The organism is Pseudomonas sp. B424, assembly GCF_055408345.1.
This window is the reverse complement of record NZ_JBUZTL010000002.1, coordinates 399,999-510,809: the sequence shown is the minus strand read 5'-3', so window position 1 is coordinate 510,809 and position 110,811 is coordinate 399,999. Positions and strand designations below refer to the sequence as shown.

103 protein-coding genes, 5 tRNA genes and 1 pseudogene are annotated in these 110,811 nt (G+C 59.7%); 56 read left to right on the top strand and 53 right to left on the bottom strand.

What is annotated here, in order from left to right:
* Positions 1-456: 456 nt before the first annotated feature.
* On the bottom strand, positions 457-1,377 hold the full coding sequence (locus ACZRMS_RS04650; protein WP_463994333.1) for a LysR family transcriptional regulator: 921 nt from the start codon (positions 1,375-1,377) through the stop codon (positions 457-459).
* A gap of 302 nt (positions 1,378-1,679) precedes the next feature.
* Here ACZRMS_RS04650 and ACZRMS_RS04645 point away from each other — a divergent pair, with 302 nt between their 5' ends.
* From ACZRMS_RS04645 to pcp, 3 genes are read left to right on the top strand one after another with little or no spacing between them, the layout of a single operon-like run.
* Positions 1,680-2,417 carry a DUF969 domain-containing protein gene (locus tag ACZRMS_RS04645; protein WP_463994332.1) on the top strand — a complete coding sequence of 246 codons (738 nt, stop codon included), beginning with the start codon at positions 1,680-1,682 and terminating at the stop codon, positions 2,415-2,417.
* Positions 2,414-3,364, top strand: coding sequence for a DUF979 domain-containing protein (locus tag ACZRMS_RS04640; RefSeq protein ID WP_463994331.1), 951 nt, complete (start codon positions 2,414-2,416; stop codon positions 3,362-3,364). The genes ACZRMS_RS04645 and ACZRMS_RS04640 overlap by 4 nt, the downstream gene beginning before the upstream one ends.
* 7 nt (positions 3,365-3,371) lie before the next feature.
* Positions 3,372-4,010: a pyroglutamyl-peptidase I gene (gene pcp / locus ACZRMS_RS04635; RefSeq protein WP_463994330.1), complete on the top strand. Its 639-nt coding sequence runs from the start codon at positions 3,372-3,374 to the stop codon at positions 4,008-4,010.
* 24 nt (positions 4,011-4,034) lie between these two features.
* Here the strand turns inward: pcp and ACZRMS_RS04630 are convergent, their stop codons facing one another.
* A complete protein-coding gene (locus ACZRMS_RS04630) occupies positions 4,035-5,240 on the bottom strand; it encodes an MFS transporter (protein WP_463994329.1) in 1,206 nt (401 codons plus the stop codon).
* Positions 5,241-5,360: 120 nt separating this feature from the next.
* Between ACZRMS_RS04630 and ACZRMS_RS04625 the strand changes: the two genes are divergently transcribed.
* Positions 5,361-6,029: a TetR/AcrR family transcriptional regulator gene (locus ACZRMS_RS04625; RefSeq protein ID WP_463994328.1), complete on the top strand. Its 669-nt coding sequence runs from the start codon at positions 5,361-5,363 to the stop codon at positions 6,027-6,029.
* A 109-nt stretch (positions 6,030-6,138) separates the two neighbouring features.
* Positions 6,139-7,722 (top strand): aldehyde dehydrogenase (NADP(+)), encoded by a 1,584-nt coding sequence (locus ACZRMS_RS04620; protein ID WP_463994327.1) that lies wholly within the window; start codon positions 6,139-6,141, stop codon positions 7,720-7,722.
* Positions 7,723-7,728: 6 nt separating this feature from the next.
* Here the strand turns inward: ACZRMS_RS04620 and ACZRMS_RS04615 are convergent, their stop codons facing one another.
* From ACZRMS_RS04615 to ACZRMS_RS04605, 3 genes are all read right to left on the bottom strand, one after another.
* Positions 7,729-8,178: a hypothetical protein gene (locus ACZRMS_RS04615; RefSeq protein ID WP_463994326.1), complete on the bottom strand. Its 450-nt coding sequence runs from the start codon at positions 8,176-8,178 to the stop codon at positions 7,729-7,731.
* A gap of 105 nt (positions 8,179-8,283) precedes the next feature.
* Complete coding sequence (locus tag ACZRMS_RS04610; RefSeq protein WP_463994325.1) at positions 8,284-9,546, bottom strand: sensor histidine kinase; 1,263 nt, start codon at positions 9,544-9,546, stop codon at positions 8,284-8,286.
* Entirely contained in the window at positions 9,543-10,226 is a 684-nt protein-coding gene (locus tag ACZRMS_RS04605) for a response regulator (RefSeq protein WP_463994324.1), read from the bottom strand. The genes ACZRMS_RS04610 and ACZRMS_RS04605 overlap by 4 nt, the downstream gene beginning before the upstream one ends.
* Positions 10,227-10,454: 228 nt before the next feature.
* On the opposite strand from ACZRMS_RS04605, the gene bamA reads away from it, so the two are divergent.
* On the top strand, positions 10,455-12,821 hold the full coding sequence (bamA, locus tag ACZRMS_RS04600) for an outer membrane protein assembly factor BamA (protein ID WP_463994323.1): 2,367 nt from the start codon (positions 10,455-10,457) through the stop codon (positions 12,819-12,821).
* Between the two features lie 58 nt (positions 12,822-12,879).
* Here the strand turns inward: bamA and ACZRMS_RS04595 are convergent, their stop codons facing one another.
* From ACZRMS_RS04595 to ACZRMS_RS04580, 4 genes are all read right to left on the bottom strand, one after another.
* Positions 12,880-13,938, bottom strand: coding sequence for a linear amide C-N hydrolase (locus ACZRMS_RS04595; RefSeq protein ID WP_463994322.1), 1,059 nt, complete (start codon positions 13,936-13,938; stop codon positions 12,880-12,882).
* A gap of 22 nt (positions 13,939-13,960) precedes the next feature.
* Entirely contained in the window at positions 13,961-14,722 is a 762-nt protein-coding gene (locus ACZRMS_RS04590; RefSeq protein ID WP_463994342.1) for a hypothetical protein, read from the bottom strand.
* 111 nt (positions 14,723-14,833) lie between these two features.
* Positions 14,834-16,240, bottom strand: coding sequence for a purine-cytosine permease family protein (locus tag ACZRMS_RS04585; RefSeq protein ID WP_463994321.1), 1,407 nt, complete (start codon positions 16,238-16,240; stop codon positions 14,834-14,836).
* Positions 16,241-16,472: 232 nt separating this feature from the next.
* Entirely contained in the window at positions 16,473-17,495 is a 1,023-nt protein-coding gene (locus ACZRMS_RS04580; protein WP_463994320.1) for a helix-turn-helix transcriptional regulator, read from the bottom strand.
* A 168-nt stretch (positions 17,496-17,663) separates the two neighbouring features.
* Here ACZRMS_RS04580 and ACZRMS_RS04575 point away from each other — a divergent pair, with 168 nt between their 5' ends.
* Complete coding sequence (locus ACZRMS_RS04575; protein WP_463994319.1) at positions 17,664-18,251, top strand: LysE family translocator; 588 nt, start codon at positions 17,664-17,666, stop codon at positions 18,249-18,251.
* Here the strand turns inward: ACZRMS_RS04575 and ACZRMS_RS04570 are convergent.
* The 3 genes from ACZRMS_RS04570 to ACZRMS_RS04560 all read right to left on the bottom strand — a co-directional run bounded on the left by ACZRMS_RS04570 (position 18,248) and on the right by ACZRMS_RS04560 (position 21,034).
* Positions 18,248-19,093, bottom strand: a complete 846-nt coding sequence (locus ACZRMS_RS04570) for a helix-turn-helix transcriptional regulator (protein ID WP_463994318.1) — start codon at positions 19,091-19,093, stop codon at positions 18,248-18,250. The genes ACZRMS_RS04575 and ACZRMS_RS04570 overlap by 4 nt on opposite strands.
* Before the next feature lie 85 nt (positions 19,094-19,178).
* Positions 19,179-20,186: an NADP-dependent oxidoreductase gene (locus tag ACZRMS_RS04565; RefSeq protein WP_463994317.1), complete on the bottom strand. Its 1,008-nt coding sequence runs from the start codon at positions 20,184-20,186 to the stop codon at positions 19,179-19,181.
* Positions 20,187-20,251: 65 nt separating this feature from the next.
* Entirely contained in the window at positions 20,252-21,034 is a 783-nt protein-coding gene (locus tag ACZRMS_RS04560; protein ID WP_463994316.1) for an SDR family NAD(P)-dependent oxidoreductase, read from the bottom strand.
* 164 nt (positions 21,035-21,198) lie between these two features.
* On the opposite strand from ACZRMS_RS04560, the gene ACZRMS_RS04555 reads away from it, so the two are divergent.
* A complete protein-coding gene (locus ACZRMS_RS04555) occupies positions 21,199-21,777 on the top strand; it encodes a TetR/AcrR family transcriptional regulator (protein WP_463994315.1) in 579 nt (192 codons plus the stop codon).
* Between the two features lie 26 nt (positions 21,778-21,803).
* Here ACZRMS_RS04555 and ACZRMS_RS04550 read toward each other — a convergent pair whose 3' ends face one another.
* The 8 genes and pseudogenes from ACZRMS_RS04550 to bcsQ form a co-directional block, all read right to left on the bottom strand.
* On the bottom strand, positions 21,804-22,943 hold the full coding sequence (locus ACZRMS_RS04550; protein WP_463994314.1) for an alginate O-acetyltransferase AlgX-related protein: 1,140 nt from the start codon (positions 22,941-22,943) through the stop codon (positions 21,804-21,806).
* 11 nt (positions 22,944-22,954) lie between these two features.
* Positions 22,955-24,370 carry an MBOAT family O-acyltransferase gene (locus ACZRMS_RS04545; RefSeq protein WP_463994313.1) on the bottom strand — a complete coding sequence of 472 codons (1,416 nt, stop codon included), beginning with the start codon at positions 24,368-24,370 and terminating at the stop codon, positions 22,955-22,957.
* Positions 24,371-24,388: 18 nt separating this feature from the next.
* Positions 24,389-25,057 carry an alginate O-acetyltransferase AlgF gene (locus ACZRMS_RS04540; RefSeq protein WP_463994312.1) on the bottom strand — a complete coding sequence of 223 codons (669 nt, stop codon included), beginning with the start codon at positions 25,055-25,057 and terminating at the stop codon, positions 24,389-24,391.
* On the bottom strand, positions 25,054-25,677 hold the full coding sequence (locus ACZRMS_RS04535; RefSeq protein ID WP_463994341.1) for an SGNH/GDSL hydrolase family protein: 624 nt from the start codon (positions 25,675-25,677) through the stop codon (positions 25,054-25,056). Before ACZRMS_RS04535 ends, ACZRMS_RS04540 begins: the two co-directional genes overlap by 4 nt.
* A 54-nt stretch (positions 25,678-25,731) precedes the next feature.
* A complete protein-coding gene (locus tag ACZRMS_RS04530) occupies positions 25,732-29,682 on the bottom strand; it encodes a cellulose synthase subunit BcsC-related outer membrane protein (RefSeq protein ID WP_463994311.1) in 3,951 nt (1,316 codons plus the stop codon).
* 109 nt (positions 29,683-29,791) lie between these two features.
* A complete protein-coding gene (bcsB, locus tag ACZRMS_RS04525; RefSeq protein WP_463994310.1) occupies positions 29,792-32,098 on the bottom strand; it encodes a cellulose biosynthesis cyclic di-GMP-binding regulatory protein BcsB in 2,307 nt (768 codons plus the stop codon).
* Positions 32,098-34,292, bottom strand: a pseudogene (gene bcsA, locus ACZRMS_RS04520) (UDP-forming cellulose synthase catalytic subunit). The gene bcsB and the pseudogene bcsA overlap by 1 nt, the downstream one beginning before the upstream one ends.
* Positions 34,293-34,315: 23 nt before the next feature.
* The gene (bcsQ, locus tag ACZRMS_RS04515; RefSeq protein ID WP_463994309.1) at positions 34,316-35,470 is read right to left on the bottom strand and encodes a cellulose biosynthesis protein BcsQ; all 1,155 of its coding nucleotides are present in this window, start codon (positions 35,468-35,470) and stop codon (positions 34,316-34,318) included.
* Positions 35,471-35,943: 473 nt separating this feature from the next.
* On the opposite strand from bcsQ, the gene ACZRMS_RS04510 reads away from it, so the two are divergent.
* Together ACZRMS_RS04510 and ACZRMS_RS04505 are read left to right on the top strand one after the other, a co-directional pair.
* Positions 35,944-36,231: an N-acetyltransferase family protein gene (locus tag ACZRMS_RS04510; RefSeq protein ID WP_463994308.1), complete on the top strand. Its 288-nt coding sequence runs from the start codon at positions 35,944-35,946 to the stop codon at positions 36,229-36,231.
* Between the two features lie 144 nt (positions 36,232-36,375).
* Positions 36,376-36,582: a hypothetical protein gene (locus ACZRMS_RS04505; protein WP_463994307.1), complete on the top strand. Its 207-nt coding sequence runs from the start codon at positions 36,376-36,378 to the stop codon at positions 36,580-36,582.
* Positions 36,583-36,745: 163 nt separating this feature from the next.
* On the opposite strand, the gene ACZRMS_RS04500 is transcribed toward ACZRMS_RS04505, so the two are convergent.
* From ACZRMS_RS04500 to ACZRMS_RS04485, 4 genes are all read right to left on the bottom strand, one after another.
* Positions 36,746-38,239, bottom strand: coding sequence for an FAD/NAD(P)-binding protein (locus ACZRMS_RS04500; RefSeq protein WP_463994306.1), 1,494 nt, complete (start codon positions 38,237-38,239; stop codon positions 36,746-36,748).
* Positions 38,240-38,339: 100 nt separating this feature from the next.
* Complete coding sequence (locus tag ACZRMS_RS04495) at positions 38,340-39,371, bottom strand: methyltransferase (RefSeq protein ID WP_463994305.1); 1,032 nt, start codon at positions 39,369-39,371, stop codon at positions 38,340-38,342.
* An 854-nt stretch (positions 39,372-40,225) separates the two neighbouring features.
* Entirely contained in the window at positions 40,226-40,672 is a 447-nt protein-coding gene (locus tag ACZRMS_RS04490) for an anti-virulence regulator CigR family protein (RefSeq protein WP_463994304.1), read from the bottom strand.
* A gap of 990 nt (positions 40,673-41,662) precedes the next feature.
* Positions 41,663-41,739, bottom strand: a tRNA-Val gene (locus ACZRMS_RS04485).
* Positions 41,740-41,923: 184 nt separating this feature from the next.
* Here ACZRMS_RS04485 and ACZRMS_RS04480 point away from each other — a divergent pair.
* A complete protein-coding gene (locus tag ACZRMS_RS04480; protein WP_463994303.1) occupies positions 41,924-43,207 on the top strand; it encodes an NAD(P)/FAD-dependent oxidoreductase in 1,284 nt (427 codons plus the stop codon).
* 38 nt (positions 43,208-43,245) lie between these two features.
* Here ACZRMS_RS04480 and ACZRMS_RS04475 read toward each other — a convergent pair whose 3' ends face one another.
* On the bottom strand, positions 43,246-43,923 hold the full coding sequence (locus ACZRMS_RS04475; protein ID WP_463994302.1) for a peptidase C39 family protein: 678 nt from the start codon (positions 43,921-43,923) through the stop codon (positions 43,246-43,248).
* A 224-nt stretch (positions 43,924-44,147) separates the two neighbouring features.
* Here ACZRMS_RS04475 and ACZRMS_RS04470 point away from each other — a divergent pair, with 224 nt between their 5' ends.
* Positions 44,148-44,315, top strand: a complete 168-nt coding sequence (locus ACZRMS_RS04470; protein ID WP_463994301.1) for a hypothetical protein — start codon at positions 44,148-44,150, stop codon at positions 44,313-44,315.
* 61 nt (positions 44,316-44,376) lie between these two features.
* Here ACZRMS_RS04470 and ACZRMS_RS04465 read toward each other — a convergent pair whose 3' ends face one another.
* Entirely contained in the window at positions 44,377-45,132 is a 756-nt protein-coding gene (locus ACZRMS_RS04465; protein WP_019826113.1) for a TerC family protein, read from the bottom strand.
* Between the two features lie 30 nt (positions 45,133-45,162).
* Positions 45,163-45,402 (bottom strand): hypothetical protein, encoded by a 240-nt coding sequence (locus tag ACZRMS_RS04460; RefSeq protein ID WP_463994300.1) that lies wholly within the window; start codon positions 45,400-45,402, stop codon positions 45,163-45,165.
* Between the two features lie 134 nt (positions 45,403-45,536).
* Between ACZRMS_RS04460 and nhaR the strand changes: the two genes are divergently transcribed.
* A complete protein-coding gene (gene nhaR / locus ACZRMS_RS04455; protein WP_463994299.1) occupies positions 45,537-46,436 on the top strand; it encodes a transcriptional activator NhaR in 900 nt (299 codons plus the stop codon).
* Here the strand turns inward: nhaR and ACZRMS_RS04450 are convergent.
* Positions 46,423-47,586, bottom strand: a complete 1,164-nt coding sequence (locus ACZRMS_RS04450; RefSeq protein WP_463994298.1) for an MFS transporter — start codon at positions 47,584-47,586, stop codon at positions 46,423-46,425. The two genes, nhaR and ACZRMS_RS04450, sit on opposite strands and share 14 nt — an antisense overlap.
* Before the next feature lie 278 nt (positions 47,587-47,864).
* On the opposite strand from ACZRMS_RS04450, the gene sstT reads away from it, so the two are divergent.
* Positions 47,865-49,097, top strand: a complete 1,233-nt coding sequence (gene sstT / locus ACZRMS_RS04445; RefSeq protein ID WP_463994297.1) for a serine/threonine transporter SstT — start codon at positions 47,865-47,867, stop codon at positions 49,095-49,097.
* Between the two features lie 62 nt (positions 49,098-49,159).
* Here sstT and ACZRMS_RS04440 read toward each other — a convergent pair whose 3' ends face one another.
* Positions 49,160-49,669: a DUF1993 domain-containing protein gene (locus tag ACZRMS_RS04440; RefSeq protein ID WP_463994296.1), complete on the bottom strand. Its 510-nt coding sequence runs from the start codon at positions 49,667-49,669 to the stop codon at positions 49,160-49,162.
* 171 nt (positions 49,670-49,840) lie between these two features.
* On the opposite strand from ACZRMS_RS04440, the gene ACZRMS_RS04435 reads away from it, so the two are divergent.
* Together ACZRMS_RS04435 and ACZRMS_RS04430 are read left to right on the top strand one after the other, a co-directional pair.
* Positions 49,841-51,157, top strand: coding sequence for an MFS transporter (locus tag ACZRMS_RS04435; RefSeq protein ID WP_463994295.1), 1,317 nt, complete (start codon positions 49,841-49,843; stop codon positions 51,155-51,157).
* Positions 51,158-51,287: 130 nt separating this feature from the next.
* A complete protein-coding gene (locus ACZRMS_RS04430) occupies positions 51,288-51,959 on the top strand; it encodes a YceH family protein (protein WP_463994294.1) in 672 nt (223 codons plus the stop codon).
* 38 nt (positions 51,960-51,997) lie between these two features.
* Here the strand turns inward: ACZRMS_RS04430 and ACZRMS_RS04425 are convergent, their stop codons facing one another.
* Positions 51,998-52,816: a shikimate 5-dehydrogenase gene (locus ACZRMS_RS04425; protein WP_463994293.1), complete on the bottom strand. Its 819-nt coding sequence runs from the start codon at positions 52,814-52,816 to the stop codon at positions 51,998-52,000.
* 236 nt (positions 52,817-53,052) lie between these two features.
* Between ACZRMS_RS04425 and ACZRMS_RS04420 the strand changes: the two genes are divergently transcribed.
* From ACZRMS_RS04420 to ACZRMS_RS04410, 3 genes are all read left to right on the top strand, one after another.
* Complete coding sequence (locus tag ACZRMS_RS04420; protein ID WP_463994292.1) at positions 53,053-53,403, top strand: hypothetical protein; 351 nt, start codon at positions 53,053-53,055, stop codon at positions 53,401-53,403.
* A 159-nt stretch (positions 53,404-53,562) separates the two neighbouring features.
* Positions 53,563-53,757 (top strand): hypothetical protein, encoded by a 195-nt coding sequence (locus ACZRMS_RS04415; protein WP_048358432.1) that lies wholly within the window; start codon positions 53,563-53,565, stop codon positions 53,755-53,757.
* A 95-nt stretch (positions 53,758-53,852) separates the two neighbouring features.
* Positions 53,853-54,047: a hypothetical protein gene (locus ACZRMS_RS04410; RefSeq protein WP_463994291.1), complete on the top strand. Its 195-nt coding sequence runs from the start codon at positions 53,853-53,855 to the stop codon at positions 54,045-54,047.
* Here the strand turns inward: ACZRMS_RS04410 and ACZRMS_RS04405 are convergent.
* Positions 53,995-54,306: an AzlD domain-containing protein gene (locus ACZRMS_RS04405; protein ID WP_463994340.1), complete on the bottom strand. Its 312-nt coding sequence runs from the start codon at positions 54,304-54,306 to the stop codon at positions 53,995-53,997. The genes ACZRMS_RS04410 and ACZRMS_RS04405 overlap by 53 nt on opposite strands.
* Before the next feature lie 355 nt (positions 54,307-54,661).
* Here ACZRMS_RS04405 and ACZRMS_RS04400 point away from each other — a divergent pair, with 355 nt between their 5' ends.
* Complete coding sequence (locus ACZRMS_RS04400) at positions 54,662-55,180, top strand: Dps family protein (RefSeq protein WP_463994290.1); 519 nt, start codon at positions 54,662-54,664, stop codon at positions 55,178-55,180.
* Between the two features lie 152 nt (positions 55,181-55,332).
* Here ACZRMS_RS04400 and ACZRMS_RS04395 read toward each other — a convergent pair whose 3' ends face one another.
* Positions 55,333-56,274, bottom strand: coding sequence for a class I SAM-dependent methyltransferase (locus tag ACZRMS_RS04395; protein ID WP_463994289.1), 942 nt, complete (start codon positions 56,272-56,274; stop codon positions 55,333-55,335).
* Positions 56,275-56,504: 230 nt separating this feature from the next.
* Here ACZRMS_RS04395 and ACZRMS_RS04390 point away from each other — a divergent pair, with 230 nt between their 5' ends.
* The 3 genes from ACZRMS_RS04390 (at position 56,505) to pbpG (ending at position 58,547) form a co-directional block, all read left to right on the top strand.
* Positions 56,505-57,056 (top strand): DUF2975 domain-containing protein, encoded by a 552-nt coding sequence (locus tag ACZRMS_RS04390; RefSeq protein WP_463994288.1) that lies wholly within the window; start codon positions 56,505-56,507, stop codon positions 57,054-57,056.
* An 11-nt stretch (positions 57,057-57,067) separates the two neighbouring features.
* A complete protein-coding gene (locus ACZRMS_RS04385; RefSeq protein ID WP_463994287.1) occupies positions 57,068-57,277 on the top strand; it encodes a helix-turn-helix domain-containing protein in 210 nt (69 codons plus the stop codon).
* Between the two features lie 331 nt (positions 57,278-57,608).
* Positions 57,609-58,547 (top strand): D-alanyl-D-alanine endopeptidase, encoded by a 939-nt coding sequence (gene pbpG / locus ACZRMS_RS04380; protein ID WP_463994286.1) that lies wholly within the window; start codon positions 57,609-57,611, stop codon positions 58,545-58,547.
* A 123-nt stretch (positions 58,548-58,670) separates the two neighbouring features.
* Here the strand turns inward: pbpG and ACZRMS_RS04375 are convergent, their stop codons facing one another.
* The 8 genes from ACZRMS_RS04375 to gltX form a co-directional block, all read right to left on the bottom strand.
* Positions 58,671-59,129, bottom strand: coding sequence for an Hsp20 family protein (locus tag ACZRMS_RS04375; protein ID WP_463994285.1), 459 nt, complete (start codon positions 59,127-59,129; stop codon positions 58,671-58,673).
* Positions 59,130-59,253: 124 nt separating this feature from the next.
* Positions 59,254-60,213 (bottom strand): tRNA dihydrouridine synthase, encoded by a 960-nt coding sequence (locus ACZRMS_RS04370; protein WP_463994284.1) that lies wholly within the window; start codon positions 60,211-60,213, stop codon positions 59,254-59,256.
* Positions 60,214-60,286: 73 nt separating this feature from the next.
* Positions 60,287-60,721 (bottom strand): acyl-CoA thioesterase, encoded by a 435-nt coding sequence (locus ACZRMS_RS04365; RefSeq protein WP_463994283.1) that lies wholly within the window; start codon positions 60,719-60,721, stop codon positions 60,287-60,289.
* 173 nt (positions 60,722-60,894) lie between these two features.
* Positions 60,895-60,970 (bottom strand) — tRNA-Glu (locus ACZRMS_RS04360).
* 76 nt (positions 60,971-61,046) lie between these two features.
* Positions 61,047-61,122: transfer RNA gene (locus ACZRMS_RS04355), tRNA-Ala, on the bottom strand.
* Between the two features lie 50 nt (positions 61,123-61,172).
* Positions 61,173-61,248 (bottom strand) — tRNA-Glu (locus ACZRMS_RS04350).
* 75 nt (positions 61,249-61,323) lie between these two features.
* A tRNA-Ala gene (locus ACZRMS_RS04345) sits at positions 61,324-61,399 on the bottom strand.
* 292 nt (positions 61,400-61,691) lie between these two features.
* Positions 61,692-63,173, bottom strand: coding sequence for a glutamate--tRNA ligase (gene gltX, locus ACZRMS_RS04340; RefSeq protein WP_463994282.1), 1,482 nt, complete (start codon positions 63,171-63,173; stop codon positions 61,692-61,694).
* 211 nt (positions 63,174-63,384) lie between these two features.
* On the opposite strand from gltX, the gene ACZRMS_RS04335 reads away from it, so the two are divergent.
* The 10 genes from ACZRMS_RS04335 to ACZRMS_RS04290 all read left to right on the top strand — a co-directional run bounded on the left by ACZRMS_RS04335 (position 63,385) and on the right by ACZRMS_RS04290 (position 71,772).
* On the top strand, positions 63,385-64,335 hold the full coding sequence (locus tag ACZRMS_RS04335) for a 2-hydroxyacid dehydrogenase (protein ID WP_463994281.1): 951 nt from the start codon (positions 63,385-63,387) through the stop codon (positions 64,333-64,335).
* Between the two features lie 69 nt (positions 64,336-64,404).
* Complete coding sequence (locus ACZRMS_RS04330) at positions 64,405-65,355, top strand: siderophore-interacting protein (protein ID WP_463994280.1); 951 nt, start codon at positions 64,405-64,407, stop codon at positions 65,353-65,355.
* A gap of 265 nt (positions 65,356-65,620) precedes the next feature.
* Positions 65,621-66,820, top strand: coding sequence for a PepSY-associated TM helix domain-containing protein (locus ACZRMS_RS04325; RefSeq protein ID WP_463994279.1), 1,200 nt, complete (start codon positions 65,621-65,623; stop codon positions 66,818-66,820).
* Complete coding sequence (locus tag ACZRMS_RS04320) at positions 66,817-67,356, top strand: thiamine pyrophosphate-binding protein (RefSeq protein WP_463994278.1); 540 nt, start codon at positions 66,817-66,819, stop codon at positions 67,354-67,356. The genes ACZRMS_RS04325 and ACZRMS_RS04320 overlap by 4 nt, the downstream gene beginning before the upstream one ends.
* A complete protein-coding gene (locus tag ACZRMS_RS04315; RefSeq protein ID WP_463994277.1) occupies positions 67,356-67,691 on the top strand; it encodes a hypothetical protein in 336 nt (111 codons plus the stop codon). Before ACZRMS_RS04320 ends, ACZRMS_RS04315 begins: the two co-directional genes overlap by 1 nt.
* Positions 67,688-68,242, top strand: a complete 555-nt coding sequence (locus ACZRMS_RS04310; RefSeq protein ID WP_463994276.1) for a DUF6162 family protein — start codon at positions 67,688-67,690, stop codon at positions 68,240-68,242. Before ACZRMS_RS04315 ends, ACZRMS_RS04310 begins: the two co-directional genes overlap by 4 nt.
* Positions 68,243-68,276: 34 nt before the next feature.
* Positions 68,277-69,218, top strand: coding sequence for a metal ABC transporter substrate-binding protein (locus ACZRMS_RS04305; protein ID WP_463994275.1), 942 nt, complete (start codon positions 68,277-68,279; stop codon positions 69,216-69,218).
* Positions 69,215-69,970, top strand: a complete 756-nt coding sequence (locus ACZRMS_RS04300; RefSeq protein ID WP_463994274.1) for a metal ABC transporter ATP-binding protein — start codon at positions 69,215-69,217, stop codon at positions 69,968-69,970. Before ACZRMS_RS04305 ends, ACZRMS_RS04300 begins: the two co-directional genes overlap by 4 nt.
* Entirely contained in the window at positions 69,967-70,866 is a 900-nt protein-coding gene (locus tag ACZRMS_RS04295) for a metal ABC transporter permease (RefSeq protein ID WP_463994273.1), read from the top strand. The genes ACZRMS_RS04300 and ACZRMS_RS04295 overlap by 4 nt, the downstream gene beginning before the upstream one ends.
* Entirely contained in the window at positions 70,867-71,772 is a 906-nt protein-coding gene (locus ACZRMS_RS04290; protein WP_463994272.1) for a metal ABC transporter solute-binding protein, Zn/Mn family, read from the top strand.
* A 181-nt stretch (positions 71,773-71,953) separates the two neighbouring features.
* On the opposite strand, the gene lipA is transcribed toward ACZRMS_RS04290, so the two are convergent.
* From lipA to ACZRMS_RS04255, 7 genes are all read right to left on the bottom strand, one after another.
* Positions 71,954-72,925: a lipoyl synthase gene (gene lipA, locus ACZRMS_RS04285; protein ID WP_463994271.1), complete on the bottom strand. Its 972-nt coding sequence runs from the start codon at positions 72,923-72,925 to the stop codon at positions 71,954-71,956.
* A 33-nt stretch (positions 72,926-72,958) separates the two neighbouring features.
* The gene (glyA, locus tag ACZRMS_RS04280) at positions 72,959-74,212 is read right to left on the bottom strand and encodes a serine hydroxymethyltransferase (RefSeq protein ID WP_463994270.1); all 1,254 of its coding nucleotides are present in this window, start codon (positions 74,210-74,212) and stop codon (positions 72,959-72,961) included.
* Between the two features lie 49 nt (positions 74,213-74,261).
* The gene (gcvH, locus tag ACZRMS_RS04275; protein ID WP_463994269.1) at positions 74,262-74,639 is read right to left on the bottom strand and encodes a glycine cleavage system protein GcvH; all 378 of its coding nucleotides are present in this window, start codon (positions 74,637-74,639) and stop codon (positions 74,262-74,264) included.
* A 1,678-nt stretch (positions 74,640-76,317) separates the two neighbouring features.
* Positions 76,318-77,844, bottom strand: a complete 1,527-nt coding sequence (locus ACZRMS_RS04270; RefSeq protein WP_463994268.1) for a sigma 54-interacting transcriptional regulator — start codon at positions 77,842-77,844, stop codon at positions 76,318-76,320.
* An 89-nt stretch (positions 77,845-77,933) separates the two neighbouring features.
* Positions 77,934-79,343: a D-serine/D-alanine/glycine transporter gene (cycA, locus tag ACZRMS_RS04265; RefSeq protein WP_463994267.1), complete on the bottom strand. Its 1,410-nt coding sequence runs from the start codon at positions 79,341-79,343 to the stop codon at positions 77,934-77,936.
* A gap of 296 nt (positions 79,344-79,639) precedes the next feature.
* Positions 79,640-80,971 carry an ATP-binding protein gene (locus ACZRMS_RS04260; protein WP_463994266.1) on the bottom strand — a complete coding sequence of 444 codons (1,332 nt, stop codon included), beginning with the start codon at positions 80,969-80,971 and terminating at the stop codon, positions 79,640-79,642.
* Positions 80,968-81,648, bottom strand: a complete 681-nt coding sequence (locus ACZRMS_RS04255; RefSeq protein ID WP_463994265.1) for a response regulator — start codon at positions 81,646-81,648, stop codon at positions 80,968-80,970. Before ACZRMS_RS04255 ends, ACZRMS_RS04260 begins: the two co-directional genes overlap by 4 nt.
* A 146-nt stretch (positions 81,649-81,794) precedes the next feature.
* Here ACZRMS_RS04255 and dsbD point away from each other — a divergent pair, with 146 nt between their 5' ends.
* From dsbD to ACZRMS_RS04235, 4 genes are all read left to right on the top strand, one after another.
* Positions 81,795-83,534: a protein-disulfide reductase DsbD gene (dsbD, locus tag ACZRMS_RS04250; protein WP_463994264.1), complete on the top strand. Its 1,740-nt coding sequence runs from the start codon at positions 81,795-81,797 to the stop codon at positions 83,532-83,534.
* Positions 83,535-84,407, top strand: a complete 873-nt coding sequence (locus ACZRMS_RS04245; protein ID WP_463994263.1) for a TlpA family protein disulfide reductase — start codon at positions 83,535-83,537, stop codon at positions 84,405-84,407.
* Positions 84,386-85,159: a thiol:disulfide interchange protein DsbG gene (dsbG, locus tag ACZRMS_RS04240; RefSeq protein ID WP_463994262.1), complete on the top strand. Its 774-nt coding sequence runs from the start codon at positions 84,386-84,388 to the stop codon at positions 85,157-85,159. Before ACZRMS_RS04245 ends, dsbG begins: the two co-directional genes overlap by 22 nt.
* Before the next feature lie 249 nt (positions 85,160-85,408).
* A complete protein-coding gene (locus tag ACZRMS_RS04235) occupies positions 85,409-85,957 on the top strand; it encodes an RNA polymerase factor sigma-70 (protein WP_463994261.1) in 549 nt (182 codons plus the stop codon).
* A 55-nt stretch (positions 85,958-86,012) separates the two neighbouring features.
* Here the strand turns inward: ACZRMS_RS04235 and ACZRMS_RS04230 are convergent, their stop codons facing one another.
* A complete protein-coding gene (locus tag ACZRMS_RS04230; RefSeq protein WP_463994260.1) occupies positions 86,013-86,792 on the bottom strand; it encodes a substrate-binding periplasmic protein in 780 nt (259 codons plus the stop codon).
* 210 nt (positions 86,793-87,002) lie between these two features.
* Between ACZRMS_RS04230 and ACZRMS_RS04225 the strand changes: the two genes are divergently transcribed.
* Positions 87,003-87,545, top strand: a complete 543-nt coding sequence (locus ACZRMS_RS04225; protein WP_463994259.1) for a 3'-5' exonuclease — start codon at positions 87,003-87,005, stop codon at positions 87,543-87,545.
* 78 nt (positions 87,546-87,623) lie between these two features.
* Positions 87,624-87,905: a pyrimidine/purine nucleoside phosphorylase gene (ppnP, locus tag ACZRMS_RS04220; RefSeq protein WP_463994258.1), complete on the top strand. Its 282-nt coding sequence runs from the start codon at positions 87,624-87,626 to the stop codon at positions 87,903-87,905.
* A 146-nt stretch (positions 87,906-88,051) separates the two neighbouring features.
* Here the strand turns inward: ppnP and ACZRMS_RS04215 are convergent, their stop codons facing one another.
* Positions 88,052-89,809, bottom strand: coding sequence for an ABC transporter transmembrane domain-containing protein (locus ACZRMS_RS04215; RefSeq protein WP_463994257.1), 1,758 nt, complete (start codon positions 89,807-89,809; stop codon positions 88,052-88,054).
* Positions 89,810-90,073: 264 nt separating this feature from the next.
* Here ACZRMS_RS04215 and ACZRMS_RS04210 point away from each other — a divergent pair, with 264 nt between their 5' ends.
* Complete coding sequence (locus ACZRMS_RS04210; RefSeq protein ID WP_463994256.1) at positions 90,074-90,250, top strand: PA1571 family protein; 177 nt, start codon at positions 90,074-90,076, stop codon at positions 90,248-90,250.
* Between the two features lie 114 nt (positions 90,251-90,364).
* Here the strand turns inward: ACZRMS_RS04210 and pdxB are convergent, their stop codons facing one another.
* Entirely contained in the window at positions 90,365-91,510 is a 1,146-nt protein-coding gene (gene pdxB, locus ACZRMS_RS04205; RefSeq protein ID WP_463994255.1) for a 4-phosphoerythronate dehydrogenase PdxB, read from the bottom strand.
* Between the two features lie 175 nt (positions 91,511-91,685).
* Between pdxB and ACZRMS_RS04200 the strand changes: the two genes are divergently transcribed.
* Complete coding sequence (locus ACZRMS_RS04200) at positions 91,686-93,086, top strand: MATE family efflux transporter (RefSeq protein WP_463994254.1); 1,401 nt, start codon at positions 91,686-91,688, stop codon at positions 93,084-93,086.
* 114 nt (positions 93,087-93,200) lie between these two features.
* Here the strand turns inward: ACZRMS_RS04200 and tusA are convergent, their stop codons facing one another.
* Together tusA and rlmM are read right to left on the bottom strand one after the other, a co-directional pair.
* Positions 93,201-93,449, bottom strand: a complete 249-nt coding sequence (gene tusA / locus ACZRMS_RS04195; protein WP_048358471.1) for a sulfurtransferase TusA — start codon at positions 93,447-93,449, stop codon at positions 93,201-93,203.
* Positions 93,450-93,463: 14 nt separating this feature from the next.
* Positions 93,464-94,540 carry a 23S rRNA (cytidine(2498)-2'-O)-methyltransferase RlmM gene (rlmM, locus tag ACZRMS_RS04190; protein WP_463994253.1) on the bottom strand — a complete coding sequence of 359 codons (1,077 nt, stop codon included), beginning with the start codon at positions 94,538-94,540 and terminating at the stop codon, positions 93,464-93,466.
* Between the two features lie 215 nt (positions 94,541-94,755).
* On the opposite strand from rlmM, the gene acnA reads away from it, so the two are divergent.
* The 3 genes from acnA to ACZRMS_RS04175 all read left to right on the top strand — a co-directional run bounded on the left by acnA (position 94,756) and on the right by ACZRMS_RS04175 (position 100,075).
* A complete protein-coding gene (gene acnA, locus ACZRMS_RS04185; protein ID WP_463994252.1) occupies positions 94,756-97,500 on the top strand; it encodes an aconitate hydratase AcnA in 2,745 nt (914 codons plus the stop codon).
* Positions 97,501-97,614: 114 nt separating this feature from the next.
* Positions 97,615-98,406 (top strand): lysostaphin resistance A-like protein, encoded by a 792-nt coding sequence (locus tag ACZRMS_RS04180; RefSeq protein ID WP_463994251.1) that lies wholly within the window; start codon positions 97,615-97,617, stop codon positions 98,404-98,406.
* A 103-nt stretch (positions 98,407-98,509) separates the two neighbouring features.
* Positions 98,510-100,075: a methyl-accepting chemotaxis protein gene (locus ACZRMS_RS04175; protein WP_463994250.1), complete on the top strand. Its 1,566-nt coding sequence runs from the start codon at positions 98,510-98,512 to the stop codon at positions 100,073-100,075.
* 97 nt (positions 100,076-100,172) lie between these two features.
* Here ACZRMS_RS04175 and ACZRMS_RS04170 read toward each other — a convergent pair whose 3' ends face one another.
* Positions 100,173-100,856: an alpha/beta family hydrolase gene (locus ACZRMS_RS04170; protein ID WP_463994249.1), complete on the bottom strand. Its 684-nt coding sequence runs from the start codon at positions 100,854-100,856 to the stop codon at positions 100,173-100,175.
* 73 nt (positions 100,857-100,929) lie between these two features.
* Between ACZRMS_RS04170 and ccoN (ACZRMS_RS04165) the strand changes: the two genes are divergently transcribed.
* From ccoN (ACZRMS_RS04165) to ACZRMS_RS04110, 12 genes are all read left to right on the top strand, one after another.
* Entirely contained in the window at positions 100,930-102,354 is a 1,425-nt protein-coding gene (ccoN, locus tag ACZRMS_RS04165) for a cytochrome-c oxidase, cbb3-type subunit I (protein WP_463994248.1), read from the top strand.
* 10 nt (positions 102,355-102,364) lie between these two features.
* Positions 102,365-102,973 carry a cytochrome-c oxidase, cbb3-type subunit II gene (gene ccoO / locus ACZRMS_RS04160; RefSeq protein ID WP_463994247.1) on the top strand — a complete coding sequence of 203 codons (609 nt, stop codon included), beginning with the start codon at positions 102,365-102,367 and terminating at the stop codon, positions 102,971-102,973.
* 15 nt (positions 102,974-102,988) lie between these two features.
* Positions 102,989-103,180 carry a cbb3-type cytochrome oxidase subunit 3 gene (locus tag ACZRMS_RS04155; RefSeq protein WP_019826673.1) on the top strand — a complete coding sequence of 64 codons (192 nt, stop codon included), beginning with the start codon at positions 102,989-102,991 and terminating at the stop codon, positions 103,178-103,180.
* The gene (gene ccoP / locus ACZRMS_RS04150) at positions 103,177-104,115 is read left to right on the top strand and encodes a cytochrome-c oxidase, cbb3-type subunit III (RefSeq protein ID WP_463994246.1); all 939 of its coding nucleotides are present in this window, start codon (positions 103,177-103,179) and stop codon (positions 104,113-104,115) included. The genes ACZRMS_RS04155 and ccoP (ACZRMS_RS04150) overlap by 4 nt, the downstream gene beginning before the upstream one ends.
* 479 nt (positions 104,116-104,594) lie before the next feature.
* On the top strand, positions 104,595-106,037 hold the full coding sequence (ccoN, locus tag ACZRMS_RS04145; protein WP_463994245.1) for a cytochrome-c oxidase, cbb3-type subunit I: 1,443 nt from the start codon (positions 104,595-104,597) through the stop codon (positions 106,035-106,037).
* Positions 106,037-106,645 (top strand): cytochrome-c oxidase, cbb3-type subunit II, encoded by a 609-nt coding sequence (gene ccoO, locus ACZRMS_RS04140; RefSeq protein ID WP_029611341.1) that lies wholly within the window; start codon positions 106,037-106,039, stop codon positions 106,643-106,645. Before ccoN (ACZRMS_RS04145) ends, ccoO (ACZRMS_RS04140) begins: the two co-directional genes overlap by 1 nt.
* Positions 106,646-106,650: 5 nt before the next feature.
* The gene (locus ACZRMS_RS04135; protein ID WP_003447209.1) at positions 106,651-106,842 is read left to right on the top strand and encodes a CcoQ/FixQ family Cbb3-type cytochrome c oxidase assembly chaperone; all 192 of its coding nucleotides are present in this window, start codon (positions 106,651-106,653) and stop codon (positions 106,840-106,842) included.
* Positions 106,839-107,816 (top strand): cytochrome-c oxidase, cbb3-type subunit III, encoded by a 978-nt coding sequence (ccoP, locus tag ACZRMS_RS04130; protein WP_463994244.1) that lies wholly within the window; start codon positions 106,839-106,841, stop codon positions 107,814-107,816. Before ACZRMS_RS04135 ends, ccoP (ACZRMS_RS04130) begins: the two co-directional genes overlap by 4 nt.
* Before the next feature lie 141 nt (positions 107,817-107,957).
* Positions 107,958-108,209: a type II toxin-antitoxin system Phd/YefM family antitoxin gene (locus ACZRMS_RS04125; RefSeq protein WP_463994243.1), complete on the top strand. Its 252-nt coding sequence runs from the start codon at positions 107,958-107,960 to the stop codon at positions 108,207-108,209.
* On the top strand, positions 108,209-108,619 hold the full coding sequence (locus ACZRMS_RS04120) for a PIN domain-containing protein (RefSeq protein WP_463994242.1): 411 nt from the start codon (positions 108,209-108,211) through the stop codon (positions 108,617-108,619). Before ACZRMS_RS04125 ends, ACZRMS_RS04120 begins: the two co-directional genes overlap by 1 nt.
* A 216-nt stretch (positions 108,620-108,835) precedes the next feature.
* Positions 108,836-110,251 (top strand): cytochrome c oxidase accessory protein CcoG, encoded by a 1,416-nt coding sequence (gene ccoG, locus ACZRMS_RS04115; RefSeq protein WP_463994241.1) that lies wholly within the window; start codon positions 108,836-108,838, stop codon positions 110,249-110,251.
* An 11-nt stretch (positions 110,252-110,262) separates the two neighbouring features.
* Positions 110,263-110,805, top strand: coding sequence for a FixH family protein (locus ACZRMS_RS04110; RefSeq protein ID WP_463994240.1), 543 nt, complete (start codon positions 110,263-110,265; stop codon positions 110,803-110,805).
* Positions 110,806-110,811 lie beyond the last annotated feature (6 nt).

Here is a 110,811-nt window from a genome sequence, read left to right as displayed (position 1 = left end):
AGGTAGATCAAGAGCAGATCAAAAACCAAAGCAAAGCAAAGCAAAGCAAAGCAAAGCAAAGCAAAGCAAAGCAAAGCAATAGATTGCGCGATACACAAAACCTGTAGCCGCTGACGAGGAACGACCGCTGCGCGCTCGGACGCAGCCTCGTGCTACTCGTCAGCGGCTACAAGCGAGCAAGATACATTCGAGACCAGCGCGCGCCCATCAACCCGGCGGAATCGTCGCCAGAATGCCGATCCCGATGGTCAGCACCAAAAAGCCGCCTAAAAACCATGCCATCTTGTTCATGAAATTCCCCGTCAAACGTTCGTAATAAAACAGGCGCAGAACATCAGCCGACCACACCCGTGCGTGGCTGTGTACTCACGTCCTCGTCTGTCTCGAAAGGTTGACGGGAATTTTGCGCCGCAAACTGCATACATAACAGTCGCAGATAACGCAAAAAAATACGGATCAGTTGCCCGGCAGGACGAAGTGTTCCGGCACAACGCTGCGTTGATACCCGGCAACGACTGCCTGGCTGAGGCTGACCACTGCTTCATGCAACTCCAGCCCTGCACCGGCGCGCCAACTGGCGTACACCGCAAAGCCCGGCGCGGTTTCGATCGGCAAGGCAATCATCGCGCCGCTTTGCAGTTCGCGGCTGACCAGCACCGGTGGCAAGGCGCCGATGCCGAACCCGTCGGCCACCAGCTTGATAATGGCCGCCACCGAGTTGATGCAACTGATGCGCGGCGTGGCAATGCCCTGCTGGTGCAGAAAATTGAGCATGTCCTGATGTGGCCGCGACAAGCGCGAAAAGGTCAGCAGCCGCTCCTGACATAGATCCGCCAGGCTGTCGTAGCTGCGATTGAGTGCAGCATCCTTGGCAACAATCCAGCTCAGGGGGTAACTGGCCAACTGCACATTGCGCACACCATCGGCGCGTAACAGATCCGTCTGGAAGATCAGATCCAGCTGGCCCTTGAGCAGTTGTTCATTCAGATTAAGCGCCGTATCAGCCGTAAGCTCGACCTCGACCTGGGGGTAATCACGGCTCAACGCGCTGATCAGGTCACCCAGCCAGCTGTGAATGACGGTGTCCATCACTCCGATGCGCAGGCGCCCGGCGAAGCTGTCCGCCTGGCCCAGGGACTGAAGCAGGCGCTGTTGGGTGGCGAGCATCTCTTCGGCATAGCCCAGCACTTGATGGCCCTCACGGGTCAGGTTCACCCCTCGAGAGTCGCGCTGGAACAACTGCACCCCAAGCTCGGTTTCGAGGACTGAAATGCGACTCGATATGGCCGCCTGGGTACTTGAAAGCTTTTCGGCGGTCAGTCGAAAGCTGCCAAGACGCGCCACCCAGACGAATGTCAGAAGAAATCGCATGTTCATACAGGACGCCTCACCCAATCAAAACCAGGCCATCACTGTAAACCCTTGCCGCAACCTCAAGCCAGTCGGCTTAAGTCGGTGATTGGTAAAACTTTTTTGTTCAGCGGTGACAACTTTTATTTACTGGACGCACGACCCAAAGCCACCAAACATGACGGGCAATGACCCTTGGGCGTCAAAAATAAAAAAACACGCTGAGTCCGGCAGCGTACCGATTTTTCGAAAGTGTGCCTGACCGCTTTCGTCTTGCTCTCACCAGCCTGCCCTGGTGCTGCGGCAATCAGCTAAGGGATTCCCCCCTCATGCAAACAGTCGTAAATCTTTGGCCCTTGATTGGCGTGTTCGTCATCATCATTGGCTTTGTGCTGCGCTTTAACCCACTGCTTGTGGTAAGCGCCGCCGCTATCGTCACCGGCCTTGCTGCCAATTTCCCGCTGGAAAAAATCATTACCCTGATGGGTGAGGGCTTTCTGCAAACCCGCGCCCTGCAACTCATCCTGCTCTTGCCCCTGGCCGTGATCGGCCTGCTGGAACGCCATGGCCTGCGCCTGCACGCCCAAAACTGGATCGCCGGCTTTCAGCGCGCAACCGTCGGGCGTTTGCTGATCATGTACCTGTTCGTGCGTGAAACCACCGCGGCCGTGGGCCTGACCAGCCTGGGCGGGCATCCGCAGATGGTGCGACCGCTGCTGGCGCCGATGGCCGAAGGGGCCGCCGAGAACAAGTTCGGCAAGCTGCCTGCTCCGGTCCGCCAAAAAGTGCTGGCCATGTGCGCGGCCACCGACAATATCGGCCTGTTCTTCGGTGAAGACGTGTTTGTGGCCTTTGGTGCGATTGCCCTGATGCACACCTTCCTGCTGGGTTCGGGGCTTGATGTCGAGCCGCTGCACATTGCCTTCTGGGGCATTCCCACCGCTATTTGCGCCTTTATCGTGCATGCGCTGCGCCTGTATCGCTTCGACCTGATGCTGTCACGCAGCATGGCCGAAGTCGCCCAAGAACAAACAGACGCAGACGCTTCCAAGGAACTGGCACGATGATTATTTCAATCGAGTACTTCTACTGGCTGGCCGGCGCTCTGTTGCTGATCACCGCGGGCATGATCGTGAGTGATCGCACCCACCCCAAACGCTGGACCAGCGGCCTGTTCTGGGCGCTGTTTGCCATGGTGTTTTTGATTGGCGATCGTCTGTCGCCGTTTGTGGTCGGTGTGGGCGTGCTGGTGATGGCCGGTATTGCGGGCATCGGCGGTGTTGGCCGTGGCAGCCACGCCGAGCTGCATATCAAGGCCGCCCGGGCCAGCGCTGGCCGCCTGGGCCACAACCTGTTTATCCCGGCGCTGTCGATTCCACTGGTCACCGTCATCGGCTCCATCCTGCTCAAAAACACCCAGATCGGTGGCGTGCCGCTGCTCGACCCCAAGAACACCACCTTTGTGTCCCTGGGTATCGGTTGCATGGTGGCGCTGGTGCTGGCATGCATCCTGACCCGCGACACACCGCTGCAGGGCCTGCGTGAATCGCGCCGCCTGACCGAAGCGCTGGGCTGGACCATGGTGCTGCCGCAAATGCTGGCCATGCTTGGCCTGCTGTTCAATGACGCCGGGGTCGGCGCCGCCGTTGCCCACGTCACCACGGCCTACATCAACATGGACTATCGCCTGGTAGCGGTGATGGTTTATGTCCTGGGCATGGCGCTGTTTACCGTGATCATGGGCAACGGCTTTGCTGCGTTCCCGGTGATGACAGGCGGTGTCGGCGTGCCGGTACTGGTGGGGATCTACGATGCAAACCCCGCGGTCATGGCGGCAATCGGCATGTTCTCCGGCTATTGCGGCACCCTGATGACGCCGATGGCAGCCAACTTCAACATCGTGCCCGTTGCGCTGCTGGAGCTGCCGGACAAATACGCCGTGATCAAGGCTCAAATGCCCACCGCATTGATCATGCTGGTGGTCAATATCGTGCTTCTTTATGTACTGATGTGAGGCCCCGATGCGCACTGTGCTACTGACCGGTTTCGAACCGTTTGACCAAGACACCATCAACCCGTCCTGGGAGGCCGTGCGCCCTCTGGACGGCACCCTGGAGGGCGATGTGCGCATCGTCGCCCGCCAGTTGCCTTGCGCTTTTGCCCAGGCACCCGAGAGGCTGCAACAGCTACTGGACGAATTCGGGCCAGAGCTGGTGATCGCCGTCGGGCTGGGCCCCGGCCGTGCGGACATATGCATCGAGCGGGTGGCGATCAACCTCAACGATGCCCGCATCCCCGACAACCTCGGCTATCAGCCGATCGACACCCCGGTCGTGGCACAGGGCCCTGCGGCGTATTTCAGCACCTTGCCGATCAAGGCAATGGTGCGAGCCATAAGAGCTGCTGGCATTCCTGCGTCGGTGTCGCACACCGCAGGCACCTTTGTGTGCAATCAGGTGTTCTATTACCTGCAGCATGTATTGGCCGCAGCCGCGGTACGCAGTGGCTTTATCCACGTCCCGGCACTGCCGCAGCAAGCGGTGCTGTGCGGCGGGCCGTCCATGGCACAGGCGACCCTCGTTGAAGGGCTGCGCATTGCCGTGATCTCGGCGCTGAATACCACAGACGATGTGCTGGAAAGCGGTGGGCAGATTAGCTGAAACCGCAGCGGCAACTGCGGGCAGTCAATGCCCGACAGCTGCCGTACCTGCTTGTCTCTGGCCATGGGGGAAACCATGGCGGCGGGCGTTGAACACGATCCATAGCCCCGCCAGCGCCAGCGTCAGCAATACCCACGGGAAAACCCCGACCCCGACTTGCTCGAGCAACACGCCACCGGTCAATGCCCCGGCGGCAATGGCGCTGTTCCAGACCACCACGTTCATCGACAGCGCAACATCAGCGCCCTCGCCCGCGGCATCCGCCAATGCGGTTTGCAGCAGGGTGGCGGAGCCGCCAAAAGACAGCCCCCAGATGAAAGTCCCGATGTACACCACGGCCGCCGACTGGGCGGACAACCCGAACAGCAGCGAGATCGCGGCAAAGGTCGCCAGGCTCGCCAGCACCGCTTTGCGCAGGTGCCGATCCACCAGCCGGCCGGTCAACCAGATCCCCAGCAACGCCGCCAGCCCGAAGACCAGCAACACAAGATCCACATCATTGCCCAGGCCCGCAGGGGTCACAAAAGGCGCGATATAGGTATAGAGAATGTTGTGTGCCAGCATCCAGGCCAGCACCACTGCGAGCACGGAGCGCACGCCCGGGGTCAACAGCACCTGGCGCAAGCCGATACGTTGCGATGCCGCCTGCCCCGGATAATCGGGCACCTTGACCACGACCCATACGATCAGCACCAGGGTCAATGCCGATATCAGGCCAAATGCCGTGCGCCAGCCCACCAGCGCCCCCAGCCAGGTACCCAGCGGCACACCCAGCGAAAGCGCAATGGGCGTGCCCACCATCGCTACCGCCATCGCCCGCCCCTGCAAGTGCGGCGCGACCATGCGCCGTGCATAACCTGCCAGCAGGCTCCAGGCCAGCCCGGCGGATGCACCGGCAAAAAAGCGCGCAACCAGAGTCACGCCATAGTCTGTTGAGCTCGCGGTAATCGAGTTGAACAGCAAAAAGCCGACAATCGTCAGCAGCAACACATTGCGCCGGCGCCAGCCCTGGGTCGCGATGGTCAGCGGGATGGCTGCCAACAGAGATCCCAGCGCGTAAACCGTGACCATCTGCCCGGCCAGTGCGGATGACACTTCAAGACCATGGCTGACTTGCGGCAGCAGGCCAGCGGGCAAGGTCTCGGTGACGATGCAGATAAAGCCGGTCATGGCCAGCGCCAGCAGCGCGCCCATGGGTAATCGTTCGCAGGTGTTTTGCTCTGACGCCATCACGTGTTCCAACCTTGTCTAGTTATATATCGATAGGTACAAATGTAGGCTGTCGGGAAAGTGTTGGTCAATGACTTTTGTATCGAATAGTATTTATGTCTCGAAACGAAGGAGATTCCAATGGCGCAAATGGGACGCCCGCGTACGTTTGACCGTGACGCGGCAATCACTCAGGCCATGCACCTGTTCTGGGAGCACGGGTACGATTCAACGTCGCTCAGCCAGCTCAAGGCGAATATTGGCTCCGGCATTTCCGCACCCAGTTTCTATGCGGCTTTCGGCTCCAAGGAAGCCCTGTTCAAGGAGGTGATGGAGCGCTATCTGAACACCCACGGCAAAGTGACCGAAAGCCTGTTCGACCCCCGACTGCCCCCGCGCGATGCCATCGAAAGAACATTGCGCAGTTCCGCCAAAATGCAGTGCGGGACCGATCACCCGCGTGGCTGCCTGGTTGCCCTGGGCCTGATGAGTGCCAGCTCACCACAGACCCTGGAGATTTGCGCGCCGCTGGCCCAGGCCCGTGCCCGCAATCGCGCCGGATTTATTGCCTGTGTTGAACGCGGGATCAATGCCGCAGAGCTGTCGGCACACACCGACCCGGTTGCACTGGCCACGGTGTTCGAAAGCTTTTTGCTGGGGCTGACCACCCTCGCCCGCGATGGCGTGCCCCACGCCGTTCTGGATGCAGCAATCACGCAGGTCCTTGGCGCCTGGGATGCACACGCGAACAACTTGAGGTTATCGCCCAATCAGCATTCGTCATTGGGCAGCGCCCCTGACAAAACCTAGAGTGGGCGCCAGATCAATGCCTGATCCTGTGGACGCCGGGTTGCCGGCGCCCACAGTAAATGTTCGGTGAGCACAAAAATCGCCACCCATTCTTTATAAGGACATGTATATGACACGCATCACCGGCCAAAACTTTATTGGCGGTCAGCGCAGTAGCGCCGGTACCGTTCACCTGCAAAGTGTTGATGCCAGCACCGGTGAAGCGCTGCCCTGCCACTTTGTCCAGGCCACCGAAGCCGAAGTGGATGCCGCAGCCCTCGCGGCCAGCGCTGCGTTCCCGGCCTTTCGCAGTTTGCCGGCGGCCCGGCGTGCCGATTTCCTTGAGGCCATCGCCGACGAACTGGACGCGCTGGCCGACGATTTCGTGACCATCGTCTGCCGGGAAACCGCCTTGCCTGCCGCCCGTATCCTGGGCGAGCGCGCACGCACCAGCGGGCAAATGCGCCTGTTCGCCAACGTGCTGCGGCGCGGCGATTTTTACGGGGCACGCATCGATCAGGCACAGCCGGATCGCCTGCCGCTGCCCCGTGCCGATTTGCGTCAGTGCCGCATTGGCGTGGGGCCGGTAGCCGTGTTCGGGGCCAGTAACTTCCCGTTGGCGTTCTCCACTGCCGGCGGCGATACCGCATCGGCACTCGCGGCCGGTTGCCCGGTGGTGTTCAAGGCCCACAGCGGGCACATGGCAACCGCAGAACAGGTGGCGCTTGCCATTGTGCGCGCGGCTGAACGCACCGACATGCCCGCCGGCGTGTTCAACATGATCTACGGCGCGGGCGTAGGCGCTACGCTGGTCAAGCACCCGGCGATTCAAGCCGTCGGTTTTACCGGGTCTTTGTCGGGGGGCCGCGCCCTGTGCGACATGGCCGCTGCACGGCCGCAGCCGATCCCGGTATTTGCCGAGATGTCGAGCATCAACCCGGTGCTGGTGTTGCCACAGGCGCTGGTCGCTCGCGGGGAGCAGATTGCCCGGGAGCTGGGCAGTTCGGTGATGCTGGGCGCAGGCCAGTTCTGCACCAGCCCGGGTCTGGTGCTGGGCATCCGCTCTCCCGAGTTCAGTGCCTTTATCGCATCACTCAGCCAGTTCTTCAGCGTCCAGCCCGCGCAGACACTGCTCAATGCCGGGGGGCTGGTCAGTTACAGCAAAGGCATCAAGCGCCTGATCGAAGTCGATGGTATTCGTCACCTCGCAGGCGCGCCGCAACAAGGCAACCAGGCCAGCCCGCAACTGTTCCAGGCCAATGCCAGCCTGCTGATCGGTGGCGCAGAGGTGTTGCAGGAAGAGGTATTCGGGCCCGCTACCCTGGTGATCGAAGTCGCGGACAAGGCGCAACTGTTGCAGGCGTTGCAAAGCCTGCACGGCCAACTGACTGCCACGCTGATTGCCGAGCCCGGCGACTTGCAGGCGTTCGCCGATGTAGTGCCGGTGCTTGAGCACAAGGCCGGGCGTCTGCTGCTTAACGGTTACCCGACCGGCGTCGAGGTGTGTGACGCGATGGTGCATGGCGGGCCTTATCCGGCGACATCCGACGCCCGTGGCACCTCGGTCGGCACCCTGGCCATTGACCGCTTCCTGCGCCCGGTGTGCTACCAGAACTACCCCGACAGCCTGTTGCCGGATGCGCTCAAAAACGCCAACCCGCTGGGTATTGAGCGGCTGGTCAACGGTACGCACAGCAGCGGCCCACTGGCCTGATTGCGATCAATGGTCTGCGGCGTAAATCACCGTCCGGGCACTGTTGCCCGCCGCGTGTTTGAGGGTGAAGTAGGTGTCGCCCTCATCGGTGAGAATCTCGTAGCATGCCTTGCTGGCTACGCGATTGCTGACGCTGACGTGCTTGATGATTTTCAGCACCCGCTGGAATTTCACGGTCTGGGTGCCGTTGTGCCCAGGCCCCGTCAACACATTCACGCTTTGGAACCAGCCCCGGTTTTTCTTGTTCGACACCAGGGTGCTGGTCAGTGCTTCAAAGCGTTCCAGCCGGGTAAAGCCCCACAGCGTCGGTTCCTCGACCGGTTTGCCCAACGCGCCGATACCGGTAAATACGAACAGGTTGATGGCAGGAGTGTCTTCGCAGAAAAAATCACAAGGCACCAACCCATCGACCATTTTCTTGCCGGGAACAAAGCCTTTTTTATGCACCAGAAACATGCCCACCTCCACTCAATATTGAGCGAAAAGTCTACTGGACCGTGGCGTACAGGGCCGTCAAGGCAATGTAATTTCGGGTAAAGATCACCCCGGCCGCTGACGAGGTCAGGCATTACACGGCAAGAAGATTTCTACGTTCAGCCCGCCACAGGGCTGGTTACTCGCCCAAATCGTGCCGCCGTGCATCTCCACCGACCTTGAGGCGATGGCCAGGCCCAGGCCGAAACCGGTGCCAGCCTCGTTAACGCCGCGCTCGAACGGATCGAAAATACGCTGCAGCCGCGATTCTTCGACGCCCGGCCCATGATCGGTAATCCGCACCGTCAGGCTGCTCGCGTCGTGATTGAGCCAGGCCACCACCTGCACCGAGGTGTCGGGGCGCGTATAGCGCACGGCATTGCGGATGACGTTATCAAAACACCGATACAACAATTCGCCGCTGGCCCGACTGACAAAGACCGGGCATGCATGCAGGCTGACCCGGCAACCTTTGATCTGCGCTTCAAACTGTGCGTCTTCGATGGTCAGCGCCAGTATGTCGATGATATCGACCGGCTCGCGCTCGATACTCTCCGGCCGCCCCTGCACCCGGGCCAGGGTCAGCAACGCTTCGATCAGGGTATCCATGCGCATCGATTCGCGCTCAATACGCTCGACCATGTCTTCGCGGCCCGGGTTTTGCTGTAGCAACCCGATGGCCACCTGCATGCGGGTCAGTGGTGAACGCAATTCGTGGGAGATGTCGTGTAACAGGTGTTGCTGGGCTTGCACCAGCTGTTTCAGTTGGTTGGCCATACGGTCGCAGTCTTCGGCCAGATCGACGATTTCATCGCGCCGCGCGCCCATGATCGGCTTGACCCGGGTTTCGAAGCGACCTTGGGCCACATCGCTCATCGCCCGCCGCAGATACGCCAGCGGCCATGTCAGATAAAAGGCCATAAAGCCGCTGAACAACGCGCTCATCACCGTGCCGATCAACAACAGCATCAACCCCGAAGCCCTCGCTCCGATGCCATTATCCGGCCCACCCGAGGACCTGAGCGACAAAGTGTGGCCATCTTTGCAGATGATTGCGCGCTCAAAAACCGGGTGCAGGACCGGCATGCCAGCCAGCAGTTGGCCGGCGCTGTCATAGACCGCAATGGATTCGTCGGCGGGGTCGTGCCACACATCCAGCAGTTGCTTGCCCGCCTCGATACCGAACTGGCGCAGCAACTGTTCCTCGCTTTCAAGAAGGGTATCCAGATGAGGAGTGCCAGCCCCTGCCCGGCTCAACGTCACAATGCCGATACCGACAAAAAACGTCAGGCTGGTGGCCAGCCAAAAGGCCAGAAACAGCTTCCAGAACAGCCGGCTGGATTGCATCATTCCGCGATCAACAGGTAGCCGAGCCCACGCACGTTCTGAATCCAGGCCTTGGCGTCAGAGCGCGGGCCGAGCTTATGCCGGATGCTGCTGATGTGCACATCAATACGCCGGTCGTAGCGGGTCAGGGGGCAACCCAGGGCATTGAGCGACAAGTCCTGCTTACTTACCACTTGCCCGGCATTGCGGGCCAATTCTTCGAGCAAGCTGAATTCGGTACTGGTCACACCCAGCTCACGGCCCTGCCAAAGCGCCTGACGCTTGCCGGGCCACAACGCCAGCTGGCCGGTCTTGACCACCTCGGTGCTCGCCTGCCCCATCGGTCGTACCCGACGCATGATTGCCCGTAAACGCGCCACCAGTTCGCCCGGCGTGCTGGGTTTGGGCACGTAGTCATCGGCACCCAGTTCCAGGCCGGTTATCCGGTCAATGTTGTCACCACGGGCGGTGAGCAATACCACCGGCACCTGGCTGCGGGCCCGAATGCGCCTGAGCACCTCGATCCCCGACAGTCGCGGCAGCATCACATCCAGCACCACAATGCCGTACTGCCCGGACAACGCGCGCGCCTCGCCCTCTTCGCCGGTATGTACCGCGGTCACCTCAAAACCTTCACGCTCCAGGTATTCGCTGAGCAAACCGGTCAGTTCCTGGTCATCGTCGACAAGCAATACACGGATCATGGCGATCTCTTGAAGGGGGGGATCGGCGCATTATCAGCATTACCAAACGTAGCGTCATTCCCTGCAGCCAACTTTTACCTAACTTGACACTCGGTTAACCGCACCAAACGGCCCGAACTTTTATGCTTGACCTCCACCAGCCTGCTTGCCCTGCGGTATGTCGTCTTGCTGAGCCATATCCGCGCCCGCTTACGCTGCTTGTCGATGTGTCCTGGATAAAAGGTCTAAATGAACTTTCCGCGCCTGCTCTGCTCGGTTGCACTGCTGCTCAATGTCACACTTGCGCATGCCCAAGGTTTCACGATTACTGATATTCGCATCGACGGCCTGCAGCGGGTTTCTGCAGGCAGCGTGTTCGCCGCCCTGACATTGAACGTCGGCGAACAGGCGGATAAGCAGCAGTTGTTGGCGTCCACCCGTTCACTGTTCAAGACCGGTTTGTTTCAGGACATTCATCTGGGGCGCGACGGCGACGTTCTGGTGATCAAGGTTGTCGAACGGCCGTCTGTGGCCAGCATCAACATTGAGGGCAACAAGGCCATTTCCACCGATGACCTGATGAAGGGCCTCAAGCAGTCCGGGCTGGCCGAGGACGAAATTTTCCAGCCAGCCACCCTGCAAGGAGTACGTAATGAGTTGCAGCGCCAGTATGCAGCCCAGGGCCGCTATTCGGCCTCGGTGGACGCCGAAGTAGACGCACAGCCGCGTAACCGCGTCGGCCTGAAGATCAAGATCGACGAAGGCCAAGTGGCGGCGATCAAACATATCAATGTGTTGGGCAACACCGTCTTCGACCAGAGTGAACTGAACGATCAGTTCACCCTCAAAATCAGTCACTGGCTGTCGTTTTTCAAGAACGATGACAAGTACTCCCGCGAGAAGCTGTCCGGTGATCTCGAGCGTCTGCGCTCGTACTACCTGGACCGCGGCTATATCAACATGGACATCGTGTCGACCCGGGTGTCCATTAGCCCGGACAAGAATCAGGTATTTATCACCGTCAATATCAACGAAGGCGCTAAGTACACGGTGCGTGACGTCACGCTGCAGGGCGACCTGAAAGTGCCGCACGATCAGTTGAGCGCGTTGCTGCTGGTGCATAAAGGCCAGGTGTTTTCACGCAAGCTAATGACCTCGACCTCGGACCTGATCACCCGCCGCCTGGGGAACGAGGGCTATACCTTTACCAACGTCAACGCGATGCCGACCCCGAACAAGGACGACAATACTGTGGATATCGTGTTCGCGGTTGACCCGGGCAAGCGCGTTTACGCCAACCGCATCGACTTTCGCGGCAATACCAAGACCGAAGACCGGGTATTGCGCCGCGAGATGCGGCAAATGGAAGGTGGCTGGGCTTCGACTTACCTGATCGAGCAGTCCAAAACGCGGCTTGAGCGTTTGGGCTACTTCAAAGCAGTGAACGTTGAAACACCGGCAGTGGCGGGTGTCGACGATCAGGTGGATGTGAACTACAGCGTAGAAGAACAAGCTTCCGGTTCGATCACCGCCAGTATGGGTTTCGCCCAGGACGCTGGCTTGATACTCGGCGGTTCGATCGCTCAGAGAAACTTTCTGGGCTCAGGCAATTCCGTCAGTTTTGGCTTGACCCGCTCCAAGCACCAAAGCAGATACAACTTCGGTTTTACCGACCCGTACTTCACCAAGGACGGAGTGAGCCTGGGCTACAACGCGTTCTACAACAAAACCGACTACAGCAAGTACCGCAACAAAATTTTGTCGTACTACTCCCTCAACAGCTACGGCGCTGGGGCCACACTGGGCTATCCGATCAATGAAACCTCGCGACTGAGTTTTGGCCTGACCCTGCAACGCGACAGCATTGAGCCCGGCACCTACAGTGCCGATGAGATCTACGATTTTATCCACCGCGAGGGCAATCAATTCACCAACTTAAAGACCAGCCTGGGCTGGTCGGAGTCGACCCTGAACAGGGGCATCCTGGCAACCCGCGGCTATTCGCAAAACCTGGAACTGATGATGACGCTGCCCGGCAGCGACCTGGGCTTTTACAAGGTCGACTACTCCGGCCAGACCTTCCTCCCCGTCAGCACCGCCACCTCGCTGCGCTTTCATACCAAGCTGGGGTATGGCAACAGCTACGGTTCCACCGACGGCCTGCCCTTCTATGAAAACTACACCGCTGGTGGTGAAGGCAAGGTGCGCGGTTTCCAAAGTGGCACTCTGGGACCGCGCAACACTGCAGCCACCGGCACCTACTCCAACAAGGGCCAGAAGTATTACTCTGACCGCGACTCCCAGGCTCTGGGCGGCAATATCATGATTACCGGCGGGGTCGAATATCTGTTCCCGCTGCCCTTTATCAAAGACAGCAAGTCCCTGCGCACCTCGTTGTTCTGGGATGTGGGCAGCGTGTACTCGAGCAAGTGCTACCTGAGCACCACTACTGGCTGCGACGGTGTGGACTTCGGCCAGATGGCCAGTTCCCTGGGTGTGGGCGTCGTCTGGTACAGCGCGATGGGCCCGCTGAGCTTCAACCTTGCGTTCCCGATCCGCAAACCCAAAGACGCCGAGACCCAGGTATTTCAGTTTTCCCTGGGGCAGACGTTTTAAAAAACAGCACGGGATACCTTGACCGGCAACAGAGAATCTACAAAACAGAGGTGTGCTATTACGCCCCTTCAAACTTGAATGCAGGGGCGACTTCGAAGCGACTGGAGACTTCCCCGGAAAAAATCGTGCTTTGATCCGGCCCCAGGTCCAGCTTTTTGACCGCGCCGGTGGCTTTGGAAAAATCGATCTTGTTCAAGTCCACCCAAAAAGTGTTGGGCGTGACCGCCGACTCAAAGAAGTACAGCCCGCGCTTGTGATCGATCACCGATCGCCAGCGGGTCGAGGAGATGTTTGGCTCGCCGGGGGTACTGATGCCGTAAGGCACCGAGACGTTCCTGATCACGCTGAACACACTGGCCAGGGACATGCGCGGGTCCTCGGATTTGGGAACGGCGTTGACATAAAATGACGCCCGCGCAAAACGGTCGGCCGAGCGATTGGTGCCGGGCAGCATCACCGTCCCGCCCACCGATTGCCAGTACGCATTCATTGCCAGCTGCGCCTCGAACGCCGGAGAGTTGGTCATCACCTGATAGCTTCTGTCGTGGTGAATAACCTGCTTGCCATCTATGTATTCAATAATGGCGCTGTCGCCCGAGGCATCGGACATTGAAAGGTGCAACGTCGCCAGGCGGCTCTCACCGGGCACCTTGGCCGTCACGACGGTAAAGGGCTCGGTTTCAAGGACCGCCACCGCTTCGGCAACGGTACTGAAATTATCCAGCACGTACTGCGCCCAGGCAGCGATGCTCAGCCCGGGCTTGCCCTTGTGCACCGGCGGGTACTCTGACTCCACCAGCCATAGAAGGTTGGCCGACAGCCCGGCTTCGTTGACCCCGTCGGTGGTTGAAATATCGTAGCCGGTGGCAATCACGCTGCCGTATTTGGACGTCCACTTGACGGACCCCGGCCCCACTTCCCCGGTACGTTGCATGCCTTGGGGAAATATCCACAGATTGGTGGCCACATCGGTTTTCCAGTCCATGGACCGTGCCGTAATCACCGTGTCGTTGGCACCCAGGTAAACCAGGCGGGTGCAGGCATCGGCAACCGGCACGGCGAGCGCAAAGCCTGCCAGTGACAGTGCCAGATGCCGGGTGTGTTTGAGTAGCTGCATTCCCTTGATTCCTCGGAGTTGATCAGAAGCGCATGGACAGGCCAAGCACCGGGCCGCGCTGGGTCACGTCGTACTTGAACTTGTTGCCGGTAAAGTCGGTGGTTCGATAATGCTGCGACAGCACCCGATAGCCGACCCGAATGATCGTCGGGTGATCCGCCAGGTACATGCGGTAGCCCAGATAGCCCTGGGCGTTCCAGGTTTTTTTGGAGCCCGTGTCCAGGCCTCCGGTGTCGGACTCACCGGAGAGCGTCCAGCGATCCGTCAGGTCAGCCTGCATGCGCAAGCCCACAAACGGGTCCGTCCACTCGGTTTTTTTCTTGGTGCTGAAGCCGACGGAATTGATGTCCAGCTTCGTCGACAGCTTCGTCCAGCGCACACCGCCCGTGGGTTCAATCCGCCAGGTACGAGGCTCGCCAAAAATCGTGGAGCCCCCCAGCTCATACTCATACACGCGGTAGTACACGCCAGCAGCAAGGGTGGTCTGGGTGATCGCCAGCCCCACCTTGCGCCCGAACACCCTGTGCGACTCGTCGGTCTTGGCGTAGACGCCATCGACATAGAAACCCAGGGTGCGATTGGTCAGCTCCAGGTTGCCCATGAACACCGAACTCAAATTATCGAGAACCTGTGAAAACGGCACATCGACTTTGGTATTGACGCCACCGAGCGCCGCCTGCCCGCTCATTGACGGAGCCCATACAAACGGGCTCGCCAACAGCAGCCACTCAGCACTCTCGTTGTTGAGTGCTACGGCGGGCTCATCCGCACGCACCAGCGGCACATAAACCAGCAGCGCCACTGACACAAATCTGAATGCCTGAGTTTTCATCGTTCTGAATGACCGGTCCCGGAATTCGATTAGGTATAGCAAAGAATCCCGGGGCAGCCAGTGTCAGGGTGTCACGGCTACCGGCACGACACTCACCGACGGTTTGGCCAGCAGGTAATAAAGCACGCCCGGCACCACAAGGCCGACGATCCAGGAAATGTCCACGCCCCCCAGTTGCGCAACCATCGGGCCCGAATAGAAGTGACTATCGACAAAGGGCAACTGGATCAGGACACCGGCGACATACACGCTGATCCCCAGCACGTTCCAGCGGCCGTAGCAGCCCTGCGGGTCGGACAATGCCCTGAGGTCGTAACGGCCCTTGTTGATGAAGTAGTAATCCACCAGGTTGATGGCGCTCCAGGGCGTGAAGAAGGTCAGCAGGAACAGGATGAAGTACTTGAAGGTGTTCAAGAACGAGCCCTGGCCCAGCAGTGCCAGTGCAGTCGATGCGGCCACAATCACCAGTACAAACACCATGCGCTGCGTGGGGGTGACTTCCAGACGGCTGCGCCAGCCACTGATCACCGTGGCGATGCACATAAAACTGCCATAGGCGTTGAGGGTCGACACCGTGACCTTGCCGAACACGATACTCAGGTACAGCAAAGAGGCCATCAGCCCGGTACTGCCCAGCCCGACGATGGTTGCCACTTCATGCCCGCGAAAGTTCGCGCCCGCCAGTGCGGCGGCAAACACCCCCAGCACCATTGAGGCCTGGGCCCCGACTACCGTGCCGAGGCCGACAGCGGCAAAAGTCTTCCAGGACGACGTCTTGCTCGGCAGATAGCGCGAGTAGTCCGCGACATAAGGGCCAAAGGCGATCTGCCAGGACGCCGAAAGCGACACCGCCAGCAAAAAGGAGCCCCAGGCGAAGTGGCGATTTTCAAGCAACGCAGAGACATCGTGCAGCGTTATCAACCGGGTGAACAGGTAGGCAAAGGCCAGGATGCCCAGCACGCTGGCCACCTTGCCCACGATGTGGATGACCCGATAACCGAAGATGGTCAGAAAGGCGATGCAGGCGGAAAAAATCAGGATGCCGGTGCTGTCACTGACATCGATCAGCTGGGCAATGGCCTGCCCCGAGAGCACCGCGCCGGTGGCGCTGAACCCCAGGTACATCAGGCACACCAGCACAATCGGGATGGCCGCGCCGTAAACCCCGAACTGCACGCGGCTGGAGATCATCTGCGGCAACCCCAGTTTGGGCCCTTGTGCCGCGTGAAGGGCAACCACTGCACCGCCCAACAACTGACCGATCAGCAAGCCAATCAATGACCAGAACACATCGCCGCCCAGCACCACGGCCAGGGCGCCGGTGACGATCGCCGTGATCTGCAGGTTGGCACCCAGCCACAGGGTGAACTGGCTGTAGAGGCTGCCATGGCGCTCAGCCTCGGGGATGAAATTGATCGAACGGGTTTCAATCAGCGAACTGCGCTGATGACTGTCGCCAGTCTTGTTCATTGGGGTATTTCCTTGTTTTTGTTGTTGGATAGTCGTGTTGCTGCTGACGGCGAGCGTCACCCTGCACGCCAGGCGATCAGACCCTTTGTGTTGCCGTGTTTTCAAGTGGCGAAAATTACCTGCCGCTCAACCACGCAGATATGCCGGGCTCACGATATAGAACACAGGAAAAGAGCGGACCTCCACAAATGAGGAGGGTTAGCCCACGCGCTGAACCCACGGACTGACGGATTTAATCGCAGCGCGCGGGGCCCGTGAGCGGTGTCGAGGAACGCAGTGCAGAGCCCAGCTCTACCTTGCTTTTAACGCCGAGTTGCAAGTAACTGTTGCGCAGGTATGTGCGCACTGTCGCAGGGCTCAATACAAGGATCCTGGCTATCTCCTTGTAGGAGTGGCCTGCGGCGAACAGCAAGGCCGCCGTGCGTTCTCGCGGGGCAAGCACCGAGCCTCGCGACGGTGCTTCAAGCGACAGGATGACATGCTCTGCGTGGGGGCCAAGAGTCAGTAGCGCACGGCCCAGACGAATCACCGAGGGGGCCTTTTGCAGTTGCGGGACCACCTCGGCGGGCAGCACTGAGCCGCTCCAGCCGGGGAACTCGCGCTCAATGACGGCACACAGCCTCGCCCCGACGTACAGCAAGCTGCCATCCATGCGCGCGACCCCGAAGTCGGCCATTCCGGCGCTCTGGTCAAAGCGAATCATGTCCTGGATCTGAAACCGCCATAGTTGCAACAGATGCTCGCTAAAGGCCGAAAACAGGCTGGCCTGCAGTTCGTTGAAAGCAGGTGCATCGGCACCCCGGTACAGGCAGACAAAAAACATCAGGCCGCATTCGGGTAGCTCAAAGCTGATACACATCAGATGGTAGAGGTCATGTCGTCGCGCAAATGCATCCACCTCCTCATCGGGATCAGTGAAGCCGCTTTCGCGTATGACCTTGCCGGGCTGGCTCAATGTGTCCTGGGAAAAGCTGTCACTGCCTGCCCCTTTGTGCCATTCGCCAGCGAACGATTCAGGCAGGTCGATGCGCCCGTGCATCCAGCTTTGAGGGGGCGCATTGGCCTTTGACGTCGACATCTCGCCCCACCATGCGCAGGCAAACGGCACCAGTTGGCGAAACACCTGCAACCCTTCTTCAATAAAGTGGGAGCCCCCGCGTGTACGCGCCAGACGACCCAGTTCAAGCACGCAGCCATTGAACGCCTGCAGCATTGCCATCGACGCCTTGTCGTCATACTGATTACGCGTATCCATCGCTCACATCCCGAGGGCCAAATGCCTTTTTCGACCATGCCATGGGCAGAACAATCACGTCCAGCTCATTCCGGCCGCGGCTTCGCGCACAGGGCAGTTTTGTTCAATACGCCGGTTGCCCGGCCCCGTTAGCCTCAACCCACACTCACAAAACGGAGCACAGTGACAATGAGCGTGTTGATATCAATGGCGGCGTTCGCCCTGGCAGCCTCCATTTCACCGGGGCCGGTTAACGTCGTGGCCTTGAGCAGCGGCATGCAGTACGGCCTGGGCCCCAGCCTGCGCCATGTAATGGGCGCCACCGTGGGGTTTGTCGTGCTGCTGCTGTTTACCGGTTTCGGGCTGCATGAAGTGCTCAGGCAATGGCCGATCCTGACCGATCTGATCCGCTGGGCCGGCATGGCATTCCTGCTTTATCTGGCCTGGAAGCTGGCGACGGATAACGGCCGCATCGAGTTTGAAGGTGACACACGGCAACCGTCATTTCTCAACGGTGCAGCCATGCAGTGGCTCAACCCCAAGGCCTGGCTGGCTGCTGTCGCGGGGATGGGGGCGTTTGTATCCGGTGGCGAGGCCACACTGATCTGGTCGTTCGCGCTGATTTACTTCGTGGTCTGCTACCTGTCTGTAGCCTGCTGGGCCTATACCGGAGCATTCCTGAGCCGTTATCTGCGCAGCGCCAGGCGCATCCGTCTGTTCAACCGAGGCATGGCCGCCATGCTGGCGGGCTGCGCGGTCTCTTTGCTGTGGTTTTAAGCCTTGTACTGACCGGGCGTGACGGCGAGGTGTTTTTTGAATGCCCGCTGAAAATGGGACTGATCGGCAAAACCGGTCTGCTGCGCGATATCAGCGATTGGCGCCCCTTCGCGCAGTTGCGTCTGCGCATGTTGAATGCGCCGGTTGATCAGGTAGGCGTGGGGCGTCATGTGGTAGTGCTGCTCAAAGGCGCGGATCAGGTAAGCCTCTGACAGGCTGGCCGCAGCGCATATGTCCTGCAACCGGATCGTGCGCAAATAGTGCGTATCAATGTACTCGGCAGCACGCTCCACCCGCTGGCTGGCAACCTTGCGCAGCACGACCGGGCTGCCCAGTGCCTGCTGCATCATCGAAAAGAACACAATCGCCGCTTCGTGCTTGGCCAGAACCTCGAGGTGCGGATCGACCAGTTGCGCGTACAGGCAGGTCAGGCCGTTGAACAGTGCGGGGGAGTGGCTATGGGTGGCCGCGACGGGCCGGAACACCCCGTTGTGATCTTCATCCAGCCCCAGACCCGCCAGCCACTGGGCATCGACATACAGCATCACGTATGACCACAGCTGATCGTCGACCGGGTTACAGGCATGAACATCACCCGGGTTCATCACCACCACCGTTCCGGCGCCGATGCCGTGGGAGGTTTTTTCATGCAGGTAGTTACAGCGCCCGGCGGTGATCGCCCCGATGGAAAATATCTCGTGGGAGTGCCGGGCATAGCAGACCTTGCGCCCGTCGGCGATTGAGCGCGCCTCGATAAAAGGCAGCTGCGCATCACGCCAGAACCTGGGGGTTGTGCAGCCTGTATCGACGGCGAGGGGGCTGAGCTGATTACTTGCAGGCATGGTGTCGGGACCGTGAAGAGCATGGGCCGCAATGGATTTAACGGCCTTTGTCTGGCCGTTAGACTAGCACCTGAAAGCACTTGTTTCAGCTCGCATGCGCCACACGAATGACCACCTTCCCTTGCGCCCGGCCTGCTTCGACATAACTCAATGCCTGGGCAGTCTCATTGAATGCAAAGGTTCGATCTACCACCGGTTTTATTACACCGGACTCAATCAGCGCGCTGATTTCACGTAGTTGTTGCCCGTTTGCCCGCATAAATACAAACGAATAAGCCACATCCTTCTTGCGTGCCTTGCTGCGGATGCCATAACTCAATAGACGCATGACCTGCTGCAACCCCCAGGACAGCCCCTGCTCCCGGGCGAACTGCAGCGTCGGCGGGCCGGAAATCGAAATCAGCTGGCCTCCCCGCTTCAGGACCTTGAGCGACTTCTCGAGCGTGTCGGGGCCGAGGCTGTTAACCACGACATCGTAGTCATGCAGTTCTGTCTCGAAGCTCTGGGTTTTATAGTCGATAACGACATCAGCCCCGAGTGCTTTAACCCAATCAACATTGCGGGTACTGGTGGTCGTGGCAACAAACGCCCCGAGATGCCTGGCAAGCTGAATCGCAATACTGCCAACACCACCCGAACCCGCATGAACAAGCACCTTCTGGCCCTTTTTCAACCGCGCGGTTTCGACCAGTACCTGCCAGGCCGTAAGAGCGACCAAAGGGATGGAGGCGGCTTGCTCCATGCTGAGGTTTGCGGGTTTAAGTGCAAGTGCATCCTGCGATACCGAAACAAGCTCTGCGAAGGTGCCCATGCCTTCCTCCCGAGGGCGAGCGTAAACCTCATCCCCCGGCTTGAATTGCCGGACATCACTGCCAACACGCACCACCACACCTGCCAGATCGCTTCCCAGAACCCGCGGAAACCGAGAGGGCAAGATCAGTTTGAATTCGCCCCTGCGGATTTTAGCGTCCAGCATATTGACGCTCGCAGCATGCACCTTGACCAGCACTTCATCGGCTCGAACTTCAGGGTCGGGCAACTGCCCTATCCGCCCGTTGTTCTTGCCGTAACCCTCGATAAAAAATGCATTCATAACAAGCGTCTCCGGGGGGTGGCACCGGGCGGTCACTGCGCCCGGCGCGGTGCCCCCCATATCAATCAGTTCTGATAACGATCGGCCGCATGGGCCATCCGCAGATCCCCAAGCAGTGCCTGGCGGGCGCCATCCAGGGCATCCCAGCGCGCAGCGTCATGCAGTGGCGGGATGGTTACCAGCTCACGGCGGTCGAAACCGACCAAAGCCGCATCCACCAGCTCACCCACTTCCATCACTTCAGGCAGGCTGTTGATATCGATGCCCGCCCGCTCCCAGATTTCGGTACGGGTTGCGGCAGGCAGGACCGCCTGGACATAAACCCCCTTGGCAGACAACTCATGGCTCAAGCCTTGGGACAACAGCTGCACAAATGCCTTGGTAGCAGCGTAGACCGACTGGCCAAACTCCGGTGCCAGACCAACCACCGAACCAATATTGACGATTGCACCGTCACCGGCCTGCACCAGCCGTGGAGCAATCGCGCTGGCGAGCCGGGTCAACGCCGTGGTGTTGAGCGCAATAAGGGTCGTGAGGCTCTGCGCCGTCTGCTCCAGGAAGCCGCCGGACTGAGCCGCGCCCGCGTTGTTGATCAGGATGCCGATGTTCGCGTCGTCGCGCAGACGCGCTTCCACCACCTCCAGATCGCGGGCCAGGGTCAGGTCGGCAGGCACGACATCGACGGCCACGCGGTACTCCTGGCGCAAGCGTGCCGCCAGACTTTCCAGCCGTGACTTGTCGCGGGCAACCAGCACCAGATCATGGCCTCGGCGGGCGAAGCGCTCGGCATAGGTGGCACCAATACCGCTGGAGGCACCCGTGATAAGGACAGATGAATGAGTAGTCATGGAGGTGTTCTCTCAAGAAAAAACCAAGCCGCGGGATACGGCATATCAATCAATGAGCAATTATGATGATGACCATAATCTTAATCGTCAACCACTTTGATGATGATCGACATCCATGTATATTGAACGCCAGAATGTCAGCAGTTTGAACGAGGCATGGAACGATGAGGGTTACCAAGGCACAGGCACAGGCCAACCGGGCGCATATTGTCGAGACGGCTTCGCGCCTGTTTCGCGAGCGGGGCTATGACGGCGTGGGGGTGGCGGATCTTATGGCCGCTGCCGGGTTTACCCATGGCGGGTTCTACAAGCACTTTGGCTCCAAGGCCGACTTGATGGCAGAGGCTGCCGCCTGCGGGCTGGCGCAATCGCTGGAAAACAGCGCAGAGCTCGATATTGCCGGGTTCTTTGACCAGTACCTGACTCGCCAGCACCGTGATGCCCCAGGTGCGGGTTGCACCATGGCGGCCCTGTGCGGGGATGCCGCGCGGCAGCCAAAAGAGGTCAAGGCAAGCTTTGCCCAAGGGCTTGAAAATATGCTGAGTGCGATTGAACGCGAAGGCACCGCGCTCACAGGTGTGGAACCGCAAGCCATGCGGGCGAAGATAATCGACACCATGGCCCATGCCATTGGCGCAATAGTGCTGTCGCGTGCCTGCCCGGATGACTCTGCGTTGGCGGACGAGATTCTCGACGTTTGCCGCAAGCAGATCCTCCCCCCGCTGCGCCACAACGACGTGTAGTCGCAGCCCCGCGCTACTCGAACGCGCTACAAAAGCTTGATCACTTCACTGTAAGGCGTTTGCAAGTCGCGTTCAGGGATTTCCCAGATCACAAGTTCAGGGGGTGTCTGTGTAAACGCAGGGTTGTTGAAGTAACCATTGCCCCCCCCAGAAAACTCCCCGCCATCCTTGGAGAAGTCACCAATCGGTGCACCCAGCGCTTGTTGCAGAAACCCGGCAAAATTGGAGTTGCGTGAAAACGACGTGCCGATCAGCGCAACGTTGGGCAGGTTGGCGTCACCAAACAGATCATCCAGGTTGTCTGCATCAGCTTGCGCCGCACCGGCTTTCTCGCTGATCCGGGTCACCGCAACAGACTCTGGAGCGGGCTGCCAGGCCACGGGTAGCCATTCAAGGCCGGCCAGACGCACCAGATCCCCCGGACGACGTGCCGGGTCTTGCGCCGTCACCTCAAATGCCTTGTGCGGCGTGGCGCTGACTCCCATCCCCTGTACCCGCAGGGCGATAGCTTTGGCCGCCGCTGCGGCGCCCGTTTCGCTCCAGTGCGTGTCAGTGCGCAGGTAAGCTTCGGCGCCTAAGGGTTGCAGCAGCGGGGCCAAATCCACGGCCTGAACCCCGGCCCGGTTCAACTCTTCGACCCAGGTCACGGCACGGTTTTGCAACTGCGCCGGGCGACGCACATCGCACAGTTGCGCACTGGCAATACGGCTCTTGTCCGGCACCACAGCCACCAGCAAAGTGATGCCCCGCGTGGCCAGTTGCTGCTGGATATAACGCACCACCGCGGCCTTGGTCTCGGTATTGGCCCGTGCATGGCGGTTGATGCGCATTTCATCGGTCAGAAACAGCCAGCCCTCACACCCCGGACGCACCCGCGCACCGGTGTCGCCCAGCAGCAGCCAGCTCGCGCCGCGTTCCAGATCTGCGGCCGCCTGGGGCAATGCGGCCTTGGACAGCTGCTTGGCGATCTTGTGGGTCACCTCGCCCTGCAACACGCCCTCACGGCTCTGGTCAGGCGCCAGCAGCTCGACCTTGCCGCTGACCATCAGCCAGAGCGCCGAAGCAAAGCTTGCCGCCAGAAACACGACAAACACACAACCGCCAAGCTGGCTGACACGGGCAGTGAACTCAGTGGGTACAGCCGGTTTGGGTGACGAGGAAGACATGGGCGCGGCCATCAGAACTGGAAGTACAAGAAAGGCACTGCTTCACGGCTCGCGATCAACGCGAACGAGAGCAGAAAACCCGCCACCGGCCACAGGGCCGCGATCGGAGCAAACCAGAACTGGCCGCCAAAACGCTGCTCATACCGGGCCTTGAACAGCGGCGCAATGATGCACGCCACCCCGAGCACAGCGGCCAGGCCATGGGCCGAGCGCAGGGTCACGGCCAGTGCATCGCCCAGGGCAAAAGCGTGCAGGCCGAACTGGCCGGCGTACATGTTCAGCGCCGAATGGAAGTCCGGCGCCCGGAACAGGGTCCAGGCCAGAAACACAAACAGCAGAGTCAGGGTATGCGCCAGCACCGGCGGGATGCCCGGCAGGCTCGATCGCGACCACAACCGGTCGACGCACAACGCGATGCCATGGGCCGCTCCCCACAGCAGATAATTCCAGCTGTCACCGCCATGCCACAAACCGGCGATGGCCATGGTCAGGAACAGGTTGCGGTAAGTCTTCCAGGCACCGCTGCGATTACCGCCGAGGGCGATGTACAGGTAGTCGCGCAACCAGCTGGACAACGACATGTGCCAGCGCCGCCAGAAATCCTGAATGCTGCTGGCCAGGTACGGCTGATTGAAGTTCTCCGGGAAGTGAAAACCCAGCATCAGCCCCAGGCCGATGGCCATGGCGCTGTAGCCGGCGAAGTCGAAAAACAGTTGCAGCGAATACGCCAGGCAACCGATCCAGGCGTCGACAAAGGACGGGTTGTCCAGATGGAAAGCCACGTCGACCAACGGCGACAGGGTGTCTGCCACCAGCACTTTCATGCACAGGCCAATCATGAAACGGCGTGCACCCAGCGAGAAGTTCTGCCAGTCGAAATAACGCCTGGTCAGCTCTCGGCGCACCCAGTCATAACGAATGATCGGCCCGGCAATCGAGTGGCCGAACATCGAAATATAAGTGGCGTAATTGATGAAGCTGCGCTCCACCGGCACCGTATGGCGATGCACATCCACCAGATAGGAAATCGCCTGCAGCACGATAAACGACAGCCCCGCCGGCAGCGCCACCCGCTGCCATTCCAGCGGCATGGCGCCGGGCCAGGTAATCATCTGCATCCAGGTCGCGGCGAGAATGTTGGCGTACTTGTACCAGCACAGCACCGCCGTGTTGAACACGATCAGCGCAATCAGCAGCCGCACCCTGCCCTTCCCGTCCTCGCGGGAACGATCGATCAGCAACCCGCCCACCCAGGCCACAATGGTCAACGCCACGTGCAACGCGAGGAACATCGGGTTCAGCCAGCCATAGAACAACCAGCTGCCGAGCAGCAAAATGACGTTACGCCACTGGGGTTTGCCCAGGGCGTAAATCAGCAGGAAGGCTGGCAGAAACAGCGTCAGGAACTCGAGTGAGGCGAAGACCATGGCAGCAGCAGAATCCGATCAGTGGGACAGAGTGTCCGTGGCGCTCAAAAGACGCGGCCCCGAGGCAGAAGGCACCAGCAGCACGCTGTAGCGCTCGCCCGCCTTGAGCGCGCCCAAGTCCAGCGGCGCGCCGACGTTGGCGTTGGCACACACCAGTTGCACAGACAGATTCACCGGGTTGATCGAACGTCGTTGCAGGCTGCCCACCGGTACTGCCTTGAACAGGTCGGCGGTGCGCCCGGCAGGCCGCAGACTGGCATCGCTACAGGATTTATCGACGTTGACGAAGGCCAGTGATGCCTTGAGGCCGTTGAAATCGTCCGGCGTTTCCCCCACGGCGACTTGCTGGATACCCGCCCCCTGGGGCACGACCACGATGGTCGCGAACTCACCGGGCTCGACCTTCAGATCCAGCGTCAACCGTTGCCCGCCGCTGACCAGAGTGCCCTTGACCGGCCTGGTCGAGTCCACCGCAAACAGCAGCGACGCCGGTTGTGCCGTCTCCAGACGCAAGGGCGGCTGCCCTGCCTGGCCGATCACGTCCAGGGGCGCCGGGGTGGCGTTGATGAAGCGGATGAAGGCGGCGTCCTCATCAGGGCCCGAAGGGTACAACGCCACCTGCGCGCTCGCGAGCGCACTGAACGACAATGCGGGAACGCACACTAGCGCCGCGAACACTTTGTTCATTTCTTGGCATCCTTGATGGCCGGGGTTTGCAGCAGCGCCTTGCTGATGTCATCGCTCCAGGTTTTGTAGCCCGTGGCGGTCATGTGTTGCCCGTCAATCGTGGCCCACTGGCCCGGCCTGGAAAACTTCAACGAATCGATGTAGCTGCACGGTGCGACGTTGACCGCCAGAAATCTGGAGGTCATCTCCACCCGGGCAAAGGTCTTGCCGTACTTGCCGCCTTCGGTTCCCCAGTTCGGGCCAACCCAGACACAACGGGTGCCATTGGCGGCAATGTCCTTGGTCAACCCGGTGGTTTGCTGCCACAACCAGGCTTTGGGGAACGCCGGTTTGGTGTAACTGGCCATGGTGTCGCCCATGACAATCAGCACCAGATCCGGCTTGTCGGTGGCCAGCAACTGACTGATCGGTACTGTCGCGGCCTTGCCGCCCAGTACCACTGCCTTTTCCGTACCCCGGCGCTCGGCACCGCCACACGTGCCCGGTGTGGCTTTGAGCCAGTCACCGGCGTTGGCGCCGCAAATGCCCAGGGTGTGTACTTTTGCACCCTGAGCCACCAGGTCGTTGTGCAGAGTGGCGATCAAGTAATCAGGCGTCGCCAGATGGCTGTCGCCGATCATCAAAATTGTCATGCCCGCGAGAATCGATGCTGCCACGGTGAAAGCTCCTGCTGCTTAATTTGAAGAATACGGAGAAAGGTAAGGACTGACCGGCATCGGCATGCGCCCGGTGAAATCTTCAAACATGTAGCGCAGGTATAAACCGCCGGTCCATTGTTTGTAGTCCTGGGCGTTGTCCATCCCGAAACTGCCGCCCAGGAAGTAGTTGTTGCCCAGGCGGTACTCTGCCGCCGCGCCAAGGTTGTAACCAATGCCGGTTTTGTTCTGGCCCGAATAGCGGGTCGCCAGGCTGGTACCGGAGGCGGCATAGACTTGCGAGACCTGTTCCAGCGAGGCTTGCATGCCGCTGTCGTTCGGGAAGTACGGTGTCGAATCCTGCTCGATGTGCTGCAAGCCCACAGAGCCTCTGAGCGTGTAACTCAGGCGGTCGGTGCGTTGCGACCAACTGACGGGGACGCCGATGGAAAAGAAGTTCTGCGGGCTGAAGTAGCCACCGTTGCCGTAAGTGAAATTGCCCTGATTGTTGTCATAGCTGATGGCTGTGACCCCCAGGCCGGTGGTCAGCTGACGGCTGTCGTCGTTGAGCAGATACCAGTAAATCCCGCTGCCGCCTTCAACCCGGGTGTTGTCCTTGACGTTGTGGCCCAGCAATTTGTACAGGCCCGCGTAGCCGTACACGCCATAGTCACCGTTGTCATAGCCCAGTTGCAGGCGCCCGCCATTGGCGGTGACGCCACCCCATTTGAGACCACTGCGGGCATCCTCGGCACCGGCAAAGGACACCAGGCTGTCGTTCACGGCACGTCGCGACAGGCTGGCACCGTAACGCAAATGACTGCCTTCGCTGAATGGGCGATCAATGCTGACGCCACCCACGGCTGAGCTGTAAAGGAACCCCATGGGGCTCACCCCCAGATCGGCCTTGAGGCCCAGCGACGGCATCTCATAAGCCACGGCCAAACCCACGCCCGTGTCTTTCTGGCGCCCGGCAGAACCGTTGAGGTCGCCAAGTGCGGCGTTCAATTGATCGGCATCGGGGTTGGTCGCAAGCAAGTCGCTCACGGCGGCTATTTGCACATCGTTCGGCCCGCCAAACCGGGTTCTGGCCGAGTCTTTCACGGCGCCGGCATTCAACGACACCGGGGTCACGCGCAGGGCAATGCGGTCATCGCCCACCGGCATGCTGATTTCCAGCGGTGTCTCGACATCGGTGATTTTGCTCAGGCCCGACTCGCTGTCGTTGGTACGAAGGGTCACCCCTTGAGTGATGCGCGGGCTGCGTTCCTGCCTGATCTGGTCAAGGGCACTTTGCATCGACTTGCGCGCCTCAGCCTGCGGGTCGAGCGGACGGGCCACAGCCACAGGACTGGCGTCATCAAAACCGCCGCGCAACGGCTCGGTTTCGGTGGCCGCGGCGCCAAGTTGCATCTGGGCCGGTTCGGGGATCTGCGAAAGGCTGGCTTCGGACATCCGCGACTGGCTGCGCTGCCCGGACGTGCCCACAAAGGGGTTGGCGGCGACAGTTCCGGCAAAAGGGTTGGCATCTGCCTTGACCGGCGCCTGCAACGCCAGCGCACGGGCGTAAAGTTCCCCTGCTTTCGCGTTCTTGCCCTGGGCCCGAAAAATAGCCGCCGCACTGGCGAGCACCATGGCATCGTTCGGGGCCAGTTCGAGGGCTTTTTCGGTGGCCTTTTCAGCCCCACGATGATCGCCGGATTTGCTCAAGGCCTGAGCCATCCCAACCTGCAACCGGGGATCGTCCGGGGCTTTGGCCAGTAGCGGCCGATACAGCTCAATGGCTTTTGCGCTGTTGCCGCTGGCCAGATACATGCGCGCCAGGGCGCCTGCCGCCACCGGGTCGTTCGGCCGCCGGGCCAGAGCCGGAGCCAGCGTGTCATAAGCGGCGACCAGATCGCCCTTCTCACGCAACAGATCGGCCTGGCGCACGGTGTACAGATACAGCACTTCTTCGTAGCTACGCTGGTCGGCCGGGGTCAGCGGCTGGCGCTGCAGCTCATGCAAAAGCTGGCTGACCTGCTCATCGTCACCGGTTTTGAGCAGCACGCCGGCATAGGCCAGACGCAAGGCCGGAGGCGGGTTGCTGCTTTGCGCGATGGCGTTGCGCAACATTGATAACCCGTGCTCCGAGTCCCCCGCGTCGACGTAAGCCAACGCCAGCACTCCCATGGATTGCGGTTTGCCATTGGCCAACAGTTCGGCACGACGCAGTAACGTCAGCGCCTGGGTTGCGTTGCCCTGTTTGGCCAGGGTGGTGGCCTGGCTCACCAGTGCTTGCATTTGAACTTCACTGGCCAGTTGCTGCATGGCCGTAGTGCGCTGGCTGAGAGGAATTCGGTCCAGGGTGCCTTGCGCGCGCGTCCATTCACCCAACTGGCTCGACAGCAAGGCGCTGGCAAACAGGGCCTCCGGGCGGGGCGGGCTTGCCTTGAGCAGTTCGTCCATGGTCTGGCGGGCCAGGTCCGGGTTTTTTGCCTGCAGGTAATACAGCGCCAGATCGTAGCGTGTCCAAACGCCTTGCGGATCGTTGCGCACCGCTTCTTTCTGCGCCGCAATCGCACCCTTGAGATCGCCGCTGCGCTCGGCATTTTTTGCCTGCCCCGCGGCCACCGCTGCGTGCAACGGGCGCATATCGCCAAGGCGTTGCTGCTGGGCCGGGGTCAACGCCTCGACCATTTTCAATGCCTGGCTGGCCTGACCGTTTTGCGCCATCACGGTGATCAGCCCCAACATCGCGTCAGGGTTGTCACTGTCCAGGGTCAGGGCCTGACGATAGCTGGCCTGGGCATTGTCCAGCTGATTCTGTTCGGCCTGCACTGCACCGAGGGCGATGTAACCATCCGCCTGACGCGGATTGCCGGCAATGGCTTGCTGCAACAGACCACGGGCTTTTAACAGGTCATTGGTGGCCCTGGCCCTTTCGGCCCGGTCTAGCAGGCTCCAGTAGCGATTGCCGTCCAGCGCCGCTTGCCAGCGTGGATTACCGCCACGGCCGATGGCACGACTGAGCAGTTCATTGGCGTCGTCGAAGCGCCCCTGACGCTGGCGGACCACGCCGAGGCCGCCGAGGGCGTCGCTGTCGCTGGCCTGCTCTTTGAGCCGTGCCAGGAACGCTTGCTCTGCAGCGTCCAGCTGATTGTCTTGCAGTGCCTTGAACCCCCTCGCCACGTGGGGGTTCTGCTGTGCAGCCAGCCCCGCAGTGCCGCGGCTGTTCATTTGGGTGCGAATGGCAGAGTCGTCCGGGTTGGCCTTGAGATAGGCCTCAAACAACGGCTTGTCCACGGGGCGGGGCGAGCCCGTCCACATCAGACCCTCGCGCCAGCTTTCGGTGGCCTGACCACCCAGCTCCGGCAGGGTCGACAATTGCTGGAGCCGACGCAGGCCTTCAGAGCGTGTGGTTTCGTTACGCACCAGGAGCTTGGCCAGCGCCAACCGGACCCTTGCGTTGTTCGGGGTCTGCTGCTGCAAACGCTCCAGCCCCTGACGCGCTTCGCTCCAGCCGCCGGGCGTGTAGCCCAGAGCGTTGTAGTACTCCAGCGCCAGATCACCCTGGGGCGCCTTGCCAGCGAAGATCTTGCGAAAGACCGGTATCGCCTTCTCAAGCTCGCCGTTGGTGACCAACAGGCGCGCCGTATCCAGTTGCTCAGCATTGTTGCCAGCCTGCAGGGCAATGGATTGCTCCAGCAGCAAGGTCAGGCGCTCGCCCGGATGGGAGCGCCTGAGCTGCGCCAGATAATTGCTGGCACCGTCAATTCGCTTGCCCTTGAGCTCAAGCATACCCAGGCCATAGAGCGCATCTGCCTGTTTCGGATCGATCAGCAACAGCTTTTTCCAGACCTCGGTTGCCCGTGCCTGATCATCCTGAGCCTGCCAGTATTGACCCTGCTCAAGCAGCGCCTTGCCTGCATCGTCAAGTGCGGCAAAGCTGACGGTGTGAATCAGGCTTGCAAGTATCCCGAAGGCTACGGCGTGACAGCGAGCTGACATTGTTTCTCCCACATCTGTTGCTACTTCCCCTGAGCGGGGAAGTGCTTGTCCATAACGCCCGGCTAAACCAGGCTCAGCTCACAAAAGTAATACGGTGGCCAGGGGCACTTCAGCCCTCAGGTTTTGAGTGATCAACTGCACGCTCCGGCTCCCCTTGCAGGCGCCTGTTGGCCCGCGCCCGCAGCGCCAGATAAGCCAGGCCACTGAGCAAGACCACACCCAGACCGGTCAACACCAGCGCCAAAACCACATGGCGCGACATCAACCATTGCAGGTACTTGATCATGCCCAGACTGCCGACGTAGTACTGCTCGTCCGCCACCAGTGCTTCGATATTGTTGCCGCGCACCACCACCAGGCTGCCCTGGATCGACCGGGTGTAATCTTCACCACCGATCAAGGCGTTGGTAGCGTCAGCCAGGCCTTGGGGCTGACCGCTGGCGATGACCACCACACTGCGACCGCTTTTCAGCGGCGACTCAAAACCGGTCAGGTAAGTGCTGTGTGCTCCACCCGAGAACGCCATGGCCAGTTTGGTATTGCGCAGGTTGGCTTCAGGGTCCGGGCTGAACCAGTCACGCACTCGCATCGGCAGATCGGACAGGTGAAAAGCCTGCTGTCCATCGGCATCAGTGGCAGGCAAGCGGTCCGCCCATTGCGTCAGCAGCGGCTGATTCGCACCGGATGCCAGCACCAGCAAGTCCTTGTCCGCTGCACTGGCCACCTGCGCGGCCTGGATCACCTGTACGCCGGTGGCCGGGTAACCGGTGGAATGACCAAAGCGGCCGAGTACGGTCAAGTAGGCATCCAGATCCGCCGCACCGGCGTTGTCCGGCAGCACCACGGCGGTTTGTGACAGGTCGGCCAGGCGGGTGAACGGGAAACCGGCATCCTTGAACACGCCCAGGTTGGGCATGGCGATAAAGTGGTCGTAGCCGCTCAGGTCCAGGGTTGACTCGGGGTCAATGGCACCGCGCATGTTGTCAATAATGATGTCGTTGCATTCACCCTGCTTGATGTAGTCGAACATGTAGCGCAGTTGCAGCCGTGACTGCAGGGAGGCCGAGTTCAGCGGCAGGTAGACGGTGGTTTCGCGACCCAGGCTGTCGTCGGATTTCAGCGCGCTTGATATGCCGCTGTCGAGCTTGTCCTGAGACAGCAAATTCTGCGACTGAATCAGTGCATCGTTAAAACTGATAATGAGCGACGAGTTGCTGGATTTCTCTTGCGGGGTGTAGCGGTACTTGAGGTTCAGCGGAGCGCCTGCATCGCGCCAGGTAAACAGGTCCGGTGCAAGGTTCAGCGGCACGTTGATGTCGCCCGGGTTGTAACCGGACACCAGCAGCTCCTTGGCCGGCATCAACTCACCCAGTTTCACCGGGCGGTCACTGGGCAACCAGTTCGGCGCATCGTAGGGTTTGCGCGGCTGCACCCTGTCCAGTCGATCAATCACCACGCTGCTGCCCGACAAGGCCTGGCTGCCCAGAACCATGGCCGTAGCGGCACGCTTGAGTTCAGCGCCGTCGCGACCGGTGATCACCAGCAACTTGCCATTGGCGTCGTTGGGGTTGGTCATCACGGTCAGGGTCGGGCCCTTGGCGGGTGGCAGGTTCAGGCTGCCCATTTGCAACGCATCCGGGCCGCTGACCAGCACCACAGCGTTGCCGCTGGCCGGGATCTGGTTGTAACCCGACGAGAACCGCGCACCGCGATAGCTGGCCTGGGCACCGAACCACGACGACAGGGCTCCGGCGGCTTCAAGCGTGGCATTGTCGGGCGCTGTGGCGAACACGAACGGCAAGTCCAGGGCGCTGGCATCGCGACGATCGAAGAATGGCAGCGGGATAATCGACAGATCATCGGGCAAGACCAGTGGCGATACGTCAATCCCCAGTTCGGTAGCGTTACTGATCTTGGCCCACAGGCTGGAATGCTGAGGGTCCTCGCAGCTCATGGTGTAGTGCCCGATAAACTGCAGGCTCAGGCGGTTGAACTCGGTAATCAGGTGCGCCGGGATCTGCACAATTTCCTGTTGCAGTTGCCCGGCCTTGTCCTTGGGCAGCGGCAGGCTCGCGGCTACTTCGTCGTTGACCAGCACGTTGATTTGCGACAGTTCCGCCAGCAGCGCCGGTGAGTAGGTGTACTGCAGATTCAGCCTGGCCCCCGTCACGATCGAGTCGGCCCGCACATCGAAGCTGACGCTGTCGGTCGACTCCACACCGCGCAGGCTCATCGGATAATTGCGCCCCAATTGCTTGAGGGTCACGGTGTAACTTTTGGCACCGGGCGCAGAGGCTGGCGGCGTGGTTTCGGCACAAGCAGCAGCGGCGCTTAAAGCCAGCCAGGCGCACGTCAAGCGTGCCAGTGCGCGCGGTAAATCGCGCAGATTAGCGAAGGCTACAGACGTTGAGTTCATCACTTGTCCAGGACGTTTTCGAGCATGGTTGGGGTGACGCGGCGACGGCGGATTTTGTTCCGCACTTCCATGGCCGTGGCTTTGAAGAGTTCGTGGATACCGCGCAGGCCGATGCGGCTGACCTCGCGCAAGGCCACCATCGGGGTATCGACCTGCCCGCTGCCCCAGGTCGATGCCCAGGTGTCGGCGCGGGAAAACGTAAGGCGTACCAGATCGCTTTGCTGGCGCAGGGTCAGGGCATCAAACTGTGCACCCAGCAGCTCGCCACGGCTAAACACGATGACCGCCGGGAACACACTCAGTTGCTGGTTGCGAAACAGCGAGATCTGGACCCGTTCGCCCTGAGGTACGCTAAAACCTTCAGGCAAACGCAAGCCCACACCTTTTTGCGAGAAGTCCTGGGTGACGCCCTCAATGACGCTGCCATCGGCACGGGTCAGGTGCGCTGGCAGTTTGGCGGCGACACGCGGTTCAGCACGCACCTGCCGGGTTTCACTGGCAACCGCCACTGCGGCACTGGTGATGATGACGTTGTAGAGCGTCCACACCAGGTTGATCAGCAGCGTGGTGGTGGCGCCCTCCTCCCCCATTGCCAGACGCCCGAGCCCGTAAATCAGGCCCGCCATGTTGAGGGTCAGCAACACGATGTACGGGCGGGCGAGTTTCCAGTCGAAGAACTTCTCGTCGATGATCCCGCCCTTGTTGGTCACGTTGAAACCACCGCGCTTGGGATTGACCAGTGCCACCAGCACCGGGCCCATGATGTACCAGGCCAGTACGGTCTCGTAGACCTCGTTCCAGAACGAATGGCGGAACCGTCCCTGGATGGTGGAGTTGGTCAGGCTGGCATGGAAGATATGCGGCAATGCATAGGCCGTGATCATCAACCCCGCAGCGTGGAAGATTTGCGCGTCGAAAAACAGGAAGGCCAGCGGTGCCGTCAGAAACACCAGACGCGGCAAACCATAGAAGAAGTGCAGCATCGCGTTGAGGTAGCACAGGCGCTGCCCCAGGTTCAGCCCTTTGCCGAACAGCGGGTTATCCGTGCGGAAGATCTGGGCCATGCCTCGGGCCCAACGAATCCGCTGACTGATGTGGCTCGACAGGCTTTCTGTCGCCAGCCCCGCTGCCTGCGGGATGGCCAGATACGCAGTGTTATAGCCGGCACGGTTGAGTTTGAGCGCGGTGTGAGCATCTTCGGTCACGGTTTCTACCGCGACCCCGCCGATCTCCATCAGCGGTTCGCGCCGGATCACGGCACAGGAACCACAGAAAAACGTGGCGTTCCACAGGTCGTTGCCGTCCTGCACCAGGCCATAAAACAACTCGCCTTCGTTTGGCACCGAGCGGAAGGTGTCGAGGTTTTTCTCGAACGGGTCCGGGGAAAAAAAGAAGTGCGGGGTTTGCAGCATCGCCAGCTTCGGGTCTTTCAGGAACCAGCCGATACTCACTTGCAGGAAGGAACGGGTCGGCACATGGTCGGCATCGAAAAACGCCACGAACTCACCGCTGGTAGCCTTCAACGCTTCGTTAAGGTTGCCCGCCTTGGCATGGCGGTTGTTGTCGCGGGTGATGTAGTTGACATTGATCTGCTCGCAGAACTCGCGAAAGTCTTCGCGACGGCCGTCGTCCAGCACGTGGACGCGCAGCTTGTCTTGCGGCCAGTCCATGGCCTGGGCGGCAAAGATGGTCAGTTTCACGATATCAAGGGCTTCGTTGTATGACGGGATAAACACGTCAACTACGGGCCACTCGCCAGGCGGGCTTTTGAGCAGGACCGGTTGGCGATGCAACGGCCAGGCCGTCTGCAGATAGCCGAACACCAGCACCACCAGGGCATAAATTTCGGCGAGCACCAGGCCATAACCGAACGCAATGTCGATCCATTCGTCAAAGTCCAGCGTCTCGGTCAGACGCCAGTACATGTAGCGCAGCGAAGCCGTCAGCGACAGGCCGATCAAGATCAGGTGGTCAGGCGCCCGGGGATCCTGCGCAGTACCAGCGCCGCACCGAAGCAGCCGATGCCGAAAATGCACTGCGCGTAAAAATCAAACGGCGCGGTGATAATCAGCAGGCCCAACAGGCCGCAAAATACAGTTGTGCCAATGATCAGCGCCCGACGTGCCGCTGCAGGCCACTGACCGATACGATCGGCCAGGGACTGGGCCCAACGCTGAAGACGGGTGTGTGTCACTGGTGGCTCAGTGCATACCTTGATCACAGGGTGCAGATCTTGGCAGTGGCGGTGTTCTGCAACCGGGCTTTGAGTTGCTCACCGAGCAGCAGCATATCCTGGCAGGCCGTTGATGATCCGGGTGACGTCAACGGGTTACGCCCATACGCCAGGGCTTCGCCAAGTGTGTTGTCCATTGCAATGACCGCCAGCAGCTGCGCGCCCAGACGGCGCTTGAGCACTTCAAGCATGTCCCGGGAGAACTCGCGGCCGGCGTCAAACTGATTGACCACATAACTGCAAACCGGGGGCGCCGGCCGCACGCCGGCAGCACCGAGCAGGCGATCCATCTGGTCCAGGGCGATAAAACTGGCGGCATCGGCAGTGGTAACCACGATCACTTGATCAGCCACGTCCAGCGCCTGCTCCAGATACGCCGAGCGGCCGGTCGGGGTGTCGAGAATCACCACGTCGTTTTCACCCAGGCCCATGCGGTCCAGTTGCCGGGCCAACCAATGGCGGTCCAGAGCCATGGCGCTTTGCAGAGCGTCATGTTCCTCATCACTGAGCACGCCATGGGGCAACAACTGCGCACCGGCGAAGCCTTGTTGCAGCCTGTCGCTCCAGAGAGTGTCGACCTCGCTGGCACTGCCCAGCCCTGTCACGCCGGGCTCGATCCCCAGGTGATATTGCAGCGCATTTTGCGGATCGAGATCGATGGCCAGGGTTTTGCCGCCTTCCATTCGCAAGCTGCTGGCCAAGCCGGCGCCGAGAGTCGTCTTGCCAACGCCGCCCTTGGGCGAAACAAGCGCCACGATATACGCCTTGCACTTGGGCGCCAGCGGCTGTGTTTGAGTGTGCAAACCCTGCGTCCGGGCCTGACGGGCAAGGACCACCTCGGCGAGCAAATTACGCAGCGGTGACGCAACGTCTGCCGCCGTCATAGGTGGCGCTTGAGTCGGCGGGTGCTGCGGTTCAACAGCGCGACTCACTGGCTCGGCTGCCGGGGCAACCGGCGAGACGGCACAAAGCGCTGCCCTGACCGGCACGTCTGCAACCCGGGGTTCAACCGCACCACCGGTTTTGTCCAGCAAGAGAGCCGTTTCCTGGTAATCGAACTGACTTTCGAACTCGTGATAGCTGTCCGGATTTGCCCCGAATCTGCTGAATAAATTCGATATATCGTCGGTACGATTCATAAAAAAGCTCCCTGGGTGCTGACTATTAACGCCGTGTGTCCTGCTACGGCGCGGCAAAAATAAGCCATCACAATGATATCGTCAATATTTTGAACACAATTAAATTATTATATTAATCAGAACGTCAAAACATCACGAATTAGCCAATATATTGACGCAAATAGTGCGATTTTATTTGGCGCCATCTCTCCGACATTTATCCTCACGTCATGTCTTACAAAGAATAAGGCATTGAAATATCTGAAATTTTTAAAAAAATTAACCCAACCTGACTGGAGTCATCCGAGCGCCCCCTTACCTGCACGTTACGTTGCTGAATGATTGAACCCACGTGAACAGTTGGTACTTTCTGACAGGGCCCATGGAGCGCAATTAAATCCAGAAGTGATTAATCGTCTCTTTTGTTATTGCTCTTTCGTTTTCATGTCCGAGTTTGATAAGAGCGAAATTTCTGGCTGACCTCGACCCGCGCAATGAGTGCCGACATCCCCATCGTCAAGGCGATACTCGAGGCGTATGAGGGAACGGGCGATGCCTACGTCTATGGCCCGATTTATGTCGGCGCCAGCGAGCGCGGCAAGGGCCTGGCACAGAGCCTGTTCGCACAACTGCGCCTGCAGCAGCCGGGACGCGAAGGCATTCTGTTTATTCGTGAAGACAACGAAGCTTCACTCAAGGCACATCTGCGAATGGGCATGAACCCGGTGGCCGAATTCCAGTTCAATGGCTTTCTATATCGAGTGTTTTCATACATCGGATAGCAGTACTAAAAGGGGGGGGGCAATGGCCTACGACAAGTTGCCGGTCGTACTACACTCAAACGATCCATCGCTCTCTGGCTTTAAATCGCGGCAAGCTGCCTGCAGGGGTGAGCGTCAACTCAACAGCAAGGTAAGGAGAGCAGCATGTCTGAACACTTCAAAAACCTCAGAGGCGACACCCCTTTTGGCGCAGCAAGCCCGCTAAACAGACGAGAACTTGCCGTTGCCGCTGCGTTGACCCTGATCCAGTCCAAGGTTTTAAACTCAAGCGGCCCTGCCCAGCTTCAATGGGAACTGGATAATCTGGGCAAATATGCTGATCAGATACAGGCCGCGCTTGAGGTTGAATGACATGGCTGCGCCAACTACTGGCTCATGGCGGGAGTTGGCCGGGACAGAGGCCAACCTGTGATTTGTACCCTTTGCTAACGGTAGTCATGAATGGGTGACGAGAAATGCCTGCGCGCAACCATAAGCCACGCGCAGGCGCAGACTGACAAAACAGCTTATGACATCAAGCGGCCGCGCCCACGCGTGGAAGCAGACGCATGCTCTCAATGACCTGGTTTGCCAATGGCGTTACCACAACAAGGGCATTCGGTACCCAGACACGCGGGCGTGCCGGTGCGCCTACGAACCAGATGCTCTCCTTAGCGCCAAAACTCTCATGGGCACCTGCCATGCTCGGCAAGATGGTGATCGCATGCTTGCCCCGCTCACCTGTCACGTCCAGCTCGACCCTGCCGTCATCGCTCATGACATACCTGGACTGGTAGTAGCCCGTGGCTGCAACAATGGTGTCGAAGCCATGCACCTCCCCACCCCAGCTGACATGCCATGTATTGGGGCGCCTGTCCGAGTAATCCATGGCACTTATTTCACCGCCCTGCACGCAGAGAACACCGTCATCAATGTACTTCAACAGTTTGCGGGCGTTGGGCAGTGCCAGTGCCGTGATGTACCTGTAAAGCAGACGCTCGAAGCGAGGATGGAATGAACCGTCGAAATAGACGTCCTCCTTGTTGTGCACGCCATTAATGGCATGCATGAAATCAACCACGTATTCCTGCCACTGACTGTCACCACTCTCTGCAATTTCGACTTCCTCCTTCAACCTGCCGAGAACAGTCGATGAATAGGAGAACTGCTGGCTCCAGTCTTTGCCAATGTTCTGGCGCAATACCTTGGAGAAGTACTTCACGTATCTGTAGTGCAGGGAAGGACTGTATGACTTTCGACCTTCCTCCCCTGGCGCCATGACGGATGCGATGTCTTCGCCAACAAATGCTGCCTTTGGGCTACGCATGAAACGCGCGCGTACGGCGGGGAATTCTCCCGACGGGGACAACATGGTCACTTGATGCCCGTCGCGGCAGAGAACGATCGCACTGTCGATGGCCGAGAGTTTGCTACCCATCACCAGTACCCGGGACTTTTCAGGAATCATCGCCAGCATGCTGGCTTCAGGGTACGGATTCTTGATGAAGCTCGAATGGTTGAAAAAAGGTTGCGCAACAACCGGTAAACGAGGCGGCCCAAAGCCCGTGCAGAACACCACATCAGTGGCCATCAGTGATGAAGACGGCACCTGGGGCGAGTCGACAAACTCCAGTTCATAACGGCGGTGGCCATGAATCTTCAGGGCCTTGAACGTACTCGACACATATTTGACGACCACCCCCTGCTCCCGCGCCATGGCGGAATACTGCACAAAGCGGTTCGCCAGGTATCGGCCCACCAAAAACCGTGGAACAAAGCTCTCGGCCGTAGAGGCGTAGCCTTCGCAACTCAAGTGCTCGAGAAAATCCAGGGGCACGTCGTGCAACACCGACATGGTATCGACCGAGGTATTACAGAGAATGTCGCGATCCGTATTAGAGAATGCTGTGCCCGGGCCGACGGGGTGCGGATCGATCATATAGATGGTTCGCGCAACACCCGCCCTGACCGCAGCGATAAAAGTCGCAACGCCGGCAGCACCGGCACCGACTATGGCAAGTCTGTTCATGGGAATGCCTCTGAAAAGAGTAAGAACGCAGTGGCTGACCACAAAGGCAAAGCCGCATTGATCATTTGCCAATGTTCAATGCGGCTTCACGCGCGATTCACTACACCGCGCATGCCTCGATAATCGATACGTAGCAGCCCGTATCAATAGTGCGGTTCAGTCGCAGATCAGCGCTTGCCAACAACTGTTCGAACTCTTTTTTGGTCCGCTCCCTGCCACCTTCGTAGATACCCATGCACAACAGGTCCATCAGCTTCCCTGAATGCGGGGTGTTTCCCTCCGGAATGAGGGGATCCATGATGAGGATGCGTGCCCCGGGATTCATGGCTTTGCGGATGTTCTTCAGGATCAGTGCTGCCTGCTCATCAGGCCAGTCATGCATGATGTACTTGAGAAGGTAAATGTCTGCCTTCGGCGCGGACTTGAAAAAATCGCCAGAGCTCAGCTCCCACCGGGAATTGTCTCCCAGCTCCCCCAGACGATTCCTTTCCAGAACGTGCGACTGGTCGTAGAGGATGCCGTGAAGACTGGGGTTGGTCTGCAGCACACGCAACAGCAAACCGCCAAAACCTCCCGCAATGTCCGCAACAGTGGCTCCGTCAGGGAACTCATAACTGCGCACCAGGAAAATATTCTCCACTTGCGACATGGAGGACATGCCGACGTGAAAATCCTCCGCCTGGGCACCAGCCTGCGACCAGTACTCAAAAAAGGATTTGCCGTACAAATGCCTGAAGGGGGGATTACCACGGGCACTCTCGATCAGTTCACCGATGGGGCGCCAGAACGTCTCATCGGTCAGCATCAGCACAGCAGAACGTAGTGAATGATCAGCATCGGTACGCAGATAATCTGCCGCCGCCGTGAGCTCAAAAACGCCGGGCTCAACCTCGCGGAAAATATCCCGTGTTGCGGTCACTCGCAGCAGTCGCTGCAACTTCTGAGGCTCTGCACCCACGGCCTGCGCCAGATCTGTTACTGACTTGGGCCCGTCAGCCAGATAATCGGCGACCCCAAGTTGCGCCACTGCCCGCAGAGCTGCCTGATAGGTATAACCCATCGTTTGATCCAGCAAGTGGAGTGCGGCATCTTCGTTCTTGAGTACCAACTGTGTTTGTATTTGCTTCGTCATATATACCTCTATCCTTGAGTATTAATGAACCGCGCATCCTGGAATTAAAGATGCAATGCTTATTCGGTTTTTCCGAAACCTGCTTACCCGCAGGGAGCCGGAGTGTAGTGCCGCAAATAACAAAAGCAAATTCGGAACTACTCCCATCCAGGAAGCACAGCGCCCAACGGGGCCGCGCGATAATTTGTTTCCGACAAATGGCTTCGCTCAAGCTGATTTATTACAGTTTCAATAAAAAACATACGCAGGTTGCTATTCTCTCTTGCAACGCTTGTTGCAAAACTGCGCGCTTCGTGAGTTCGCGACCACACTGATACTCATAACGCACACGCAAACAATGAGCGCAAAGCGTGGCAATAACGAACGTGATTTTTTACTGACCATTATTGTGCTGATAATCATCGGTTTTTACGCAGCGGTTAAAGATGAGCGGCACATCAGAGACAAACGCTACAAACACTTAAAAAACATATTGCAGCAGCATGAGATCAAATCTTTCGAGAGCCTTAAAGAGAGCACCTGGACCCGATAGTCCCGCAAGCAGTTCGCTACTGATTTCTAAACTTTAAGCATACAACTTGATGACACCAGCAACTTAAAAACCATCAATCAAAACAATCCTTCTTCACAGCGTCGGACAGTGCAAGGAATGAAGAAACTCAACCCTTTGTTCTTTGCGAAAATCCGATCGCCATAAAGACGCATCCAGGAATCCACATCCCGGCTATTGAAGTAGCGAGGCCTGCAGCAAACAGCGACATCCCTACTACGAATAATGGCTGTTTGAATGAATTTTCCATAACGCTAAACCTCCCGAACAACTAATCCCATTTACTCACACACTAAGCCCGGGATCAGCGCAAAGCATCAGAGAAAACCTCGTAGATGAGCCCGGTTGCAATCGCAACCAGTATCAGCTCAGTACCCGCTTGCCGCCATTCGTAGCCCTCATAATGAGGCAACTGGCCAAGCAACCTGCCATCCAGTTTCTTGGCGATACCTGGAGGAAGGGGCTTTCCTCTGGCCAGGTTCTTTTGTATTCCGGGTGGCAGCGAAGGTCCCGGACTCCAAAGGTCCCGGTGACCACTGAGCACTCCCAATACGCTGGCCTGGTCAATGCGGGGGCCGCGATCCCGATAATCTCCATTCGAGGCATGCCCTTTATTTCCCTGGCCACCTTGAGCGTTGCCTTTTCCATTGCCTTGTCCCTTCCCATTGCCGGGGTCGGCCAGAGCCGTCACCGCCCCCAGGGCCAAAGCAAGACAGGTAACAGTCGCCACAAGCAGGCGTGACTTAAACATGGCCATTTTCTCCGGAAGGGAATACCCATTGAAATGTAGTCTGTATTCCCGATTTCAGCTCCGCACAGCTCATGTAGCCCTCACGCTGCCTGCCTTTACGGCCTCATCCACACAGTCAAACTTGGTGCCCTCCCCTCCGGGCAGCGGAATGACGACCGATAGTAGCAGTGCATAAATAAACCCGCAGAAAACCGTGCAAGTTAACGCGACCGAGCTTCACTTACATATAAAGGTTCTTACCGAACAACCAGCGCCAACGACAGCCTGTCGCTAACTGCCCGATCCCTCACGGGAGGTCGCATCGGAGTGTGATCTGAATACCACCAACCTGAGCGAACGCAACGGCTGACAAACGCCAGGAAGATCGCACTCCGATGCGTGCACATCACTGCAGACCGGCCCGGTACAATCACCCGGTCATCCTGGTTTACCTGGCATCCTGTGTGCTCCCGAGCGGGGAGCCAGCCGTGCTCAGCAATAGACTGAAAAAACATTGTAGACACATCAAAAAAAGCCCTCTCTATTCCAGCGAACATCGATGCTGAAAAGCGATAATCCTCAAATGAAGATGCGCCCCGCAATGGCTCATTGAAGATTTTCACATTCTTGGCGACAGCAACGCATATCGCCAAAGTCAAAAACTTGAAACCTGTGTTTCGAGGTTAAATATCAAGCACTTCGGAATGCCCCACCCGAAGATCCAGCCCAAACCTGCGAGGTTAATCACGATGAGTGCCACATCGACAACAACTCCTGCAGAACCCATAGCCGGATATTTTTGTTCGGCGACTTCAGCTCCATTGCACAAACACTTCTTGCCAGGATGGGCATACAGAAAAGATATCGAGTACCTGGAGGTGGGAGCTGATTTGGCGTTCTGGGGTGGGGGTTTTGCAAAAGTTTTGCAAAAGTTTTGCAAATCGCAGACAACAAAAAAGGGCCCACCTTTCGGTGAGCCCTTCTAGACCGCCCAGCAGAGCGGATTTTGTTTGGTAGGCGCGATTGGACTCGAACCAACGACCCCCACCATGTCAAGGTGGTGCTCTAACCAACTGAGCTACGTGCCTGCTGTGGGGTCGCATTCTATAGATTTGCGGAGGGGTGTCAACACCTTTTTTGCAGCTAACCCTATGAATAGTCGAATTATTTATTTTTACCGCAAAAATGCTCATCTGCAGGTGGCTGGCGGGCGGATTTCAACTCAGGTAGCATCGGGCTTACTCGTAAAAAATATAAAACAGAGGCTGCAGAATGTCGAACACCCCATATCCCCAGTCCTACTATGCGGCTTCAGCTAATCCTGCACCTGAGCGCCCTGCCCTGCAGGGTGAGGTTGAGACTGACGTCTGCGTGATCGGTGCCGGCTACACCGGGCTGTCGAGCGCGCTGTTTTTGCTGGAGGCCGGGTTCAAGGTCACGGTACTGGAAGCCGCGAAGGTGGGGTTCGGCGCTTCAGGGCGCAATGGCGGTCAGATCGTTAACAGCTATAGCCGCGATATCGATGTGATCGAACGCACGGTCGGCGCCAAGCAGGCACAGCTGTTAGGTCAGATGGCCTTTGAAGGCGGCAAGATCATTCGTGAACGCGTGGCCAAATATCAGATCCAGTGCGACTTGAAAGACGGCGGTGTGTTTGCAGCCATCACCGCCAAGCAGATGGGCCACCTGGAAGCGCAGAAGAAGCTCTGGGAACGTTATGGCAATACGCAACTGGAGCTGCTGGACCAGCGCCGCATTCGTGAGGTGGTCGCCTGTGATCAGTATCAGGGCGGATTGCTGGATATGAGCGGCGGGCATATTCACCCGCTCAATCTGGCGCTGGGTGAAGCCGCGGCCGTTGAGTCGCTGGGCGGGACGATTTACGAACAGTCACCCGCGATTCGTATCGAACGCGGCGCCAACCCGGTGGTGCATACGCCCGAGGGCAAGGTGCGGGCCAAGTTCATCATCGTGGCCGGCAATGCCTATCTGGGCAATCTGGTGCCCGAGCTGGCATCCAAGTCCATGCCGTGCGGCACCCAGGTGATCACCACCGAGCCGCTGAGCGAAGAGCTGGCCAAAACGCTGTTGCCACAAGACTACTGCGTCGAGGACTGCAACTACCTGCTCGACTACTATCGCCTGTCCGGCGACAAGCGCCTGATCTTCGGCGGTGGCGTGGTGTACGGCGCGCGCGACCCGGCCAATATCGAGTCGATTATCCGGCCAAAAATGCTCAAGGCCTTCCCGCAGCTCAAGGACGTGAAAATTGACTACGCGTGGACGGGCAACTTCCTGCTGACGCTGTCACGCCTGCCTCAGGTTGGCCGTATTGGCGACAATATCTATTACTCGCAAGGTTGCAGCGGTCACGGGGTGACTTACACCCATCTGGCCGGCAAGGTGCTGGCCGAGGCTCTGCGCGGTCAGGCGGAGCGCTTTGATGCCTTTGCCGACCTGCCACACTACCCGTTCCCCGGCGGGCAACTGCTGCGTACACCGCTGACCGCCCTGGGTGCGTGGTACTACAGCTTGCGGGACAAGTTCGGTTTTTAATGTTCTGCGGGAGCTGGCAATTCAGCTCCCGCAGCATTTCAGTAGTGTGATTCCAGGGTCTTGATCGCCGTGGCACCCGCCTGCTCCTGGCCCGAGCGTGACAAGTCGTTGGCCGCTTTCAACCAGCGGGCCTTGTCGACGCTGGCCGGCAACTGTGTCGGCGACACTATCAGTACTGCCCAGCCGCCGGCGTCCATCCACGCCGTCTTGAACGTGTCGAAGTCCATCAACCGGCGTCGCTCCATGCCTGCACGCAGCATGACCGTGCGCTTGGTGCGGTTATACCCCACCAGCATCGCGTAGCGCGGCTCGGACCAGAGCCTCCCATCGCTGAAGCGCAGCATGACCGGGTAACCCGCCGCCACTTGGGTCAATAACGCCGACAGCGACTTGTCCAGCGGATACACCATCAACCCGTACCCGGCAGCCAGCTGTTCTATATTGCCCTGCAACGACGCTTCCGCTCCCGGCAGCTTCAGGGGTTTGGTCAAAAGACCCGGCGTCACCCTGACCTTTTGCTCACCGAGCATGGCCGCCAATGTTTGCGGGGCGCCTTGATGGGCATTGCCGCGGAAAAAGGGCACGCCATTGAGCTCGACCCGTTCCGGCAGGCCGCGAAGCCCAGGCGGCTCGACACTGGCGCAGCCCACCATCGCCAAAGTAAACAATGCCACCAGCCACAGTCGCGCCGATCTCAACTCAATCACTCCCTGCATATTCCCTCGCTTTGAATGAACGCCAGACCATCAGGCCCGCCTTGGCCGTCGATCATAGGGCGCCAACCAGGCAAGGTATAGCCTTAAGCCACAGCCCAATGGCCGGGATAGAGCAAATCAGTTAGTCCACCACGACCTTCGGTCAATAGACTGCAACACTGCTGCGACTAGACTGTCCTCTGCTTAGCGTGTGTTTGAGCCCGTAGGGGGCAAAGGAGGCACTGATGAGCCCGATACTCACTATTTTCCTGCTGATTGCCGGCTGGCTGACCGTCGCCGGCGCCATGCTGTGGGGCCTGATGCGCATCAGCCGCCATCACCACCCGCAAGTGCAGCCAAAGCCGCAAGCCACACCTGAAAAACCGGTAGCCGCCGCGGCAAACGCCCACTAGCCCACAAAAAAAAACCGCCCACCCCAAACAGGGTGGACGGCTTTTTAACAGCAACTTGCGATTACTTCACCAGGGCAGCCTGGCGTTTTTCCCGAACCCGGCGCGCCAGGATGTTGAGTGTTTCAACCGTGGCGGAGAACGCCATCGCCGCATACACATAACCTTTGGGCACGTGGGCACCGAAACCTTCGGCGATCAGGGTCATGCCGATCATGATCAGGAAGGCCAGGGCCAGCATCACCACGGTCGGGTTGTCATTGATGAACTTGGCCAGCGGCTCCGAAGCCAGCAACATCACCAACACCGCCACCACCACTGCAATCACCATGATCGGCAAGTGCTCGGTCATACCGACCGCGGTGATGATGCTGTCGATGGAGAACACCAGGTCCAGCATCAGGATCTGCCCGATGGCGGCGGCAAAACCCAAGGTGACTTTCGACGACACGCTCTCGGTCTTTTCTTCCGCCTGCGGGGTCATGCTGTGGTGGATCTCGCTGGTGGCTTTCCACACCAGGAACAAGCCACCGGCAATCAGGATCATGTCCTTCCACGAGAAGGCTTTGCCCAGCACTTCAAACACCGGCGTGGTCAGTTGAACGATGTAAGCGATCGTGCCCAGCAAGCCCAGACGCAGGATCAGCGCCATGCCGATACCAATGCGGCGCGCCTTGGTGCGGTACTGCTCAGGCAGCTTGTTGGTCAAAATCGAGATAAAGATCAGGTTATCGATGCCCAGCACGATTTCCATCACGATCAACGTGGCTAAAGCGACCCAGGCTGCGGGGCTGGCAGCCAGTTGTAAAAGATATTCCATAGGTGTGTTCGGACTCTGCAGTAGGACGAGTTAAATAGCTTTGGACGAGTCTTTGTTGTCTTGCTCAGGCTGCTCTTTTTCGATCAGCCCGCCTGTAGCATCACTGAGCGCCTGTTCAGCCGCCTTGTGCGTGTCATCAATCGCCTGTTTGGCGGACTCAGCGGTTTTGCTCAACATTTGTTGCGCCGCTTTTTCTGCCTGATCGCAACCGGTCATCAGTACCAGGCCCGCCACCAACAGCACAGCTACACCTGCTTGTTTAATTTTCATGCTCATTCCCCTCTCTAAATCGACGGCCGCCTGAGCGGCTGCGCATGACGCGGGATTCTAGAGGGTCAAACACTTCAGTAAAATTCGTATTTTTAAGCGCTATACTTCGGTTTTTACGAACTGTTGCAGAGTCTATGCTCAATTACCGCCAACTCCATTACTTCTGGGTCGTAGCCAAAACCGGCAGCATTGTTCGCGCCTGCGAGCAGTTGAACCTCACGCCACAGACCATCAGCGGGCAAATCAGCCTGCTGGAAGACACCTATGGCCTGCCCTTGTTTCGACGGGTCGGGCGCCAACTGGAGCTGACCGAAACCGGGCGTCAGGTGCTGCCCTATGCCGAGCAGATTTTCCAGCTCGGCAGCGAACTGGAAAGCAAGTTACGCATGGCACCTACGGAGCAGCAGATTCTGTTTCGGGTCGGCGTGGCCGATGTGGTGCCCAAGTCGATCGTGTACCGCCTGATCGCCCCGACCATGGAACTGGACAAGCCGATCCGCATTACCTGTCGCGAAGACAAGCTGGACCGGCTACTGGCGGACCTGGCGATTCAACGTCTGGATCTGGTGATTTCCGACAGCCCGATGCCTTCCCACCTCGACATCAAGGGGTTTAGCCAAAAGCTGGGGGAATGCGGCATCAGTTTCTTCGCCACTTCAACACTGGCCAAAAACTATGCCGAAAACTTTCCGCAGTGCCTGCAAGGTGCGCCGCTGCTGATCCCGGGACCCGAGACGGTACTGCGCAGCCGCCTGCTGCGCTGGCTGGCCGAGCAGCAAATACAGCCGCGTATCGTCGGCGAGTTCGATGACAGCGCACTGATGCAGGCCTTCGGCCAATCCGGAATCGGCGTGTTTATCGCTCCGAGCGTGATAGCCCATGAGGTGATGCGTCAGTTTGATGTTGAGCTGATCGGCCACACTGAAGCGGTTACCGAGTCGTTTTACGCCATCACCGTCGAGCGCAAAATCCGCCACCCCGGCATCGTTGCGATCACCGAGGGGGCTCGACGCGAACTGTTTACCCCGCGCTAGCGCACACGGGGCCTGCCCTGAAGGTCATCAACAGCAGCGCCAGCAAAATCGAGATCAGGATAAACCCGGCGGCGGCAAACCCCAGGCTGCCCAAACCGTAGTTATCAATCACCCGGCCGCCCACCATGGCGCCCAGGCCGATCCCCAGATTGGCCCCGGCAATGTTCAGCGACGCGGCAAAGGCCGGGGCATGAGGCGCGACTTTCATCAGGCGTACGTGACTGACCAGGAACATGGCCGCCTGTGTCACCCCCCAAATCCCCATCGCCGCCGCCAGGCCCAGGGTTGAGTGAATGCTGGGGATCAGGGCCACCAGGCCGCCGATCATAAAGGCACAGAACACCATCGAGGCAATCAGCGGATGGCGGTCCACCATGCGCCCGCCCAATGAGTTGCCGATCAGGCCTACGGCGCCAAAGCCCATCAGGCACCAGCCCACCAGCGTGCCGTCAAAACCCGCCAGCCGCTCAAGAATGTCGGCCAGGTAGGTGTAAGCGGTAAACATGCCGCTGAACACCAGCACCGACAGCACGATATGCCCAATCATCAACGGGCTGCGCAACAGACCGAATTGTGAACGCAGGGTGACAGCCTCCTTGACCACGTGTGTGGCGGGCAGGTAGATCCACAGCAGCAGGGCCTTGGCCAGCGCGACCACGGCCAGAATCCCGAAAGCACTGCGCCAGCCCCATGCATCCGAGATCAGGGTCCCGACCGGGATGCCAAATACCGTTGCACAGACAATCCCGAAGCCGATTTTAGCAATCGCCCGCCCGGCGTAATCCGGGCCTACGATGTCCACCGCAGTTTCGCTGGCCAGGGCCCAGAACACCGGCAAGCCCAAGGCTGGCAGCAGCCGCGCAAATGCCATGACCCAGATATTCGGCGCCAGTGCCGCCAGGGTATTGGCGAAGGCGAACATCAGCAAAATCGCAATAAACAGGGGCTTGCGCTTGAAGCGCGCAAACCAGGCGGTCAAGAACGGCCCAAGGGCCGCGACCGTGAACGCAAACAGAGTCACCAGTAAACCGGCCTGGGGCACGCTGACTTCAAGGTCACGGGCAATCGAAGGCAGCAGGCCGACGATGATGAACTCGGTTGTAAGCACGGTAAAACCGGCCGCAGACAGCAGCAGGATGGGCAACAGCATGAATAACTCCAGAGACAACGAGGCCAGCGAAAGCCCGAAAGGCCCGCTGATTTGAAGAAAAAAGGGGATGCGCAATAGTAACAGAATGATTCGTCGCGAAGCCACGTTGCCCGGCCTTGTTTCAACACAGATGTGGCAGATTGCCCCTGCGTAGGAAAGCGCCTACATCTGTATGATAAAGTTACCCCCCTGCCGACTTGCGTCGATCAGCCTGCCCGCTTGCCGCTGATCGCCCCATAGTTTTTCAATGCACCACCCAGAACAACTAGAGAAACCCTATGACTGCTGCTCCACCTACCCTGATGCACAAGCTCAAGAGCACCAGCCTGGTGACCCAGATCGTGATTGGTCTGTTCGCCGGCATTTTGCTGGCCTGGCTTGCGCCCTCCGCAGCGCTCTCGGTGGCCTTTATCGGCAAGGTGTTTGTCAGCGCCTTGAAAGCCGTTGCACCGATTCTGGTCTTTGTTCTGGTCATGGCATCGATTGCCAACCACAAGCACGGGCAAGAAACCCATATCCGCCCGATCCTGGTGCTGTACCTGTTCGGTACTTTTGCCGCCGCCTGCGTGGCCGTGGTCGCCAGCATGCTGTTCCCGTCGACACTGGTGCTGGTCACTGAAGACATCGCCATTGCCGCGCCGGGCGGTATCAGCGAAGTGCTGCAAAGCCTGTTACTGAGCGTGGTCGACAATCCGGTCAGCGCACTGATGAATGCCAATTTCATCGGCATTCTGGCCTGGGCCATCGGGATGGGCATCGCCATTCGCCATGCCGGTGACACCACCCGCACCGTACTCAGCGACCTGTCCAACGGCGTCACCGTGATCGTGCGCGTGGTGATTCGCTTTGCACCGCTGGGCATTTTCGGCCTGGTGGCTTCGACCCTCGCCACCTCGGGCTTTGGCGCCCTGCTGGGCTATCTGCACCTGCTCACGGTGCTGATTGGCTGCATGCTGTTCGTGGCGCTGGTGGTCAACCCGCTGATCGTGTTCTGGAAACTGCGCCGCAACCCGTACCCGCTGGTGTTTCTGTGCCTGCGCGAAAGCGGGATCACCGCGTTTTTCACCCGCAGTTCGGCGGCCAACATTCCAGTGAACATGGCCCTGAGCGAACGCCTGGGCCTGCATGAAGACACTTACTCGGTATCGATCCCGCTGGGCGCCACCATCAATATGGCGGGCGCGGCGATTACCATCACGGTATTGAGCCTGGCCGCCGTGCATACGCTGGGGATTGTGGTCGACATTCCGACTGCCATTTTGCTGAGTGTCGTGGCAGCCGTGTGCGCCTGTGGCGCATCGGGTGTGGCGGGAGGTTCGCTGCTGTTGATTCCGCTGGCGTGCAGCCTGTTCGGCATCCCGAGCGAAATTGCGATGCAAGTCGTGGCCGTGGGTTTCATCATCGGCATCCTGCAGGACTCTGCAGAAACCGCGCTCAACTCGTCCACCGATGTACTGTTTACTGCTGCGGCCTGCCTGGCCCAGGAAGACAAAGCCCTGCAACAGGGCTAAGTCAAAACGGCTTCAGGAGCGCCCGGGCGGGCAGTTCCTGAAGCCGTCACAAGGCGGCTTGCTTAGAACGCGCCCATGTAATCACGCTTGCCGACTTCAACGCCGTTGTGACGCAGGATCGCGTACGCAGTGGTCACGTGGAAGAAGAACTGCGGCAGGCCATAGGTCAGCAGGTAAGCCTGGCCGGTAAAGCGTTTTTCTTTCGGCGTGCCCTGACGGGTGATGATTTCGATGCCTTCCTTGCCGTCGACCTGCTCGGGCTTGATCCCGTCAACAAAGGCCAGCACCTTGCTGATCAGCGCTTGCAGATCAGCAAAGGTCACTTCGCTGTCGTCGTACTTCGGCAATTCGATTTCAGCCAGACGGCCCGAAACGCCCTTGGCAAAATCAACGGCAATTTGCACCTGACGCACCAGCGGGAACATGTCCGGAGCCAGACGGGCCTGCAGGAACACACTCGGGTCGATGTTCTTGGCCGTCGCGTGGGCTTCAGCCTTGGTCAGAACACCGCTCAGGGCGTTGAGCATTTGCTTGAACACGGGGATGGAAGCGGCGTACAGGGAGATAGTCATTTAAGTCTCGACAGTCTGTGGGCGGGAATGATGTGTGCGGCGATTATAGACACGCCTGTAGTCTTGCGGTGTATCAAGATCAACCATCACCCCTTCACTGGCGACCGTTACCGGCATAACTGGCTCGCGGCTATACAACAACCGACATAGCGTTACCTCCAGGACACACACATGCCCTCTGCACATGCTGGTACACACCTCGCTACACCTAGCGGCGACCCGGTCCAGGTGCTCTATCGCAAGATCACCTGGAAACTCATTCCGTTCCTCTGCTTCTGTTATCTGGCGTCCTATCTGGACCGGATCAATATTGGCTTCGCAAAGTTGCAAATGCTGGGCGACCTGCAGTTCAGCGAGACTGCGTTTGGCCTGGGCGCCGGGCTGTTTTTTGTCGGTTACATCATTTTCGAGGTGCCAAGCAACCTGGCCCTGGAAAAGGTCGGGGCCAAGGTCTGGATTGCCCGGATCATGATCACCTGGGGCCTGCTTTCGGCCTGCACCATGCTGGTCACCACCCCTACCCAGTTCTATGTTGTGCGCTTCTTGCTGGGCGCGGCCGAGGCCGGCTTTCTGCCCGGCGTCCTCTACTACCTGACCACCTGGTTTCCGACTCACCGACGGGGCCGCATCATTGCCCTGTTCATGATTGGCATGCCGCTTTCCAGCGTGATCGGCGGGCCGCTCTCGGGCTGGATCATGGGTGCGTTCGACAACACGGCGGGGCTCAGGGGCTGGCAATGGCTGTTCATCATCGAAGCGATCCCCAGCGTGTTGCTGGGCATTCTGACGTTCTGGGCCCTGCCCAACAGCCATCACACCGCAAAATGGCTGAACGACGAAGAAAAAGCGCTGCTTGAAAACGAGCTGCGCCAGGACGACGCCGAAGGCAAAAACAGCAAGCACAGCTTTCGCGACGGTTTCTTCAATCTCAAGGTCTGGATGCTTGGCGGCATCGACTTCTCCATCCTGCTCAGCGCTTATGCCATGGCGTTCTGGATGCCCACCTTCATTCGCAATGCGGGCGTGGCCGACAACTTCCACATCGGCGTACTGACCGCCCTGCCCAGCGCCGCCGCCCTGATCGGGATGCTGATGATTGGCGCCAGCTCCGACCGTCATCGCGAACGTCGCTGGCACATCATCGTGCCCTTCCTGATCGGCGCGGCGGCCATGGCCGGCACGACCTTCTTCAGCCATAACGTGTTTGCGACCGTCTTTCTGTTCGCCATTGCCTCGGCCGCCATCATCGGCGCCGTGCCGGTGTTTTTCAGCTTGCCGGCAACGTTCCTCAAAGGCCGCGCGGCTGCTACCGGCTTCGCCCTGGCCTGCTCCCTGGCCAATATCGCGGGGCTGGTGAGCAACTCATTGATGGGCATCGCCATCGACGTGACCGGCAGCGGCTCCGGCGCGCTGTGGTTCTTCGCCGGCTGTCTGCTGCTGAGCAGCCTGCTGGTGATCGCCCTCCCCGCCAAACTGGTCAACCGCTGATCAACAACAAGGAACAACCTGTGGGAGCGAGCAGGCTCGCTCCCACAGCAGGGGTTACATGACAGTCGCTCTACCGCGTAAAAGACTCCACAATGGTCGCTGGCAACGGTTACTCAAATTGGAGAAGAAAATGGAAGTTCCCGCTAGTCAGCTCTCAGATAGCACACAGATCGAATCTGACACCGGACCTCTGCTCAACAGCACCGAGATCCGCATTCTCGGCTCCTTGATCGAGAAACAGGCCACCAACCCCGAAACCTACCCCTTGACCCTCAATGCGCTGGTGCTGGCCTGCAACCAGAAAACCAGCCGTGAACCGGTGATGAACCTCAATCAGGGTCAAGTCGGGCAAAGCCTGCGCGCACTGGAAGGCCGCGGCTTTACCCGACTGGTCATGGGCAGCCGCGCCGATCGCTGGGAGCACAAGGTCGACAAGGCCCTGGAACTGGTCCCCGGGCAAGTGGTGCTGCTGGGGCTGTTGTTTCTGCGGGGCCCGCAAACCCTGAACGAGCTGTTGACCCGCAGCTCCCGCATGCACGATTTCGAAGATACCGATCAGGTCCAGCACCAGATGGAGCGCCTGATTGCCCGTGATCTTGCACTGCTGGTACCGCGCCAGAGCGGCCAGCGCGAAGACCGCTACATGCATGCGCTGGGTGACCCGGCCGATATCGACACACTCATGCTCGCCCGCCAGCAACCCGCAGAACGCAGCGGTGGTTCAGGGGTATCGCTGGAGCGTTTCGAAGCCCTTGAGGCACGCATCGCCGCCCTTGAAGCGCGCCTGGCAGAGCTGGAGTAAAGCTTGAATCGGGCGAGGCAACTCGCCCGACACGGCCCTCAACTGCGGGCAAACGCCACGGCGGCCTGGAACTGCCCGGCCGCAGGTCGAACTCCGGTGTACAGCACGAACTGCTCCAGCGCCTGAATCGCAATCACCTCAAGCCCCGTGATCACCTGCTTGCCTTGAGCACGGCCGCGCATGATCAATGGCGTTTCCACCGGAATGGCCACCACGTCAAAGACGATCTCGCAGCGATCGATGGCATCGGCCTCAAAGGCCAGATCATCGGCTTCTGCACCGCCCGTCATACCCACTGGCGTGACGTTGATCAGCATCTGCGGTCGGTGTGCCCCCAGCTCCGGCTTCCAGTCATAGCCACAATTTGCCGCCAGCGCGGACCCGGTCGCTTCGTTACGCGCCACGATCACCCCGTTGCGATAACCGCCATCGCGCAGCGCCGAAGCCACTGCCTTGGCCATCCCGCCACTGCCCAGCAAGGCAAAGGTGATGTCCTTGGGGACTTTGTGAGTGTCGAGCAGTTGCGCAATGGCGATGTAATCGGTGTTGTAGGCCTTGAGATGGCCGTCGGTGTTGACGATGGTATTGATCGACGCGATCGCCCGGGCCGAAGCATCCAGTTCGTCCACCAGCTCGATCACTGCCTCCTTGAAAGGCATCGATACACCGCAACCACGAATCCCCAGCGCCCGAATACCTGTCACGGCACCCGCAAGGTCTTTGCTGCTGCAAGCCTTGTAGTAAAAGTTCAGGCCCAGCTGTTCGTATAGATGATTATGAAAACGCAGTCCGAAGTTGCCCGGTCGGCCTGACAGCGATATGCACAGCCGGGTGTCTTTATCCGGATTCATTTGCATGCTCATCTCCTCCTTGCTGAATGCTTTTAGATAGACGGCACAAGCCGTACTGAGAGTTTTGTTGGATCATAGCGCTATTGCCTGCGCTGAAACGTCTCAGCGCCCGCAAGACCTTACACAAAATTTACCAACGTGCTCCGCAGTTTTTAAAAAAAACACGGTCTTAAGGTTATCCCCGCGATTATCCGCGGCCTGGTGCAGGCCAAAACGTCGGGGCTGAAATTCGAGGAATAGTCATGCTGCGTACCCTCCCCAAAGTCGCTTTGCTCATCGGCGCGCTGGCTGTCGCCGGCCAGGCATCCGCCCATGGCGGTTGGGATGCCGGGTCTGCCATTGTTGGCGCGGTGGTCGGCGCCACCGTTGTCGGTTCGGTCATGGCCAACCAGGGCCCGCGCCCGGTTTACGCTCAGGAGCCGGTCTACGTGCAGCCGCAACCGGTTTACGTCCAGGCCCCTCCGGTCTATTACCAGCCGCAGCCGGTGTACGTCCAGGCGCCTCAGCCCGTCTACTATCAGGGCTACTACGGCCGGCCACACCCGGTGTACTACGGCCCGCCCCGTGGCTATTACGGCCCGCCACGCTGGTAATCCCGGCATGGGTAAAGCGGCAGGCCTGTTCAGCTGCCGGCGGGGCCAAATAGATAATGTGAATGTCGCGGATGAGACACCGCGCTGGCCCGGACTGCGGCATTATGGAGCGCAAACAGCGCGATCATTGCCACACCCATAAAAACAAGGACGACGTTTATGCCTACACAAAACCCGCACCACACCATCGGGTTGTGCACCTCCAGCAAGGTGTACAACACCCTCACCGAGCTCAAGCAGCTCGAAGGCCATCGCACGGCCAAGCTGGTGTCACTCCTGACCCAGCACCTTGTCAGCAAAGGGCTGATGAGTGATCAGGAAGTCATGCACATGCTCGATCTGGTGGTTGACTGACACCTCATCGACATCAATGACGACTATCACGCGCAATGATTTTTTGTGCAGCGGCCCGGGCCGTAAGGTAGCGTCATTGTTCGAAGGAGGTTTATATGCCCAGTATCCAAGTCATGTCGGTCATCGGCAGCGCAGTACCCGCTCCCTTACGCGCACACGGCCTGCTGGCGTGCTGGTATGTGGTCAGTGACGGCGTTGCCGTCAGCGGCCCGTTTACCTCTCGCGCCGCTGCACAAATCAAAGCCACCAGCGAAACAGATAAAACAGCGCCACGCTCAACGCAACACTGAGCAGCACGTTACGGCTCCAGAGCATCAACCCTGTCGCACACAGCCCGGCCAGCAGGTACGGGTTGCCCGGGTTCAGGTCGAGCCCGCGATCCTTGACGAAAATGATCGGCCCGCAAATGGCCGTCAGCATCCCCGGCACTGCAAAACCCAAAAACTCTTTGACCCCGCGGTTCAGGCGAATCGGTAACCGGGGCTCCAAAAACAGATAGCGGTTGAAAAACAGAATCAGCGTCATCCCGCCAATAATCGCCCAGATCACGCCCAGCACCCCTCCATTCGCTTGCACAGATAACCCGCGACAATCGCCGTGGAGCCCGCCAGCAATCCCCGGGGCGCGCACGCCAGCGTCAACGGAAGGCAGGCAACTGTGCCGCGAACAAACGCGGTTCGAGCAAGCGAATCAGACATCAAAAAACATCCCGGCAGTCAGCAGCGGCAAAGAGTCGCAACCCGGGCGACAAAAGTCTTGAACGATCTTGCTCAGCACCTTTCAAAAGCATTACGCGGACCGCCTGAAATGGTCAGACGGGTTTGACGGGCGACCAATCCTGGTCTTTAGTCAGCCGCGTTCACATGACGTTAATTCCGATCAACCGCTGCCACGAGGAACCACCATGAAAGACCTGAAATCCGCCAAGGAAAGCAGAAAGGCCGATCTGCGGACACCTACGGCGCTCAGCGAAAAAGCCTGTATCGACATTGCAGCCGAAGTGAACGCACTGCTGGCTGACACCTTTGCCATTTACATGAAAACCAAGAACTTCCACTGGCACATGTCCGGCCCGCATTTCCGCGACTTCCACCTGTTGCTGGACGAACAGGCCGATCAGATCTTCGCCACCACCGATGCCATTGCCGAGCGCGTGCGCAAGCTGGGGCGCACCACCCTTCGCTCAGTGGGCCATATCAAGAAGCTGCAGCGCCTGCTGGATAACGATGCTGATTTCGTGACCCCCGAAGGCATGCTGGCCGAACTGCGCGAAGACAACATCCAGCTGGCCGCCTACATGCGTGAAACCCACGACATGTGCTCCGAACTTGGGGATGTGGCGACCACCAGCCTGCTGGAAAACTGGATCGACGAAGCCGAGCGCCGCGTCTGGTTCCTGTTTGAGTCCTCGCGGACCAAATAACCCGAAACCCTGCCACGGGCCTTTGCCCGCACCAGGACGATGAATTTTGTTTCACCTTTTTGGCGCCCGGCGAGTTGTATAGTCGCCTCGATCATTGCTCATTCAATGAACCCCTTGGCCCGCACTCTCCCCCGCGGGCCTTTTTTTGCCTGTCAAACGCCTTGCTTGAACACCAGTGCCTTGAGGCCGCACTCGGTATCCGCATCCGGGAACTCTGGCGGGTTGTCCAGGCGCTGCACAAAACGCAGGCCAGGTGCGTCCCGGGTCACGCCATCAATCAGGAAGTCAGAGCCCAGCGCGGGGTCGTTCATGCACGCCAGTACCGTCCCGTTCTCACTGAGCAGCTCCGGCAAACGGCGCACCACGCGCTGATAATCCTTGGTCAGCAGAAAACTGCCTTTTTGAAACGATGGCGGGTCGATGATCACCAGATCGTAGGGGCCGGTACTTTTCACCTTGCCCCACGACTTGAACAGCTCGTGGCCGAGGAAGGTCACCTTGCTCATGTCATGCCCGTTCAGGCGATGGTTGTCGCGCCCGCGGCTCAGGGCTGCCCGGGACATATCCAGGTTGACCACATGCACGGCACCGCCCTCGATCGCGGCCACCGAAAAACCGCAGGTGTAGGCGAACAGGTTCAGCACGCACTTGCCCTCGGCATTGGCCCGCACCCAGTCACGGCCATAACGCATATCGAGAAACAGCCCGTTGTTCTGCTTGCGGCCCAGGTCAACCCGATAGCGCAACCCGCCCTCGGTCAGGGTCCACTCATCAATCGCCTCACCCACCAGCCACTCGGTGTCGCTGTTCAGCGTATAGCGATGCTGCAGCACCAGCGTGTGCGCCCCGCTGGCTTGCCACCCGGGTGATTGTGCAAGCGTCATCAGCTGTTGCTTCAAGGCCTCCAGCTGTTCGGCTGGCGGCTCTTTGAACAGCGAAACCAGGACCACGCCCTGCAGCCAATCCACCGTCAACTGCTCAAGCCCCGGCCAGCAGCGTCCGCGCCCGTGAAACAGCCGACGGGTTTCGCCGGGTGCGCTTTGCAGGGCAGCCAGTAAGTGAAGGTGCAGGGTGGTCAGTGCTTCAGGAGTCATCGGGCAGGCCGGTCATTTTCAAGGGCCGGCATTTTACACAATTGCGCAGCCCTGCCTAATCAACGCGGCAAGCGCTGGCCACAGACACACGGCTCATCAAGAGCATTAAATTATCGTTTTACAATCATTTATTATCGAATTACGATGTTTTGTCGGCGCATAACCCCCTGCCATTTCAGCGCAGCGCCCGAACATTTAAAAACTATCCGTACAACCAGAAGGATTGTTCGATGAAAACTGATCAATTGGCCGAACGCAGCCGAATCCTTGCAACAGCCACCCTGGCTCTCGTCGTGGGCATGCTGCTGACCAATATCGCTTACTGGATTTTCCCCAACGCCATCGCTACCTACGTCGGCGGGTTCAGCCTGAGTGCCATGAGCAAAACACTGAATGCGGACATCCTGCTGATGCCCTGGTGGCAAGTGTCTGGGGCCATTGTCCTGTCCAGCATCCCGCTGCTGATACTGGCCAAGGGGTTAATGGCGCTGCGCAGCCTGTTCCTGGCCTACAGCAAGGGCGAGTACTTCTCGTCCGAGTCTGCCGAGCTGTTGGGAAAAGTGGGCAAAAGCGTCTCTTTGTGGGTGCTGGCCACCCTCTTGCTGACACCGGTCATGAGTGTCTGGATTACCTGGTTGCGGCCCGCTGGCGAGCGATTGCTCACCATCAGCTTTGATCCGTCGCATCTTGTTGCCTTATTCCTCTCCGCTTCTCTTATGATCATCGCCCGCAGCCTCTACAACGCCTGTTCGTTGGCACGGGAAAATCAGCAGTTTGTTTAAAAGAGGCCAAGATGCCGATCGAGATTAAGCTGGACGTCATGCTGGCCACGCGCAAGGTCAAATCCAAAGACCTCGCGCAGATGGTCGGCATAACCGAGCAGAACCTGTCACTGCTCAAGCAGGGGAAAGTCAAAGGTATAAGGCTCGCTACCCTGGAAGCCATTTGCATCGCACTGGATTGTCAGCCGGGGGACTTGCTGCACTATCAACCGGAGCCCTGAGTACGCCTCCTCGCCTGTGGGGCCACAGCTTCACAGGCGTTGTACCTGCAAAATCCCCGCCCCCTCCTGCGTTTCCGGCCCTGTTGCCACGTCACAGCCCCATGTTCAACGCTCACCTCTGTTCAGCCAGCCAACAGCCTTGCGCTGCCAGGGTCGCCGCGGCACAAATCCTTGCCTGACCACTCAAAACATTGAACATGAATATTCTCTGATAACCCCCTGCGAAATCAGGCATTTCTGCCGGCATTGATCCATACTGACAAAATGTAACGATATGTGTGTAGCAGACGTTGCAGCCCGCTACTTCCTAACCATTTTCGAGTCATTCTGCGTGAAAATTCATCTTTCTATTTTAAGCCTGTGTTTGGTTCTGGCAGGCACCAGCGCTTCTTCAATCGCCGCAGCGGCTGAAAGCACCTTGGCTCCCAGGGATACCTCACAACTTCACATTGCCTCAGGCAGCGCGATGCTGATCGACCTGCAAACCAACAAGGTCATTTACGCCAGCAACCCCGACGCCATCGTCCCCATCGCCTCGGTGACCAAGCTGATGACCGCCATGGTGGTGCTGGACGCCAGGCAGTCGATGGATGAGTACATCTCGGTCAATATCAGCGACACCCCGGAAATGAAAGGCGTGTTCTCGCGGGTCAAGATTGGCAGCGAACTGTCGCGCCACGAAATGATGCTGATCACCCTGATGTCCTCGGAAAACCGTGCAGCGGCCAGCCTGGCGCACCACTATCCGGGCGGCTATGTGGCCTTTATCGCCGCCATGAACGCCAAAGCCAAAAGCCTGGGCATGATGAGCACCCACTACGTCGAGCCGACCGGGCTGTCGATTCACAACGTCTCCACCGCGCGGGACTTGAGCAAGCTGCTGGCAACGGCACGCCATTACCCGATGCTCAGCCAGTTGAGCACCACCAAAGAAAAGACCGTGGCGTTCCGCAAACCCAACTACACCCTGGGCTTCCATAACACCGACCATCTGGTGAAAAAGGACAAGTGGAATATCAAAATCACCAAGACCGGCTTTACCAACCAGGCCGGCCATTGCCTGGTGCTGGTGACCGAGATGGGCAACCGCCCGGTATCGCTGGTGATCCTGGACGCCTTTGGCAAGTACACCCACTTCGCCGATGCCGGCCGAATCCGCAACTGGGTTGAAACCGGCAAAAGCGGCAGCGTGCCGGATGTAGCCTTGCGCTACAAAGCAGATAAAAACCTGCACAAGCAACAAATCACCACCGGGCAAGCCGCGAAGTAAAAAAAAGCAGGCACTTGCCCCGGGGAGAGGTCGGGGACAAATGCCTGCGTACTGCTCATCAAATACAGCGGAAAAAAAGAACCCCGCCTGAAAGACGGGGTTCTTTGCTAGCGCATGCTCAGATCAGTTTTGCAGAGCAGGCTGCGAATCCCCATTGATCGGGATACGTTTGGCTTTCGCCTCTTCCGGCACGACCCGCTGCAGGTCGATGCTCAACAGGCCGTTGCTCAAGCCTGCACCTTTGATCTCGATATGATCGTCGAGACGGAAGGACAATTTAAATGCCCGCTGTGCAATACCCTGGTGCAGATAGGTCACGTTGCTGCCCGCACTTTCCGAGCTGCTTTCACGCTTGCTGCCGCTGACGGTCAACACACCTTTCTCCACTTGCAGGTCCAGGTCTTCTTGTCTGAACCCTGCCGCCGCGATCACGATGCGATAGCTGTCTTCACCGTGTTTCTCGACGTTGTAAGGCGGGTAGCCGGTTGGCTCATTGCGCAAAGCGGTTTCAAACAAATCACTAAAACGGTCAAAGCCGACAGAATTACGGAACAGTGGCGCCATAGAAAATGCGTTGCTCATAATTTCATCCTCCTGATTTCAGCGAGATTTGATTTACGCGACCCGGTTTCGGCATCGCGTACCCCTTAGATAGGGACCGCCAAAAGCATTTCAAGGCTTTTTTTTGAATTTTTTTTCAGACGCTTCAGGCAGCGTCCGAAGGCGGGTTATTGACCAGATGCCGGACCTTTTCACAGTCTGTTTCACGGCGCATGGCATTGAACAGCACCATGGCTTCAGGGTAGTTGCGGGTCAGCATCGCCAACCATTGCTTGAGCCGGCCCGGCGCCGAGCGCGGGGTCAACTGGGCTTCGGCCTGGGCCCAGAAATCGCGGATCATGGGCTGCAGGTCGGCCCAGGTCATTTCCACCACTTCTTCGCCGGCGCGGGCAGCGACGATCTGCGCGGCCAGGTCCGGGCGCGACACCAGACCGCGACCGAGCATGATGTCTTCGGCGCCACTGATTTCGCGGCAACGACGCCAGTCTTCAACCGACCAGATATCGCCATTGGCAAATACCGGCACCTTCACGGCTTCCTGCACCTGGGCGATGTACTCCCAGTGGGCTGGCGGCTTGTAGCCATCCATCTTGGTCCGCGCATGCACCACGATCTGGCTCGCACCGCCCTCAGCCAGAGCAATGGCGCACTCATTGGCGCTGTCCGGCGTATCGAAGCCCAGGCGCATCTTGGCCGTCACCGGGATATGCGCGGGCACCGTGCGGCGCACTTGCAGCAAGATCGCGTGCAGCAGTTCGGGCTCCTTGAGCAGGACCGCACCGCCACGCGACTTGTTCACCGTTTTGGCCGGGCAACCAAAATTGAGGTCAATGACCCCCGAGCCCAACTCGCAGGCCAGTGCCGCGTTGTCTGCCAGGCAGGCGGGGTCGGAACCCAGCAGTTGCACACGCAGCGGCACACCGGCGCGGGTTTTCGCGCCATGCTGGAGTTCAGGGGCGAATTTATGGAAGTAGGCTTCTGGTAATACCCGCTCGGTGACCCGAATAAATTCGGTCACACACCAGTCAATACCGCCGGTGCGGGTCAGGACATCACGCAGGATGTTGTCGACCAACCCCTCCATCGGCGCCAAAGCAATTTGCATGGGTGACTCTCATCAAAAACGTGCGGCAGTTTACGGGGTTCTGTGACCCAGGGGTACGAGCAAACGCTACGGATCAGACCGTCACGACAGCCGGGCAATAACCTTCCAGAAACTCGGGCGGCAGGCGCTTGGGCTTGCCGGTGGAGAGTTCGATGCAGACAAAGGTGGTTTGCGCACGCAACAGGGTCACGCCATCGCCGGGGCGCACGAGCTGAAAGTGACGGGTCATGCGCAGACGCTGGTCACAATCGACAATCCAGGTCGCCAGTTGCAGCTCATCGTCTTCATAGGCGCTGGCCAGATAGTCGATTTCATGCCGGGATACCGCCATGGCACGGTCGAGACGACGGTACTCGGTGAGGTCCAGCCCCAGACGCTGGGAATGGCGCCAGGCACAACGCTCCAGCCAGACAACATAAGCCGCGTTATTGGCATGGCCAAAACCGTCTATGTCTTCGGCCTGCACCTGCAGATCAATAATGAACGGTGCTGCCAAATCCCAACTCATGCCCTGCCCCCTGACACACAAATAAGGCGCGCAGTGTAACGCACCCGGCCGGTGCAATGGCATGGGTGGGCACAGACAGAGGGAAAAGGTCGCGGACTGGCCAAATTTCAGACAAACAAAAGGGTCATTCAATAATCGAATGACCCTTATAAATCCCGCAAAGCGGGTAATCGTGGCGTCCCCTAGGGGACTCGAACCCCTGTTACCGCCGTGAAAGGGCGGTGTCCTAGGCCACTAGACGAAGGGGACACAAACCCTTCTAACAGTGATCAGACCTTGGCCTGATCGATTCAACGTCAGTGTGGCCCGACGTTGAACTGTAAATTGGTGGAGCTAAACGGGATCGAACCGTTGACCTCCTGCATGCCATGCAGGCGCTCTCCCAGCTGAGCTATAGCCCCGATTTATCGCCTGGCGGCGGAGCATCACCGAAGTGCTGCTTCTGTAAAACTGGCGTCCCCTAGGGGACTCGAACCCCTGTTACCGCCGTGAAAGGGCGGTGTCCTAGGCCACTAGACGAAGGGGACACAAACCTTCTAACTGATCAGCGCTGAGTGCTGATCGATTCAATACCGGTGTGGCCAGGCATTGAACTGTAAATTTGGTGGAGCTAAACGGGATCGAACCGTTGACCTCCTGCATGCCATGCAGGCGCTCTCCCAGCTGAGCTATAGCCCCAAACAGTCACTGCAGCGTGTTGTTGCTGCTTGTTTCGTGTTGCTGTGTGGACGGGGCGCATATTAAGACCGGATCGGTATGCTGTCAAACATATTTTTAAAGTTTTTTAAAAAAATTTGCCGTGAGAACAACCACTTACCTTCCCTGCCCCGTAAATACTGGTCCAAACCCACCTAGAGGCTTTTATAGGAGCGGGCTTGCTCGCGATAGGAACGACGCGCTGTGCAAGGCAATACGTGTCGATACCATCGCGAGCAAGCCCGCTCCCACAGAAAAAAACCGCCTGCGATGATTAACTCATCGCGTTAAACAGCTTTTCCCACTCCTTGTTTTCTTTCTTCGACACGCCGCCCAGCAGATCCAGCGCCTGGCGCAGACGGAAGCGGGTCAGGTCCGGCCCCAGGATCTCCATCGCGTCCAGCACCGAGACCGAGCTGGCCTGCCCCGTGATCGAAGCAAACATCAGCGGCATGGCATCACGCAGCTTCAGCTCCAGGGATTCAACCACAGCCTGAATGCAGCCGGTGATGGCGTCTTTTTCCCACTGGCGCAAGCTCTCAAGCTTCCACAGAATCAATTGCATCAACTGACGCACTTGTTCGTTGGACAGTTTCTTGTGCTCAAACAGCTTGGCATCCAGCTGCAAGCCACCCGAGAAGAAGAACCCGGCCAATGGCGCGATCTGACTGAAGGTCTCAACGCGACCCTGCACCAGCGGGGCGATCTTCATCATGTACTCGGGGTTCAACGCCCACTGCTGCACGCGGCTGGCAAACTCTTCCAGCGGCAGGTCACGCAGCCATTGACCGTTCAACCAGGACAGCTTCTCGACGTCAAAGATCGGCCCGCCCAGGGACACCCGGCTCAGGTCAAAGTTATCGACCATTTCCTGCAGCGAGAACTTCTCGCGCTCGTCCGGCATCGACCAGCCCATGCGGCCCAGATAGTTGAGCATGGCTTCCGGCATGAAACCCATGCGCTCGTAGAACGTCACCGAGGTCGGGTTCTTGCGCTTGGACAGCTTGCTCTTGTCCGGGTTACGCAGCAGCGGCATGTAGCACAACTGCGGCTGTTCCCAGCCAAAGTATTCGTACAGCAGGATCAGCTTCGGAGCCGATGGCAGCCACTCTTCGCCACGCAGCACGTGGGTGATGCCCATCAGGTGATCGTCGACCACGTTGGCAAGGAAGTACGTCGGCAGGCCGTCGGTCTTCATCAGTACCTGCATGTCCATGCGATCCCACGGGATCTCGACATCACCGCGCAACAGATCCGGTACCACGCACACGCCTTCGGTCGGCACTTTCATGCGGATCACGTGCGGCTCGCCGGCAGCCAGACGGGCCGCCACTTCTTCTTCGGACAACAGCAGCGCACGACCGTCGTAGCGCGGGGTTTCGCCCTTGGCCATTTGCTCGGCACGCATCTGGTCCAGCTCCTCGCTCGTGCAGAAGCACGGGAAGGCATGCCCCATATCGATCAGTTGCTGGGTGTATTTCTTGTAGATCTCGCTGCGTTCGCTTTGACGGTACGGACCGTGAGGACCACCAACGTCCGGGCCTTCGCTCCAGGTGATACCCAGCCAGCGCAGGGCATCGTAGATCTGCTGCTCGGACTCGCGGGTCGAGCGCAACTGGTCGGTGTCTTCGATCCGCAGGATGAACTCGCCGCCATGCTGCTTGGCAAAGCAGTAGTTGAACAAAGCGATGTAAGCGGTGCCGACGTGGGGGTCGCCGGTAGGCGATGGCGCAATGCGCGTGCGAACGGTGGTCATGGGCGGTCTCGAAGTGGAGATAAAACAAAGGGCGAATGGTAACAGGCCGACACGGCTTGGCTCCAGCGCAGCAGGCCGACAAGGGCACATCCCCCGCCCCACGGCTGAATAACGCGCAAATAGAGCACCTGCAGCAAGTTCGATAAAAAGAAACCGCCCGGCAGAGATGCTAACCTCTGACCACGCTTAATCCCCTTGGCCGGAGTCCTCCATGGCCCATGTCGTACTGGTGTTGGTTGAAACGGTAAATGACTACTTGCCACTGCTTGAGCGCGAAGGTTTCGAGCTGATACTGGCACCCACACCGTCCAGCCGCGCCGAAGCCATTGCCGAGCATGGCGCACGGATCAACGCGGTGCTGACCCGTGGGCCGCTGGGTTTATATGCCGAAGAGATCGCCGACATGCCATCGCTGCAGATTATCTGCGTGATCGGTGCCGGTTATGAGCATGTGGACCTGCAGGCCGCCAGCAACCGCGGGGTCGTCGTCACCAATGGCGCCGGCGCCAATGCCTCATCGGTGGCCGACCACGCGATGGCGCTTCTACTGTCACTGGTACGCGGCATTCCCCAGGCCGATGCCGGCATTCGTCGCGGTGAATGGAACAAGCTGCGCCAACCTTCGCTGGCGGGCAAGCGCATGGGCATCCTCGGCCTGGGCGCAGTGGGCATGGCCATTGCCAAACGCGCAGCCAACGGGTTTGACATGAGCATCAGCTATCACACCCGCCAGCAACGTCACGACATGCACTACACCTACTGCAAAAACGTGATCGAACTGGCCAGTTCGGTAGATTTTCTGATCGTTGCCACACCCGGCGGCAGCGAGACCCGACACCTGGTCGATACAGCCGCGCTATATGCCCTGGGCCGCGACGGTTACCTGATCAACATCGCCCGGGCCAGCGTAGTCGACACCCAGGCCCTGATCGATGCCTTGGCCAAGGGCAAAATTGCCGGGGCCGGGCTCGATGTATTCGATGAAGAGCCACAAGTCCCCGACGCACTCAAATTGCTCGGCAATGTGGTGATGACCCCCCACATGGGCGGCCAATCACCGGAAGCCGCCCAGGGCACCGTACAAATGGTGGTCAACAACTTGCTCGCCTACTTTGCCGGGCAACCCGTATTGACCCCGGTACGTTTGCCCGAACCTCAATAAGCACGGAGTTTAAATTAAGCCCCCGACAGCTCGTTATACAAAACGACTCCTGTTTATTGAGGTGCTGTCATGTCCGCCGCCGCCACGCTGGTACACAACCTGCGCAAACGACTCAGCAAACCCACCGGTTACCGCCTGTTCGACATCCAGCTCAAGCGCCGCATTGCCCTGAGCCCTTCGCTGACCCGCCTGGTATTCAGCGGCGACGATGTGGCGCTGATGCGCACCCTGGCACCGGACCAGCGGGTCAAGGTGCTGTTCCCCGGCGCCAATGGCGCCGCCCCCAACCTGCCCAAACACGGCGACTGGCGAGCGGCCCTGCGTGACTTGAGCCCCGACCAGGCGCCTGCCATGCGCTCCTACACGATTCGCCACCTGCGCCCCGAAGCGGCCGAGCTGGACATCGACTTTGTGTTGCATGGCGAAACCGGCCCCGCTTCACGCTGGGCGATGCAGGCCAACATCGGCGACCGCCTGCAAATCAACGCCCCCAACGCCGCCTGCCCGGACGACCCCGGCGGCTATGAATGGCAACTGCCCCAGGGGGTGCGCAAAGTGCTGCTGATCGGCGACGAAACCGCACTGCCGGCCATTGCCGGCATCCTCGAACAGCTGGCCCTGCACCCGGACACACCTCAGGTGCAAGCCTTTATCGAAGTGCCCGAAGAGTCCGACTGCCAGCCTTTGCTCTGCGGCCCCAACACCAAAGTCCACTGGCTGCCCCGCGCCAGCCTGGGCACAGAGCATGGCGACGGCATGCTCCTGGCGGCCCGCGAACTGGCAAGCCTGCCGCCAATCCGTGTACAAACTGCAGATCACGCCGAACTGGAAGACCCCGATCTGGACAGCCAGCGACTATGGGACCGGGCCAGCGCCAAACAGAACGAGTTTTATGCCTGGGTGGCCGGGGAGTCAGCGGCGGTCATGGCCATCAGGCGGTTTTTCGTCAATGACTGCGGGCTGGACCGCAAGGGGCTGACCTTGATGGGGTACTGGAAGCTGGGTCGCTCGCTTGGCTAACAAAAACGACCGCACTGACAAGGTACAGAATGTGGGAGCGGGCTTGCTCGCGATGGCATCGACATGTTTTACCGGCTGAACCGCGCCGCCTGAATCGCGAGCAAGCCCGCTCCCACAGTGGATGTGCGCCAGACCAAGCGACACTGGTAATATTTTATTACAAATACAGCTTCGGGTTTTGCGCATCTCATCCGTCCTACATGGATAAGCAATCGCTTCTCAATGGCGATTACACACCCGCCCTGCTGCGAGTTTGCCGTTTCCCATGTCCAAAAAGTCCCGTTCCAAACTATGGTTTCTGGTGCACAGCTGGTTGACGCTGCCTGTCTGGTTCTTCGTGTTGATTGTCTGTGTGACCGGCACCCTGGCCGTGGTCAGCCAGGAGATCGTGTGGCTGGCCACTCCCGAAGCACGCGCCAGCCAACCGTCGGATGATGCGCCGCTGCTGACTTACGAGCAGGTATTGACCGCCATCCACAAGGCCGAACCGGCGCTGGCCGTGCAGTCGATCAGCCGCCCGGACGAGTCTCACTTTGCTCTGGTCGCCGACGTGGTGTACCCGGACGGCCGCTCGCCGTCGCTGTACATCAACCCATATACCGGGGCCATTCAGGGCGAGAGCCCGAACTTTAACTTCAAGGCCTTTACCCGCGCCCTGCACGGCTGGTGGCTCGTACCGTTTACCAATGGCTACAGCTGGGGCTGGTACCTGGTGTCATTCCTTGGCTTGCCGTTGCTGGCATCGCTGGTCACCGGGCTGGTGGTCTACAAGAAATTCTGGAAGGGCTTCTTCAAACCCAACCTGCGCTTCACCCACGGTGCGCGGATTTTCTGGGGCGACTTCCATCGCCTCTGCGGCATCTGGTCGATCTGGTTTATTGCGGTGATTTCCATCACCGGCCTGTGGTTCTTGATCCAGGCCTTTATGTTCGATAACCAGATTTCGATTTCGACCGCCGGCAACCCGCCCGTTGTGGCACGCCAGGATGTGCCGATCATGGCGGACGGCAAGCCCGCGCCACAGATCAGCCTCGATCAGGCAGTGAAGATTGCCGCCGAGAATATCCCGGGGCTGGAAGCCAGTTTTGTCAGCCTGCCAAGCAATGCCTACGGGCATATCGAAGTCGGCGGCCCGGGCTGGTACCCGCTGCTGTTCCAGACGGCAGATATCAACCCGTACAACGGCGCGGTTGAAGGCTCGCGCATGATCGCCGACCGCTCCGGGCTGGAGCTGGTGACCGAGTCGATGCGCCCGCTGCACACCGGCGACTTTGGCGGGCTGTGGGTCAAGCTGATCTGGTTCTTCTTCGGCCTGGTCCTCAGCATGATGGTCTTGAGCGGTCTGTTGATCTGGACCAAGCGCACCGCACTGGCCACCGCCAACGCCCTCAAGCGCAGCACAAAACCACCCCGAACCAGAACCGTCACGGCGCATAGCCCGCAGCCAGAAGAGGCCAATGTATGAGCAAGGCAGTGGCTGCACCGACCCCGTCCGCCCTGAGCCGGTTCTGGCATAAATGGCGGTTCCACATAAACATCCTGCTGCTGTTGGTGCCCCTGGGCTTTATGCCCAAGTACTTTGCCGACGCCTCGCTGTTTCGCGGCGACAGCGGCCTGGGCGAGCGCGACATCGGCACCGTGCAGGTCGGCCCCTGGAGCCTGCAACTGGCCGAGCTGCGCAACGAAGCCCCGCGCCCCGATGGCCCGGCCGGCTATATGAAGAGTTTTAACGCGGCCCTGTGCGAGACCTGCATCGATCAGGTCAAGGCCACCTACCTGCGTATCGGCAAGCCACGCAGCCTGCGGGCCGCCGGGGTGATTTTTTTCGGTACGCCGTACCGCATGGGCGCCACCTTGCCGGTCCCGGAACGCACCAAGGCCGACGCCGAGCTGTGGATCACCCTTGAAGGGTGGGACGGCTCCATGCACCAGGCCTCCATCCCCCTGAGTCAGGCTTCACCGGTAACGGTCGCCTGGCTGGCCCAACGAGGAGCCAAATAATGCCTTCGCGCCTGTTGAACAAACCTGCCCTGGCGGCGGGGTTTATTGCCTTGCTCGGTTTTTGCGGCCAGGCACTGGCCCATAACCCGATGTGTGAATGCAAGGCCGTCGAAAACGGGGAAATCCGTTGCACCGGTGGCTTTTCCGACGGCAGCGGTGCACCGGGCGTGACCCTGGATGTGATCGGCTACGACGAAACCATCCTTGTACCCGGCAAGCTGGGAGCCGATTCGACCCTGACCTTCAAGCGCCCGGACTCCGAGTTTTATGTGCTGTTCGACGCAGGCCCCGGGCATATCGTTGAAATCGACCAAGCCGATATCGAGGCCCCATGAGTACTCAAGTCGTGCGTCCCGCCGGGGCCGGGCATGAAACGCTGTACGTGTTGCTGCTGTGCCTGCTGATTCTGACCGTGGCCGGTTCCGTGGTTGCCTGGCGTCACGAGTCGCAGGAAGTGACCTCGGTGGCCGCCCATCAACTGGATGCGCGACGCGACCTGAGCGCCGCCGAACAAGGCATCTACGCCGACCTGCGAGTCACCCTGGACGAGATCCAGTTGCTGCGCGAAGAAGCCAGCGCCCTGCCCCAACCCGCGCAACTGGCCACTGAAGGCTTCGCGCCCTTTGCCAGCGATGCCAGCTCCGTCAGCCGGGGCAGCCATGTGTGGCAATTGCTGGGCGAGCAGGCCTACCTGGGCATCAGCCCCAACCCTGAGGTGGCGGGTTCGTTTTTGATGCGCATCAGCATCGAGCCGGATATCTGGCTGAACCGCAATCGGGACATAAAAGCCCCCACCGACTTCAGCGATGCCGCCTTGAACCAAAGCGGCTGGCAACAAGTGATCGCGCAATTCGATGCCGGGGTTACCCGCCAGCACCGTCACTGAACCCACCGCGTTACCTGAGAGAAGACTGCTCGCCATGTCGATTTCATCTGTATTGCGCCGCCGCACCTTGCTGCTGGCCGGCCTGTTTGCCCTTTGCCTTTCACCCATGGTCAGTGCCGACACCGCGCCTGCACCGCTGGCCAAGCCACTGCGCATCGGCATCACCCTGCACCCCTATTACAGCTACGTGGCCAATATCGTCGGCGACAAGGCCGAGGTGGTGCCGCTGATCCCGGCCGGTTTCAACCCCCACGCCTATGAGCCGCGTGCCGAAGACATCAAGCGCATCGGCACCCTGGATGTGATCGTGCTCAATGGCGTGGGTCATGATGACTTCGCCGACCGCATGATCGAGGCCAGCGAAAAACCCGCCATCCCGGTGATTGAAGCCAACCAGAACGTGCCCTTGCTGGCCGCCACCGGCAACGCGGCACGGGGTGCGGGCAAGGTGGTCAACCCGCATACCTTCCTGTCGATCAGTGCCTCGATTGCCCAGGTCAACAACATCGCCCGGGAACTGGGCAAGCTCGACCCGGCCAATGCCAGGACCTACACCGCCAATGCCCGTGCCTACGGCAAACGCCTGCGCCAGATGCGCGCCGATGCTCTGGCCAAACTGACCCGGGCACCCAACGCCGACCTGCGCGTGGCCACGGTGCACGCAGCGTACGACTACCTGCTGCGCGAATTCGGCTTGGAAGTCACCGCCGTGGTTGAACCGGCCCACGGCATCGAGCCCAGCCCCAGCCAGCTGAAGAAAACCATCGATCAACTGCGCGAACTGGATGTGAGGGTGATTTTCTCCGAGATGGATTTCCCGTCCACTTATGTCGAGACCATTCAGCGCGAGTCCGGGGTCAAGCTGTACCCGCTGTCGCATATTTCCTATGGCGACTACAGCGCCGACAAGTACGAAAAGGAAATGACCGGCAACCTCGATACCGTGGTCCGGGCGATCCAGGAGGCAGGGGCATGACCGCAGCCGAACGCTTGTCTGTACAGGCCTGCGGGCCCGGGATCGAGTTTGATCAGGTGTCGCTGACCCTGGGCCGGACCACGATTCTGGATCACGTCAGTTTCAGCATTGTGCCCGGCAGCGTGCATGCGCTGGTGGGGCCTAACGGCGGTGGCAAAAGCTCGCTGATCAAGACCTTGCTGGGGCAAATGCCCCACCAGGGCCGTCTGTGCCTGAACTGGCCGGGCGAACCGGGGCTGATCGGTTACGTGCCGCAAGCCCTGGAGTTCGACCGGGGCTTGCCCATGACCGTCGACGACTTTATGGCCGCCATGTGTCAACGCCGCCCGGCCTTTATGGGGTTGTCACCCAAGGTCGCCCCGGCCATAGGCGAAGCGCTGGAACGGGTCGGCATGCAAGACAAACGCAAGCGGCGCATGGGCGCGTTGTCCGGCGGTGAGCGCCAGCGCGTCTTGCTGGCTCAGGGCTTGATCCCCGCCCCGCAACTGCTGGTGCTGGATGAACCCATGTCGGCGCTGGACGAGGCCGGCGCACAGGTGTTTGAACGCTTGCTGGCGGACTGGCGCCAGGCCGGGGTCACGGTGGTATGGATCGAGCACGACCTGGCCGCGGTCAAGCGTCTGGCCGAGCGCGTCACCGGGCTTAACCGCCAGGTGCTGTTCGACGGCCCGCCCGGGCACACCCTCAGCCCGGAACGTTTGCTGACCCTGTTTTCAACCCATCCCAAGGCTCACGGGAGCGCCCGGTCATGAGTTATGAAGCGTTCCGCCTGATGGTTCAGGGCTGGGCCTCGGCGGGGTATTTGCCCGAAGTGCTGGCCTACGGTTTTGTGGTCAACGCCCTGCTCGCCGGTTTGCTGATCGGCCCGGTGCTGGGCGGGCTGGGTACGCTGGTGGTGGTCAAGCGTTTCGCGTTCTTCTCGGAAGCCGTGGGCCATGCGGCACTGACCGGCGTCGCCATCGGCATCCTGCTGGGCGAACCTTACACCGGGCCGTATGGCAGCCTGTTCGGTTACTGCCTGCTGTTCGGGATTTCACTCAATTACCTGCGCAACCGCACCGGCCTGGCGCCGGACACCCTGATCGGGGTGTTCCTCTCGGTGTCATTGGCCCTGGGGGCCAGCCTGCTGCTGATTCTGGCGGGCAAGATCAACGTGCACATTCTGGAGAACGTCCTGTTCGGCTCGGTGTTGACGGTCAACGGCAACGACTTGCTGGTGCTGGCGATTGTCGGCGCCATCGTTCTGGGCCTGAGCCTGCCCCTGTACAACCGCATCATGCTGGCCAGTTTCAACCCGCAACTGGCCGCCGTGCGCGGGGTGGCGGTGAAGTCGCTGGACTACCTGTTCGTGATTCTGGTGACGCTGATTACCGTCGCGGCGGTCAAGGTCATCGGTGCGATTCTGGTGGGTGCCCTGCTGGTGATTCCGGCGGCCGCAGCACGTCTGCTCAGCCAGTCGCTGAAGGGGTTTTTCTGGATTTCGGTGCTGATCGCCACCGTCAGCACCTTGTGCGGCATCCTGCTGCCCATCGTGTTTGACCTGCCGATCCCGTCCGGCGCCGCCATTATTCTAATGGCCGGTATCGCCTTCGCCCTCGCCGCCATCGCCCGAGGCGTGGTGCCCGGCCTGAAAGGGAATATTGGATAAATGATTACTCTGCGCAAACACTTACTGGCCCTGGCCATCACCGGGCTGCTCAGCACCCCGCTGCTGGCCGCCGACACGGCCACACAACCGGTACGCATCCTCGCCAGCCTGCCGATCACCTACGGGCTGGGCGAGTTGCTACTCAAAGACAGCAACGTGACCCTGGAGCGGGCCGCAGCGGCCAACCTGCCCGGCAGCCGGCAAAGTGCCTACTTCAGTGGTCGCGGCGCCCCGGCGCTGCACAAGCTCGCGACCCATGCCGATGCCGTGATCGGCCTGCGTTCGCTGTGGAGCGACGACCCGCTGTACCCGATGGCGCGGCGCAGCAATATCCGCATTGTTGAAGTGGACGCGGCGCGGCCGGTGGATGGCAGCCTGCCGGGCATTGCCGTGCAACCGGGTGCTCACGAGGATGGCCTGAACAGCCAGCCATGGCTGACCAGCAACAATATGGGGCGCATGGCGGATGTGATCGCAGCCGACCTGGTGCGTCTGGCACCTGCTGCCAAACCCCGGATCGAAGCCAACCTGGCGAACCTCAAACAGCGTTTGCTCAAGCTCAGCGCCGACAGCGAAGCACAGCTGGCCAAGGCTGACAATCTGACCGTGGCGACCTTGTCGGACCGGCTCGATTACCTGATTGGCGGGTTGAATCTGGAGCGGGTCGAGGTGGATCACAAGGGTGACGAAACCTGGACCCCCGAGTCGCTGCAAGCGTTGACCCAAACTCTGAAAGACAACGACGTGGCCCTGGTGCTGGATCATCGCCAGCCTGCGCCGGCGGTGAAGGCGGCGATTGCCGCGGGCGGCAGTGAGCTGGTGGTGGTGGCGGCAGACGGAGCCGACCCTGTGGCCGGGTTGCAGGACACTATCGACACCATCGTCAAGGTGTTGAGCCACGGTTGAACCTGGTCACCTGACGCGTTGCGACGATTTCAACGCGCCCGCCAATTCGTAGCCACTGGCGAAGGCTGCGTTTGGCGGCGCAGCCGTCGTAAAACAGGGGCCTGCAGTGTGGCAGACAAATCCCGGATTCAGGTTTTACGGGGGCAGCCTCACTCCTTCGGCAGCTGCTGCAGGCCTGGTATCACCCCGCCCCCTTCACCTGCTCATCAGCATGGTATGAGGAACGCACCAGCGGGCCCGACGCGACGTTTTTGAAACCCATGCGCTGGCCCTCCTGCGCAAACCAGGCGAAGGTATCCGGGTGCACGAAACGCTGTACCGGCAGGTGACTGCGAGAGGGTTGCAGATACTGCCCCAGGGTCAGCATGTCGACCTCATGCTCGCGCAGGCGCCGCATCACCTCGATCACTTCCTCGTCCGTCTCACCCAGACCGAGCATAAGCCCGGACTTGGTCGGTACATGGGGCACCCGGTGTTTGAAGTTCTGCAGCAGGTCCAGTGACCACTCGAAATCCGACCCCGGCCGCGCGGCCTTGTACAGCCGCGGCACCGTTTCCAGGTTGTGGTTGAACACATCGGGCGGCTCTTGCTCGGTGATCGCCAGCGCTACGTCCATGCGCCCGCGATAATCGGGCACCAGGGTTTCAAGCTGCACCCCCGGTGACAGCTTGCGAATCTCGCGCAGGCAGTCGACAAAGTGCCGGGCGCCGCCGTCACGCAAGTCGTCACGGTCCACCGAGGTGATCACCACGTACTTGAGGCGCAGGTCGGCGATGGCGATGGCCAGGTTTTTCGGTTCGTCCATATCCAGCGGCTTCGGGCGACCGTGCCCCACATCGCAGAACGGACACCGACGGGTACAGATATCGCCCATGATCATAAAAGTCGCGGTACCACCCGAGAAACACTCGCCCAGATTCGGGCAAGAGGCTTCTTCGCACACACTGTGCAGCTTGTGTTTGCGCAGCAGCGCCTTGACCCGGGCCACCTCGGGTGACGCGGATATAGGCACGCGAATCCAGTCAGGTTTGCGCGGTATCACTTCGGTGGGCAGGATTTTCACCGGAATACGGGCGACCTTCTCGGCTCCGCGCAATTTGACCCCGGCCTGCAACGGCTGCGGGCGGGTGGCGACAGACAGGTTTTCGCTCATGTGCTTGCTCCACTCTTTACGACTTCAACCAGATCAGACCGAATACACCGGGAACAAGGCGCACATTTCGCCAACCTGCCGGGCAACCCGGGCCTCAATGGCGGCATCCCCCGGATGGTCGAGGATGTCGCAGATCCAGGTTGCCAGCGCGCGGCACTCGGGGGTCTGCAAGCCACGGGTGGTCACAGCTGGCGTGCCGATGCGCAGGCCCGAGGTCACGAACGGCGACTGCGGGTCATTGGGCACAGCGTTTTTGTTGACGGTGATTCGCGCACGGCCCAGAGCCGCATCGGCGTCCTTGCCGGTAATGCCCTGGCGGATCAGGCTGACCAGAAACAGATGGTTGTCAGTACCGCCGGACACCACGTCATAGCCGCGTTGCGCGAACACTTGTGCCATCGCCTGGGCGTTTTTGATGACCTGGAACTGGTAGTCCTTGAAGCCGGGTTCCAACGCCTCCTTGAAGCACACAGCCTTGGCCGCGATCACGTGCATCAGCGGCCCGCCCTGCCCGCCCGGGAATACCGCCGAGTTGAGCTTTTTCTCCAGATCCGCATCAGCCCTGGCCAGGATCAGCCCGCCGCGCGGACCGCGCAGGGTCTTGTGGGTGGTGGTGGTGACCACATCGGCGTAAGGCAGCGGGTTGGGGTACAGGCCAACGGCAACCAGACCGGCGACGTGGGCCATGTCCACGAACAGGTAAGCCCCGACCTTGTCGGCAATGGCGCGAAAACGCGGAAAATCCAGGGTCTTGGAATAGGCCGAGAAACCGGCAACGATCATTTTTGGCCGGTGCTCCAGCGCCAGCCGTTCAACCTCGTCATAGTCGATCAGGCCATTGCCATCGATGCCGTATTGCACGGCGTTGTACAGCTTGCCCGAGGAGCTGACCTTGGCACCGTGGGTCAGGTGACCGCCGTGGGCCAGGCTCATGCCCAGGATAGTGTCGCCCGCTTGCAGCAACGCCAGATACACCGCCGAGTTGGCCTGCGAGCCCGAGTGTGGCTGGACGTTGGCATAACCGGCGCCGAACAGCGCCTTGGCGCGGTCGATTGCCAGTTGCTCGACCACATCGACATATTCGCAGCCGCCGTAATAGCGTTTGCCCGGATAGCCTTCGGCGTACTTGTTGGTCAGTACGGTGCCCTGGGCCTGCATCACTTGAGGGCTGGTGTAGTTCTCCGAAGCGATGAGCTCGATATGGTCTTCCTGGCGTTGTGCTTCGCGGGTAATTGCGTCGAACAGAGCAGGGTCGAAATCGGACAGGGTCAGGCTTCTATGGAACATGGTGTTTTCCTTTTTATTAGAGGTTCACGCTTGCAGCATGGCCGGGTGGTCAGGCGTTTTCGGCCACAAGGGCGTCGTAGGCTTGCTGGTCCAGCAGGTCGTTGAAGGCTGATACGCTTTCGATGCGAATACGGAAAAACCAGCCCTCGCCCATGGGCGAGGTATTGACCAGCGACGGGTCATCAGCCAGCGCTTCGTTCACCGCGACGATCTCACCGTTCAGCGGCATGGCGATATTACTGGCGGCCTTGACGGACTCCAGCACGGCAACCTCATGACCTTCACTGAACGCCCCCGTATCGGGCAACTGCACAAACACCACATCGCCCAACGCCTGCTGCGCAAAATCAGTAATCCCGACGGTCAATTCGCCGGACGCTTCCAGACGCAGCCATTCATGTTCAGGAGTAAAACGCAGAGTGCTCATGGACTTTTCTCTTGTTATAGATGTGTCCTGGTGCAGGACGGACAGGCCACCGCAGGTACGGTGCAACTGACTGAACAAGAGCAAGGGTGGTGCCAAGTTGTAAAAACACCTTTAAATCAATGTCTTAACTTAAACTTCAGGGGTTTCGACCAGGTCGTCGGAGCGATATCGCTCCGCATGTGGCGGGGTTATTCGGGGGCAGGTCCTGCAAGGGCGGGGCCTGGGCATGACCGGAGCGAAACCGCTCCGGTGGAGCATTTTCAAACCACCTGAATGTTCCCTGTAGATACTCTGTTCCCGGTCAAGCACTGGCGAAGTGTTTCTCGCTAAACGGCTTGGCCGGATCAAAGGCGTCCGGGGCGGCAGGCCGGTCTGTTTGGCGGCGAGGTCTGCGAGGCTCGCACATCTCATCTGTGGGAGCGGGCTTGCTCGCGATGCAAGCGGCGCGGTATTTGAGTTGAATCGCGCCGATGCCATCGCGAGCAAGCCCGCTCCCACAAGGGGTTGTGCAGTTTCAAGCCTTTGCCTTTGCCTTTGCTGTAGCCAGGGGAATGTACGAACAACGCGAATGCCCCCATTCCAGTTGGGCGTGTGTGGCGGATATGTACTTGGTGTTGCAGTTATTCATCCCGAGTACATATCCGTTCGATGCGCCACGGCGTTTTACGGGTTTCGCCCTTACGGCGAGGCACTTTTTCCAAACGCCGAAAAAGTACCCAAAAAGGCTTGCCCCGGCGTACGGCCCTCGCTGCGCTCAGGTGTCCCGAAGGGGCGGGCAGATCAAAAGCAATGCCCGCCGAGGCGGCCGACCGGCCGGCCTGTTTGCCGGCGAGGTCTGCGAGACTCGCTCATCTCCTCTGTGGGAGCGGGCTTGCTCGCGATGCAAGCGGCGCGGTATTTGAGTTGAATCGCGCCGATGCCATCGCGAGCAAGCCCGCTCCCACATGGGGTTGTGCAGTTTCAAGCCTTAACCTTTGCTTTTGCTGTAGCCACGGGATTAATCAAGCGACACGAACGCCCCTCACAGGAGGCTGAACGCAGGTGCTGTTATGGGGGTGGCGCGGCAGGACGCCGCGCCAGCCGCGATGGGCCATGGATGGCCCGTCGCGGCGTGCCCCCATAGCAGTGCCGGAGTGAAGGCACCGGGGGAGCCTGGGCGACCTCGGCCGTATGGTAGGGCAAGGACTTTTTGGTTCCTTTTGGGTCCTTCCAAAAGGGACTCGCTGTAAGAGCGAAACCTGTATTTCAGTTGGACGCTGATAACGGATATGTACCCGGTGTTGCAGTTATTCATCCCGGGTACATATCCGTTCGATGCGCCACGGCGTTCTACGGGTTCCGCCCTTACGGCGGCTCACTTTTGTCAAACAGCCACAAAAGTAAGCAAAAAGGCCTTGCCCCGGCGTACGGCCTTCGCTGCGCTCAGGTGTCCCTCGCTCCGGTCCCGCTCCGTGGGCACGCCGTGACGGGCCATCCTTGGCCCAGCACGGCTCTCCCGGCATCCATGCCGGAAGACCCACTGCGCAGAACCTCCACTCGGCCTCCCGAAGGGGCAGGTAGATCAAGAGCAGATCAAAAACCAAAGCAAAGCAAAGCAAAGCAAAGCAATAGATTGCGCGATGCACAAACCCTGTAGTCGCTGAGGAGCGCAGCGACTACAGATCCATGGGCCCACCGCTTACCGCGAGGCTATCCCGTACTTGCGCAGCCGCTGTCCGATGGCGGTGTGTGAGGTTTGCAAGCGCAGGGCCAGTTGGCGGGTAGACGGATAGGTCACGTAGAAGTGTTCCAGCAGGGTCTTCTCGAAGCCCTGCATCGCCGCTTCCAGGCTGACGACCTCTTCGGGATCGGCCTTGTTGCTGGTCAATTCAGTACCGGCCAGTTCCAGCCCGTCGCAATCAATCACGTCGCCCTCGCTGGTGGCCGCAGCGCGGAAGATGACGTTTTGCAATTGGCGCACATTGCCCGCCCAGCGATTGCCCAGCAGCAGCGGATGGGTCGCGGCGGCGAGCCGGCAGGGTGGTCGGTGGATCTGCTCGCAGGCCTGACGCAGGAAGTGCTCGGCCAGCAGCAGGATGTCCATGCCGCGCTCCCGTAGCGGCGGTACCAGGAGGTTGAGGACGTTGAGGCGGTAGTAGAGATCCTCGCGGAAAGTGCCCTCCCTCACCATGCGCTCCAGATCACGGTGGGTTGCGCAGAGCACTCGTACATTGACCTGCACTTCGCGCTCGCCACCAATGCGCCGAAAGCAGCCGTCGCTCAAAAACCGCAGCAGCTTGGCCTGCAGGTACGGTGACATCTCCCCCACTTCATCGAGAAACACGGTGCCACGGTCGGCCAGCTCCAGCAGCCCCGGCTTGCCGCCACGCTGGGCACCGGTGAAGGCCCCGGCGGCGTAGCCGAACAGCTCGCTCTCGGCCAGGCTCTCGGGCAGCGCCGCACAGTTGAGCGCCAGAAACGACGCATCGCGCCGGGCACTCAGCGCATGGCAGGCGTGGGCCACCAGCTCCTTGCCGGTACCGGTTTCACCCTGGATCAACAGCGGCGCATCCAGGCTTGCCACTTTGTGCAGGCGCGACTTGAGCTCTTCGAGCACCGCTGATTTGCCCAGCAATGCCTCCAGCCCTTCGGCCGGGTCGCGGAGCAAGGACGCCAGCCGCTCGCCGATACGGCTCGGCGGGTACAGGGTCAGCAGACCGCCCACCAGCACATCTGCCCCGCCGCTGATGGGCGTGGCATCGAGGAGTAAATCTTGGCCCTTGAAGTTCACTTCGCACATCGGCAGACGAAAGCCCTTATCGATCAGGGTGCGGGCCAGATCCGGTGCGGCGAACAGTTTCGACAGCGGCTCCCCTGTGGGGTCGCGCCCGTAAAGATCCGCCAGTTTGGGGTTGGCCAGCAGTACACAGCCGTCGGGGTCCACGGCCAGCACAGGGTCGCTCATGGCCGCGAGCAAGGCCTCAAGCTGCAGGCGCCGACGCTGGCCCGGAAGGATCGCGACCAGCTCCACGGCCCGCACGCCTTTTACCAGGAGCAGTGCATGGTTGAGTTCATCCAGAACCGCTTGGGACAAGGTGGGCGCGTCGATGTAGACGTTCGGCGGGCTCATTTCCACCGCATCCAGGTTGAGGTTACGTGCGCCCAGCAGCATCAGGATTTCCTGTGTGATGCCGACGCGGTCCTTGAAGGTGACGTGAATTCGCATGACCAATCGCTCCCTGATAGCAAACAACGAGGGGGGCGGCACGTTATGTGCCGCCCCCCTTGGCAGTACCCATGTCGTGAAAGCGGCAATCAGTCTGGCTGGCAGGCCAGGCTCGCTACTTCCTGCTTGTTGCGCAGGACCGAGCGGTAGCCCAGAGCCAGCAGCACAAACCAGACCGGCACCAGATACAGCGCCTGACGGGTATCGGTTTCCAGCGCCAGCAATGCCAGGATGAACACGAAGAAGGTCAGGCAGACCCAGACCATCACCTTGCCACCGGGCATTTTGTACTTCGAGGCACGGTGCAGGTGATCGCGTTTTTTGCGATACGCCAGATAGGACAGCAGGATCATCGTCCAGACAAACATGAACAGCGTGGCCGAGACCGTGGTGATCAGGGTGAACGCCTCCATCAGGTTCGGCACCACATAGATCACCAGTGCCCCCGCCAGCAGGCAAATACAGGAGAAGATCAGGCCGTTGGAGGGTACTGAGCGCCGGGACAGGTTCTTGAACTTGCTCGGGGCATCGCCATCCATCGCCAGACCGAACAGCATGCGGCTGGTGGAGAACACGCCGCTGTTGGCCGAAGACGCCGCAGAAGTCAGCACCACGAAGTTGATGATGCCTGCAGCAGCCGGCAGACCGGCGAGCATGAAGAGTTCAACGAAGGGGCTCTTGTTGGCCACCACATCGCGCCATGGGGTAACCGCCAGGATCGCAATCAACGCGAACACGTAGAACATGATGATGCGCAGCGGAATCGAGTTGATCGCCCGCGGCAGGTTGCGCTCCGGGTTTTTGGTTTCGGCTGCGGTGGTACCCACCAGTTCGATGCCCACAAAGGCAAACACGGCAATCTGGAAACCGGCGAAGAAACCCATCACGCCGTGGGGGAACATGCCGCCGTCATTCCACAGGTTGGCCAGGGATGCGGAGTTGCCGGTCGGTGACTGGAACGCCGTGGTCACCATATACAGCCCGGTGCAGACCAGCGCACAAATGGCCACGATCTTGATCATGGCAAACCAGAACTCCAGCTCGCCGAACATTTTCACGGTGATCAGGTTCAGCGACAGCAGCAGCGCGACGCAGCCGATTGCCGGCAACCACAGCGGAATGTCCGGGAACCAGAAGTGCGTATAGCCGGAGATGGCAATAACGTCGGCGATGCCGGTCACGATCCAGCAAAACCAGTAAGTCCAGCCGGTAAAGTAACCGGCCATGGGGCCCAGCAGATCGGCCGCGAAATCGATGAACGACTTGTACTTGAGGTTCGACAGCAGCAGCTCGCCCATGGCGCGCATCACGAAGAACAGCATGAAACCGATGATCATGTAGACAAAAATGATCGAGGGGCCTGCGAGGCTGATGGTCTTGCCCGAGCCCATGAACAGGCCGGTACCGATGGCACCGCCAATGGCTATCAACTGGATATGACGATTGGACAGGCTGCGCTGCAGTTCTGGTTCTTCTGTGGCAGGTCGGTGATTTTGCATGAATCATCCTCTTATTGTTCTTGTACAGGGTCTTCACACCGGACAAACATCATGTTTATTCGATGCGGACAAAAGGACATGAGCACGTTCTGTGCCAGCCTCGTACAAGCGGTCAAGGGGGCCGTGTATGCGCCGTGGAGTCTGTTTACCTGGAATGGAATCACTCCACAAAATGCCGCCTGTGGGTGGTTCGCAAGAGCGCGGGTACTGTAAACCAAGGTCCAACTGAAGTTGTAACGAAATCAGTCCATTGGAGCGCATTCGCACCGCTGCCGATGCGATGCTGCTCCCATGGATCAGGCGTCGATACCTTTCAACGGCATGCGCAGCTCAACCCGCAAGCCATCGGGCTGACTGTCGAAGACCAGCTCACAGCGACACCGCTCGACAATCGCCTGCACGATCGCCAGGCCCAGGCCGCAGCCGTTGCTGTTGCCGTTGCGCCAGAAGCGCTGGGTCATGTGTTGCAGGGTTTCAGGCGGGATGCCGGGGCCATGGTCACGCACCACATACCGCACCTGGGGGCCGTCGATGACAACCGACAGTTCCACCTGGGTGCCGGGTGGTGTATGGCGCAAGGCGTTGTCCAGCAAGTTGCGCAGCGCGGCAATGGCCAGCACCGAAGGGACTTCAAGCGCGGTGTCCGGCAAGTCGTCAGGCAGGTGCAGACGGATGCGCTCGCCATCGCCCCCGGTCGCATCGTGGATCGCCAGCCGCGCCACTTGCCCTGCCGAACAATTGACCCCGTCGTCAAATGACAGGCTGCCCTCCACCCGCGCCAGCAGCAGCAATTGCTCAAGGGTGCGGTGCAAGCGGTCGGCTCCGGCTTCGGCATGGGCCAGCGACTGTTCGCGGGCCTCGCCGTCGGTCATGCGCGCTACTTGCAGGTGGGTTTTGATCGCGGTCAGCGGGCTGCGCAGTTCATGGGCAGCATCGCCGGTCAGGCGCCGCTCGCGCTCGATGGCTTTGGCGATACGCGCAAACAGCTGGTTCTGCGAGTCGAGCAGCGGCTTGAGTTCGCTGGGCAAGGGCGAGATTTGCAGCGGCTGCAGTGAGTCGGCGTCACGCCGCATCAGGGCATCGCGCATCCGGTTGAGCGGCGCCAGGCCCTGGCCGATCCCCAGCCACAGCAGCAGCAGGCAGACCATCAGCGCCATGCCCACCGGCACCGATGCCGCCAGCAGTACAGACAGGTTCAGTGCCTCGCGCTCCACCTGCCGGTCAGCGGTGGTGATGCGCACGTCGCCGCGATCCAGGGTAAAGGTGCGCCAGGTGGCCCCGTCGATGGTCTGGTCATGAAAACCCGCCGCCTGGGATTGCATCGGCTGATCGGGATTGTTGTGGCTGCGTGCCAGGACCTCGCCGCGCAGCGAACTGACCTGGCAGGCCATGCCACCAGGGATAGTCAGCTGTTCGGCGCTGAAGTGGGTGCCCTCGCCTTTCACCGGCAATTGCGGCAATTGCTCCAGCAACCCGGCCACCATGCGCGCCGAGGCGACCAGCCGCTGATCGAGGGAAAACATCATTTGCTGACGCAAGTCGCTGAGCATCCAGGCCGCGGCCAATGCCCAGACCAGGACAAATGCCGAGCCAATGGTCAGGCTCAGACGCAGGCGCATGCTCATCATGTGCCGGACCCGGCACCATCGGCCGTGCCCAGGCGATAGCCCAGGCCCCGCACGGTTTCAACGATGCCGTTGCCCAATTTGCGCCGCAGGTGGTGGATATGCACGTTCAGGGCGTTGCTCTCCAGTTCGTCACCGAAGCCATAGATGCTGTCCTTGAGTTGCTCACTGGACAGCACCCGCCCCCGGTTGTGCAGCAAGGCCTGCAGCAGTGCCTGTTCACGGCGGGACAAGTCCACCGGCTGGCCTGCAAGCAAGGTCACGCGGCTGCTGGGGTCGTAACTCAGGGGGCCGTGTTCGATCAGGTTGACGCTGCGCCCCGCTACCCGGCGCAGCAAGGTGTGCAGGCGGGCGGCCAGTTCGCGCAGGTCAAAGGGCTTGAGCAGGTAATCATCGGCACCGGCTTGCAGGCCGTCTACCCGGTCGGTGACAGAATCGCGGGCGGTAAGGATCAGCACCGGCAACTCCAGCCCTTGCTGACGCAACTGTTGCAGCAGCTTGAGGCCGTCTTCGTCGGGCAGGCCCAGGTCGAGCACCATGACATCGAACTCGGCAGCTTTCAGCATGGCCCGCGCCGCAGCCGCCGTGCTGACGTGTTCAACCGTCAGGCCCTGGGCCGTCAGCCCGGCCTTGATGCCGCTGGCGATCAGTTCGTCGTCTTCGCAAACCAGTACGTGCATGCTGATACCCGCGTAAATGAGCCGATTAAAAGGCGATGGGATTAAGGGCCGATTATGCCGTGAACCGATTGATGTGGATCGGTTAATGATCGGTTAATCGCAGGATCACACTGTAGCGTCACTTGAACTTGCCCAAGGCTTAACTCATGCGTTTGCTGCTGTCCTTGTTATTGATGTGTCTGGTGGGCGTGACCCAGGCCCAGACCGCGAACAATCCTTTCTCACAGCCCGACTTTCTGCCGGTCAACAAGGCCTTTGCATTCAGTGCCGAACCCTTGCCCTCAGGCGAAACCCGTCTGCAGTGGAAAATAGCCGACACGTACTATCTGTATCAAAAGCGTTTCAAGTTCGACGGGCTGGAGGCCGCGCATACCCCTGAGCTGCCTCAGGGGCTGGAACACAGCGATGAGTTTTTTGGCGCAACCCAGGTCTATCGCGACCGCGTTGAGCTGCTGATCCCGGCAGGCGCCAGCGGTCAGGTCAAGGTCAGCTGGCAAGGCTGCGCCGATGCCGGGCTGTGCTACCCGCCACAAAGCCAGACCGTTGACCTGGGTGGCACGCAACCGGTTGCAGCCCAGGGCCAGGCACAGGACCAGTCGCTGGCTGCCAGCTTGCAACAGCGCTCCCTGGGCTGGAGTTTGCTGCTGTTCTTCGGCCTGGGCCTGCTGCTGGCCTTTACCCCTTGCTCGCTGCCGATGCTGCCGATTCTGGCCGGGCTGGTGGTAGGCAGCGGTGCCACGACCGGACGCGGGTTTGCCGTGGCCGGCAGCTATGTGGTCAGCATGGCGCTGGTGTATGCCGGGCTGGGCGTGCTGGCAGCCCTGCTGGGCGCCAACTTGCAGGCACTGCTGCAACAACCCTGGCTGCTGGGCAGCTTTGCCGCGCTGTTCGTGGTGTTGTCGCTGCCGATGTTCGGCTTTTTCGAACTGCAACTGCCCGCGGCCCTGCGTGACCGTCTGGAAACCGCCGGGCGTGGGCGCAAAGGCGGCAGCCTGGTGGGCGCAGGCATTCTTGGCGCGCTGTCCGGCTTGCTGGTTGGGCCGTGCATGACCGCGCCGCTGGCCGGTGCCTTGCTGTATATCGCGCAAAGCGGCAACGCGGTTGAAGGCGGCCTGGTGCTGTTTGTGATGGGCGTCGGGATCGGCGTGCCGCTGTTGTTGCTGGTCACCGTGGGCAGTCGCTTCCTGCCTAAACCCGGTGCCTGGATGAACCTGATGAAAGGCCTGTTCGGTTTCCTGTTCCTGGGCACCGCACTGCTGCTGGTACGGCCTGTACTCGACGAGTCCTTGTGGGTCGGCCTGTGGGGCGTACTGCTGATCATTTTCGCCAGCAGCCTCTGGCAACAGGCGCAGGCATTCCTGCGCGCCAAAACCCTGTTCAGCCCCCTGAGCCTGCTGGCAGGTCTGTGGGGCAGCCTGTTGCTGGTGGGTGCAGCCGGCGGCGGCACCGAGCTGTGGCAACCGCTGCAGGTGTACACCGCCAAGACCGTGGCGGGCAGCACCGCAAACACCGCCCATGATGCGTTCATCACCATCAAGGACCCCGCCGCCCTGGACCGTGAACTGGCCAGCGCCAAGGCGGATGGGCAATGGGTATTGCTCGACTACTACGCCGACTGGTGCGTGTCATGCAAGGTCATGGAGAAACAGGTCTTTGGCCAACCGCAGGTGATGGAAGCCTTGCAGGGCGTGCGCCTGTTGCGTCTTGACGTGACCGCCGATAATGTCGCCAGCCGCGAGCTGCTCGGCCGCTATCAAGTACCCGGCCCGCCCAGCTTTGCCTGGATCGGTCCCGACGGGGTTGAGCGTCGCGGACAACGCATCACTGGCGAAGTCAACGCCCAGACCTTTTTGAATCACTGGAACGCCACTCGGGAAACCCTCTAAATGCTCACCCTGACCATCGGTTCGTTTGCGCTGGCCATCAATCACCTGCTGCTGATCCTGGCCCTTGCCCTGGCAACACTGGTGGGTTGGCGCGTGGCCAAACGCGGTGGTGAAAACCCCGAGTCAGTGCTGTTCAGCCTGTTCTTGCTGGGTTTGCTGACGGCACGCGTCGGCTTCGTCATCAGCTACTGGCGCTACTTCAAGGAAGACCCGCTGCAAATGCTCGACTTGCGTGACGGCGGCTTTTTGCTGTGGCCGGGGCTGGTGGCCGTGGTGGTGGGTGCGTTGATCTGGGGCTGGCGCCGCAGCGGGTTGCGTCGCCCTTTGGGCTGGGGCCTTGGCAGCGGGCTGGCGTTCTGGCTGCTGGCCAGTTTCTCGTCCAGCCTTTACGAACAGGGCACGCGCCTGCCGGAGATGGTGATGCGCAACGCCCATGGTGAATCGGTAGAGTTGAGCAGTTATCAGGGCGGCCCTCTGGTGATCAACCTGTGGGCCACCTGGTGCCCGCCGTGCCGGCGCGAAATGCCGGTGCTGCAGAACGCGCAGAACCAGCATCAGGACGTGACCTTCCTGTTCGTCAACCAGGGCGAAAGCATGCAGAGCGTCAGCACCTTCCTTGAAACACAGGGTCTGAACCTCAGTAACGTGCTGTTCGACAGCGGCGGCCAACTGGCACAAAAAGTCGGCTCGATGGCCCTGCCGACTACCCTGTTCTACAGCGCTGAAGGCCGCCTGCTGGGCAGCCATCTGGGCGAACTGTCACAAGCCAGCCTGGCCCGGGCCATGGAACCTTTCGAACAGAACAATTCAATGTCGGCCCAACAGGCCGACCCTGCAAGGAATCAGCAAAAATGCTTAACCGCAAACTGTTAACCCTGAGCATGACCACACTGCTGGGCGCCTCGCTCCTGCAGTCGCCTGTGTTGCAGGCTGAAGAACTGCCGCCAGCCATCAAGAAGATTGAAGCCAAGGGCGCAAAAATCGTTGGCAGTTTTGATGCGCCGGGGGATTTGCGCGGGTTCGCAGCCCAGTACCAGAACCGTGGCATGGCGCTGTACCTGACCAAGGACGGCAATGTGCTGGTGGGCAACCTGTATGACGCCGACGGCAAGGACCTGAGCCTGGCACCGCTGCAAAAGCTGGTGTACGAACCCATGGCCAAGCAAGTCTGGACCAACATGGAAAAGAGCAACTGGATCGCCGACGGCAAGGCGGATGCACCCCGCATCGTTTACCTGTTCAGCGACCCGAACTGCCCGTACTGCAACATGTTCTGGGAGCAGGCACGCCCTTGGGTCGACTCGGGCAAGGTGCAATTGCGTCATATCATGGTGGGCATTATCCGCGAAGACAGCCCGGCCAAATCCGGCGCCCTGCTGGCCGCCAAAGACCCGCAGCAAGCCCTGCACGAGCATGAGAAGGCCGGCAAGGCCAGCAAGCTCAAGCCCCTGGAAAAAATCCCGGCTGACGTGCAGGCCAAGCTCGATGCGAACGCACAGCTGATGGAAGAACTGGATGTCGCCGCGACCCCGGCGATTTTCTATCTGGACGCACAGGGCAACCTGCAACAGCAACAGGGTGCGCCGTCACCGGACAAACTGGTGCAGATTCTGGGGCCCAAGTAAGTGCCGCAGGCTGCGATCATCAGATCGCAGCCTGCAATCGTTCTGCCTTCCCTTCTTCAGCCCGCGCAACAACGAGCCCGCACGCCCGCCAGGTGCGCGTGTGAGGCATGTCTCAGTCCGCCCCGAGAACGGGTATTAATTCTGTTTCTCAATTGACAATCATTATCATTAAGCCTAGTTTGTGACCAGCTGTGTAGGACGCCTCCCCCGCCGGGGCCCTCACTCACTCATTCGCAGCAGGTGATCTCCATGACGGAACAAATGTCCACAGGCAAGTGTGACTCACCCCTTCTTCAGGCCTTTGTTGAAAACCGGCTGGTCCTGGTCAAGATCGCAGCCCGTATCACCGGCTGCCGGTCCCGGGCCGAAGACGTGGTGCAGGATGCGTTCTTCCGCTTGCAGTCGGCACCGCAGATCACCACGTCATTCAAGGCACAGCTCAGCTACCTGTTCCAGATCGTGCGCAACCTGGCGATCGATCACTACCGCAAGCAGGCGCTGGAATTGAGGTACTCGGGCACGGAAGAAGAAGGTTTGAATGTGGTCATCCACGGCGCGTCTCCAGAAACCTCACTGATCAACTTCTCGACCCTGGAACACATCGCGGTGGCGCTGACCGAACTGCCGAGCCGCACCCGCTATGCATTCGAGATGTATCGCCTGCACGGGGTTCAGCAAAAGGACATTGCCAGGGAGTTGGGCGTGTCGCCGACTCTGGTCAACTTCATGATTCGCGATGCCCTGATTCATTGCCGCAAAGTGTCCGGAACCCAAGCCGACACATTCGCCCGCCGCTGAGCGCCCCGCCTGCCTGTGGGAGCCACTTCCCGCAGGCGCTGCAACACTCACCCTCCTAGAAAGGCTCTACTGCAACCACTGCAATTTTGTAGGGCGCAAAAATAGCCACCAGCTCACCATTCTCGCGAAGCTGTTGCAGCATCCGGGCAAAATGCTGACCCTGGATCGGTGCTTCAGGCCGCAACAGGGCGAAGTGACGGTAGGTCTGATCGATACGCTCGGACACCATGACCTCTGACCTGGCCTGCGGGTCATGGCGCAGCAAGTCGATGAGGTTGGAGCGGGTAATCAAAGCGATATCTACCCGCCCGCGCTGAACCATCAACAGGTTGCTTTCGTGGGAGTACGTAAGGGTCGCGTTGAAAGTGTCGGTCAGAAATGTCGGGGCGGCATTGAATCCGGCAAAGGCATAGTGATACCCGCTAAACAGCGCGAGCCGTTTGCCGTCCAGATCATCGAAATAGCTTTGCTGGCGATCGGGGTGCTTTTTGGCGACAAACACTTCAGCGTCTTCAAGGCCCATGTCGACTGCGTTGTACGCATGCACCTGCCAGCCCCAGGCCGGGTTTTCAAACATCATCATGTCCACCCGCCCCTGCTCGAAATCACGCTGGCGCCGCGGGATGGAGCTGGGTACAAGGACAAAACGATAATCGCCCTGCAACAGGTTGAGTGCATTGAGCAATTGCGACAACAGCCCCGTGCCGCCACCCCGTTCCGGGCGTACGGTGTATGGCGGAAAATGCGCAGCCCCGACCCTGACTTCCTGAACGGCCAACGCCGGCGCCACCCAGATCATGCCAAGGGCCAGCGCCAGACAGTGGGCCATCTGCATTGGCAAACACTTCAAAACCATACACATCCGGCGCCGCCCATGGCGGGAACTTATTGATCGACACACGACCTGAGATCGAGCACGCACACCATTAAAGCGCATATAGACTAGCAAGCAAGCGATTGACTGGCCCACTACAAAATAAGCGCTTTGGCCGGTGCTTTAGCTACGCTCCAACTTCAACGCCGATGCTGTTAAAGGAAGCTGCACATGCCTCACTGGCTGGTAATTGACCTGGAAGCCACCACTGATGATGGCGGCTGGCCCCTCGAGGAAATGGAAGTGATTGAAATCGGCGCCAGCGTGGTCACCCGCGCAGGTCGCGAGGTGGATCATTTTCAGCGTTTCATCCGCCCGCAACGGCGCCCGTTGCTGACCCCGTTTTGCCGGCAACTGACCCGCATCACCCAGGCCAACATTGATGCCGCAGCGCCGATGACGCTGGTGTGGGAACAGTTCGAACGCTGGCTGGGCCAGCACCTGCCCAAACTGGAAGGCTGGGCCAGCTGGGGCGACTACGATCGCAAGCAACTGGAACAGGAATGGCGCCAAAAGCAGCTCGCCAGTGCACTGATGCAATTGCCTCACGCCAACCTCAAGCAACAGTTTGCCCAGGCCCGCCAGCTAAAGCGTCCGCTGGGGCTTAACAGCGCGCTGCAACTGGCCGGGATGCAGTTCAACGGGCAGCAACATCGCGCACTGGAAGATGCACGCAACACCGCGCGTTTGTTGCCACTGATCCTCAAGGTTTAGCGGCCATAAAGGGCGTGACGGGATAAAACCGCTTCTGCATACTGGCCAGCCCTTTTTAGCCCATTCCGAGGAATCGCCATGTTCAAAGTCAACGAATACTTCGACGGTACCGTCAAGTCGATTGCCTTCACGCAAACCGAAGGCAAAGCCACCATTGGCGTCATGGCTGCGGGTGAGTACGAGTTCGGCACGGCCGAGCGCGAAATCATGCACGTGGTGTCGGGTGAGCTGAGCGTCAAACTGCCAGGCAGCAGCGAGTATGAAACGTTCAAAAGCGGCAGCCAGTTCAACGTGCCGGCCAACAGCAAGTTCCAGCTGAAAGTGGCCGTTGATACGGCTTACCTGTGTGAGTACCGCTAAGGCCCTGCACACTCCCCTGTAGATACTCTGTCACCGGTCAAGACCCTCTGTGGGAGCGAGCCTGCTCGCGAATGATTTTCGCGAGCAGGCTCGCTCCCGCGATTGAGGTATCTCAAGCCATCGTCCCTCGGCAGCTGCCACAGATCTCACACCCCCACATTGAATTGCAGCGCCGCCAGCCGCGCATACAGCGCATTGCTGGCGATCAACTGTGCGTGGGTGCCGATGGCGACCAGCCTGCCCTGGTCCATCACCGCGATGCGGTCGGCGTTCTGCACGGTGGCCAGGCGGTGGGCGATCACCAGGGTCGTGCGGCCTTGCATCAGGCTGGGCAAGGCTTGCTGGATCAAATGCTCGCTCTGGGCATCAAGGGCACTGGTGGCTTCGTCCAGTAACAGGATCGGCGCATCCACCAGCAACGCCCGGGCAATTGCCAAACGCTGGCGCTGACCGCCCGACAAGCCCAAACCCCCATCACCCAGGTGGGTTTTGTAGCCCTCGGGCATTTGCAGGATGAAATCGTGCGCATGGGCAATCCGTGCCGCTGCTTCGACTTGCTCGTCACTGGCCCCTGCATTGCCATAACGAATGTTGTCTTCAATGGTGCCGAAAAACAGTGCCGGGGTTTGCGACACCAAGGCAAAGCAACGGCGCAGGTCCTGGGGATCAAGCCGGGTGATCGGCAAGCCTTCAAGCAGGATCCGGCCTTGCTGGGGGTCGTAAAAACGCAGCAGCAAATCAAACAACGTCGACTTGCCCGCCCCGGAAGGACCGACCAGGGCCAGGGTTTCACCCGCATTGATCGTCAGGCTCAGGCCGTCAATGGCGTAACTTTCCGGGCGCGAAGGATAGGAGAAATGCAGATCTTCAAGCAGCAGATTCCCCTTGACCCGCTCAGGCAACACCTGCAACCCCGTGCCCGGTGGCTCAATCAGGCTTTTTGACTGCAACAGTTCGGCAATCCGCTCCGCCGCCCCCGCCGCTTGTTGCAGCTCGCCGATCACTTCACTCAAGGTGCCGAACGCACTGCCGACGATCAGGCTGTAGAACACGAACGCGGCCAGTTCGCCACCGGTGATCCGCCCGGCAATCACGTCCATGCCGCCGACCCACAGCATCACCCCCACCGCGCCCAGCACCAGCAGGATCACCAGGGTAATCAGCCACGAGCGCTGCAGGATGCGTTTACGGGCCGTGGCAAACGCGTGCTCAACCGTCGTGGCAAAACGTTGCTGGTCTTGCTGCTGGTGGTTGTAGGCCTGCACCGTTTTGATCTGGCCCAGGGCTTCGGCGACATAGCTGCCCACATCGGCGATACGGTCCTGACTCTGGCGCGACAGGCTGCGCACCCGGCGCCCAAAAAACAGGATCGGCACCAGCACCAGGGGCAAGGCGACCACCACGATACTGGTCAGTTTCGGGTTGGTGACAAACAGCAGCACGACGCCGCCAATCACCATCAGGCTGTTGCGCAGGAACAGGGACAGCGAAGAGCCAATGACCGATTGCAGCAACGTGGTATCGGTGGTCAACCGTGACTGGATTTCCGAGCTGCGGTTGTTTTCATAGAACCCCGGGTGCAAGTCGATCAGGTGGTTGAACACCTGACGCCGAATATCCGCCACCACCCGTTCGCCAATCCACGACACCAGGTAAAAACGCACAAAGGTGCCCACCGACAAACCCAGCACCAGGATCAGAAAAAAACCGATGGACTGGTTGAGCAGGTGCGGGGACTGGGTCATGAAACCCTTGTCGACCAACAGGCGGATGCCCTGCCCCATCGACAAGGTGATGCCCGCTGTGACAATCAGCGCCAGCAAGGCGCCAAAGGCCTGCCAACGGTAGGGCGCAACAAAATGCATGGCCAGACGAATGGCACGGCGGTGACGGGAAGAAAGCATCAGTAGGTATCCGGAAAGTGAACCAGCGTGAAAAGCCTTACACAGCCTACAACGAAGTTCTGCTTATACCGGTAAACCTTTCTCACTCGTTTTGAATATGACCTGGAACATTAAACCCTAGGCTTTAATGTTCTAAAGTGAGGCTGGAAGTTTCGGAGTATTTCTGTTGGACTGGAATAGCCGCCAAGTTTGTTACTGCGTTTGTCACAGCTTGGTCATTAAACGGATCTACAGTATCGATACACCCTGATGAGGAGACAGGCCATGGATTTGCAACACAACGCTCAAGCCGTACCGGTGATTCGCACCCAACCACAGCAATCTTTGGGCTGCGCGATTATCGACGAGAATGGTCAGGAGATTTTGATCACCGAGGCGATGATCCAGAACGCCTGCCATGAGCTGGAGCAGCGTCTGGTCAAGCCTGTGCGCAAAGATTGATCCTCTGTCGTACCCTTCTGCAGGCGTTGACTAGCCAGCGCCTGCATATTGGATAGCCGTTCAAGAATCACTGACCGGCCTTACAGCGTAAGGCCGGTTTTTTTATGCCTTCAATTACGGCACCAGCACCCCGCCCAAGGCTTTCACCAGTTGATTCAAGGCCACTGAGTCGCCGTCGACATGCACGGCCAGGCCTTCGATTTCACGGCGAACCGGGTAGTTCTTGCGCAAGCCATCGAACGCCAGCTTTTGCTCTTCGACACTGCCGATCAGGCTGCGACGAAAATCGGCGTCGTCACGGCGCGGGTCGTACACGCCACGACAAAGCATGGCCATGGCCCAGGCAGGATCGCTGTCGGCACTCATTTCAACCTTCGCCAGCCAGGGGGCGGGCAACAAGTCGGCAAGTTTGACCTGTGGCAAATGGCCAAGGTAATCGCACAGCGCCTGATAAATCTGCGCCGTGCCCCGCTGTTTTCCATCCAGGCTGTACCCGGCAATATGCGGGGTCGCCAGTACGCACAGGTCAGCCAGTTCGACGTCTACTTGTGGCTCACCTTCCCACACGTCCAGCACCGCTTGCAGGTCTTCGCGCCGGGTCAGTACTTCACGCAGCGCGGCATTGTCGACTACCCCGCCACGGCTGGCATTGATCAGCCATGTCCCGGGTTTCAACTGGTTCAGGCGCTCGCGGTCGAGCAAGTGCCAGGTCGGGGCGCTGCCGGTTTTGTCCAGCGGGGTATGCAGGCTGATGACATCGCATTGCTCGATGATCTGTTCGAGGCTGACGTAATCGCCACCTTCATCTGCCTGACGCGGCGGGTCGCAGAGCAGCACGTTGAAGCCCAGCGAACGCAGGACCTGGACCAGACGCCCACCCACTTCCCCGACGCCCACCACACCGTAGGTGCGTTGCGTCAGATCGGCGCCTTCGATTTCGGCCAGGGTCAGCAAGCTGCCGAGCACGTAGTCCACCACACCACGGGCATTGCAGCCGGGAGCGCTGGACCACTGAATACCGGCACGCTGAAAGTACTCGAGGGCCAGGTGGTCAGTGCCGATGGTGCACGTCCCGACAAACCGCACGGCGCTGCCTTCGAGCAGGTCGCGGTCGACTTTGGTCACAGAGCGCACCAGCAGGATATCGGCATCAAGCACGTCGGCGCGGCTGATCTGGCGGCCCGGAAAACGGCGTATTTCACCGAAGTCAGCAAAAAATTCTTCGAGCAGCGGAATATTTTCGTCAGCAACAATCAACATGGCAGGCTCCTTTCGCGGAGTGGCAGTGTAGGCGTTGTTGCGACGAATGGGCCAGCCGGGTGTGGAAGGTACTCACAATCACGTTTACAAAGCTCCTACAACTCAATGTTTTCTGACCATTTGGTCAGGCGTACAATTGCCGGCTTTGCGCGTTAATCACTGTGGATACACGCTTGTGAACTCTGTAACTCATAACCCTCCTTCTACTGCTGCCAGCCGCCCGGCCCGGGTGCGCACGGAAGTGCACGCGCTGTTGGCGCTGGCGTTTCCAATCATCATTTCCCAGATCGCCACCACCGCCATGGGGTTTGTCGATGCGGTCATGGCCGGGCGCGTCGGGCCACGGGATCTGGCTGCCGTGGCGCTGGGCAACTCCATTTGGGTGCCGGTGTTTTTGCTGATGTCGGGCATTTTGCTGGCAACCACGCCCAAGGTCGCCCAGCGCTTTGGCGCCAATGCACAGGGTGAAATCGGCCCGATCGTGCGCCAGGCCATGTGGCTGGCCTTGATTACCGGCCTGTGCGCGGCCCTGATTTTGATCGGGGCCGAACCGTTGCTGCATTTGATGAAGGTCGACCCCGAACTGATCGAGCCGAGCATGGGCTATCTGCACGGTATCGCCAGTGGCATGCCGGCCGTGGGGCTGTATTGCGTGTTGCGCAACTTCAGCGACGGCCTGGGCAAGACCCGGCCCAGCATGATCCTTGGGCTGAGCGCCCTGGCCCTCAATATCCCGATCAACTACATCTTTATCTACGGCCACTTCGGCGTCCCGGCCATGGGCGGCGTGGGCTGCGGCTGGGCCACGGCCATTGTGATGTGGTTCATGGCTCTGGGCATGGTGGTCTGGACTTTCCGGGGCGCGATTTACAAATCGAGCCAGGTGTACAGTCATTTTGAATGGCCAAAGTGGGCGATCATCAAGCGTTTGCTCAGCGTGGGCCTGCCGATCGGGATAGCGGTCTTCGCCGAGTCGAGTATTTTTGCGGTGATTGCGCTGTTGATCGGCAGCCTTGGGGCCACCGTGGTGGCGGGCCATCAAATCGCCCTGAACTTCAGTTCACTGGTGTTCATGATCCCGTATTCGCTGGGCATGGCAATTACCGTGCGCGTGGGCCAGGCCCTGGGCCGTGATCAACCCCGGGAAGCGCGGTTTGTGGCTGGGGTCGGCATGGGCACGGCGCTGGTATGGGCGGCGATTTCAGCCAGCCTGATCCTGTTGTTGCGCGAGTCGATTGCAACGGTCTACACCGCCGATCCGATGGTGATCGAAGTCGCGACCATGTTGCTGATGTTCGCGGCGCTGTATCAGTTTTCGGATGTGATTCAAGTGACCGCCGCCGGTGCGCTGCGCGGTTATCAGGACACGCGGGTAACGATGATCCTGACGCTGTTCGCCTATTGGGGCATCGGCTTGCCGGTGGGGTATGCGTTGGGGCTGACTGACTGGTTCGGCGAAGCCAATGGCCCGAGCGGGCTGTGGCAGGGTCTGATCGTGGGCCTGACCTGCGCCGCGCTGATGCTCGGCGTGCGACTGGCCCGCAGTGCGAAAAAGCGCATTCGTCGCGCGGCATAGCCTGTAGCAACTGGCTTTTGTGGGAGCGGGCTTGCTCGCGATGGTATTAGCGCGCAGTGTCCGAACAATCTCTGCGCCTGAATCGCGAGCAAGCCCGCTCCCACAAGGTGAGGATCAATCCTGCTTTTTGCGGATCCAGTACAGGTACGTGCCCGCCTCTTCCTGCTGACCTACCAGTTCATGGTCCAGAAACACACAGAACTTGGGTATGTCACGGCGGGTCGAGGGGTCGGTGGCGATGACTTTCAGCAAGCCGCCCGGCGCCAGGTCGCGAATGTATTGGTGCAGCATCATTACCGGCTCAGGACAGTTGAGGCCGGTAGCGTCCAGAGTGCCGTCAACCGGCAGATCAGCAAAACTCATCATTCACTCCTGAATCAGCGAGATTTAGGTTTTTTCACGTCAATACGACGCAAATGGCAGGTTACTTCTTCACGGTCGTGGTACAGCTGCTTGCAGCCGATTTCTACCTGGATGCCCCGTGCCTTGAAACCGTCGGCAATGCGGTCGAGCAAGCGACGCACTTCGGCATAACGCTGCTTCATCGGCAGTTTCAAGTTAACCACTGCTTCACGGCAATGGCCTTCGCCAATCCATTCTTCCAGCATCGCCGCGTTGCGCGCCGGCTTCTCGACGATATCGCACACCATCCAGTCCACGGGCTGCTTGGGCTTGAAGGTAAAACCATCGGCCATCAAGTGCTGCACCAGACCGGTGTCCATCAGGCTCTCGGCCATGGGGCCGTTGTCGATGGCCGTCACGATCATGCCGCGATTGACCAGCTGCCAGGTCCAGCCACCCGGGGCTGCGCCCAGGTCGACGCCGGTCATGTCGCTGTGCAAGCGCTCGTCCCACTGGTCGCGGGGGATGAAGTGGTGCCAGGCCTCTTCCAGCTTGAGGGTCGAGCGGCTCGGCGCTTCACGCGGGAACTTCAGGCGCGGGATGCCCATGGGCCACATGGCGCAGTTATCAGACTCGGCCAGACCAAGGAACACTTCACGGCCACTTTTGAAGGTCAGCAGCAGGCGCGGCTTGTGCGCGTCTTCTTCCACCAGTTTGCCGGCCTTGATCAGCGCCTTGCGCAAATGGGCTTCAAACTTTTTGCAGAAGTTGGACAGTTCTTTGCCATCGTTGGTGTCGACGATTTCCAGCCACAGGCTGCCACACACCGGGAAGTCGGCCATGTGTTCAAGGATTACGCTGATACGGTCGGTTTCTGGCAGATCGACAAAGCCACCCCGGGCCCATTGGCGCGGGAAAATCAGTTCGGCAAACCGCAAGCCGCGCATCAGGCGCTCGGCCCCGCCTGCTTCGGTGCACACAAACTCGGCGCAAGCAGTGCTCGGCTTGGCCTTGGCGTAGCCAGAGACGTTGAGGCGTGCAGCGTGCTCGGCGATTTCCGAGCAGACTTCGCCTTCAAAACCGGGACGGCAGTGCATAAAAACGGTGTTCATTGAATTACTCCTGGGCAGCTGGCGGGAATTGGCCGGCTGCGCAACCTTGCTTTGGAGCAAGGCGTGTCACGAAAAGGCGGGCATGATAACTGAGTTCGGAACCTTGAACGCTTATAGACAGTCCAGTTATTAGCCATATAGATGATTCAGGGCTAGGTTAGAAGCTCTGTCCGTTCCACACGATCCGTACCATGCGGGTCAAAAGGAGTCATTTCATGTCCTCCCTTGATAGCCTGAATACCCTCGCCACACTAAAAGTCGACGATAAGACTTATCACTACTTCAGCCTGCCGCTGGCCGCCAAATCACTGGGCGACCTGAGCAAGCTGCCGATGTCGCTCAAAGTGCTGCTGGAAAACCTGCTGCGCTGGGAAGACGGTAAAACCGTCACCGAGCCCGACCTCAAGGCACTGGCTGCCTGGCTCAAGGAGCGTCGCAGTGACCGGGAAATCCAGTACCGCCCGGCCCGGGTGCTGATGCAGGACTTTACCGGCGTACCGGCCGTGGTCGATCTGGCCGCCATGCGCGCAGCGATGGCCAGGGCTGGCGGCGACCCGCAGCGGATCAACCCGCTGTCCCCGGTGGATCTGGTGATTGACCACTCAGTGATGGTCGACCGGTTCAACAGCCCCGGCGCCTTTGAGCAAAACGTCGATATCGAGATGGAACGTAACGGTGAGCGTTATGCGTTTTTGCGCTGGGGGCAAAATGCCTTTGATAACTTCAGAGTAGTGCCGCCCGGCACCGGGATTTGCCATCAGGTGAACCTGGAGTACCTGGGCCGCACGGTCTGGACCAAGGACGAAGACGGCCGCACCTACGCGTTCCCCGACACACTGGTGGGCACCGACTCCCATACCACCATGATCAATGGCCTCGGTGTGCTGGGCTGGGGGGTGGGCGGGATTGAAGCCGAAGCGGCCATGCTCGGCCAGCCCGTGTCGATGCTGATCCCGGAAGTGGTGGGGTTCAAGCTCAGCGGCAAGCTTAAAGAAGGCATCACCGCCACGGACCTGGTGCTGACCGTCACGCAAATGCTGCGCAGCAAGGGCGTAGTCGGCAAGTTTGTCGAATTTTATGGCGATGGTCTGGCCGACCTGCCATTGGCTGATCGGGCCACCATTGCCAACATGGCCCCCGAGTACGGCGCCACCTGCGGCTTTTTCCCGGTCGATGACATCACTCTGGACTACCTTCGCTTGTCCGGTCGCCCTGAGCCCGCCGTCAAACTGGTCGAAGCCTATTGCAAAGCCCAGGGCCTGTGGCGGGTAGCCGGCCAGGAGCCGATTTTTACCGAAACCCTGGCCCTGGACATGGGTACCGTCGAAGCCAGCCTGGCCGGGCCAAAACGCCCGCAAGACCGGGTTTCGCTGCCCAATGTCGGGCAAGCGTTCGAAGAGTTTCTCAATTTGCAGTTCAAGCCGGCCGATAAAAAAGAAGTCGGTCGCCTTGAGAGCGAAGGCGGTGGCGGCGTGGCCGTGGGCAATGCCGATTTGATCGGAGAAGCGGACTACAGCGTTGAAGGCAAGACCTACCGCCTGAAAAACGGCGCGGTGGTGATCGCCGCCATTACCTCCTGCACCAACACCTCGAACCCGAGCGTGATGATGGCCGCCGGGCTGGTGGCGAAAAAAGCCGTTGAAAAAGGCCTCCAGAGCCAGCCGTGGGTCAAGACCTCGCTGGCCCCGGGCTCAAAGGTGGTGACCGATTACTACAAGGCCGCAGGCCTTACCCAGTACCTCGACCAACTGGGCTTCGCCCTGGTGGGTTACGGCTGCACCACCTGCATCGGCAACTCCGGGCCTCTGGCAGAGCCGATTGAAAAAGCCATCACCCAATCTGATCTGACCGTAGCCTCGGTGCTGTCGGGCAACCGCAACTTTGAAGGGCGCGTGCACCCGCTGGTGAAAACCAACTGGCTGGCATCCCCGCCGCTGGTAGTGGCCTATGCCCTGGCAGGTACGGTGCGCACTGATATCAGCCGTGACCCACTGGGTGTGGGCAAGGATGGCAAGCCGGTGTACCTGCGCGATATCTGGCCAAGCCAGAAAGAGATCGCCGACGCCGTGGCCCAGGTCACCACCAGCATGTTCCACAAGGAGTACGCCGAAGTATTTGCCGGTGATGCCCAGTGGCAGGCCATTGAAGTGCCGCAAGCGGCGACGTATGTCTGGCAAGACGATTCGACGTATATCCAGCACCCACCGTTTTTCGACAACATCAGCGGGCCGTTACCGGTGATCGAAGACGTCAAGGGCGCGAATATCCTGGCACTGCTGGGCGACTCGGTGACCACGGACCACATCTCCCCTGCCGGCAATATCAAGGCCGACAGCCCCGCCGGGCGCTACCTGCGCGAGAAAGGCGTCGAACCCCGGGACTTCAACTCCTATGGTTCGCGACGCGGCAACCACGAAGTGATGATGCGCGGCACCTTTGCCAATATCCGGATTCGCAACGAAATGCTCGGCGGCGAAGAAGGCGGCAATACGATCTTCATCCCGAGCGGCGAAAAACTGTCGATTTACGATGCAGCCATGCGCTATCAGGCATCAGGCACACCACTGGTGGTGATCGCCGGCCAGGAATACGGCACAGGTTCAAGCCGTGACTGGGCAGCCAAGGGCACCAACCTGCTGGGGGTCAAGGCGGTGATTGCCGAGAGCTTTGAGCGCATACACCGCTCAAACCTGGTGGGCATGGGCGTGCTGCCACTGCAGTTCAAACTCGACCAGAACCGCAAATCCCTGAACCTCACGGGCAAGGAAACCCTGGATATCCTGGGGCTGACAGATGCCGAGCTGCAACCGCGGATGAGCCTGACACTGGTCATCACCCGCGAAAATGGCAGCCAGGAGAAAGTCGACGTGTTGTGCAGGATTGATACGCTCAACGAAGTGGAGTACTTCAAGGCGGGAGGGATCTTGCACTATGTACTGCGCCAGCTGATTGCCTCCTAGCCGCACCTCAACCTTGTGGGGGCGAGCCTGCTCGCTCCCACAAGGGCCCGAATCGTTATACTGGCGCACCCCGGACCTGATCCGGGGTGCTTTTTAACGATTCCAAGGATTTTCATGATTGCGCTGCCATGGCCTTATCTGGCACTTCTGACCCTGGGCTACGGCCTTGCCCTGAGCTACGGGCAATTGGGGGTTCAAACCCTGATCACGCTGGCCCTGCTGACTATCAGCGGGCTTGCCGCACGCCAAAGCAAAAACCACTACCTGCGTTACGCCGGCCACGGGCTCTTTATTCTGCTGGCCCTGGCGCTGGCCCTGCATTGGCTGCCGGGTTTTCATAACGGTCGGGCCAACAGTCCGACGTGGCTGACACCCGATGCCGTACCGCTCTCGATGTACTTCAACCTGGACAAGCCACTGATCGGCTTCTGGCTGCTGTTGGTGTGCCCGTGGATTGCGCCACGTTTTGCCTGGCGAGCCTCTCTGGGCGCCAGTTTGATGGGCCTGGCGCTGGCGGTCACTCTGGCGCTTGGGGGGGCGATGCTGCTGGGCATGATCGCCTGGGCGCCGAAATGGCCGCCGCAAAGCACTATCTGGTTGCTGAACAATCTGCTGCTGGTGACGCTGGTTGAAGAGGCGCTGTTTCGCGGTTATATCCAGGGCGGGCTCAGCCGGCGCCTCAAGTTGCTGCCCTACGGCCAGGCGATAGCGCTGCTGGTAACCGCCGTGCTGTTCGGGCTGGCCCATGCCGCCGCCGGCTGGAAATGGGTGTTGCTGGCAGGGCTGGCAGGGATCGGTTATGGCCTGGCCTACCGCTTTGGCGGGCTGGGTGCGGCGATTGCCACGCACTTTGGGCTCAACGTGCTGCATTTCGTGTTTTTCACCTACCCGATGCTCATGCCCTGAGCAACTGCCGGGGCGTTTATAAACGCCCCGGCGCCTGAAATATAAATTAAACAATTCCATACACATGCCGACAGCCTGTCAAAGTCTTGCGGATTGAAACGACATGCGTAATAACCAGCCCATCACTCAACGCGAACGCACCTTCCCCGCGCTACAACGGTTGATTTCTACAACCGATGCCAAAGGTGTCATTTCCTATTGCAACGATGACTTTATGGAAATCAGCGGGTTTTCGCGTGAAGAGCTGATACGCGCGCCGCACAATCTTGTGCGCCATCCCGATGTGCCGTCTGCGGTTTTTGAGCACATGTGGAGCACCCTGAAAAAAGGTGCTCCGTGGATGGGTATCGTCAAGAACCGCTGCAAGAACGGCGACCATTACTGGGTCAATGCTTACGTGACCCCGGTTTTCGAGAACGACCGCGTGGTGGGTTATGAGTCGGTGCGGGTCAAACCGACGGCTGAACAAATCCGCCGTGCCGAGGCCCTGTACTCACGCCTCAATCGCGGCAAATCGGCAGTGCCCCAGCGCGACAAGTGGCTGCCGGCGCTGCAGGACTGGCTGCCGTTTATTCTGGTCAGCCAGTTGAGTTTCATGATCGGCGCCCTGCTCAATTCCAGCTGGGGATTTGCCCTGGCCGCCCTGCTGTCGATCCCGCTGGGGTTGCTCGGCCTGAGCTGGCAACAGCGCGGAATCAAGCGCCTGTTGCGCCTGGCCGAACAAACCACGTCCGACCCGCTGATCGCCCAGATGTACACCGACAGCCGTGGCCCGCAAGCGCGTCTGGAAATGTCCATCCTGAGCCAGGAAGCACGCCTGAAAACCTGCCTGACGCGCCTGCAGGACACCGCCGAGCATCTGAGCGGGCAAGCCCGTCAATCGGACATCCTGGCGCACAAGAGTTCTGTCGGGCTGGAACGCCAGCGCGTCGAGACCGAGCAAGTGGCGACCGCGGTCAACCAGATGGCCGCCACTACCCTGGAAGTGGCAAGCCACGTACAACGCACCGCTGACGCCACGCAAGAGGCCAACCGCCTGACCAGCCGCGGCCGCGATATTGCCGGTGAAACCCGCGAAGCCATTGAGCGCTTGTCGGTGGTGGTGGGCGAAACCGGAGCCACGGTCACGCAACTGGCCAAGGACAGCGATGAGATCGGCGGCGTAGTCGATGTGATCAAGGGCATTGCCGACCAAACCAACCTCCTGGCCTTGAACGCCGCCATCGAAGCTGCACGGGCAGGTGAAATGGGCCGCGGCTTTGCCGTGGTGGCTGACGAAGTGCGCCAGCTGGCACAACGCACCAGTACATCGACCGGGCAGATTCATGGCCTGATTGCCAAGCTGCAACAGACCGCCGCCACGGCAGTGCAAACCATGAACGCCGGGCACCGTCAGGCTGAAGAAGGCGTGGCTCGCGTGCTGGAGGCAGACCAGGCACTGATCGGTATCAGCGAGGCGGTGGCCAACATCACTGACATGACCGCCCAGATCGCCGCCGCGACCGAAGAGCAAAGTGCGGTGGCTGAAGAAGTCAGCCGCAACATCAGCACCATTGCCGACCTCGCCGACCAGACCTCCGAGCAGGCGCAGCATTCGGCGCTGTTGAGCGAAGAGCTGAGCCAGACCGTGAATACCCAGTACTCACTGGTAGCGCGGTTTAACCGCTGACCCTTGTGGGAGCGAGCCTGCTCGCGACTGGATCGCTGCGGTTCAACACTTGCACCGCGTTGATGCCATCGCGAGCAGGTTCGCTCCCACAAATCATTCAAGGTTGCTGCAACCACCGCGCAATCTTGTCCGCCGCCGCATCCAGATGCTGCTCATGGGTAAACCCTGAAGCCTTCAAGGGCTTGAGGTCATGATCCCCGGATACCAACCAGAACAGCTCGATGCCCGGCGCCAGGGTGTAGGCCTCTACCGCCTCGCGGTTGCCCAGCGCATCACGCTCGCCCTGCACGATCAGGGTCGGCGTTTGCAGTTCAGCCAGATGCGCCACCCGGGGTTTTTCCGGTTTGCCGGCGGCATAAAACGGGTAGCCCAGGCACACCAGACGATCCGCTTTCAGCTCATCGGCAACCAAACTGGCCATGCGCCCGCCCATGGACTTGCCGCCGATGGCCAATTGCCCAGCGACATGCCGTCGCACCTCGGTAAATACCTCATGCCAGCATTCAAGCAATTTTGCCTGCTGATTTGGTGGCCTTTTACCACCATCTAGCCGACGCTGAGCCATGTACGGGAACTCGAAGCGCAACACGCTCACCCCGCGTGCAGCAAGGCGTTCAGCCATGCCTGTCATCCAGGCACTGTCCATCGGAGCACCCGCACCGTGGGCCAGGATCAGCGTCATGGATGAAGGGGTTGGCGCGCCATTCCACAGCCAGCCCCGCTGTTCCACGCACTTAAGCCATTGATCCCCGTCAATACCGACCACGCCTGCTACACCCATGCTTGCCTCGCTTTTAGTCTGCCTATAACTCCAGGCGTGCATTTGTATTCGCCTGAACCGTGGATGGGGAACCATGAACACTTCTACAAGTACCGCCTACAACTACAAGGTGGTCCGCCAATTTGCCATTATGACGGTGGTTTGGGGCATCGTCGGTATGGGGCTCGGCGTTTTTCTCGCCGCGCAGTTGGTTTGGCCGGAACTCAACTTCAATTTGCCCTGGACCAGTTTCGGGCGCCTGCGCCCTTTACACACAAACGCAGTGATCTTCGCCTTCGGCGGCTGCGCCTTGTTCGCCGCTTCGTTCTACTCGGTGCAACGCACCTGCCAGGCCACCCTGTTCTCGCCCAGGATCGCGGCGTTTACCTTCTGGGGCTGGCAACTGGTGATTGTGCTGGCAGCCATCAGCCTGCCGCTGGGCTACACCAGCTCCAAGGAATACGCAGAGCTGGAATGGCCGATCGACATTTTGATCACCATCGTCTGGGTGGCGTACGCCATCGTGTTCTTCGGCACGATCATGAAGCGCAAGACCAAGCACATCTACGTGGGCAACTGGTTCTTCGGCGCCTTTATCGTGACCGTGGCCATTTTGCACATCGTCAACAACCTGGAAATCCCGGTGAGCTTCACCAAGTCCTACTCGCTCTACGGTGGCGCCACTGACGCCATGGTGCAGTGGTGGTACGGGCATAACGCCGTAGGCTTTTTCCTTACGGCGGGCTTTTTGGGGATGATGTACTACTTCGTGCCAAAACAGGCCGAACGTCCGATCTACTCCTATCGGCTGTCCATCGTGCACTTTTGGGCGCTGATCACCCTGTACATCTGGGCCGGCCCCCATCACCTGCACTACACCGCACTGCCGGACTGGGCCCAGTCGCTGGGCATGGTGATGTCGCTGATCCTGCTGGCACCCAGCTGGGGCGGCATGATTAACGGCATGATGACCCTCTCGGGCGCCTGGCATAAGTTGCGCAGCGACCCGATCCTGCGATTCCTCGTGGTGTCCCTGGCCTTCTACGGCATGTCGACCTTCGAAGGTCCGATGATGGCAATCAAGACCGTCAACGCCCTCTCCCACTACACCGACTGGACCATCGGCCACGTACACGCCGGCGCTCTGGGCTGGGTGGCGATGATTTCGATTGGTGCGCTGTATCACATGATCCCGAAAATCTTCGGTCGCCCGCAGATGTACAGCCTGGGCCTGATCAACGCGCATTTCTGGCTGGCCACCATCGGTACCGTGCTCTACATCGCCTCGATGTGGGTCAACGGCATCGCCCAAGGCCTTATGTGGCGCGCAGTCAACGAAGACGGCACGCTGACTTACTCCTTCGTCGAAACCCTGGTGGCCAGCCACCCGGGCTATGTCGTGCGACTGGTCGGCGGTGCGATCTTCTTCAGCGGCATGTTGCTGATGGCTTACAACACTTGGCGCACCGTGCGTAACGCCGAGCCCGCTGAAGTCGTAGCCGCCGCGCAGATGGCCTGAGGAGTTGGCAATGAAACACGAAGTCGTTGAAAAAAATATCGGCCTGATGCTGTTGCTGATGATTCTGTGCGTGAGTGTCGGCGGCCTGACGCAAATCGTCCCGCTGTTCTTTGAAGACGTGACCAACACGCCGGTTGAAGGCATGAAGCCTTACACCGCACTGCAACTGGAAGGTCGCGACATCTACATTCGCGAAGGCTGCGTGCAGTGTCACTCGCAGATGATCCGTCCGTTCCGTGCAGAAACCGAGCGCTATGGCCACTACTCGGTGGCCGGTGAAAGCGTGTGGGACCACCCGTTCCTGTGGGGCTCCAAACGCACCGGACCGGACCTGGCCCGCGTCGGCGGTCGCTACTCGGATGACTGGCACCGCGCCCACTTGTACAACCCGCGCAACGTCGTGCCCGAGTCGAAAATGCCAGCCTACCCATGGCTGGTGGCGAACCCGGTAGATAACAGCCACACCCAGAAGAAACTCGAAGTGATGCGCACCCTGGGCGTGCCCTACACCGACGAAGACATCGCCAATGCCAAGCAGTCCGTGCAGGGCAAAACCGAGATGGACGCGCTGGTGGCCTACCTGCAAGTGCTCGGCACTGCCATCAAGAGCAAGAGGTAAGTCATGGTCTTCGAGATGAGTAGTGGAATGATTCGCGGCCTTGGCACCGTGGTGGTGGCCGTGGCGTTTATCGGCCTGGCGCTGTGGGTGTTCAGCCCGCGGCGCAAGTCAGAATTTGAAGACGCAACCTTACTGCCATTCAAGGACGATCCAGAGGCGATTCAACACGTCGAGCAAGAACAAGCGTCTAGGAGTAACAAAGCATGACCACCTTCTGGAGTCTCTATATATGCGTGCTGACCATAGGCACGCTGGTCGGCCTGACCTGGCTGCTGGTCAGTACGCGCAAGGGTGAAACCAAAAGCGATACCGTCCAGACCATGGGCCATAGCTTCGATGGCATCGAGGAGTACGACAACCCGCTGCCGCAATGGTGGTTCATGTTGTTCGTGGGCACCCTGGTGTTTGCCGTGGGTTACCTGATCCTTTACCCGGGCCTGGGCAACTGGAAAGGCCTGCTGCCCGGCTATGAGGATGGCTGGACTGGCGTTAACGAATGGCAAAAGGAAATGGACAAGGCAGATGCCAAGTTCGGGCCGATTTACGCCAAATATGCCTCCATGCCCGTGGAGCAAGTGGCACAGGACCCGGCCGCACTGAAAATGGGTGGCCGCCTGTTCGCCTCCAACTGTTCGGTGTGCCACGGTTCGGATGCCAAGGGTGCTTTCGGTTTCCCTAACCTGGCCGACAACACCTGGCGCTGGGGCGGCGATGCCGACACCATCAAGGCCACCATCATGGGCGGGCGCATCGCGGCCATGCCGGCCTGGGGTGAAGTACTGGGTGAAGCAGGGGTCAAAAACGTCGCTGCCTACGTGCGGCACGACCTGGCCGGCCTGCCATTGCCGCAGGACAGTGCGGTGGACCTGGCTGCAGGCAAGCAGGCTTTTGATACCACTTGCGTGGCGTGCCACGGGGCTAACGGTAAAGGCATGCCAATGATGGGCGCGCCGGATCTGACGCAACCTGCGGGCTTTATCTACGGCACCAGCCTGGCGCAATTGCAGCAAACCATTCGCCACGGCCGTCAGGGCCACATGCCTGCGCAAAACGAGTTGCTGGGCAACGATAAGGTGCAACTGCTGGCGGCATACGTGTTCAGCTTGTCACATGGTAATCAAGAGGAAAAAACAGCCCAATAATTACCAGACATTTCCTGCCGCATCATTTTGGTGCGGCAGTTCCCGCCTCAAAGCGCGACCAAGTGTCGCACCTCTTTTTAGCCCGCCATTGCTCTCCCGCCATTCAGGGCTAAGCTCTTAGCTTGCGTGTTCGGGACTCCCCCGGCTTCACGTCAAGTGAAAATAATCGGTAAGTTGAAGGGCACTGTTACGGGCCACACTAGTGGGTTTACACCGGCTATCGTCCATCGCGATCTTCGCCATGCTCTTGCCACGCCCTACCCCCACCAGAATCCGCCCGCCTCACCCCCTTTGGTTTTGCCCTCCATCCGGCATTTTTGGCGAGGTCACTTTGACCTTACTCTGCGCATGGAAAGGCCGCAGAATCAGCCTTGGAAAGCATTGACCGGGGTCATGCTTCGTTGCAATAACCCTACGCTTTATACATACTTGCGACCGATTTTTATCCTAATAAAACACCTAAACCGTGGAACCTTAGAATGAGCACAGCAATCAGTCCGACTGCTTATAACTATAAGGTAGTCCGCCAGTTCGCCATCATGACGGTGGTCTGGGGGATCCTTGGCATGGGGCTCGGGGTTTTCATCGCGTCACAGCTTGTGTGGCCTGAATTGAACCTTGGCCTCGAATGGACGACCTTCGGCCGTCTGCGCCCCTTGCATACCAACCTTGTGATCTTTGCCTTCGGTGGCTGTGCATTGTTCGGTACCTCCTATTACGTCGTGCAGCGCACCTGCCAGACGCGCCTGATCTCCGATGCCCTTGCCTCGTTTACCTTCTGGGGCTGGCAGGCGGTCATCATCGGCGCGATCATCACGTTGCCGCTGGGTTACACCACGACCAAAGAATACGCAGAGCTGGAATGGCCATTGGCTATCCTGCTGGCCATTGTCTGGGTGACCTACGGTATTGTGTTCTTCGGCACCATTACCAAGCGCAAAACCAAGCACATCTATGTGGGTAACTGGTTCTACGGTGCGTTCATTGTCGTGACGGCAATGCTGCACATCGTCAACCACGCGTCCCTGCCGGTGAGCTTCTTCAAGTCCTACTCGGCATACGCCGGTGCGACTGACGCCATGATCCAGTGGTGGTACGGTCACAACGCTGTAGGTTTCTTCCTGACTACAGGCTTCCTGGGCATGATGTACTACTTCGTGCCCAAGCAAGCCGAGCGTCCGATCTACTCGTATCGCCTGTCCATCGTGCACTTCTGGGCGCTGATCACCCTGTACATCTGGGCCGGTCCCCACCACTTGCACTACACCGCTCTGCCGGACTGGGCCCAGTCCCTGGGCATGGCGATGTCGATCATCCTGCTGGCTCCAAGCTGGGGCGGCATGATCAACGGCATGATGACCCTCTCGGGCGCCTGGCATAAGCTGCGCACCGACCCGATCCTGCGATTCCTCGTTGTGTCCCTGGCCTTCTACGGCATGTCGACCTTCGAAGGCCCGATGATGGCAATCAAGACCGTCAACTCGCTGTCGCACTACACCGACTGGACCATCGGCCACGTACACGCCGGTGCACTGGGTTGGGTGGCGATGATCTCGATCGGCGCCATGTACCACATGATCCCGAAAATCTACGGTCAGAAGCAGATGTACAGCACCAGCCTGATCAATACGCACTTCTGGCTGGCGACTATCGGTACCGTGCTTTACATCGCTTCGATGTGGGTCAACGGCATCACCCAGGGCCTGATGTGGCGTGCAATCAACGACGACGGCACCCTGACCTACTCGTTCGTGGAAGCGCTGCAAGCCAGCCACCCGGGCTTTATCGTTCGCGCCATCGGCGGTGCCATTTTCGCCAGCGGCATGCTGTTCATGGCTTACAACGTGTTCCGCACCGTACGTGCCTCGAACCCGGTAGAAGCTGAAGCGGCGACCAAGATCTCTGTAGTTGGAGCCCACTGATGAAGCACGAAACAATCGAGAAGAATATTGGCCTGATGGCCTTCTTCATGGTCATCGCTGTCAGTATTGGCGGCCTGACCCAAATCGTTCCGCTGTTCTTCCAGGACGTGACCAACACCCCGGTTGAGGGCATGAAGCCGCGTAGCGCGCTGGAACTTGAAGGCCGCGACATCTACATCGCCAACGGCTGTGTCGGTTGCCACTCGCAGATGATCCGTCCGTTCCGCGCCGAAACCGAACGCTACGGTCACTACTCGGTAGCCGGTGAAAGCGTCTGGGACCACCCGTTCCTGTGGGGCTCCAAGCGTACCGGTCCGGACCTGGCCCGTGTAGGCGGCCGCTACTCCGATGACTGGCAGCGTGCGCATTTGTACAACCCGCGCAACGTCGTGCCCGAGTCGATCATGCCGGCGTATCCCTTCCTTGTGGAGCGCAAGCTCGACGGCAAGGATACGGCGAAAAAAATGGAAGTCTTGCGCACGCTCGGCGTCCCTTACACCGACGAAGACATCGCCGGCGCCAAGGATGCTGTAAAGGGCAAAACCGAAATGGACGCACTGGTGGCTTACCTCCAGGGCTTGGGCACCATCATCAAAAGCAAACGGTGATCTAGATGGATATCGGGATGATTCGAGGCCTGGGCACCGTCGTCGTGATGGTGGCTTTTATCGGTTTGGCTTTGTGGGTGTTCAGCCCGCGACGCAAGTCTGAGTTTGACGACGCTACCTTGTTGCCGTTCAAGGATGATCCCGAAGCCATCAAGCACGTCGAGCAAGAGCAAGCTTCTAGGAGTAACAAAGAATGACTACATTCTGGAGTCTGTACGTCACAGTCCTCACTCTGGGTACCATCTTCGCCTTGACCTGGTTGCTGCTGGCCACCCGCAAGGGCCAGCGCAGCGAGCAGACCGACGAGAAAGTCGGGCACGCTTTCGATGGGATCGAAGAGTACGACAACCCGATGCCGAAATGGTGGTTCATGCTGTTTATCGGCACCGTCATTTTTGCCCTTGGTTACCTCGTTCTGTACCCGGGCCTGGGTAACTGGAAAGGCCTGCTGCCGGGCTACCAGTACCTGGACACCAAAGAACAAACTCCATTCGCCAATGGCCAGTCAGGCTGGACCGGCGTTCACGAGTGGGAAAAGGAAATGGCCAAGTCGGACGCCAAGTTTGGTCCGATCTTCGCCAAATTCGCAGCCATGCCCATTGAAGAAGTCGCCAAGGATCCGCAAGCACTGAAAATGGGTGGCCGTCTGTTCGCGTCCAACTGTTCCGTGTGCCACGGTTCCGACGCCAAGGGCGCATATGGCTTCCCGAACCTGACCGACGCCGACTGGCGCTGGGGCGGTGCGCCGGCAGACATCAAGACCACCATCATGGATGGTCGTCACGCTGTCATGCCGGGCTGGTCTGAAGTGATTGGCGAGCAAGGCGTCAGCGACGTAGCTGCCTACGTGCTGACCAACCTTGATGGCCGCAAACTGCCGGAAGGCGCGAAGGCCGACCCTGCCAAAGGCAAGGAAATCTTCGCCACCAACTGTTCGGTTTGCCACGGGCCTGAAGGCAAGGGCAACCCGCTGATGGGCGCACCTGACCTGACCCACCCGGGGGCATTCATCTACGGTTCGAGCTTCGCTCAACTGCAGCAGACCATCCGTTACGGCCGTCAGGGCCAGATGCCTGCACAGGCTGGCATGCAAGGGAATGACAAGGTTCACTTGCTGGCCGCCTACGTTTACAGCCTGTCCCACGGCGATGACGCCAAGGCAGCCGAGTAACGCAGTCGGGTAAACGCTACAAAAAACGGCCCCGCCAACGAACGTTGACGGGGCCTTTTTTGTTTCTGGCGTTTTTGGTTTGCACCCTTGCACAGTAAAGTAGTAACGTTACTACATCCGTTCTTTGGGAGGCCCAACCCCATGACCATCACCACCATTTCAAGCCGTGAGTTCAATCAGGACACAAGCGGTGCCAAAAAAGCATCCCGTCAGGGGCCGGTTTACATCACCGACCGTGGCCGCCCCGCCCATGTACTGCTATGCATGGAGGAGTACCAACGGCTGACCGGCCTGGACACCAGCATTGTCGACCTGCTGGTGATACCCGAAACAACGCCGGTTGAATTTGAACCCGAACGCGCAGTCATCACGCCGCGCCCAGTGGATTTCTAATGTTCCTGCTCGATACCAACGTGGTTTCTGAACTGCGCAAAGCCCAGGCCGACCCTGCAGTGGTAGCCTGGGCCCGCAGTGTCCCCGCTTACAAACTGTATATCTCGGCCATTACCCTGCTTGAAATCGAAACCGGCATCCTGCGCCTGGAACGTCGCGACCCGACGCAAGCCGCACCGCTGCGCAACTGGCTCGAAGCCCATGTGGTACCGGCCTTTGCCGGGCGCGTGCTATCGATTGACGGGACCGTTGCCAGGCGCTGTGCCCGCCTGCACGTCCCTGACCGCAGCAATGAATGCGATGCCCTGATCGCAGCTACGGCACTGGTGCACGGCCTGACCGTCGTCACCCGAAATACCAAGGACTTCGCCTTCAGCAACGCCCCATTGCTCAACCCTTGGGAGCCTTGATTCAGAGCATTGCGCAACTCAGTCGACGGGTTAAGTCAATTGATCCATGTCACGACTTGTTACAACTCCTATACCAACTCATTCTTTTTCGGAACGCGACCAAAGGTCGCACCCTTGAGCTAGAGTCACAGGCGTATCATTACGCCACTGCTACACCTTCTGACCGCGGTCGGCATGTACTGACCGAGGCACTTTCCACTGCCGTGGGACGCACTAATGAGCAATCAGATTCCTGTACACGACGTCACGCCACCTGCCAAAAAACCCACTGAAAGCGTCGATTTGTACGCGGCCCGGGAAAAAATCTACACCCGTGCCTTCACCGGCCTTTTCCGCAACCTGCGCATCGGTGGCGGAGCCATCCTGTTCCTGCTGTATTTCGGTACGGTGTGGCTCAACTGGGGTGGCCATCAAGCCGTCTGGTGGAACCTTCCCGAGCGTAAATTCTTTATTTTTGGCGCCACTTTCTGGCCACAGGATTTCATCCTGCTGTCCGGCCTGCTGATCGTCGCAGCCTTCGGCCTGTTCTTCATTACCGTGTACGCCGGGCGCGTGTGGTGCGGCTATACCTGCCCGCAAAGTGTCTGGACCTGGGTGTTCATGTGGTGCGAAAAGGTTACTGAAGGCGACCGCAACCAGCGCATCAAGCTCGACAAGGCGCCAATGAGTGCCAACAAGTTCCTGCGCAAGCTCAGCAAGCACACGATGTGGCTGCTGATCGGATTTGTGACGGGCATGACCTTTGTCGGTTACTTCTCGCCGATTCGCGAACTGGTGTTCGACTTCTTTACCGGTCAGGCCGATGGCTGGGCGTATTTCTGGGTCGGCTTTTTCACCCTCGCCACCTACGGCAACGCAGGTTGGCTGCGCGAGCAGGTGTGCATTTACATGTGCCCGTATGCTCGCTTCCAGAGCGTGATGTTCGATAAAGACACCCTGATCGTTTCCTACGATCCCCGTCGCGGCGAAGTCCGTGGCCCGCGCAAAAAAGAGGCTGACTACAAGGCCCTGGGCCTGGGCGACTGCATTGACTGCACCATGTGCGTGCAGGTGTGCCCGACCGGGATCGATATCCGTGACGGACTGCAGATCGAGTGCATCGGTTGCGCCGCGTGCATCGACGCCTGCGACAGCATCATGGACAAGATGAACTACCCCCGCGGCCTGATCAGCTACACCACCGAGCACAACCTCTCGGGCCAGAAAACCCATAAGTTGCGCCCGCGCCTGATTGGTTACGCGCTGGTATTGCTGACCATGATGGGGCTGCTGGCCGCCGCATTTTTCACCCGCACACTGGTGGGCTTCGATGTCAGCAAGGACCGCGTGCTCTACCGCGAAAACGCTGAAGGCCGGATCGAAAACGTCTACAGCCTGAAGATCATGAACAAGGATCAGCAAGACCACACCTACGTGCTGGATGCCACTGGCCTGCCTGACCTCAAGCTGCAAGGCAGACGCGAAATCAAGGTCGCGGCCGGCGATATCGTCAGCCTGCCGGTCGAGTTGTCGATTGCGCCCGAGAAGCTACCGTCAAGCACCAACGAGGTGTTCTTTATCCTCAAGGACGCCGATAACAACGACGTCACTGTTAAAGCCAAGAGCCGATTCATCGGCCCACAAATCAGATAAGAGAACTCGCCATGCCCGCAGCAAATGCCTCCAGCCCCTGGTACAAGCATCTTTGGCCCTGGATCATCATCGCCATCCTCGCCTGTTCGGTAACCTTGACCCTGTCAATGGTCACCATTGCCGTGAACAACCCGGACAACCTGGTAAACGACAATTACTACGAGGCAGGCAAAGGCATCAACCGTGCACTGGACCGTGAACTGCTGGGCCAGACCCTGCAACTGAAAGCCAAGCTGCGCCTGGACGAAATGACCGGTGAAGTCGTGCTGCTGCTTGAGGGCAACAGCAAGCCGCAGGTGCTGGAGCTGAACCTGATCTCTCCGACCCAGCCTGAAAAAGACCGCAAGATCAGCCTTAGCCAGAGCGCGTCAGAGCCTGGGCGCTACATCGGCCAGCTGGACGACAAGATCGAAGGTCGCCGCTTTGTCGAATTGCTGGGCGTAGAAGACGGCAAAACCTGGCGTCTGTTTGAGGAAGAAGTGGTCGGCCATGACCAGGACCTGTTGCTGGGCGACGAGCCGATCCAGGGCGCAGAAGACCACCACAAGAAGTAATCCCGT

Bases quoted from the DNA above. Each gene is read 5' to 3' on its own strand.
- ACZRMS_RS04650 (WP_463994333.1), bottom strand. From the start codon at position 1,377: ATGAACATGCGATTTCTTCTGACATTCGTCTGGGTGGCGCGTCTTGGC.
- ACZRMS_RS04645 (WP_463994332.1), top strand. From the start codon at position 1,680: ATGCAAACAGTCGTAAATCTTTGGCCCTTGATTGGCGTGTTCGTCATC.
- ACZRMS_RS04640 (WP_463994331.1), top strand. From the start codon at position 2,414: ATGATTATTTCAATCGAGTACTTCTACTGGCTGGCCGGCGCTCTGTTG.
- pcp (WP_463994330.1), top strand. From the start codon at position 3,372: ATGCGCACTGTGCTACTGACCGGTTTCGAACCGTTTGACCAAGACACC.
- ACZRMS_RS04630 (WP_463994329.1), bottom strand. From the start codon at position 5,240: ATGGCGTCAGAGCAAAACACCTGCGAACGATTACCCATGGGCGCGCTG.
- ACZRMS_RS04625 (WP_463994328.1), top strand. From the start codon at position 5,361: ATGGCGCAAATGGGACGCCCGCGTACGTTTGACCGTGACGCGGCAATC.
- ACZRMS_RS04620 (WP_463994327.1), top strand. From the start codon at position 6,139: ATGACACGCATCACCGGCCAAAACTTTATTGGCGGTCAGCGCAGTAGC.
- ACZRMS_RS04615 (WP_463994326.1), bottom strand. From the start codon at position 8,178: ATGTTTCTGGTGCATAAAAAAGGCTTTGTTCCCGGCAAGAAAATGGTC.
- ACZRMS_RS04610 (WP_463994325.1), bottom strand. From the start codon at position 9,546: ATGATGCAATCCAGCCGGCTGTTCTGGAAGCTGTTTCTGGCCTTTTGG.
- ACZRMS_RS04605 (WP_463994324.1), bottom strand. From the start codon at position 10,226: ATGATCCGTGTATTGCTTGTCGACGATGACCAGGAACTGACCGGTTTG.
- bamA (WP_463994323.1), top strand. From the start codon at position 10,455: ATGAACTTTCCGCGCCTGCTCTGCTCGGTTGCACTGCTGCTCAATGTC.
- ACZRMS_RS04595 (WP_463994322.1), bottom strand. From the start codon at position 13,938: ATGCAGCTACTCAAACACACCCGGCATCTGGCACTGTCACTGGCAGGC.
- ACZRMS_RS04585 (WP_463994321.1), bottom strand. From the start codon at position 16,240: ATGAACAAGACTGGCGACAGTCATCAGCGCAGTTCGCTGATTGAAACC.
- ACZRMS_RS04580 (WP_463994320.1), bottom strand. From the start codon at position 17,495: ATGGATACGCGTAATCAGTATGACGACAAGGCGTCGATGGCAATGCTG.
- ACZRMS_RS04575 (WP_463994319.1), top strand. From the start codon at position 17,664: ATGAGCGTGTTGATATCAATGGCGGCGTTCGCCCTGGCAGCCTCCATT.
- ACZRMS_RS04570 (WP_463994318.1), bottom strand. From the start codon at position 19,093: ATGCCTGCAAGTAATCAGCTCAGCCCCCTCGCCGTCGATACAGGCTGC.
- ACZRMS_RS04565 (WP_463994317.1), bottom strand. From the start codon at position 20,186: ATGAATGCATTTTTTATCGAGGGTTACGGCAAGAACAACGGGCGGATA.
- ACZRMS_RS04560 (WP_463994316.1), bottom strand. From the start codon at position 21,034: ATGACTACTCATTCATCTGTCCTTATCACGGGTGCCTCCAGCGGTATT.
- ACZRMS_RS04555 (WP_463994315.1), top strand. From the start codon at position 21,199: ATGAGGGTTACCAAGGCACAGGCACAGGCCAACCGGGCGCATATTGTC.
- ACZRMS_RS04550 (WP_463994314.1), bottom strand. From the start codon at position 22,943: ATGTCTTCCTCGTCACCCAAACCGGCTGTACCCACTGAGTTCACTGCC.
- ACZRMS_RS04545 (WP_463994313.1), bottom strand. From the start codon at position 24,370: ATGGTCTTCGCCTCACTCGAGTTCCTGACGCTGTTTCTGCCAGCCTTC.
- ACZRMS_RS04540 (WP_463994312.1), bottom strand. From the start codon at position 25,057: ATGAACAAAGTGTTCGCGGCGCTAGTGTGCGTTCCCGCATTGTCGTTC.
- ACZRMS_RS04535 (WP_463994341.1), bottom strand. From the start codon at position 25,677: ATGATCGGCGACAGCCATCTGGCGACGCCTGATTACTTGATCGCCACT.
- ACZRMS_RS04530 (WP_463994311.1), bottom strand. From the start codon at position 29,682: ATGTCAGCTCGCTGTCACGCCGTAGCCTTCGGGATACTTGCAAGCCTG.
- bcsB (WP_463994310.1), bottom strand. From the start codon at position 32,098: ATGAACTCAACGTCTGTAGCCTTCGCTAATCTGCGCGATTTACCGCGC.
- bcsQ (WP_463994309.1), bottom strand. From the start codon at position 35,470: ATGAATCGTACCGACGATATATCGAATTTATTCAGCAGATTCGGGGCA.
- ACZRMS_RS04510 (WP_463994308.1), top strand. From the start codon at position 35,944: ATGAGTGCCGACATCCCCATCGTCAAGGCGATACTCGAGGCGTATGAG.
- ACZRMS_RS04505 (WP_463994307.1), top strand. From the start codon at position 36,376: ATGTCTGAACACTTCAAAAACCTCAGAGGCGACACCCCTTTTGGCGCA.
- ACZRMS_RS04500 (WP_463994306.1), bottom strand. From the start codon at position 38,239: ATGAACAGACTTGCCATAGTCGGTGCCGGTGCTGCCGGCGTTGCGACT.
- ACZRMS_RS04495 (WP_463994305.1), bottom strand. From the start codon at position 39,371: ATGACGAAGCAAATACAAACACAGTTGGTACTCAAGAACGAAGATGCC.
- ACZRMS_RS04490 (WP_463994304.1), bottom strand. From the start codon at position 40,672: ATGTTTAAGTCACGCCTGCTTGTGGCGACTGTTACCTGTCTTGCTTTG.
- ACZRMS_RS04480 (WP_463994303.1), top strand. From the start codon at position 41,924: ATGTCGAACACCCCATATCCCCAGTCCTACTATGCGGCTTCAGCTAAT.
- ACZRMS_RS04475 (WP_463994302.1), bottom strand. From the start codon at position 43,923: ATGCAGGGAGTGATTGAGTTGAGATCGGCGCGACTGTGGCTGGTGGCA.
- ACZRMS_RS04470 (WP_463994301.1), top strand. From the start codon at position 44,148: ATGAGCCCGATACTCACTATTTTCCTGCTGATTGCCGGCTGGCTGACC.
- ACZRMS_RS04465 (WP_019826113.1), bottom strand. From the start codon at position 45,132: ATGGAATATCTTTTACAACTGGCTGCCAGCCCCGCAGCCTGGGTCGCT.
- ACZRMS_RS04460 (WP_463994300.1), bottom strand. From the start codon at position 45,402: ATGAAAATTAAACAAGCAGGTGTAGCTGTGCTGTTGGTGGCGGGCCTG.
- nhaR (WP_463994299.1), top strand. From the start codon at position 45,537: ATGCTCAATTACCGCCAACTCCATTACTTCTGGGTCGTAGCCAAAACC.
- ACZRMS_RS04450 (WP_463994298.1), bottom strand. From the start codon at position 47,586: ATGCTGTTGCCCATCCTGCTGCTGTCTGCGGCCGGTTTTACCGTGCTT.
- sstT (WP_463994297.1), top strand. From the start codon at position 47,865: ATGACTGCTGCTCCACCTACCCTGATGCACAAGCTCAAGAGCACCAGC.
- ACZRMS_RS04440 (WP_463994296.1), bottom strand. From the start codon at position 49,669: ATGACTATCTCCCTGTACGCCGCTTCCATCCCCGTGTTCAAGCAAATG.
- ACZRMS_RS04435 (WP_463994295.1), top strand. From the start codon at position 49,841: ATGCCCTCTGCACATGCTGGTACACACCTCGCTACACCTAGCGGCGAC.
- ACZRMS_RS04430 (WP_463994294.1), top strand. From the start codon at position 51,288: ATGGAAGTTCCCGCTAGTCAGCTCTCAGATAGCACACAGATCGAATCT.
- ACZRMS_RS04425 (WP_463994293.1), bottom strand. From the start codon at position 52,816: ATGCAAATGAATCCGGATAAAGACACCCGGCTGTGCATATCGCTGTCA.
- ACZRMS_RS04420 (WP_463994292.1), top strand. From the start codon at position 53,053: ATGCTGCGTACCCTCCCCAAAGTCGCTTTGCTCATCGGCGCGCTGGCT.
- ACZRMS_RS04415 (WP_048358432.1), top strand. From the start codon at position 53,563: ATGCCTACACAAAACCCGCACCACACCATCGGGTTGTGCACCTCCAGC.
- ACZRMS_RS04410 (WP_463994291.1), top strand. From the start codon at position 53,853: ATGCCCAGTATCCAAGTCATGTCGGTCATCGGCAGCGCAGTACCCGCT.
- ACZRMS_RS04400 (WP_463994290.1), top strand. From the start codon at position 54,662: ATGAAAGACCTGAAATCCGCCAAGGAAAGCAGAAAGGCCGATCTGCGG.
- ACZRMS_RS04395 (WP_463994289.1), bottom strand. From the start codon at position 56,274: ATGACTCCTGAAGCACTGACCACCCTGCACCTTCACTTACTGGCTGCC.
- ACZRMS_RS04390 (WP_463994288.1), top strand. From the start codon at position 56,505: ATGAAAACTGATCAATTGGCCGAACGCAGCCGAATCCTTGCAACAGCC.
- ACZRMS_RS04385 (WP_463994287.1), top strand. From the start codon at position 57,068: ATGCCGATCGAGATTAAGCTGGACGTCATGCTGGCCACGCGCAAGGTC.
- ACZRMS_RS04375 (WP_463994285.1), bottom strand. From the start codon at position 59,129: ATGAGCAACGCATTTTCTATGGCGCCACTGTTCCGTAATTCTGTCGGC.
- ACZRMS_RS04370 (WP_463994284.1), bottom strand. From the start codon at position 60,213: ATGCAAATTGCTTTGGCGCCGATGGAGGGGTTGGTCGACAACATCCTG.
- ACZRMS_RS04365 (WP_463994283.1), bottom strand. From the start codon at position 60,721: ATGAGTTGGGATTTGGCAGCACCGTTCATTATTGATCTGCAGGTGCAG.
- gltX (WP_463994282.1), bottom strand. From the start codon at position 63,173: ATGACCACCGTTCGCACGCGCATTGCGCCATCGCCTACCGGCGACCCC.
- ACZRMS_RS04335 (WP_463994281.1), top strand. From the start codon at position 63,385: ATGGCCCATGTCGTACTGGTGTTGGTTGAAACGGTAAATGACTACTTG.
- ACZRMS_RS04330 (WP_463994280.1), top strand. From the start codon at position 64,405: ATGTCCGCCGCCGCCACGCTGGTACACAACCTGCGCAAACGACTCAGC.
- ACZRMS_RS04325 (WP_463994279.1), top strand. From the start codon at position 65,621: ATGTCCAAAAAGTCCCGTTCCAAACTATGGTTTCTGGTGCACAGCTGG.
- ACZRMS_RS04320 (WP_463994278.1), top strand. From the start codon at position 66,817: ATGAGCAAGGCAGTGGCTGCACCGACCCCGTCCGCCCTGAGCCGGTTC.
- ACZRMS_RS04315 (WP_463994277.1), top strand. From the start codon at position 67,356: ATGCCTTCGCGCCTGTTGAACAAACCTGCCCTGGCGGCGGGGTTTATT.
- ACZRMS_RS04310 (WP_463994276.1), top strand. From the start codon at position 67,688: ATGAGTACTCAAGTCGTGCGTCCCGCCGGGGCCGGGCATGAAACGCTG.
- ACZRMS_RS04305 (WP_463994275.1), top strand. From the start codon at position 68,277: ATGTCGATTTCATCTGTATTGCGCCGCCGCACCTTGCTGCTGGCCGGC.
- ACZRMS_RS04300 (WP_463994274.1), top strand. From the start codon at position 69,215: ATGACCGCAGCCGAACGCTTGTCTGTACAGGCCTGCGGGCCCGGGATC.
- ACZRMS_RS04295 (WP_463994273.1), top strand. From the start codon at position 69,967: ATGAGTTATGAAGCGTTCCGCCTGATGGTTCAGGGCTGGGCCTCGGCG.
- ACZRMS_RS04290 (WP_463994272.1), top strand. From the start codon at position 70,867: ATGATTACTCTGCGCAAACACTTACTGGCCCTGGCCATCACCGGGCTG.
- lipA (WP_463994271.1), bottom strand. From the start codon at position 72,925: ATGAGCGAAAACCTGTCTGTCGCCACCCGCCCGCAGCCGTTGCAGGCC.
- glyA (WP_463994270.1), bottom strand. From the start codon at position 74,212: ATGTTCCATAGAAGCCTGACCCTGTCCGATTTCGACCCTGCTCTGTTC.
- gcvH (WP_463994269.1), bottom strand. From the start codon at position 74,639: ATGAGCACTCTGCGTTTTACTCCTGAACATGAATGGCTGCGTCTGGAA.
- ACZRMS_RS04270 (WP_463994268.1), bottom strand. From the start codon at position 77,844: ATGCGAATTCACGTCACCTTCAAGGACCGCGTCGGCATCACACAGGAA.
- cycA (WP_463994267.1), bottom strand. From the start codon at position 79,343: ATGCAAAATCACCGACCTGCCACAGAAGAACCAGAACTGCAGCGCAGC.
- ACZRMS_RS04260 (WP_463994266.1), bottom strand. From the start codon at position 80,971: ATGATGAGCATGCGCCTGCGTCTGAGCCTGACCATTGGCTCGGCATTT.
- ACZRMS_RS04255 (WP_463994265.1), bottom strand. From the start codon at position 81,648: ATGCACGTACTGGTTTGCGAAGACGACGAACTGATCGCCAGCGGCATC.
- dsbD (WP_463994264.1), top strand. From the start codon at position 81,795: ATGCGTTTGCTGCTGTCCTTGTTATTGATGTGTCTGGTGGGCGTGACC.
- ACZRMS_RS04245 (WP_463994263.1), top strand. From the start codon at position 83,535: ATGCTCACCCTGACCATCGGTTCGTTTGCGCTGGCCATCAATCACCTG.
- dsbG (WP_463994262.1), top strand. From the start codon at position 84,386: ATGCTTAACCGCAAACTGTTAACCCTGAGCATGACCACACTGCTGGGC.
- ACZRMS_RS04235 (WP_463994261.1), top strand. From the start codon at position 85,409: ATGACGGAACAAATGTCCACAGGCAAGTGTGACTCACCCCTTCTTCAG.
- ACZRMS_RS04230 (WP_463994260.1), bottom strand. From the start codon at position 86,792: ATGCAGATGGCCCACTGTCTGGCGCTGGCCCTTGGCATGATCTGGGTG.
- ACZRMS_RS04225 (WP_463994259.1), top strand. From the start codon at position 87,003: ATGCCTCACTGGCTGGTAATTGACCTGGAAGCCACCACTGATGATGGC.
- ppnP (WP_463994258.1), top strand. From the start codon at position 87,624: ATGTTCAAAGTCAACGAATACTTCGACGGTACCGTCAAGTCGATTGCC.
- ACZRMS_RS04215 (WP_463994257.1), bottom strand. From the start codon at position 89,809: ATGCTTTCTTCCCGTCACCGCCGTGCCATTCGTCTGGCCATGCATTTT.
- ACZRMS_RS04210 (WP_463994256.1), top strand. From the start codon at position 90,074: ATGGATTTGCAACACAACGCTCAAGCCGTACCGGTGATTCGCACCCAA.
- pdxB (WP_463994255.1), bottom strand. From the start codon at position 91,510: ATGTTGATTGTTGCTGACGAAAATATTCCGCTGCTCGAAGAATTTTTT.
- tusA (WP_048358471.1), bottom strand. From the start codon at position 93,449: ATGAGTTTTGCTGATCTGCCGGTTGACGGCACTCTGGACGCTACCGGC.
- rlmM (WP_463994253.1), bottom strand. From the start codon at position 94,540: ATGAACACCGTTTTTATGCACTGCCGTCCCGGTTTTGAAGGCGAAGTC.
- acnA (WP_463994252.1), top strand. From the start codon at position 94,756: ATGTCCTCCCTTGATAGCCTGAATACCCTCGCCACACTAAAAGTCGAC.
- ACZRMS_RS04180 (WP_463994251.1), top strand. From the start codon at position 97,615: ATGATTGCGCTGCCATGGCCTTATCTGGCACTTCTGACCCTGGGCTAC.
- ACZRMS_RS04175 (WP_463994250.1), top strand. From the start codon at position 98,510: ATGCGTAATAACCAGCCCATCACTCAACGCGAACGCACCTTCCCCGCG.
- ACZRMS_RS04170 (WP_463994249.1), bottom strand. From the start codon at position 100,856: ATGGGTGTAGCAGGCGTGGTCGGTATTGACGGGGATCAATGGCTTAAG.
- ccoN (WP_463994248.1), top strand. From the start codon at position 100,930: ATGAACACTTCTACAAGTACCGCCTACAACTACAAGGTGGTCCGCCAA.
- ccoO (WP_463994247.1), top strand. From the start codon at position 102,365: ATGAAACACGAAGTCGTTGAAAAAAATATCGGCCTGATGCTGTTGCTG.
- ACZRMS_RS04155 (WP_019826673.1), top strand. From the start codon at position 102,989: ATGAGTAGTGGAATGATTCGCGGCCTTGGCACCGTGGTGGTGGCCGTG.
- ccoP (WP_463994246.1), top strand. From the start codon at position 103,177: ATGACCACCTTCTGGAGTCTCTATATATGCGTGCTGACCATAGGCACG.
- ccoN (WP_463994245.1), top strand. From the start codon at position 104,595: ATGAGCACAGCAATCAGTCCGACTGCTTATAACTATAAGGTAGTCCGC.
- ccoO (WP_029611341.1), top strand. From the start codon at position 106,037: ATGAAGCACGAAACAATCGAGAAGAATATTGGCCTGATGGCCTTCTTC.
- ACZRMS_RS04135 (WP_003447209.1), top strand. From the start codon at position 106,651: ATGGATATCGGGATGATTCGAGGCCTGGGCACCGTCGTCGTGATGGTG.
- ccoP (WP_463994244.1), top strand. From the start codon at position 106,839: ATGACTACATTCTGGAGTCTGTACGTCACAGTCCTCACTCTGGGTACC.
- ACZRMS_RS04125 (WP_463994243.1), top strand. From the start codon at position 107,958: ATGACCATCACCACCATTTCAAGCCGTGAGTTCAATCAGGACACAAGC.
- ACZRMS_RS04120 (WP_463994242.1), top strand. From the start codon at position 108,209: ATGTTCCTGCTCGATACCAACGTGGTTTCTGAACTGCGCAAAGCCCAG.
- ccoG (WP_463994241.1), top strand. From the start codon at position 108,836: ATGAGCAATCAGATTCCTGTACACGACGTCACGCCACCTGCCAAAAAA.
- ACZRMS_RS04110 (WP_463994240.1), top strand. From the start codon at position 110,263: ATGCCCGCAGCAAATGCCTCCAGCCCCTGGTACAAGCATCTTTGGCCC.